Consider the following 107,485-nt stretch of genomic DNA (forward strand, 5'->3'; position numbering starts at 1 on the left):
GGCGCACACACAGCGCGATTCTTCCTATGACGGGATATTCTTTCTTGCGGTCAGGACTACCGGAATCTTCTGCCGTCCTTCATGCCCTGCGCGAAAACCGCTGCCGACGAACATCGAGTATTTTCCATCAGCCCGTGAAGCGGTGTTCGCTGGTTACCGTCCCTGCAAACGCTGCCGGCCGCTGGAAACCAATGGCAAGCCGCCGGAGTGGATCGGAAAACTCCTTACAACTGTCGATCAGGACCCCAAGGCGCGGTACTCCGATTCCTATCTGCGTTCGATCGGCATCGAGCCGTCACGCGCACGTCGGTTCTTTCTGAAGAACTATGGAATGACGTTTCAGGCCTATTGCCGCGGCCGCCGATTGGGGAAATCGTTCGAACAGATCCGGCTGGGGGTCGACCTCGACGATGTGGCGCTCGGCTACGGGTACGACTCGCACAGCGGATTCCGGGAGGCCTTCGCGAAGACATTTGGATCTTCGCCGGGAAAAAGCAGAGCAGCCGATTGTGTTGTGACGGCCTGGATAGAAAGCCCGTTTGGTCCGCTTCTCGCTGCCGCCACATCCGAAGGCGTCTGTCTGCTGGAATTTACAGACAGGCGGCGGCTTGACGTTCAGTTTGCCCGGTTGAGGAAGCATTTCAAATGTGCGATCATTCCGGGCGAAAACAAGCACGTCGCCCAACTCCGCAAAGAACTGGGGGAATACTTCGAAGGGAAGCGCGATACGTTCTCGTTGAAGTTGATTTTCCCCGGGAGCCCGTTTGAATTGAAGGTGTGGAATGAATTGTTGAAAATTCCGTACGGCGAGACCACATCGTACGAAGCGATCGCGAAGAAAATCGGTTCTCCAAAATCGAGTCGCGCGGTCGGCAGGGCCAACGGATTCAACCGGATTTCCATCGTCATTCCCTGCCATCGGGTCATCAACAAGAACGGCGAGCTTGGCGGATACGGAGGCGGGTTGTGGAGAAAGAAGCTGCTGCTCACACTGGAGCAGAATCGACAACTCCCAGGAGAAAATTAGCCACAGATACCGCGGATTTGTGTGGATTACCACGGATCATATATCCGTGTGGATTCGTGCCTTTTCCGTCTCATCCGTGGTTTCTTCTACTCATGAAAGTCCAGCAATTCGGATTTGGATAGCGTCTTGTTGTGTCCGCAACAATCATCCTGAGGAAATCGTTCGACTCTACTCCAAGGAGCGATGAAGTCGCTCACGATGACCGAACCCGCCCGCCTTCTTTCGTGTTTTTTGCGTCCGCCGTTGTTTTGGTGGAGCGGCGGCTTGGCGGAAGCGCCATCGCTACCTGCCATACAACACGCCCCTCTGATATCGTACATGCACATTGAACAGAGTTCGTTCGATATCACGGGCGTTCACCTCGTACAGCCTCGCAAAGTACCGGATGATCATGAGAAAAAGATACCACTGCTTGAAATCGAATCCTTTCCCACCGGCATTGGATGTGACCGAGCCCATCTTGTACAACAGTTGCCAGACCCGGATATCGATGACGCCGTAGCGAGACGGATATGTCAGCGTCAAGATGGCGGAAGCCATGGGTATGCTGACGCCGTACAAACTCGTAAGAAGAGAAAGCTTCTTCTGTTCACTTCGGGTAGCGAACGCCGCACCGGTGACCTTCCTGACGGTGGCCGCACGGTTACGGCGAATATGCCTGATGGCCCGCGCGGACTTCCACCGGCAGACTTTGATAAGCTCCGGTCTGGTAAGATAGCCTCGTTTTCTCACTGCAGAAAACTCTTTGATCAGCACGGCAGTAGAAGGATCTTCGGCTGTCGAAAGATGAAGTCCGATGAGATGCTGCAATCGCTTGTATGGTAATTTGGTGAGTGCCATGGGAGATGCCGCCCTTGAGTTGCGGCACACAGAATTCTGCCTGTGGGTTTATCGCTCGAGTAGAGTTGCGGGCTTCCCCTTTTCCATCCGCAAGAGAGTGAAAGAAAGCACTGCGAACCATAGCATGGTGCCGTAGATATTGATGCGCTCGGTGAACCCCATCCAGGGTGTGGGTTGCCCCGCGGCAAGTTGGGGAGCCTGAAGACCCGTCAGGGCGCCAAAAATTAGCAATATGACGATTGTTGTGAACGAGTATATGCGGAACCGCCTTCCAAGTAAGAACGCACCGAAACCGATGGACAATAGAATGAATAGTGACATCACAGCTGTCATCGGTGGATGCAGACTGCCGAGTGGAGTGACTTCAGCCCCCCGCATGTCCATCTGGAAGAACGTAGGTGCCACCATGCTGAAGGCTGCGTATCCGAGCATTAAGGCGCCTGTGACATGTGCGGTGCGCTTCGGGGCAGCCGATGTCCAGACACCCGCGGCGAAGGCCGTCACGAGCAAGTTGTATGCGACGCTCACCAGAAGCATGAGGGGCCTTGTCGGAGCACCGGTGGCCAGCAACTCGCTGTAATTGTGATCGATGAGACTGTAGCCATGATACCACCAGCTCGCCAGCAAATCGGTAGCGACATAGAGCATCGAAGAGAGGATGCCGCAGACGAGCAGGGGATTTCGTACCATCTTCATTTTTCATTCCTGGAGATGCGAGTTCATACGTTTCAGTATCTTCTTTGGTGTGTCACAAAACGCCTTTTGAAAAAATATTTTCTTTCCCGAACGTTTGGGCACAATTTACTCCGATGTCTTTCATCGGGCCGTTTGTTATGCGCAGGCGAAGTTCGATTTCGATGTCAAGGTTTTTTCAATGGAACCAGTCGATCAACCCTTGCTTTATAATCCTCATACTCCTTGCCGAAGGCCGTCGAGAGTTGCTCCTCCTCTTTGCCGATGAAAATCATAACACCGACATACAAAAAGACCGATACAACAACATAGACCCAGGTCAATGTCAGAAGAGCGACTGCGGGAAGGACGAAGAACGTCACACTGGAGTAGATGGGATTACGTACAACGCCATAAGCGCCGGTGGTTACCAGTCTACCATTGGAGAAGCCCGTGAGCAGTTGGATGACCGCAGCCCCCCAAAGGATCAGCCCCAGAAGCAGCAACAAATACCCCGCGGGCATGAGAAAGCGGATACTCTCAGGCAATGCTGCAATTCCAGGTAGATACACGTGGACATATATCGCTGCGATCAATGACGGCAGCATGAAAATCATGATTTTTCCCCCCTGCCCGACGATGTTCATTCCGTTTCGGTTTTGTAAGATGCCTAACATGTTGCTTCTCCTTTGTTTTTGTCTATCCAGCGTGCGACTGCTTTGTGGCGGTTTGGCGGAAGCGCCGTGTCGCCATTCGTGCCCGGAGGCGGACGCTCTCTCATTGCCCAGTTTGAATTGCCAATCTTGGCCGGTTACACCGAGTTCAGTTCATTCCCCTCATTCTATGACACTTCAACGCCACGGGCGGCGTCTTCACTCAGGCCTCAATACTCTGGTTCGCTGCGAACTTGATCCGAATCTCTCGCGCCGTCAGTCCAATTATGATTCCAATTCCAATAGCCTGCAATGCTTCGTTGATATGGATGAGGAATTCCCCAATGCCGATGAGAATCGCTCCTGGACTAAAGAAGGAGCAGGTGAAAGTTGCGAGCACCAAGACGATCCAGATCGCCAGCGACACTGGTCTCTTGAACTTCCTGGAGACTTTATAGCCTAGGTACCCGAATACCGGATAGGTGAACGCAATCGACAGAATGCTGAAGAAAGAAGGATGCATCGCGCGTATCTCCTTCGAATATTAAACTGCTTGACGCCGCCCGTTATCGGCGGTACTAGTGCCGTGTCCAATAATTCATATTGTATTTTTCATCGCAGAGAATCGCAGAGTGATAGGGCAATATCCTCTGCGGTGCTCGGCGTTCTCTGCGTCTCCGCGTTGAAAACCAGAAACGTCAACACACAAGATTTTTTTTAGACATGGCACTAGCAGGCTGCGGAAAAAGTCATTGTTGATTTGATTATTGTGGAACATTTTGCCTTGGTGTACGTTGAATAGGAAAGAGATTGATCAACGGACAACCAAGGAGAACGAACATGCGTGGTAAAGAGACCGGACAAGGGGACCTTTATAGCTATGTTTCGCAAGAGGATCGCATCCCGTCGGATCACCCGTTGCGAGCGATGCGGGTTCTGGTCGATGAAGCGTTGAGTCGAATGTCGAGCCGATTTGCGAAGATGTATGCTGATACGGGTCGGCCGTCGATACCGCCGGAACAACTGTTGCGGGCACTGTTGATACAAGCGCTCTATACTGTACGGTCGGAGCGGCAACTGATGGAGCAACTGAACTACAACCTTCTGTTTCGATGGTTCGTCGGCTTGTCGATGGACGATCCGGTCTGGGATGCCACGACGTTCACCAAGAACCGCGAACGCTTGCTCGAAGGAGACGTTGCGCAAGCATTCTTCCAGGAGGTTGTCCGTCAGGCTCGGGCGAATCACCTTTTGAGCGAGGAGCACTTTTCGGTCGATGGAACGCTCATTGAAGCATGGGCTGGTCACAAGAGTTTTCGCAAGAAGGACGAGCCGACTGATCCTCCGGAAGGACCAAAGAGCTTTCACGGTGAGAATCGCACAAACCAGACGCACCAATCGACTACCGATCCGGATGCGCGATTGTTCCGTAAGGGACCGGGCAAGGAAGCAAAACTCTCGTTCATGGGGCATGCTCTGATGGACAATCGCCACGGGCTTGCAGTGGCGACGAAACTGACGCACGCAAGTGGGAAAGCTGAAGTGACCACGAGCGTCGATCTCTTGAAGCGCTGTAAACGCGCCAAGACCGTGGGAGGCGATAAGGCGTTTGATCAAGCCTTCTTCGTCACCGAAGTGCGTAAACGTGGTATCGTTGCTCATGTCGCCCAGAAAGCAGATCCCAGGTATACTGCCATCGACCAGAGAACGGTCAGGCATACATCGTATCTGATCAGTCAGCGCGCACGAAAGAAGATCGAGGAGTGCTTTGGCTGGATCAAAACCGTGGCCGCTATGCGCAAAACTCGTCATCGAGGCCTGTTGAGAGTTGGGTGGATGTTCACTTTTGTACTTGCTGCCTACAATCTTGTTCGAATGAAGAACCTATTGGCATCTGAGTTGACCTAAACCACATCAACAACCACGAGCGTAGCCTCAACTCGATCACTCAGACGATGACAGTTCTGTTTATCCAAAGACAATAATACGCTTACACTCTGTTTTTCAGCACTCTGCTAGTATCAGATTGCCCATCATCCCAAGGATGTTATCGGGAAGCGGTTGCCCGTCAGGATTCTGCGGACAGAGATGCTCTATGGTCATTGTACTGTAATCCAAAGTCACTCCGGGGCGCGCCGCTTCGTCAAACCTAGACAAGATGTATCGCACAAGAGATCTGTTCTTCGTGAATGTGTTGGTGAAAATGATTTCCCGAAAATTCACACGAACAACGTCGAAGAGTGGCACACGCTGTCGCAACTTTGTAACAAGTTCACGAAGTGCCACTTGTTTTCTCTGCGAACTGTCAGCCTGATCAAGTTGGATAGCCGAGGACGCAAACATCATGGAAATGCCACCTGAGGAGCGCTGCTGGGTGACAGCATTGAACAGGAAGTGAAAACTCTCCAATGATCTCAAGACAGGAGCAACCTGTCGGAATTTGAGATGACCTGCCTTATAGTCTCGGAGCAATGTGAGCACGAAAGGCGTCTGTTGCCGGACTCGAAAAAGGAGAAACGCTTTAAGTGAGCTTTGAATGGAAACCTCGTGTGGCTGCCATGTGGCGTAGGTGGTTTCGTGAATGAGTCGATAGGTGGCTGCGTCACGTTCGAGTTCATCAAGATAGCCTTGAATGCCAGCGCCGTGGATCTCATCCTTGATTTTCTTGAATAACTCTTTGAGGGTGACATAACTGTGCCGAGAGAGCCAGTGATGGTGAAGATATGTATCAACAACCAACTCGGCGGAGGATTGATTGATGACGTGAAGAACGTTCTGCCATTGGATCTTCGCAGTATCGGCTTGGAGATTCGGCGCACGAAGGTGTCGAGTAAAGAAGTTGCGAAGTAGGTCAGACACGCTAAGGTCTTTGCCACGCGTGTTTATGGTCTCAAAGATGACGTATGCATCATCTTCGTCGGTGAGCCTGATCAGAATGAGTTTGAGAGACAGGATGCGATTGCGAATGCCGACAAGGGTTTGTTCGATTTGTTGACGTCGTTCATCATCAGTGACTCGTTCTTTTGCCTTCACTGGAGCGATTGCGCCGGCGATATTGGTTTTGAGCGAGTCATACGCAACCTGAATATTCTCTTCCTCTGGTCCAACCTGGAGATTTAGTACCGGCCGATTGCCAAAAGAGAGCACGCGGTTCTGGAAATATGGATAGGACGATTCTGTGCTGACAACATATCGGGTCACGTTGTCCTCGGTGTTTCTCTCAATGAGACTTTGCGCACCCAGCGCGAGTTGATGGAAGCCTTCTTGCTCGAAAACATCGCGGAGCGCGCAAATGGCAATGGCAATAGTTGTGAGCCTTTGTTGCCCGTCAACAATATTGATATCGCCGCGTTCCGAGTATACGACCATTGAACCGATGAAATAGTCGGCATCGGCTCGCTGAGCTCCTGCGACATCGCTCCAGAACTCTTCGATATTTTCTAGATCCCACGAGTACGGTCTCTGGAATCGTGGTATCCGGTAGAAATTGGAGGCCAGTAGTTCACGAACGTCACGGTCAACGGATTGAATGTGCACGATGTTAATTCCTTTCGTGATTGAAAATACGCCGGGCGCACCCGCTACATGTTGTCCAGGCTGCGTTGCCCATAACGTTTAGGCAAACTGCCGTTGCGAAGCGCCTGTACCGAACTGAACATCGATTGCTCTGGCGCTGAGCAATGGAGCGAGCCTATTTATTGTGCCAACCATGTATTCGCCTTGCATATGCAGTGAGCGAGCGTCGTTTTGGCGTTTGTTAGCCGCAGGCGAAGTTCCATACTGATCGCGTTTTTGCGGCAACAAGTGAAGTCAATTAGTTCGCGCTGTTTCAGGATCGAGAGAACGCACCTGATTACCTTTTGGCGATTCTCGATGCAGTGTAGTCAAACAGAGTTCCGATGGCTTTCTTGAACAGATTTAATGGAACTGGATAGAAGTAGTCTGATTCAAACCAACCCTTGTCGCGGTAGTATGTGTAATCGCGGGAGCTGTCGTTGAGCATCAGCCCAATGCTTTTTCGAGACATTCTGAAGATCATGAGCTTGAGGAGAGATGGTACGGGATAAGGCCTCTGAGAAAGTCGGTCGAAAAATATCCTGCTTTGCGCCTTGAGAACGCTATCATTCTTCCTTCGTGCTTCGTCAGTTATCGGCTCGAGCGACGTGAGACAAATTCCATTGACTACGTTGAAACCTAAACCGTTGCCGACGAAGTCCAGGTATTGCACGATTTTTGGCCCGCCATAGATACCTTGGACCACGATGCTTGTGAACACTTTGCCGAAGAAGCGCGGACGATGAAACACGAATCCGAGTCTGTCGAGAAACCCCTTCATGATGCCGGAGACCTGGAACGAGTAGTTCGGGGATGCGAAGACAACCCCGTCCGATGCCATCATCTTTTGGATGAGCAAATCGCGGTCATCCTTGAACTGACAAAACTCCTCACCCTTTTCAAAGCACAGCTTGCATCCCTTGCAGGTCTCCAAGTTGCACTCACTTAGGCGGACGATCTCGCTCTCGATGTCACCGAGCGACTCCAAGGAGCTCAGGAACTGACGAACGGCATTGTAGGTGTGCTGTTTGCGAGCGCTACCAACGAACGCAGTCACTTTCTTCACTTTTTGCGACCTCCGTGGGTTTGAGAGTTGTAAGAACTGGTGTCCCTATGAGTGCTAGATAACCTGGCTATTGAGTTTCAGTTGATCCAAGCTGCCGCAAAACGCCTTATGAAAAGAATCTTCGCTTGCGGCTAACTAGTGCAACACCGCGGTGAGTCTTCGTTAGCCTGTACAACGACAAGGCGATAGTAAACAAGTATCGGAACAACATCAACGTCCGCAAAGTACCGACAAGCTGTATCGTGAAGTACCGACAATGGAAAAGTGCGCACGCGATTCCAGAACCGCAATACCGAAAACTCGGTATATTTGGAAGTGAGTCAAGTGTGAGAAAACCTGCGTATGAGGCCGTCATCGCTGCTCAAGATGGAGCGACAACGGAAAAATCGCGCGCGCGAATTGGCAGGATGTTTCAGAAGCACCGTCGAAGAGAGACCTATGAAGGGCTGTGTGAAAAGAACCCCGGGGTGCAATGCGGACTGAATATCAAGGCACGCCCGTGCAATGGTTTGTGTTGTACCGATTGCCGGGACAATTCAAGGAAAGGAATTCTCACGCAAAGTCGCAAAGATCGCAAAGAAGTGATTCTTTGATGAGAAAAGAGTATTTTTCGCAACAAAAGGCATCCTCCAGAACTCAACCGAAATGCTGATATGCGCTGTATCTGCAGCACCGTAATCATTGGTTTTCTCTTCCTAGCGGGTTGCTCGGCTCCCCCGACAGTGTCAAAATCTGACGCTTCGGCCACTCCCCAGCCAAAACTGGCACTGAGCGTCAAAGTGGCATGCATGGACCTCTCCGGCTACGGGAAACGAATCGAAAAAAAGGATATCGAACGATTCTCCGCGGCTCTGAAGAAAGAACAAATCGAAATCCTGGCCGTGCAGGGGATTACCAGGTATCCGAACGTCAAAACCCGTGTCGACTTTGTAAGCGAACTCGCCGCGCTCATGGACATGCGGCATGTATTCGGTGAATCGATCGACATCTCGGGACGCCAGTTTGGGAACGCGGTGTTTAGTATGTACCCGATCCGTTCAAACGAAAAGAAGGAATATGATGTCCCTTCTGCGTTCACTGAAACAGCTCTTCTTGTCGCCATCGACGCTGGTGTGAGAGACGTCGGTATCGTAAGCACGCGATTGCCATTAAGAGCAACAAGCGAGGAACAAGCCCGGTGCATCCGGACGATCGCGGAAATGCAAAAGAATCTCGATGTTCCGTTCGTCGTAACAGGCAATCTTCCGACGTACAGGAAATCACGGGACTTCGAAAAATTCACCGATCTCCAGATTTCACTCCCCGACGGATCTGCAAAGCTCCTGTCATCCCGTCTTTGGTACATACAGGGGGATCTGTTTAAAGCCGTCAATGCACGGACGGTGAAGACCGACCTTGGAACACTGACCGTCGCTGAATTTGGATTATATCAGCAGACTCGCGCTCAATAGAGACGGTTTGCCCCGCTAAGAGCACACAGATGACACAAAAGAAGCACATGACGCACACAGCTAGATCAATCAGTATAGATCACGTATCATCAGTGGTATCAGTGTGCCATTCCCTTGAGGTGCAGTATGTGGAATTTTTCTGAACAGTTGCTCGAAATAATCCTCCGGACAGCCATCGTCTATTTCGTCATCCTCATCGGCATCCGGCTGATGGGCAAACGCGAAACCGGACAGATGACGCCATTCGATCTTGCGCTCCTGTTGCTGATATCCAATGCTGTTCAGAACGCTATGACCGGAGCAGATACATCAGTCTCAGCCGGAATCGTTGCTGCCGTTACGCTCCTGCTCCTGAATGCCGCTGTTACCCGGGTTGCCTGGAAGAGCAGAAAAATGAGGCGGTTCGTTGAGGGGACACCCACACTGTTAATCAGGCACGGCAAAATCATCCAGGAACATCTGGACAAGGAAAGGATAAGCGAGGACGTACTGATGCAGGCTTTGCGTGAACATGGCATTGCAGCTGCTGAAGAGGTAAGCCTCGCGGTGCTGGAAATCGATGGTTCTATCAGCGTCCTGAAGAACGAAGAAGTGCCGTCCGCTGATCATGCTCATCGCCATTTTCGTTTCATCTCCCGGAAGAACAACTGATTCCCCGTAGATCGAACTCATTCACATTCAGAAGTCAGCGTCATGAAACCATACAGCCATAGATGCCGCCCCATTGTCGCCGGTGCCGTATTGATGATGTTCGCCCTGCTTTCCCTGTCTTGCAGCACCGATTTCGGAGACAACATCGTTGTCACCGGTACGGTCGCCTATATTCAGCTCGAAGGAGGATTCTACGGCATCAACGGAGACGACGGCAGATCGTACGATCCGGTCAATTTGCCGGCAGAATTCAGGAAGAACGGCATGCGTGTCAGCTTTGAGGCGAAGGAATTGAAGAACGCGGCGAGTATTCATATGTGGGGCATTATCGTCGAGATTGTTCATGTTCAGGCACTGTGAGGAGGATGAAATGAAGCCATCATCATTCAAGCTTACCACAACTATTCCGGAAAAGCCCGGCGACGTGTTCGCCGCTCTCACGGATTCAAAGCTGATTGCACGATGGTGCGGCCAAAAAGGGACGGTTTCTTCGAAAGTCGGCGGCAAGTTCGAGATGTTCGATGGATGGGTGAAAGGAAAAGTGCTGGAGTTCAAACCAGGCAAGTCGATTGTCTATACATGGCTTCCCGGAGACTGGCCGGAGTTCAACGAGGAATCGGTTGTGAGGTACACAGTTGCCCCTTCGGGGAAGGGGACAAAAATCACACTCGAGCATTCGAATTTCCCCAACGAGACGGAAAAAAAGAATCATAAGAGTGGATGGAAAGTGTTCGTGTTCGATCCGCTCAGAAACTATTTCTCGACCGAACAGAAGAAAGGAAAGACAGCACTATGAAGCGATCAGTTCTTTTTTGGATTCTCGCAGTTCTCATAACGCTGATATCACTCGTATACCAACGTGTGACCGGCCCAACCTATCCGGTATCGGGAAAAGCGCAACTCAACGGCAGGGCAATTGTCTTCAAGCTCGACCGAAGTCACGCCGGTGAAACCAATGCTCCGGTGGAAGTGAAAACCGACGACCAGTCTGTAACGGGAGTTCTCTTCTGGAAACGATACAAGACAGACGATCCGTGGACGCAGGTGCCAATGACTTTTTCGAACGGCGCGTTGAAAGCAGAGTTACCCCATCAACCCGTAGCGGGCAAACTGTTGTACAAAGTAGAAATCCAAGAAGGGGACAAGCAGGCAAGCCTGACGGGCGTCGACCCGATCATCATCCGATTTCGGGGTAATACGCCGGTCTGGATTATTATCCCGCACGTATTGGCCATGTTCTTTGCTTTCCTGTTCTCGGCTCGGGCAGGACTGGAGTACTTCACTCAGGAACCCAAATTCAAATCGTACATGTATGCGACCCTTGGGTTTCTCGCGGTGGGCGGGTTTATCCTGGGTCCGTTGATGCAGTATTATGCATTCAATGCATGGTGGACCGGCTGGCCGTTCGGAACAGATCTTACCGATAACAAGACCGCGGTCGCGTTTCTCGGCTGGGTTGTCGCCGCAGTTGCCTTCGCCAGAGCGAAAAACCCGAAACGGTGGGCTCTCGCAGCATCCATTATCATGATTGTTGTCTATCTCATTCCTCACAGCATTCTGGGCTCCGAACTCGATTACAGCAAAACAGACAAGCCGCTCAATCAGACCGAATCGCCCAGATAGAAAGTGACCACCGTGAGCCGATACTCTCAATGTCATCGAACAATAATAGCGGCTGTGCTTCTTTGCGTTTCACCGGTGCTTTGGGCACAGCAAACAAAAAAACCGAACCCGATTACACCGGAGATGGTGGAACAGGCACAGAAAATCATCGGACTCAATTTCGACGCCGCGAAACGCGACTCGATGCGCGAGAACCTTGCCGAGCAGCTCGACGGTTACGCGAAAATGCGTGGTATCACAATCCCCAACGGCATTCCGCCGGCGATCCAGTTTAATCCAATTCCAGCCGGGTTCGAGTTCGAGAAGGTCAAGAAGCCGTTCAAATCGAGCCGGATGGGAAAAACGATACTGCCGATGAACTTCGAAGACCTTGCATTCTCTTCTGTCAGCCATCTGGCGGAATTGGTGCGGACACGCAGGGTGACGTCGGAGCAGTTAACGATCATGTACTTGAATCGGCTGAAGAAATACGGGCCGAAGCTGGAATGCTATGTGACTCTCACGGATGACCTCGCGCTCGAACAGGCGAGACAAGCAGACCGGGAAATCGCGAAAGGGAAGTATCGCGGCGCACTCCATGGTATCCCGTACGGTGTGAAGGATCTGCTTTCTGTCAAGGGATACAAGACCACGTGGGGCTCGGTGCCGTACAAAGAACAGGTGATCGATGAAGATGCGACGGTTGTGAAGAGACTCCGGGATGCCGGAGCTGTGTTGGTGGCGAAGTTCACGATGGGTGAACTGGCCATGGGTGACGTCTGGTTCGGCGGAAAGACACGCAATCCGTGGAATTACAAGCAGGGATCCAGCGGGTCGTCTGCAGGCTCTGCTTCAGCCACCGCGGCGGGGTTGGTGGGCTTTGCGATCGGCACTGAAACGCTCGGCTCGATCGTTTCTCCGTCGACACGCTGCGGCACAACCGGGTTGCGGCCGACCTACGGACGTGTAAGCCGTACAGGCGCCATGGCATTGAGCTGGTCGATGGACAAGATCGGTCCGATTTGTCGGACTGTCGAAGATTGTGCACTTGTCTTCAACGTCATCTGCGGTCCCGATGGGGTTGATCAGACTCTCTATGATGCGCCGTTCAATTATGATCCGAAGATCAATTGGAAGAAAATCCGGATCGGATATTTGAAGACGGAATTCGACAGCGTGAAGTTCAACAAAGCGACCAGCGATTCTGTGTTGGCAGTCCTACGAGGTCTGGGCGCGAAACTGATCCCGATCGAACTTCCAAAGACGTCCCTGGATGGTCTTTCGATCATTCTCGAAGCGGAGGCTGCAGCGGCGTTTGACGAACTCACTCGCAGCGGCAAGGACGACATGCTGGTGCGGCAGAACAAGGGAGCGTGGCCGAATTCTTTCCGGAGTTCGCGCTTCATCCCTGCCGTGGAATACATTCAGGCGAACCGCGTCCGCTACCTGGTGATCCAGGACATGCACAAGCTGATGAAAGACATCGATGTCTATGTGGCCCCGTCATTTGGCGGGAGCGACCTTCTCCTCACCAATCTCACAGGGCATCCGTGTGTTGTGCTTCCGGACGGCTTCACGAAAGAAGGAACTCCGACAAGCATCAGTTTCATCGGCCAGTTGTTTGGGGAAGCGAAGCTGCTGGCAGTGGCGAAGCAGTTCCAGGATGCGACGGATTATCACCTGAAACATCCAAAGCTGCAGGAGTAGTCCGTTGAGCGAAGCGACGCTTCGCTCAACGATTATCTGTTAGTCGGGATGTTCAATTGAACATCCCGACCAGAACCTCGAGGGATGAAGAACGACATTGCGGTTCTGAAATTCTTGGAACGAAAGGACGTGTTCCATTGAAACCCATCCTGGGCTCTGCTCTCTTCATAGCCGCGATAGCGCTCATAGTCCTTGTGGCGCTTTACCAAACCCGACCGCCGGAAGCGCTTCCGGAATCTGCAGACTCAACCCTCTTCTCCTCAGAACGCGCAATGAAGCACTTGGGCGTGATTGCCGCCGAGCCCCATGTCAGCGGGACGCCGGCCGCAGCGCGCGTTCGGGAATATCTCTGCAATCAATTGTCCGCATTGGGACTCGCTCCGGTCGTTCAGAAGACGACGATCACGAGCTTCACTCAAGCGGCCGTCGTTGAGAATGTCATCGCCACCATCAGGGGAACCGACAACACGAAGGCTGTTCTCCTGGCTGGGCACTATGACACGGTGTTTCTTGCTCCCGGGGCAAACGATGACGGCTATTCTCTCGCGGCGATCCTCGAGACGGTGCGGGCGCTCAAGTCCCGCCCGCCGCTCAGGAACGATCTCATCATCCTTTTCACTGACGGCGAGGAAATGGGAATGCTCGGGGCGAAGGCGTTTGTTCGCCAGTCCCCAATGGCTGACAAGGTTGGCTTTGCTATGAATTTTGAAGCGAGAGGGTCGGGCGGGCCGTCGATCATGTTTGAAACGAACGACCAGAATGGGTGGGTCGTGCGGGAGTTCGACCGAGCAGTCCCCAGGAAGTTTGCCACTTCCTTAACGTATGCGCTCTATAAGCGCTTGCCGCTCAACACGGATTTCTCGGTCTTCAAGGAAAAAGCGTCGAGCGGTTTGAATTTTGCCCACGGCAATTCTGTAATCGACTACCACAGCGTTCGTGACGATGTCGCCCATATGGATCTCCGCACGATGCAACATCACGGAGAGAACATGCTGAGTTCAGCGTTACGATTCGGCAATCTCGATCTCAGTGTGACAACGGCGCCGGACGTTGTCTACTTTTCTTTCCTCTTTCCAAGCATGGTGATCTACCCGGTGTCTTGGAACACGCCGATCGTTGTCGTTGCCACGCTCGCGTTCGTCTTCGTGGTGTTCGTCGGATTCAGGAAACACCAGCTCACCGTCTCCCGCTTGTTCATTGCGCTTTCGATCTTTGTCTTCCGCGTTGTTGTGGCTGCGGGCGTAGTTCAGGTTCTGTGGAATGTGCTTGGCCCGCTCCAACCGGAGCACAGGCTTTTCTTTCTGGACGCGATTCATCACAGTGATCTCTATTTAGGTGGATTTCTTGCGCTCGGCATCGCCATATCCGTGTCCTTCCAACACAAACTTGCCGGGAGATTCGGCGTTTTCAATCTGGCAATCGGTCCGGTCGGCCTATGGCTCATCCTTGCGTGGCTCGCTGTGTTCTATTTGCCCGGCGGCAGCTATATTGTTCTCGTACCGTTGGTGCTGACGCTCGTCTGCGCTGGACTTATTCTTATGAGCAGGGATGTGGACATTTTCACATGGAGAAGCCTCACACTCATGGTATTGTGCCTCACGCCGGGTATCTTCCTCTTCACGCAGGTGATGTACATCCTGTATGAACTCGTGACTCTTTCTGTTGCCGCCGGCTTAGTCGGACTCATTGTGATTCTCTTTGGCACGCTCCAATTGTCGTTGGCTCTGCTTCCTCGCAGGAGCGATGAGCTCATTGCCGGTGCAGGAGTTGTAGCTGCAGTGAGTTTCATAGCCCTTGCCTTGTTTTCAATCACGCCAAGCGAACGTTTTCCACAACCCAATAGTATTCTGTACGCCTACGACGCAGATAATGGAAGCGCACGCTGGATTTCGTGGGAAACGAACGTAGACACGTGGACCGGTCAGTTCTTCTCCGACGCGCGACAGGCCAGATCGTTGCCGGAATTCTTACCATTCGCATGGAGACCCCTCCTCACCGACACTGCGCGTGTCATACGCTGTGAAGTTCCTGACATCAGGCTCTTGAGCGATGAAACAGTTGACTCCGCCCGAACGCTGAAGCTGAGAGTGCAATCATCGTCAGATGCTCAGATGATGCTCTTGAATACCGACAAGTCAGAGGGAATCTACCGAATTCGCATGAACGGGCAACCGATGGGGCAAGAATCGAGCGGGGGAATCCCCCGATGGCCGATTCTCTGCTTCGGGATGTCTTCGGCTGCAGCTGAGATGGAAGTGACGCTAGCAAAAGGACGTCCGTTTCGGCTGCGGGCAATTCAAATCGTACGTGGCATGCCGGAAGCAGTCATGAGCACGTTCAAACCAAGGCCGGCATGGATGATTCCACGTCCGACAGTCCTCGTGACCGATGCCACAGTAGCGGGGAAGACGTTTGTTTTCTAACCGGATGCCGGAGAACAAACCTCTCCGGGACAAAGAAACGATCCCGATAAACAACATCGGGAATAGCTCGTGAGGCGAAGTGTTGCTCCGCTTCAAATGCTCGATGGTCGGGACGTTCAATTGAACGTCCCGACATTAACAGTCACAAAAATCGGATCAACTTCATGCCCAAAGCCCAAACCACCTTTGTGAAAATCAGTGATGAAAAGGTCAAAGGGAAGACCGGAAAATCCTGGAAGCAATGGTTCACAATCATTGACAAATTCGATATAGAGACCAACGGACACCGGTTTGTCTCGATGACGCTGTTCAACAAGTACAAATTGAACCCGTGGTGGTCTCAGGCTGTTACAATCCGATATGAATGGGAACGAGGACTTCGGACAGTGAAGAATCAGCGACAAGCCACTCCAAAACACCCGATCTTCAAAAACTCGCCGGAAAGAAGCCTCCGGTCTTCTTGCAATTCATCATCACAAGGGAGTTCAACCATGCGACGAATCAAGTTCTCCTTCCTGGCTTTGATTGCAGTTCTCGTATCGGTTTCACAAGCACAGAATGGCGCGTCCTTTACCGTTGGTACGGCGACGGCGGCTCGTGGTCAGACTGCCACGGGGGTACTCGAAGTTCCGCGGGGAATTGACACATCAACAAGCATCCCTGTCGCGGTTGTGCACGGTTCGCGCCCAGGTCCTGTCCTCGCTCTCGTCGCGGGGGCACACGGAACAGAGTATACATCGATCATTGCGCTCGAAAAGTTGATCACGATGCTCAATCCTTCGGAGATCGCCGGCACGGTGATCATCGTGCCGCTCGTAAATATTCAATCGTTCGAGCGAAAGGTGCCACACATTAATCCTATTGACGGGATCAGCATGAACCGGATGTATCCGGGCAGGCCCAATGGCACGCAGACCGAACGGGTTTCCTATTTCATTACGAAGCACGTTGTCGACCGGTGCGATCATCTCATCGACCTCCATGGCGGTGACCTTGACGAAAGCCTGCGCCCCTACAGCTACTGGACGAAAACCGGGAACGAGGCACAGGACGGGATATCGCGCGAGATGGTTCTGGCCTTTGGCCTCGATCACATCATCATATCAGCCGATAGACCGAAGGATCCCAACGCTTCGCGCTATCTCGAAAACACGGCAACAACCCGTGGTAAACCATCGATCACCGTTGAGGCAGGATACGCGGGAACCGTCGAGCCGGACGATCTCCAGGCACTCATGAGCGGTTGCCTCAATGTCATGCGTTATCTGAAGATGCTCCCCGGTACTGCCAGACCGGTGAGCCATCCTGTCTGGATAGAACGTGTTGCGTCCATCGCGAGCGAGCAGACCGGAATGTTCTATCCGCTGGTGCGGAAGGGGACGTACGTTGAACGCGGGATGAAGGTGGGGTACGTGACGGATTATGTGGGGAAGACAACGTACGAAGCAACCTCTCCCGTAGCCGGCATCGTGCTCTATATCTGTGCGGTGCCTTCCATGAAAAAGGGAGAAACCATCGCCAACGTCGGCGTCATCGCGGCTCCAGAATCAGTCAAGTGAACAGGCAAATCGCACAATGAGATTTCGACCCGCAATCACTCTCTGTCTCATGTTTCTGGTGTTTGGGCTCAACGGCTGCAGTTCGTACATCACACGCATCGTCTCACAGTCCATTGAATCGATTGGTGATCCGATTCCTGCTCCCGGGCACATGATCGCGTCGCCGGTTCTGCCCAACGCCAACCTCGCAGTTTCGTGGGCCGGTCACGCAACCGTGCTCATCCAGATTCACGACAAGATCATTGTCACAGATCCGTTTCTCACCAACACACTCGGGATGGTCGTCAAACGCTATGTCAAGACGGCCCTCGATCCCGCCATCCTGACGAAGGTCGATGCGACGGTCGTCTCTCACATTCATTTCGATCATTTCAGCTACGGCAGCCTGGATATGTTGCCGAAGAATGGCATACTCGCGGTCCCGCTGGGAGCGGCCGAGTACACTCCGGATTTCGGATTCGAAGAGGTGGCCGAGCTAAAGCCGTGGCAGATGATTGAGAGAGATGGACTCAGGATCACCGCAGTGCCCGTACAGCATTTCACAGGACGGTACGGATTTGACGGGGCGTGGCTGGGGACGCTTGGGTATACCGGCTATGTCATCCAATACAAAGAATTCTCGGTCTTCTTCGCGGGAGACACAGGCTACAATCCTGAGATCTTCAAAGAAATCGGCAGACGGTTCACTATTGATCTGGCCATAGTTCCTATCGCCCCGGGTTCTTCGGGAGGCATGGGATCGCGCGTGCACGTAAATCCTCTCGGAGCACTTCAGATTTTCAAAGATGTCGGGGCCAAGTACATGATGCCCATGCATTTCGGCACGATGTTTTATGGTCCAACTACCAATCCAAACGAACCGATCGATTTGCTCCGCCAGGCGGCAGCAAACCAGAATCTCTCGGACAGAATCATTGCTTTGGAAGTGGGCGAACAACGCGTATTGTATTGAGAAGTATAGGAGTAATGTCTGTGCCGGGACCAGCGGAAAATCATTTGCATCTTGATTGCGGTGTGGAATTCGATTCAATGTTTTCTTAAGATTGTGACAGAAGTATCCCCAATAACTCGGAATGACGCCAGAATGATTGAACGCGGAGCTAACCGGCGAACAAGTGAAAGGCTATTGAGTACGCACCGAAGAGGGCTGAGCGAGAGAGATCGCCTATATGAGCGATATGTTTCAAAAATGTCAGTCAATCCAGATCTCGTCAGACAACTCGTATCGTTCCAAGCCAACAAGAAGCAACCGTTCTACAGGTGGCTCAAGTTTAAGGAAGCCTTCTCCTCACAATTGGTTGAATATTTCATTGCTCAATTTCGGCCAGACGCAAAGCGCACTCCTAAAATTCTCGACCCGTTCGCTGGTGCAGGGACTACTCTGACAACTTCCGCGCGGTCGGGATGGCGAGCCACAGGTATCGAGTTGCTGCCTGTCGGAACGGCTGCTATGAAAGCGCGGTTAATAGCTGGTGGAGTTGCGGTCAAAGACTTCGAAAGCCATGTCGCGAAGTTGCAGGATTGGATACAAAAGCCAAAGAGGGGCTCATACGCCTTTCCTCATCTTGGCATCACGCGAGGTGCGTTCTCCAAACAAACCGAAGATGCCATATCTTCCCTAGTGCAGTTTATGGGACGCATAGAAGACCGAGATATTCGATATCTTTTTTGGTTTGCCTGCCTCTCTGTCCTCGAGGATGTAAGTTTCACAAGAAAGGATGGCCAGTATCTTCGCTGGGACAAGAGGTCCGGCCGAAAACTGACATCCAACTTTGACAAGGGGAAAATATACGGTTTCTGGGTTTCGATTATGCAGAAGTTAGGGACAATGGTTGACGATATTCGATCGAGGAATGGATCAGCCTATGCCTCAAATGTAAATATTATCGAGGGTTCGTGCCTCGATGTTCTCCCTACGTTGACAGAGAATACGTTTGACATGATTTTGACTTCACCCCCGTACTGCAACCGTTATGATTACACGCGTACATATGCTCTGGAACTCGCGTTCCTTGGCTATGGTGAGGATGCCGTCAAGTCCCTGCGACAGATGCTTCTTTCTGCGACGGTTGAGAACAAAACAAAAGGAGACTACCTGTTTCAGGCGTACCACAAGCGAAACCAAGAACCCAGATATTCTAAGGCTCTAAAGGCCTTCACTGACGAGAAAGCACTTCATGAAGTTTTGACGAAATTATACAAGCTTAGAGATCTGCAGAAGCTTAACAACTCAAACATACCGGCAATGATTGAGAACTACTTCCTAGAAATGTGTTTCGTAATCCATGAACTGGCTCGCGTCACAGCGCCGGGTGGCAAGGTTGTCATGGTCAATGACAACGTTCAATATCACGGAGAAGAAATTCCAGTGGACACGATATTATCGCACTTTGCCGAACTTGCGGGTCTCAAGGTAGAAGCGATATGGGTACTCGCGCGCGGAAAGGGAAACAGTAGCCAACAGATGGGAGCTCACGGTCGCAACGAGCTGCGTAAGTGTGTTTACGTATGGTCGAAGCCAACTCAATGAACACGCCATAGGTTCTATATGGACAAGAGATCCAATGAGTACACAGAATCACTGCGAAAAATAAAATCGCAGTTGTTGGTTACCACACTTCAACACAAGAAAGATCTTCTTGCCTTCAAGGCTGTCAAGAATTGCCACGATCAACTAGATTGGCGACACAGATCTGAACTAATGATCGATGAAGGGGTTTGGAATTACATTGCGAATAAACTGAAGTATGATCCAAAACTGGTCTTCTGCCATCCTCAGGTTCTGATTGAAAATCCATTCACAAGTTTCTACTATCGTGGCTTGTGTGGTCTTTCCATAAAGGCCGCCAAAGACTATTTTGGTGCTGTGGATAGCTTGGAGAGTGAGTCGACGCGGACGAAGCTCGGTGATGGAAAAGCCAAAATCATGGCCCAAACATACAATGCTTTCATATGTTCCATCGTCAAGAACTCAACAGACTGGACCCTGGAAGATGGGAAACGGACAATAATAGCGACCCTTGGGATAACACTCGATGGCGTAATGCGCAATAAGGTGGGGGAGATAGCGGAAGATAGGATAAAACACCTCTTAGTCGAATGGCTAATTGAAAAGGCCCTGATCGTTAAACCAAAAATCGGCAAGAGACTCACAAAAATCGCGAATGAGTACACCCTCTCACATGATATTACAATGCGATTCGCGTCCGAGCCGGATGTATCATTCCTAACTGAAGACACTTTGCTCGCTGTTATTGAAATCAAGGGAGGAATCGATCCAGCAGGCGCGTTGGAACGTTACGGGGCGGCTCGAAAATCCTTCGAGCATGCCATGAGTGTCAGTCCCAAATGCAAGAATTTCTACCTTGGCGGGGTTTTCACGACTGAGCTGAATCGAAGAATGAGCAGTGATCGGCTTGTTGAAAAGTCTTTCAACATCATCGATATTCTGCAACAATCTCATTCACGCGATGAGTTTTTCCTTGAATTGTTCCATCATACTCTGCGCTTACTATAAATCCGCATTTACGAGACGCCAGGGTCGCGTCAGCCAGCGAGTGCCCGCCGTACTGCCTTGACAGCACGATCGACATCTTTATCATCCGTTTGCCAGTTGCAGACTGAAACCCGCATGCAGCGTTTTCCACGCCATGTTGTTCCACGAAGAACGCCTCACCTGATTTGAGTATTGCATCGATGATCGCGTCCGTTCGTCGATCATGGTCAGTCTCGGTCGCGCCCGGCTTTGTGTCGAGAAAGCGGACGAGGCCCTGGTTGATCTGCGGTTCCCACACGAGTTCAACTCCGGGAAGTGCTCCCACCCGCGTAACAAGTGCATGCGCAAAGCGGCATGTCCGTTCGACGAGGTCTGCTATGCCGTTTCTGGCCAATTGCCGGATCGCAGCGTACGTTGCCACGCCTCTTCCGCGGCGCGACCACTCCGGAGTCCAATCCATCTGGTCTCGTGCTTCCTGATCGTGAGTGAGATAACTCGCCCGGTACGAGGTTGCTGCCCGATGGTCTTTCGGATGAGCTACAAACGCATAACCACAATCAAATGGAACGTTCAACCATTTGTGACCATCGGTAGCCCATGAATCGGCCAGATTGACGCCTTTGAGCAGAGGTGCATGCGCCGGGCTTGTTGCTGCCCAGAGACCAAATGCGCCATCGATGTGTACCCACGCGCTATGTTGGTGAGCCAATGGAATGAGATCTGAAAAATGATCAAACGCACCGATATTCAGATCGCCGGCCTGCAGCACCACGATCGTTAGATCGTTTACGCATTCATCAAGTGCTTTCGCAAGTGTATCGGACTTCAGACAGCCGTCAACATCCACGGGCAGATTCATGATGGCTTCCGTCCCGAGGCCGAGTATGCGTACGGCCCTGTCTATGGTGCCATGTTTTTGGTCGCCAGTGAGTATTCGGATTCGCGGTGCACCAGTCAAGCCCTGGCGTTCAACGTCCCAGCCATGTTTCGACAGAATTGCAGTACGCGCTGCCGCCAGGCAGGTCACATGCGCCATCTGACATCCGGTGACGAGTGCAAAGCTGGCGGTGGCCGGCAGGCCAAGCAATTCTTTCAGCCATGCTCCGCATACTTCTTCAATCACTGCCTCTGCCGGACCTGCCGCATACAACGCTGCGTTTTGATCCCATGTCGAGGTCAACCAGTCTGCTGCAAGAGATGCAGGCACAGAACCGCCGATGACCCAGCCAAAGAACCGTCCCCCGGCACTTCCCACTAAACCGCCGGCAGTCTCCTTGACGAGTTCAGAAATCACCTGATCGGCCGGGAGTCCAAGTTGAGGAAGAGGGCGCCCGAAGCGACGACGCAGGTCAGCCAGAACGGCCCGCGGCGCGACCGGCTCACTGTCAAGATTCTCGAGGTACCGAAGTGCATAATGCAGCGTCTCTTCCAATACTGTTCGGTACGGTGTTGATTCTTTCATGCCAGAATCTCCTCTTTGCCAAATGTTTTTGCAGCGAATGAAGCATCGAAGCTGTACCTATGCGACTTTGTTCTTCACTTTGTCGGCTTTTGCCCATTCCCAACTCAGAAGCGCCTTCTTACGCGCTGGTCCCCAATGATAATCGCCTATGACCCCGGCCCGCTGAATGACCCGGTGACATGGAATAATGTAGGCGATGGGGTTGCTCCCGACTGCGCTTCCCACGGCTCGATTTGCCTTCGGATTTCTGAGTGCGCGCGCTACATCTTCATAGGAAACAACACTTCCCTCCGGAATCCTCAGAAGCGCCTCCCAAACCTTAATCTGAAAATTCGTCCCTTTGAGCAGGAGAGACAACGATTTTGTCCTGCCTTGTTTGGACCGTGAGAACAATTGCTCGACGTATGGCCGCGTCGAACGCGGATCTTCACGGAGCTTCGCCCCGGCCCACCGGTCACGCAGCTCTGCGAGCACTTCTATCCGCTGCCCCGTTGGCACAAAGGAGAGCCCGCAAATTCCCCTTTCCGTGACTGCCAGCAGGCATTCTCCGAACGGTGTCGGATGAAATCCGTACTGTATCGTCAGTCCGCTTCCTTCATTCTTGAATTCTCCGGGTGTCATCGCTTCTACGGTAACGAAAAGATCGTGCAGCCGTCCGGGACTGGAGAGGCCAGTCTCAAACGTCGCGTCGAGAACTGAGCGCGACTCTTTGAGGACTCGCTTCGCGTGTTCAACCGTGAGATACTGAAGAAATTTCTTCGGGGTGATCGCGGCCCACCGGGTGAAGAGGCGCTGGAAATGATACTCACTCAGGTGAATAGAACGGGCGATGTCCTTCAATTCGGGCTGGCGGGTATGGTTCGATTGAAGAAATACGATCGCGCGCTCGATACGCTGATAGTCTATCACACTCTGGGACGAATTCTTGTTTACCATTTCTGTTTTTCTCTCCTGCCGTCTTCTTCTACGATAGAAGAATCTCCCGACAACAACCACCCGGATCTTGCTCAATTCGCAGTGCGGGAAATCCGCTGAAAGCCTACTCAGGAGGGACTTCCGGGGCCGTTCGCCGGTTCACGAGCCACACACCGGCAAGAATAAGCGCGCCGCCGGCGAATGCAGCCACAAACAACGGTTCTTCAAGGACCAGCGCGGCGACGATAACTGCCACCAGGGGTTCGATGTACAAGAAGGATCCAACCCGCGAAGCACTCAGCGCCTTGAGCGCATCGTACCAGAAAACATACGCGAATCCGGAGCAAACGATTCCAAGGAACAACAAACTGGTCCAGCCTGTGATTGAAATGTTCGTGATCTCTCCGGCATGGTGGAACGCGAGAAACCACACGGAGGTAAATATCCAGCCAAACAGCATAACGAAAAACATCATCTGTGTTGCGGGATGTTCCTGGAGAGCTTTGCGGGAAAGGACCGAAAACACTGCCCAGTTCACAGCGCTGATCAGCACGAGTGAGTCGCCGAACGTGCCGAGTGTGCCGAGCAGAATCGATCGGAGATCGCCATGCGAGACAACGAGAATCACGCCGATCGATGCAGTAAAAATCCCCGCTATTCGATCCCAGCCGAGTCGTTCCTTCAGCATGAATCGTCCGAGGAGCGCGATGAAAATCGGAATTGTCGTGATAATCCAGGCAGTCGTGGTGGCTTTGGCGGTTACGAGTCCGGTTACCTGGAGCCATTGATGGAAGGTGATGCCGAGGAAGCCAAGGAGCGCGAAATACCCGAGCTCGCGGCGGGGGGGAAAGGCGAGTTCCTTACGGTGAACGATGAAGCCGCCGAGTATGACTACACCGATGCCAAACCTGAGCCAAATGACGACGACGGGTGAGACCTCCCGGAGCGCAAGCTTGGTGGCAATGAATGACGCACCCCAGACGGTGACAGCAAAGGCCGCTTTCAGGAGTGCACTATATCGATGTGAAGCTGAATTCATTATTCAAAGGGTGACATCGTGCGGAAACCGCTTCAGATTTCGGGGTGAAAAGGTCGTTGCAGTTTGTCCTCGAGCTGAGCCTTGACAAGCGGCCATTCGGATTTGATGATGCTGAAGTACACCGTGTGGCGGATCCGTCCTGAATACGTGATCATATGGTTCCGGAACACCCCCTCTTCACGAGCTCCGATGCGCACCAGTGCAGCACGCGACCGGGTGTTCAGAGAGTCTGTCTTGAATTGAACTCTCATGCATCCGAACTTCTCAAAAGCATGCCTGAGCATCAGGTGCTTTGCCTCCGTGTTGATCGGCGTTCTCTGCCACCTCTGCGCTATCCAGGTCCAGCCGATCTCAACTCCCAAGTTCGCAGCGTCGATACTGCCGAAGCGGGTGCTGCCCATGACGAGGCCGCAAGAGCGATCCACCATGGCGAAAGGAAGGGCGGTTCCCTGTTCCTCTGCCCGCAGGGCAATCTGAACGTAACCGCGCATGTCAGACGGCGTGCTGTAAAGAAATGGAGTCCAGCGCCAGAGGTCAGGATCAAGTCCCACCTCGCTGAGACGCGGGACGTGTTCCAGCGTCAACGGTTCGAGGCGGACGTATGTTCCTTCAAGTACAACCGGTTTGATATCCATTGTAGAGCCAGGTAAACAGTTTCAGGTCGAACGGGGAGCGCGCTTCACTGCTTTGAAAAGACCGGCAGCCTTTGCGCCGAGCAAGCCTGCTTGTACGGATCGCTCATCGGCATACGAGAGAGCACGAATCATGGCTGGAGTGAGGGGTTTGATTTTCCGGATGTCATCGAGCTTCTCGCCGATAGCGTCAAGCGCCTCGTCATGTGTCATCCAGCCGAGTCTATCGAATGAGGCGAGGTTGAGAGGTCTCGTATAGGCACGCATCGTTTTCTCGCCAACAGCGTTGAAGAAAACTTCGAAATAGGACATGATCAGCTCGCGCAGCGTCCGAAACACCGGCTCACGGTACCGGAGTCCGGTGTAATTCGATTTTGCCACCGCACCCCAGTGACCCCGCACTTTGTAGAGAGCAAGAATGTGGTCGTCATCATTATCGTTCGGGATGATATCCGTAATCAGCGGAGGGTGACCGATGCGCCGCAGCATAGCAGCTGCGAACAAAGCGCCATCGAAACAATGCCCTTTTCTGTCGCGGAGGACAGTGAGCGGACATCGGTATCGTTCCTCCTCGCTATATTCAATAGTGTCCAGAAACGCCTGGATGCGCGCGGGAGTGGAGAGTCCGGGCAGTAGCCGGGCTTCGGACGGAGAAAGGGAGCGCTCGAAATCTGAAGGGGAATTCATGCAAACTCTTGACCGAGTGAATGATGAATCTCGATTAGCGAATACCGAATAACAAAGTTGGGCGATGTTACTTCAGCAGCATGAGTTTTCGTGTGGCCCGGAACTCACCGGCCTCAAGGCGATAGAAGTACACTCCGCTTGGATATGAAGACGCATTCCAGCGCACAGTATAGACTCCCGGCTGAAGTACCTCGTCGACGAGCGTGGCAACTTTTCTTCCAAGAACGTCAAAAATATCCAGCGAGACGTGGCTATTGGCTGTTAGCTGATAGCTGATAGCTGTTGTTGGATTAAACGGGTTCGGGTAATTCTGCTTCAGCTCGTACTGCAGAGGCACAGACGACCTGCCGTCTGCAATTCCGACTGTCAATTTTCTCCATTTTGCTTTTGCGGCATCTGCGTTCTGCTGGAGATTTGCCAGCGAGCTGTCCCCGGCGAGAAGGGCAAAGGAAACACTCCTCGTTCCCGATGGAGCAATCGTATATGGCCCCGATGAAATTACCTGGTGAATGTCAGCCGGTCCCGCAGAACTTGCCGCAAATCCGCCGCTCATCCAACCCCATTTTGCAGCATAGGACAGATCAATGCTGGGACTGTTGACGAGAGAACGGAATGACGCAGCGCTGTCCAGTGCGCGTATGCCGAGATATTCCCGGATACCGCCGGCAACGCTGCTGAAGGCATACCCGAGGCTTCTCGTCGCGTCGTAGCGCGAATAGTTGGACCCAACCTCCTCACTGGTCTTACCGATGTCCCAATCAAGGAAGATGCCGGCGTAGAGATTTGTAAGGGGAGCTGATGGGCTCGTGTTTGTGATATCGTACCGAAGTATGATGTACTTTGAGTCGAGAGGATCAGAATATGCGTAGGAACGCATCGTTACCTGAACGCCGACTCTGTTTGAGGGGAGCGCCGCACTGTCGCTGAACGTCGTGAACCCATCCTGATCTGAACTGCTCCCGGGCGTTTTCAATGTGAAGAATCCGTTTGACGTCAGATCCTCGTCCTGTCCTGATGTGATGTTTCTGACCACATTCACGAGTTGGGTGGGGGAAGTGCCAATGATCAGTCCACCTTCGAAAAGGTGATTCGCTCCGTGGAACACAAATCCGACCCCCTGGGTATTGTCGGGAAAATCGTAGAAGCCCAAGCGGCCGTTGTTTGTCAGCGTAAGGCGAACATCGTTCACATCCTGTGTTGCAAACGTGGGATTGACCAGAACCGTAATTACCTGTGTATCCGTAAAACTTCCGTCGCTGAATGTCAGCCGAAAGTGCCCTTCGAAGCTCGGAGGAACGGTCGGTTGCACATAGACGCGGAAGGGGGCTGATTTGTTATTCGCGCTGTCGAGTGTTCGGAGCGAACCAATGGAAAATGTGCCTTGTGTAACGACAAGGTAGGGAGAATCAGAAGTGATGCGCACAACAGCTGAAGGGGATGTCGGAGCAAGAAAATTTCTGAACATGCAGGCCACGCTCAGCGTCTCGGCTGCCTGTGGTATTCCGTTTCCATTGCCCCCCGGGAAGTCACTGATCGTGTAGGTTTGCAGTCGTACCGACGGAAGAGTGTTGACCGTCAGAGCCCGGTAGGCGTTGATGCGTCCACGCCCGAGTGATCCGGCGTACGCCGGGTTGAGAGCATCAATATTGTCACACGTGACCCGCACCTGTTCGGCAATCTGGAGATTTGTGTAGGATGGATATTTCCATTTCACCAGCGCTGCGAGCGATGCTGCAAGGGGGCTAGCCATGGATGTGCCGCTCCAGGAAGCATAGGTGTGAGAGTACAGCGTGCTCGTGATGTTTTCGCCGGGTGCGCAGACGTCAATGTTCATACCGTAGTTTGAAAACCACGCGAGCTTATCGTTTACATCTGTGGCGGCAACACTGAGTGCGCCGCGATAATCGGCGGGAGAAAAAAAGGTGCTTGACGTTTCGTTTCCCGCAGCGCCGATCACAAGCGCTCCGCGTTGGATGGCAAAATCGATGATGTCCTGTTCCGTCTGAGCACCCCCCGCCGATCCCCAACTGCAGTTGATTATTTTTGCTCCCATCGTGACGGCGTAGACGATCCCTTGATATCCTGCGAGAACGTATGCATCACCGCCGCCGCGAATATCATTGTCCGCCGTAGTCTTGACGGCAAGGATCCTGCACTTCGAAGCAAGGGAAGCGACCCCGATCAGGTTATTGGTGGCTGCGGCAACGATTCCGGCGACATGAGTTCCATGATTATTATTCACGCCTGTCGGTGACGGGTTGTTGTCCCCGCGGGTTTCGGCCGGGTCAAATGTTTGGTACTGCGCGCCAACCAGATCCCATCCGCGCCAATTATCGACATACCCGTCACCATCGTCATCGACGCTGTTGGATCGCTTGTCGCGTCCCAGCGCGTCAAAGCCGGTTTCCCCGCGGTTGAGAAAGATATTGGGCTGCAAATCCGGGTGATCGAGTTCAACGCCGCTGTCGACGATAGCGACAACAATAGTCGAATCTCCCTGCGTAACGTCCCACGCTGCGGGAGCGTTGATCTTTTTCAAACTCCATTGCAGTCCGGACACATAAAGACTGTCATTCGGCTGAAAATCCCGGTTGAGTTTTTGGATGAACCAAGGCTCAGCGTATTGTACTTCAGGCAGTCTGGAGAGTTCTTCGGCGAGCGCAAACGGGTCGTTGGGAGACGAATAGGAGACAGTGTAGAACAGGGAAAGGTCCACGTCGCCCGGTTTCTGCGGGGCTGACGCAACTGGAAACATCTGGGCAGAACTCACGCCCATCGCACGTGAGAGGACGAGGTCAATGGATGCAATACCGGCGACTGTCTTTGAGAGAAACGTTGCTGTGAGCGGCATCAGTTTCATGACAACGCGGTTGGGGAGATAGAGACTGTTCTGTCTGTTCTTCATGATGACGCCCGGGACGCCATTGAGCGGAAGATGTTTGCCGACGACGGTTCCTTGTTTCGCGCCGCCGAGGGCGAGACTGGTCAAGGCGAGAAAGAAAACGGACAATTTGACTGCAGAAAGTCTCATGACACTCCTTGGATGCATATTCCTTGTCATTCTATAACACTCCCAATGGCAGGGACGTTTCAGCGAAAGCGCCTTGGTCCGAGTTTTAGCCAAAATCCGAGGTAATCGCCAGGTCATTGATTCGCTTGAACTTGGAAGAATGTAGGGACAAAGGAAAAGGGAAGCAACAAAAGAGACACGGGTGGCCAGGGCAAGCCCGCTCACAGAAGAGCCCCGGCGTTCACGTCGGGGCTCCAGTGGTACGAACCAACTCGTCGATGGTGATCTGCTGGCGGCTAGACCTTGAACGGAGAGCCGAGGCGGGCGCGAAGCCGTTTTGCCAGTTCTGCGCCGTCTATGGGTTTCACGATGAATTCGTTTGCCCCGCTCGCGGTAGCGGCGGCGGAATCTGACTGGCCTCGCAAAGCAGTAATGATGAGGACGGGAAGTTTCTTCGTCTTCTCATTCTCGCGTATGCGCCTGCAGGTTTCAAACCCGTTCATGCCTGGCATGACCAGGTCGAGCAACACCAGATCCGGCTCTTCCTTTTCGATCTTCTCGAGTGCTTCCTGGCCATTGGACGCACTGACGAATTCATATCCGGCGTTCGAGACATGCCGTTGTAGAACAGAAACCATGCTCGACTCGTCGTCGACGATCAAAACCTTTTTGCGTCGTTCGGTGACCATCGGGGCCTCAGATTGTTTTTTCATTCTGGTTCGTTTCAAACTATGAAAGAACTGCACGAATAACAAGGGAGCGCGCCCCCATCGAATGTGTGAATACAGACAGCGTTAGCCGAAAAAGCGCCTGCGGGGCGGAAGGATCCGAATTGATTTGGAAACGATTGATATTTCAGGTATGTTTCCTACGGGAATGCCAGGTGGATAGTTGTGGATGCGTTCTGATCCCATCTGCTGACGGATCCCGGCTTGAGAGAAACGAACCTCTCAGACAGGCGGTCCATGGCTTTTCCTCATTCGTTTTCCCTGCCAACCACAGTTGCCTTCCTCCGACGATGTCAATCGTCAGAAGGCTCGCCGCCGCGGCCGGCATTCATGTTTCCCATTCTTCATTATTGTGGAGGTCTGTATGAAGCTCTATGTTGGCAACCTGTCGCGCGACGTAACAGAAGATAACCTGCGGGAGGCGTTTCAGGCCTTCGGGACTCTTGATTCGGTGAGCATCATCAAAGATCGCTCGAACAACGTGTCCAAGGGATTTGGCTTTGTGGAAATGGGTGTCAAGGCGGAAGCTGAAGCAGCCATTGCAGGTTTGCATGGCAAAGAATTTATGGGCCGATCGATGGACGTCAACGAAGCCAGACCGCGTCCGGAACATTCGTCACAAGGTCGATCCGGCGGTGGTTCACGTGGAGGGTACAAAGGAGGCGGCGGTGGCGGAGGCGGTCGCAGGTGGTAGTACAGGTTTGACCAGCAACCCTCTCCATCCGGTCAGTTATTGATTGTGGCAGTTGATCGGAGCCGATGAGATCTCAATCGTCTTCGATTCCAGAAAATGAAAAACCCCGCCTTGTGAGCGGGGTTTTTTGTTTTGGTTTCGAAGTCTCGTTTAGACAACAGTGACATTCGACGCCTGAAGACCCTTGGGGCCCTTCTCGACATCGAACTCAACCGTATCTCCTTCGTTCAGACTCTTGAATCCGCCGCCTGAAATCGCCTTAAAGTGGACAAATACATCTTCTCCACCAGCGCGTGAAATAAAGCCGAAACCTTTTGCTGCGTTGAACCATTTGACTGTTCCTTTTTCCATGGAACTCGTCCTTTCTTGTTTTTTTACAACCCGACTCTACCGTCGGGCAAGGTGTACGCCGAACATACGGATTTCTGAACTACTCATCGCTGCCCGAGTGTTAACCCGGGAGCCTCATCTGTTAACGGCGTTTCAACCTTGGAAGGTTTCGTGCGGTTCGTCAGCAGTTCCGCTTTTTGGTCCCCTGCCTTTCGGCAAGATCCCTGAAGCGGGAGAATCTGGAGGCGTGTCCATTGTGCACAAAAAGTGCGAAATGGACTCTCCCGAAAGAGAATAGACGGTGTACTGTTTTTTGTCATCTATAAGATAGCAAAACTTCTAATCAGTTCCTAACTGAATCGCAACATTGATAACCTGGGAAAGAAAGGGTCAAGTCCGTTGCTTTGAATGCCTTACGCCGGGACTCAGGGGGCAGGTGCTCCAACGTGTTGGTTCTGTCCACTTTCTCGGCTATATTTTGTCCCTGCCCCGGCGTCCGCGGGGCGAAAACCATATTCAGAAGCTTGTTGAGACAATGAAACAGCTCAATGCCTCACTGATCACGAAGCTCAATCCTGCCGTACCGCGGCACTACCTTTTCGCCATTGCCGGAGTGCTTTGGACAATCGCCGGTGTGGTGCTGTGTGTGAGGGGGGAGATCTGGCTGGAGGCGCTTCCGCTTGGTACGGAGTTCGCTCTGGAATCGATAGGCATCGGCCTGGCGATCGCAGGATACCTTTTTGTCTTCATGAAGGTGGTTCAGAAAAACCTCGACCGTATCAACAAGTTGCCAGAACGCGCCTGCCTCTTCGCATTTACCGCCTGGCACGGTTACATGATGATAGCGTTGATGATGACGATTGGCATCATGCTGCGCGATGCGGCGATACCGAAGTACTACCTTTCCATTCCCTACACCGCCATGGGGGGCATCCTGCTCATCGGAAGTCTCAGGTTCTATCGACGGTTTCTGGCGGATTTGTCTGGGTGAACGAGGCCCACCAGCCGAGAGGGCGATCGATCAAGAGGGATTTAGCCCGACGGTACCGAATACGCATTGTGGTTTAAACACATTCGTTCTTGTCGCTGTCTTCAATTCACATCCTGTACAAGAAACCCCCGGCTTCCATGAAAAAGCGTAAGACGTTCCTACTATTGTTAACACTTATCGCATTCACATTCTCCGGTTGCGGCATCCTTCGCACTCTCGGCATCTACCGGCCAAGGCTGACCACGTCAGAGAAGATCTCCGAATTCAAGTCCGAAGTCATCGCGAAGAAATTCACATTCGAACTCCCGCCGCGAACCCGCATCGACACTGTAAACGTCGATCTCGTGGAGAAGGTTGTCGAAATTCACTTCAACGATGCGTTTGCCGCAATGCCATATCGGAATGACAACGTGAGGGAAGTATACCGTCAGGTACAGACATTCTTTGCTGAGTACTTCGAGGGTTACACGTTCTCCATTCAAGCACTCCGACGACCACTCGAGCAGCTTGTGCCGAACTACTTCCGCACCGATACATCACAATTCGACAAGACCCGGCTTCCCGTCGCCAGGGCCGATAGACCATTGCCGGTGGTGCGGAATATCAGCAAACCATTTGAGCCATCGAAGGGGCTCCAGAACCGCAATATCGGAGTGTGGAACAGTCATGGCTGGTACTACAATCGTGAACTGGACAGATGGGAGTGGCAGCGGCCGCGTCTGTTCATGATGGTGGAAGATCTCATCCCGACATCGTTTGTTCTTCCATACCTGGTTCCGATGCTGGAGAATGCCGGAGCGAACGTGTTCCTTCCGCGCGAGCGGGATGTGCAAACGAACGAAGCAATGGTGGACAACGATTCTCCTTCATCAGGGTACTCGGAAATATCGCAACCCGCTGTTCGCTGGGAAAGCGGTTCGGGATCTGGATTCGCCGTCGGCGCACCGCCGTACGGCCCCGGTGTCAATCCTCTCACGCAGGGAACGTTTCGAATCATCCGGTCAGAACAGTCTGCAACCGCCGGGGCCGCATGGGTACCCCAGATTCCCGAATCAGGAGAGTACGCTGTGTACATCTCCTACAAATCATCAGACAGCAGCATAGTCGACGCACATTATGCAGTTCACCACCTTGGCGGAAAGACCGAATTTGTTGTGAACCAACGCATCGGCGGCGGTACATGGATCTATCTGGGAACATTCAAGTTCACCGCAGGCAGGAACCGCGCATCGGGATCTGTTGTGCTGAGCAACGAGAGCCAGGGGCCGATGGGCTTCGTCACGGCTGATGGCGTCCGGTTCGGCGGCGGGATGGGAATAATCGCCCGCAACGGAAGAACGAGCGGAAGACCGCGGTACGCTGAAGGAAGCCGTTACTATCTTCAATTCGCCGGCATGCCCGATACGATCGTGTATAATTTCACCAGCGACAAAGACGACTATCGGGACGACTATCAAAGCCGCCCGGAATACTTGAACTACCTGACAGGCGCGCCGTACGGTCCAAATAGAAAGAGAGATGAAAAGGGGCTCGGCATCCCGATCGACCTCTCCATGGCATTCCACACGGACGCCGGTATCACGCACAACGATACGACCATCGGCACGCTGTCTATTTACAGTATTCCGGATGCGAAGAGATCGAATGTCTTTCCCGACAGCGTTTCCAGGTTTGCCAACCGCGATCTTGCCGATCTGGTGCAGACACAGATTGTGAATGACGTCCGCTCCAAATATGATCCTGCGTGGCAGCGGCGCCAGCTGATGAATTCCAGCTATGCAGAGGCGGTGCGTCCCAACATGCCCTCGCTCCTGCTCGAGCTCCTGTCGCATCAGAACTATCTCGACATGAAGTTTGTACTGGACCCCCGGTTCCGTTTCGATGTGGCTCGATCGATCTACAAGGGAATGCTCCGATTCCTTGCCACGGAGCGTCAAGAGCCGTACGTTGTCCAGCCGCTGCCCGTGACGCACTTTTCGGCAGAGCTTGATGCAGACGGAAACGCGATCTTGAACTGGAAGATGCGACCCGATTCCCTTGAACCGACTGCGGTACCAAACCGCTACGTCGTGTATACGAGGCTGGATGATGGCGGTTTTGACAACGGCGTTGTCGTTGACACACTCCCGATGGTGGTGAAGAAACTGAAGCCGGGAGTCATCTACAGTTTCAAAGTTACAGCGGTCAATGATGGCGGAGAGAGTTTCCCGTCCGAAATTCTCGCGGTCTGTTCTCAACCCCATGAGGGAACACGCGCTCTTATTGTGAACGGTTTCCACCGCGTTGCGGGGCCAGGTACAGTGGAGGCGGGGGAGTATGAGGGATTCGTTTCCTCCCATGACCGCGGCGTCCCCGATCACTATGAACTTGGAATCACCGGAGAACAATTCGACTTTGACAGGTCGTCGGCCTTTCGTTCGAATGACGGACCCGGCCACGGTGCAAGTTTTTCAGACAACGAGACGAAGGTGGTCGCGGGCAATTCGTTTGACTACCCGTACACTCATGGGCGGGCACTCAAGTCGTGCGGTCTTTCGTTCTGTTCGGCAAGCAGCGATGCCGTGATGGATTCGATCATCAACCTCGGCGACTACAGGTTTGTCGATCTCATCCTCGGCAAAGAAAAAGAAACCCCCTGGCCCAAGCAGATTGCCGACTCTGCACGACGCGTCCAGTTTCGAACGTTTCCGCTTGCCCTGCAGAATGCGCTTCGCCGATACTCTGAGGGAGGCGGAAAACTCTTCGTGTCGGGCTCATACATCGGTACCGATCTGTTTTCACACCCGAAGGAAGACAGCGCAAGCATCAGATTCGCCTGGAACATTCTCCACTTCGATTGGTCGGTGGGGCATGCCACGCGTTCCGGATTGGTCTATTCCACAGACTCTGCGTTCTTTCCGAACGACAGGCCTTTCGCATTCAACTCAGAATTGAGCCGCGATGTGTACAGTGTGGAATCGCCGGACGCAATAGTGCCGAGCCATGGGGGCCGGCAACTTCTGCGGTATGCCGGCAATCAATTCGGTGCGGCAATTGGATACAACAAGGATTACGGCGTTGTTGCAATGGGATTTCCCTTTGAAACCATACTCAAAAGAGACCTGCGCGTTGAGTTGATGCATGGTGTACTGAAGTATCTTGGAGTGTTGGCACAGTGACGACGATGAAGAACAAAAAGACCTCGCGGCGAAAATTTCTGGAAGAAACCATGTCCGGAGTTATCTTCCTGATGGCAGCGCGACTGATCCCGACGGAGATCCTCTTTGCCTCTGATGAAAATCAGGTCCCGAACGATCTGTCGTTCTTCTCCCCCAAAGAGTACCTCATCTTCGAAGCGGTGGCCGAGCGAATGATCGGGCCGGCATCTCCCGGGCAGGTTCGCACAAAGGATGTCAACGTGGCAGGGCGGGCAGACGAGTTTCTCGCAGGAGCGGATCCGGAGGTCCAGGAACAACTGCACCAATTGTTCTCTGTCTTCAATGCACCGCTGTTCACATTCCTTTTTGATTTCCGTACATCGAGTTTTCTGAACATGTCGGCGGCCGACAAGGACTCCTATCTCGAAGACTGGATGACGAGCTCATTCGGATTTCGCCGGACCGGATTCCAGGCTCTCAAGCGCGTGTCGATGAGCATGTTCTATACAGAAAGCCGTACGTGGAAAGAGATCGGCTTCGATGGCATGTTTATGCCGGAGGACCGCACATGATCGTCCAGGGAAAAGACATCAAGGGCCCCGTCCGCGAGTCGGCTGATGTCTGCATCATCGGTTCCGGTTGCGGCGGCGGCGCGAGCGCGAAGGTGCTGGCAGAATCCGGTAAGAAAGTCATCCTCCTCGAAGAAGGAGGATACTACAGCGCGAAAGAGTTCGACGGGACAGAGCAAACGGCCTACACCCGTCTGTACCAGCAGCGGGCGGGACAGGCGACGGATGATCTTTCGGTCACCGTGCTGCAGGGGCGCTGTGTGGGCGGAAGTTCGACGGTGAACTGGACCACGTCGCTCCGCACTCCCGACTTTGTCCTTGGAGCATGGAAACAGAATCATGGTGTCCAGGGGCTCTCACCGAAGGAACTGGAACCGTACTTCGAACGAGTGGAGCGCTATCTTAATATCCATGAAGAACCGTTCGAGAACCACAATCCGAACAACCGAATAATTCTGGACGGGGCGAAGCAGCTCGGGTATCGATCAAGGGCGGTCGGCCGTAACACGCAAGATTGCAGGAAGGCCGGCGCCTGCGGTCTCGGGTGCCCGTTTGACGCGAAAAAAACCGTCGCCATAACGTATGTTCCGGATGCCGCCGCTGCAGGAGCAACGGTGTTCGCTAATTTCCGTGCAAACAACATCGAGGTCCGCGGGACAAGCAAGCGCGTCACGGGAGTGGTCTTTGACGAACAGACGCAGAGGGTGAAAACAGATTTTGCCATCGAAGTGCCGGTGGTGATTGTAGCCGGGTCTGCCATCAACTCGCCGGTTCTTCTTCTGAAGTCAAATCTCGCGAATTCCAGCGGCGAAGTCGGTAGAAACCTGACGTTCCATCTTACATCTGCGGTACTTGGGTTGTATGAGAAGATCATGTACGGTGCAGGGGGGATTCCCCAGTCGGCCATGTGCGATGAGTTCCTGAATAAGAACGGGGACGGGGGGGGCTTTTGGCTCGAGGCCGTCCCGATCTATCCGGTTCTTGCCGGCCTTGCGCTGCCGGGTTTTGGCTCGATGCACAGGGAAATGATGCGTTCATACCCGCACATTGGCGCGACGATAATTCTCGTCAAAGAAATCGAGTCAAGCGGACGTGTGACGGTGAACGATGAAGGCCGCGCGTCCATCTCCTATTCCCTGCGGGGGAAGGACCTCGAGTATCTAAAACAAGGTCTTGACATTGCAGCACGGGTGCAGTTTGCCGCGGGTGCGAGAAGGGTCATGACCCTGCACGCGAGGCCGACGGAATTCCTATCCGCCGGAGACATAACGAAGAAGCTGGCTGCTGCCGAGTGGGGCACAAATGAAATCGCGATGTATAGCGCGCATCCGCTGGGAACTTGTCGCATGGGGAGTGACCCGAAGAGATCGGTGGTCGACTCACACTGCCAGTCTCACGATGTCAAAGGCCTGTTCGTCATTGACGGCAGCGTCATGCCCACGTCTTTGGGTGTGAACCCCCAGGTAACGATACTTGCCATTGCCGAAAAGAGTGCAGAATGGCTCGCGAATCACTTCGATCAGTTCCGCTCGTCATGATTTTTGCCTGTGATTGATTTTGCCTTATTTTCTGTTACATTTGCCTGCAGCAAAAGTGTTTCAGAAGTGTCAAAGGTTCCCCGCCACAATCATCAGGTGCGTATGGCCTGAGAAGAGACCCGCAGATCAGCTGAGGAAGCATGCCTGTGGGTTTTTCATTTTGGGCCCGCCTGAAAGTGTGAACGTGTTACAGTACAGAAAGGAGACCGCTATGATCCTGAAAACATTGGTCGAATTTCTCGACAAGAATCAAATTCAGTACGTGAACGTGACGCATTCCACGGCGTTCACCGCTCGGGATGTTGCCGAGTCAGCCCATATTCCGGGGAAGGAGATGGCAAAAACTGTCATCGTGTGGATGGATGGCGCAATGGCAATGGCTGTGTTGCCGGCGTCATCCATGGTCGACTTTACGAAGCTGAAAGCGGCGAGCGGAGCTGCAAGCGTGGAGCTTGCGAGCGAATCGGAATTCAAAGATCGTTTTCCCGAGTGCGAAATTGGTGCGATGCCCCCGTTCGGTAATCTTTTCAATCTTCGCGTCTTTGCCGACAGGCTGCTCTCGGAGGATCGCGAGATATCGTTCAATGCGGGAACGCACCATGAGTTGATCCGGCTCCGGTTTGCCGACTATGAGCGCCTGGTGAAGCCGATGATTGGCTCCTTCGCGGTATCGAAGAAGTAACATCAACCGAGACATCGTAATCATTCAATGAAGCGGTACTCTCAGGTATCGCTGGGAAAGGAACTGTGCATGCGAAAGACACCAATCACCGCGACACTATTACTTTTTGCCTCTATGTGGATCAGTTCCTTGGCGGCGCAGGAGCGGGCGACTGTTCTGATTTCGTACTACAGCCAGCAGGGACACACGAAAACAATGGCAGAAGCTGTTGCACGGGGAGCGCGATCGGCCGGGGCGGTCACCGTAAAAATCCTTGGTGTTGCCGAAACAAGCAAGGAAGACCTGCTTGCGGCAGACGCAATTGTTGTGGGAAGCCCGGTGCACAATGCGACCATCGCCGTTGAGGTCGTGAAATTTATGAATGGATGGCCGTTCGAGGGAGCACCGATGCGTGATAAAATCGGGGCAGCGTTTGTCACCGCTGGTGGCATATCTGCAGGGGAAGAACTAGCTCAGCTTACCATTCTCCACTCGATGCTGATCTTCGGCATGATTGTCATCGGCGGTCCGGATTGGACAACGGCGTTTGGCGCTTCGGCAATCACCGCTGAGGCCCCCTTCGGGAAATCGGGGAACGAAACAACCATTGCGCCTGAATTCGTGAAAAAAGGAGAGGCACTTGGAAAGCGCGTTGCGGAGCTGGCGATGAAATGGAAACGGATTCGATAGGAGCAGGCAATTCCTGGAAAAGTGAGGGTCAGGAAACGAAAGGCGTACTTCATGAAATCATCATCCGCAAAGAAGGAAAAGCTCAGTGTCACCTGGTTTGGTCACTCGGCGTTTCTGCTGAAATCGCCGGGAGGGAAGGCCGTGCTCATCGATCCGTGGCTTCAAAATCCAAAGTCGCCGCCAGGAGCAAAGGATGTTGCGCCGGTTGACCTTATCCTCGTCACGCATGGGCACTCCGACCACATGGGTGAAACAATTCGCATCGCGCAGCACACGCAGGCTCAGGTGGTCGCCATCCATGAAATCAGTCTCTACCTCCAGAAGCAAGGCGTGATGGGTGCGCAGGGAATGAACAAAGGGGGGACCATGTCCATCGCTGGTGTGAAGGTGACGATGGTCGATGCGAGGCACAGTTCCGGTATTGATGCAGGCGGGACGGTGGTTTCCGGCGGAGAACCCGCAGGGTTTGTCATCGAATTCGAAAACGGCTACAGAGTCTATCACGCGGGAGATACGTCGGTCTTCGGCGATATGAAGACCATTGCCGATCTGTACAAACCATCGCTCGCGTTTCTCCCGATCGGCGGACTGTACACGATGGGTCCACGCGAAGCAGCGTATGCATGCAAACTGTTGAAACCAAAACATGTCGTCGGCATGCACTATGGCACGTTTCCTGTCCTCGCAGGAACGCCGGCTGAGTTGAGAAAAAATCTCCCGGCGTCGATGAAGAACATTGTCGTGGAGCTTGAACCTGGTCAGCCGGTCTCATTTGGGTGAGAACCCGGTGAGTGCCATCACACGGGTTCAATTCTGACCCCTGCAGAATATTCTCATCCTGAGATGGAGAAAAGAGAAGAGGCCGGAAGCATTGACATATTTCTGTTTGAGGGTTAGCGGTAACTTCGCTGAACGAGGGGGAGCGGAAGCCGCTACTTGCACTTGCCATCATGAAAAAGTATACTGGAAGAGCAGGACGAAGCGTTTCTTTCAATAGAAGATGAGGAAGTGATGAGTGACCAGCCTAACTCGGCGTATGGAGTCACCGGGGTGAAAAAATACTATTCGATCGGCGACACGATCACGAGTATGGGAGATCCCGCTGACGGATTCTACATCCTTCTGACAGGAAAAATCGGAGTCTATAAGAGAGATTTTTCCGTGGCTGAAGTCAACACCCGCGGTACGATTTTCGGAGAATTGGGATGCATTCTGAACATTCCGCGCACAGCCACACTGCAAGCCATCGAACCAACCTCTGTGCTGTTCGTAAAAATGACGATCGATGAATTGGTCGAGAAGCATCCGGAGTTCGCGAAAAAGCTCCTCATCGATCTCGCCGATCGATTGACGAGAACGACAGAATCATGGTGGGCTGTGGCAGCTGACCCGGTTTTGCGATAGACAGGTATTCCGCCCGCACCCCCCTCACCAGCTTGCCCGAGCACACTGCCTATTCCGCCGAATGATGAGCGCATCGTTAGTACTCCTGGAAGAAGAACTCCAGCTGTTGTCGCGCGACCACGCTTTGGGTGCGACATTTCCTCCGAACTGTTTTGTCTCAATGCAGGCGAAGTTCGTGGAGTACGAATCGCGCCGTTCTCTTGCCGTCACATTTCCGGTCCTGGAAGAAAGCCTTAACCCACTGCGGACGATGCAGGGCGGCTTCATCGTTGCTGCCTTTGACAACGTCTTTGGCCCTCTGAGCTATCTCGCCGCTCGTGTTCCGTGCGTCACCCTGAACCTGAACACCCAGTTCATCCGGCCGATTGCATTGCAAGACCATCTCACCGTTCGCGCAACGGTGGTCTCGAGGAACGCCCAAGTCCTTCAAATGACAGCGGAAGCATTCAATTCTAGAAACAAGCTGATTGCGACCGCTTCGGCAACTGCCACCATCGCGGGAACCGGGTCAAAGAGTAGCACCCACCAAGCCCCATCCTGATATTCGCAAAAATTGGAAACTCTCCGTTCGATCGCTCAACTTTTCTACAATCGTCCCGCTTGTCTCTCAACCCAGAAGCCGGCTTGCAGCAGATGAGAGAAGCGAGACGATGGAACTCGCGAAGGAGCCTCAACCTTGATCTTTGGGGTGCCTCAAATCCACTCCACTCTCTGAGCCTGACGGTCGCCGGGCGATTCCTGCTGAATCATGGAACTCGTCGGAAAAAATCGCTATCCTGCTTCCGCTTTCTCCGCATCGAACGAAGAACTGAACGAGCGATGAGAAGTCCTGAAGTCACTCCCCCTCAACGCTTGCATCAGATCTTCACGTGTGAACTCCAAGGATCGATTTTCTCACCATGATGATCGTCGACGACAAAAGGGCAGCCCTCGCGGCATCTACGTCTGCCGCATTCCTGACCCCTCTCATGGCCTCCTCCGTGAACATTGCACTTCCATCCATCGGTCGGGAATTCTCGATGGATGCGCTGTCCCTGAGCTGGATCGCAACCTCTGCCGTTCTTGCGGCAGCGGTCTTCCTTGTTCCATTTGGAAGGCTGGCGGACATCTACGGCCGTCGGAGAATCTTCATCTATGGCATCGTCACGTTCACCGCTTTTTCGTTTCTGAGCGGCATTGCACCAACCGGAACAATTCTGATTCTGACCCGTGCATTCCAGGGCGTTGGCGCAGCAATGATCTTCAGCACGGGGATGGCGATGCTTACCTCAGCATATCCGCCCGCCGAGCGCGGAAGAGTGCTGGGGATCAACGTGGCTGCCACCTATTTCGGACTCTCACTCGGCCCCTTCATCGGTGGATTTCTTACGCAGCACCTCGGTTGGAGAAGCCTGTTCTATCTCAATGCAATTCTCGGGCTCTTCATCATTGCCCTGGTCCTGTGGAAATTGAAAACCGAATGGGCCGAAGCCCGTGGTGAAGCGTTTGATTTTCCCGGCTCGCTGCTGTATACCGTATCGCTTACCATGTTGATGATTGGATTCTCGAAGCTCCCGGGAGCTCTTGGAGCGTGGACGCTCACCGCTGGATTGGCAGGACTCACCGCGTTCGTTGCGTGGGAACGAAAGGCTCCAAAGCCCCTCCTTGATGTCACCCTGTTCGCCCGGAACGTCGTGTTCGCCTATTCCAATGCCGCTGCGCTCATCAATTATAGTGCAACGTACGCAGTGACGTTTCTGATGAGTCTGTACCTTCAATATGTCAAAGGGCTCGATCCATTCATGGCAGGGGCCATACTCGTTGCCCAGCCGATTATGATGGCCTTGTTTTCTCCGTTTGCCGGACGCCTTTCTGATACTATCGAGCCACGCGTTGTCGCTTCGATCGGCATGGGAATCATCTGCGTCGGTTTGGCGCTTTTCGCTTTCGTCGGATCAGAAACCTCCCTCATCCTGATAACGATCTATCTCCTTCTTCTCGGGTTTGGCTTCGCGCTGTTCTCTTCGCCCAATACGAACGCTGTCATGAGCTCCGTTGAGAAACGGCTCTACGGTGTCGCGTCGGCCACGCTTGGCACGATGCGTCTGACCGGTCAAATGCTCAGCATGGGAATCGTGATGCTGATCTTTGCTGTGATGATGGGGAAAACTCAAATCACTCCGGAATACTACCCCAAATTCCTTCAAAGCATGCAACTGGCTCTCAGTATCTTTTCGGCATTATGCCTCATCGGGATTTTTGCGTCGCTGGCGCGGGGAAAAGTGCGGAACGACTCCTCAGGATCATAATCTCTGTCATCCCCAAGGATGAAACAATGAAATCGCTCGCAAGGGTCAAAGCGCTCGTTCTTGTTGTTTTCCTGTTCATTCTCCCCTCTGCTGCCCAGTTCGCGCGGGTTGCCAGTGGTTCCAGGATCATGATTTCCGCTCACCCGCTCGCGGCGAAAGCAGGCTTGGAAGTCTATCACAAAGGGGGCAATGTCGTCGATGTCGCGGTTGCGGTGGCCTATGCGCTTGGCGTCGTCGAACCTCACGGATCCGGCATCGGCGGCGAAGGAATGATGCTGATATACAATGCGAAAGAGAAGAAATCCACGGTCGTGGACTTCAAAGGCATTTCCCCCAACGGAGCATCCTACCACACGCTTGATCTAGACAAGAAATCCGAATGGGCACGTTCAGCAAAGGGAGCGTCTGTTCCGGGGGCAGTCGCCGGATTGGAACTTGCACGGGAAACTTTCGGCAAGCTCGACCGGAAAACGGTGCTTCAGCCTGCCGTCGATTACGCGTTGCAGGGATTCGAAGTCGACAGCACACTCGCATTGAACCTCGAATCATATCGTCGGATTCTCGAGAAAGATCCGTACACCAAATCCCTCTACTACGGGCATGGACAGGTCCCAAAGATCGGCACTCTCCTGAAGAACCCCGACTATGGCAAATCACTGCAGACAATCCAGTCGGGGGGAGCAGATGCATTCTACAAAGGTGTGATCGCGGATCTCATCGTCCGGGACATTCAGAAACGCGGGGGGTTCATTACGAAAGAAGATTTGCTTTCGTACAGACCATTGCTGCGAGAACCGTTGGTTGGTGAATACCGCGGCCATACGATCATGACCACACCTCCTCCATGCGGCGGCATATTCCTGATCGAAGCGCTCAACATTCTCAAGTTCTTTGATCTCCAGGAATGCCGGAAGAACAATGACTACAATCTCCATCTGTTTGCGGAAATGTCCAAGCTGATGTATAAGGACGAGGCGACGCACAACGGGGACCCGGCTTTCAGCACGATCCCGGTCGTCACCGTCACGTCTGATGCGTACGCGTTCCAACGATTCCTGCACATCGACCTCGCTCACGCGCGCGCTCCGGAGCAGATCGAAGCCGGCCGGATTGCGGACAAGAACACGACGCAACTGTGTGTCATGGATATCGAAGGCAACACGGTTTCGCTAACCATCACACTCAGCAGTTTGTTTGGAACGGGGCAAACGATAGAGGGGGGCGGATTCATTCTGAACAATGAAATGCAGAATTTCAACATCGATCCGAAACACCCGAACAGCCTGCAACCGCACAAACGCGTGGTGACCAGTCTCGTGCCGACGATCATTCTGAAAGATGGTCGGCCACTCTATACTGTGGGCACGCCGGGGGGTGACCTCATCCTCTCCACCGTTGCCCAGGTGATTGTGAATCTGATTGATTTCAAAATGCCGTTGCGTGAAGCGGTGTACGCGCCTCGCATGTTCAGCATCTACTCGCAACGCGAGCTGGAGATCGAAAACCGCTTCCCGGCAACCAGCCTTCTGCAGCTCGAGACTCTGGGACACGAGGTAAAACGATCTGAGGCGTTTCGGGCATATTTTGGAGCAGTACAGTCAATCATGTACGATGCCCGAACGAACTTGCTGATTGGCTGCAGTGACCCGCGGAGAAGCGGGGCTGCGGTCGGAGAATAGCCTTGGCCGTTCGGGACACGGCATGTCGTGACCCGAACGCAGCAATCCTTCTGCAACATGGATCCTGAGTTTTTCGACGTATTCCCATCTGCTGATGGTTTTTCTGTGGGATTTCCCTATTTTTGGGAAACAATCAAGGGATCACTCCGTTTATTCACGTTACGTTCTTCGTCCATTGTCCAACCAAACCGTGCCTTCTCGGAGGCATTGCATCAACCAATCCATGGAGCTTCCTATGAGAAGACTGCTCGTTGTTTGCATCGCTGTGCTGCTCGCCACGTTTGCCGGTGGTGCTCTCCACGGCCAGGGAATACCGTCGAAATATCATTCATTCGACGAGATGACTCAGGCCATCAAGAGCTTATCCTCAACGTACAGCGAAATCGTGAAAACGGAATCGCTTGGCAAAACCCTTAAAGGGCGCGATATCTGGCTCATCACGATTCGAAAGGGAGATCCGGACCAGCCGCGTGCGATTCTTGTGGTCGGAGGCGTCGATGCAGTGCAGGTTGCGGGAAGTGAAATGGCGTTGAGGTTCGCAGAACAACTTGCGAAGAGTTATGGCAAGGTCGACAGCGTGACGAAGTTGCTCCAGACTACAACGGTGTACGTCATCCCGCGGGTCGGCCCCGACGCAATGGAAGCATATTTTCAGAAACCTCTGCGGGAGCGCTCAACAAACTACAGGGCTACAGACGATGACCATGACGGTCAAGTCGACGAAGATGATGCGGATGATCTCAATAACGACGGTGTAATTACGATGATGCGCGTGAAAGACCCGCGCGGTGAGTGGATGGCTCACCCGGAAGATGGCCGACTCCTCAAGAAAGCCGATCCTGCGAAGGGGGAGCGGGGAGGGTATCTTTTGTACAGCGAGGGGATTGATAACGACAAGGACGAACAGTGGAATGAAGACGCCGTCGGCGGCGTCGACTTCAACCGCAACTTCCCGTTCAATTATCAATATTTCTCAGCGAATGCCGGCGTACACCAGGTTTCCGAAGTTGAGACGAGGGCTGTGGCAGATTTCATGTTTAATCATCAGAACATCGGTGCCGTTTTTTCATTCTCTCCGAATGACAACCTGACGACACCGTGGAAGAGTGAGCCGCGGCGGCTGGGAACGACTGCCGATGCGCCCGCTTCGGGAGTTCCTTCCGGGCGGGGAGGCGGCGGTGGGGGAGCTGGCGGAGGCATGATGTCCGGACGGACGCTGGACGAAGCGGCGAACACTGCGGTGACCTCGGTCCTTGAAGACGATCAGCCGTATTATGAGTACATAAGCAAACAGTTCAACGATATTACAAAATTGAAGGATGCTCCCGACACGAAAAAAGGGAGCGGTGCGTTTTCAGAATGGGTCTACTACCACACTGGGCGGTGGTCGTTCTCTGTCCGCCCCTGGTGGGCACCCATGGTGGTCAAACGCGATTCTTCGGCAGGCACGGATACAGCCAGAAGAATGAGACCTCCCGCGGCAGGGCGGGCGGCCAGCGAGACTCCGTCCGACGAATACACAGAACAGCTTCGCGCGTTGAAATGGTACGACACGAACGGGTATAAGGATGTGGCGGTCGCCTGGACGAAAGTAAAACACCCCGACTTCCCCGACAGGGAAGTGGAGATCGGAGGTCCCAAGCCGTACGTTCTCTACAATCCCCCGGCCGACAGTCTGAACGTATATTCCCAGCCGTATACGAAGTTCATCACGTACCTTGCAGGGCAACTTCCGTCTGTTGCTCTCGGCAATACCAAAGTGGAGAAGCTGAATGACAACGTGTATCGTGTGACGATCGACGTCGTCAACAAAGGGTACCTGCCGACGAACAGCAGTCTTGGTGCGCGTGTCCGATGGCCGCGCAATGTCTATCTGACTCTCGGCATCGCGAAGGACCAATCGGTTGCGAGCGGACGGGCAAAGCAATCGCTGCGGCCGATCAAGGGGAACGGAGGATACCAGACCGTAAGCTGGCTTGTTGTTGGAAAGGCCGGTTCCACGGTGACGGTCACAGCGGAGAGCCCCATCGCAGGCAAAGCAACGGAAACGATCACGCTGCGGGAAGGAGGCCGGCCATGAAAACGAAACTCACATTTCGATTGACAGGACTCATTGTCCTGTTCGCGGTGGCGCTTGTGTTCACGTCAGAAGCACAGACAAAAAAGGAAATGACCGAAAGCGCCCTGAAAGCCATGGGCGCGCCGAACAACCCGAAGGTCGAAATTGCGTGGAACCGTTACTACGACACCGACCAGTTGTCGGAAATCATGCGGCGCATCGAAAAGGCATATCCCAACCTTGCCAAGGTGAAGAGCATCGGCAAGTCGTATAAGGGAAAGGACATGTGGGTTATCACGGTGTCGAACTTCTCGAACGGGGATCCCGACAAGAAACCGGCAATGTACATCGACGGAAACATCCACTCCAACGAAATCCAGGGGGCGGAGGTCGCTCTCTATACGGCATGGTATGTGACCGAGATGTATGCTTCCAACGACTGGATTCACAAGCTCCTCGACGAGAAGACGCTGTACATAGTCCCGACGATCAATCCCGATGCACGCGACCACTTCATCCATCAGCCAAACACAGCGTCCTCTCCAAGGAGCGGACTCGTTCCGCGTGATGATGACGGAGACGGTGTCATGGATGAAGATGCTCTTGATGACCTCGATGGTGATGGAAACATCACGCAGATGCGCATCAAGGATCCGAACGGGCGATGGGTGGTGGATCCGGATGATTCCCGTATCATGCTTCCGGCGAAAGCAGACCAACTCGGTCAATACGCGTTACTCGGCAGCGAGGGCATCGACAACGATGGCGATGGGCTTGTCAACGAAGACGGTCCCGGATCGTACGACCCGAACCGCGACTGGGGATGGAACTGGGCGCCCCGCTATGTTCAGGGTGGAGCGGATCATTATCCATTCACATTTCCCGAGAACCGGGCTGTCTCAGAATTTGTCCTCGCGCATCCCAATATTGCCGCGGCTCAGTCGTTTCACAATAATGGCGGCATGATTTTACGGGGTCCCGGCGCGCAAACCGACTTGCGTACCTACAGCCCGGTCGACATCCAGACGTATGATTTCCTTGGGAAGCTCGGTGAAGAAATGCTTCCGGGGTACCGCTACATTGTTATCTATAAGGATTTGTACACCGTGTATGGAGGAGAAATTGACTGGCTGTACGGAGCCCGCGGGATCGTGACGTTTTCCAATGAGCTCTGGACGAATTTCGATTACTTCAGGCGTCAGCGGGAGGAAGGCGAAGGGCAGCGAGACCGGAGTACACTCTATCGGTTCGATAAGATCCTGCTGTTTGAGGAAGGCGTGGTGCCGTGGAAGAAGCACAACCATCCGCAGTTTGGTGAAATTGAGGTCGGCGGATTCAAAAAGGCATGGACGCGAACGGCCCCCTCATTCATGATCGAAGATATGTGTCACCGCAACATGGCATTCACCCTTTTCCACTTATACCATACACCGATGGTTGAAGTTGACAGTGTCTATGCGAAGTCTCTGCAGGGCGGTCTCACAGAGGTGACGGCCGTCGTGCGGAACAACAGGGTCATCCCGACGCACACACTTCAGGACCAGAGAAACAGAATCACGAGACCGGATTGGGTGAGCATCAAAGGCGGCGACGTTATCTCCGGCGCCGTTCTGCAGAATCGTTTCTTTGGTCTGGCGCAGGAGCAGAAGCACCACCCAGAACGACTCGAAGTAGAAAATATTCCCGGCATGAATGCTGTCTACGTGCGATGGATTGTTCGCGGAAGCGGTCCCTATACTGTGACGATCAACTCCGAAAAGGGAGGAACGCACTCGAGCAAGTCCAAGTGACAGGGGGATTGAAGACTCAAAAACCGAACCTTTAAACTCCAAGCTTGAAACGCGAAACTGAAAACTCTTTCTGTGGAGATGAAATGAAACAACGAATCTTTGTAAGGTATCTGATTCTTTCGCTTCTGATGCTGACGCTTGCCGTGTTCGCCTCGGCGCAGCAGAAGAAGCGTCTGACGTTCGACCAGATCTATCGTGGAGCGGAAACCGGCCTGACGGCACAGCTTCCGAACATCACGGGCTGGGAAGACGATTCGCACTATCTGGAAATGAGGCGGAAAGAAGGGGAGCCGGCGAAATACTATTCCGTCGACGCAAAGTCCGGGAAAGAAAAGGAAGTGCCGCCGAAGACCGCCGATCTCAGCCAGTTCAAGGATGTTGTCGGTTCCGATGTCAACGTGAATTTCCCTGCAGCAGTTAACGAGGCTCGAACAAGAGTCATCTACGTGAAGGATAAGGATCTGTACCTCCTCAGCACCGCGACAAAAGAGTTCAAGCGCCTGACGCAATCGCCGGCTGAGGAGAAGAATCCTACACTCTCTCCGGACGGCAACTATGTTGCGTTCACGCGCGACAACAACCTGTTCGCCGTTGACCTCAACAGTGGAAAAGAAATCCAGTACACGTCAGACGGGGCAAAGCTAGTTTATAACGGCTATGCTTCGTGGGTGTATATGGAGGAAATACTTGGCCGGGCCACCCGGTACAGGGCCTTCTGGTGGGCGCCTGACAGCAAGAAGCTGGCCTTCATGCGTTTCGATGATTCGAAAGTTCCGGTGTTTCCTCTTTACAGCGCGGATGGCCAGCACGGATACCTGGAGGAAACGGCATATCCGAAACCGGGCGATCCAAATCCCGAAGTGCGTGTAGGAATAGTCCCGTCAGCCGGAGGGAATGTCGTCTGGGCCGATTTCAATGAGAAAGACGATCAGTATTTCGGAACGCCGTTCTGGACACCTGACAGTAAAGAGCTCTGGGCGCAGTGGATGAACCGGGGTCAGGACGACCTGAAGATTATTGGCGTTGATCCCGCGTCCGGAAAGAAACATGAGATCTATGCCGAGCATCAGGCCTCATGGGTTGAATGGTTTGAAAAGATCGAGTTCCTGAAGAACAACAAAGGATTCATCGTCAAGACTGACAAGGACGGATGGATGCATCTTTACCTGTACGGTATGGATGGGAAGCTCAAAAACCGGATCACCGAAGGAAAGTGGCAGGTGACCGACATCCTCCTGGTTGATGAAGAAGAAGGGCTGGTCTATTTCTCGGCAAGGAAAGAAGCCTCCACGCGAACCGATCTCTACAAGGTGAAAATGAACGGAAAAGGATTGACCCGTCTGACGTTCGGGGAGTTTACTCATTCCGTGCGGTTCTCACCGAAAGGCGGATACTTCATTACGACCTATTCGAACGTGGCCGCGCCGCAGAAAATGGCTGTCTGCAACGATGATGGGAAAATGCTCCGGGAAATCGGTGACGCAAAGGGAAAAGAATTCGACAACTATGACCTTGCGAAGACCGAGCTCGTGTATATGACCACGCCGGACGGATACAAACTCCCAGCGGTCATCACGCTTCCGTTCGACCTTGACCCGAACAAGAAGTACCCCGTGCTTATCAGCGTCTATGGCGGTCCGAATTCCGGTACGGTTTTCGATGGTTGGAAGGGAACCGGAAACCAGTGGTACGCCGAACAGGGCATGATTCAGATCGCAATTGATCATCGCGGAGCTGGCCATCACGGGAAAGAAGGAGTTGCTTTGATGCACCGGTGTCTTGGCAAATGGGAAATGAACGATTATGTCGAATGGGTGAAATGGCTGCGGACGAAATCGTACGCGGATCCCAAGAGAGTAGGCATCACGGGGGGCAGCTACGGCGGATACGTCACGGCGATGGCGCTGACCTTCGGTTCCGAGTACTTTACGTTCGGAATCGCCAGCTCTTCACCGACCGACTGGAAACTGTACGATACTCACTATACCGAACGATTCATGGACACACCCGCCGAAAATCCGGAGGGGTACAAAGCGGGTTCTGTCATGACGTACGCGGATAAGTACAAGAACGGACTTCGCATCGTTCACGGCACGCTGGATGACAACGTGCATATGCAGAACAGCATTCAATTGGTCGACAAGCTCGAGGACCTCGGAAAAAACTTTGAGCTGATGCTGTATCCAAACGGCAGGCACGGCTGGGGCGGCGCGAAATCGGTTCACTCGCGCGTGGAAGCGGCCCGGTTCTGGTACAAGAATCTGCTCGAGAAGCCGTTCCCTGATGATGAATATGCCAAGCTGTACCAAATGGGCAGACCCGGCGGCCGGCCGGTCGTCGGGCGTCCACAATAATGCGTGGGTGAAGCGGCGCTTCGCCGTACGAATCCGATCAATGGCCGCGGGTGTCCACCGCGGCCATTTTTTATTGTTTTTGCGCAAGTCGCGACGTTCAGTTGGGTGAAGCGACGCTTCGCCTTACGACCAATTGGACATTCGGACAATTCCGCGCTACATTCAAGCCAGATGAATCAATCCGAATTGTCCACTATTGCCTCACGAGCCCGCAGAATCGTCGAGGTTCTCGCCACCAAGTACCCATCCCGACATGGTCGTTTCCCTCATGTGCTGAATGCCGCCGGTGATTTCATCGAGCAGGAGTTTTGCAGCCTTGGCTATGTTGTGGAATCGCAATCGTATGAATGCGAAGGCGCAAAGGTCCGGAACCTGATTGCGGAGAAACAAGGAAGCAGGCCAGATCAATCGTGCATCATTGTTGGTGCGCACTATGACACGGTCGTCGGCACGCCTGGAGCAGATGACAACGCCAGCGGTGTCGCTGGACTTCTCGAACTCGCCCGTCTCCTGAAGGATCAATCGGTTCAACGCACAGTCAAGTTCGTCGCGTTTCCGCATGAAGAACCTCCCTACTTCTATACTCATCTGATGGGGAGCCGGCAGTACGCGCAGGGGTTGAAGCAGCAGGGAGAGAATGTGCTGGTAATGCTCGCTCTGGAAATGCTTGGGTATGCAGGGGAGAACTATCGGCAGATCTATCCGGCACCATTGATGCGATTGCTTGGCCGCTATCCGAAGTACGGCAACTACATTGCTCTCGTCGGGAACCTGAAAAGCCTTGGCATGATGTCGGTTGTACGAAAGGCGATGCGTGACCATCGGGCAATCGGCGTGGAAAGTCTCACCGCGCCCGGTTTCATTCCCCCGCTGTTTCTATCCGATCACTCCTCGTTCTGGAAAGCTGGTTTCCCGGCGCTGATGGTCACCGATACTGCCTTTCTCCGCAATCCGCACTATCATAAGGAAAGCGATACGCCAGATAGATTGAATTACGAATTTCTTGCCAGCGTAGTCTCCTCAGTTTACATAGCAGTCCAATCATTAGATAATCAGCCCTAAGGAGCGGGTTCACTCCGGCTGGGAGGTTCACAGGGCTCCGCTCTTCGCTGTTCCTGCAGCTCCCTTGATCTGTTTCATCTCGAGGATCATACGGTTTGAGAGGGAGGGGACTCAGAGGGGAGAGTGATCGGGGAACGTTCGCCGGTCGTTTCGTCGCGGGCTATACCGCTTGTGACTCCGGAACATTGTACTTATCTACTCCACGACTCAACTACTTCGCAGCGTATCTACTTCGAAGTCGGCTCCGGCTTCACATAGAAGTACGGCGCGTCCAGCGTCGCCATCCCAACCTGGGACTTTCCCCCTTTGAGATAGCTTCCATAAGGTATTGTGCGGGCAGTGCCGCCTCCGTATCCCTCATACCACATATAATAGCGTCCGTTGATCTTTTCGACCGTCGTAAACCAGATCGCACCTTCATCCCATTGCCTTTCCTCGCCGCGGCTGAATATAGGATTGCTCGAGTACTTTGTCCAGCGGATGAGATCGGCTGATGTCGCGAGTCCGGCATGGAATGGATAATCCTTGTTCTTGTCTGACCCGCAATAGACCATGTAGTAAAGCCTGCCTTCAGAGAAAATCCTCGGCGTCTCGACCGTGAAACTATCCCACGTGCCTTCGCTCCCGACCGGGAGAACGAGCGATTGATCGGGTTCGGTGAAGTGGTAACCATCAACTGAGACTGCGTAGTGAATCTGGAATCCTTTTTTTCCCGGCACTTCCTTCCAGAAGTACAGATAGAGTGTATCCCCTCGCAGGACCACCTCCGGACCGCCGCCAATGACGACGGGCTTGTGCAGAAATTTCTTGAAGTCGATCCCGTTCTCAGAAACGGCGAGGCAGATCGCTCTGTCCGACCTCGGGCTTGAACCGGTATAGTACAGAAAGACCTTCCCATGAAAAAGAACGGCCGCGGGATCGAGAGCGTGGCGCTCATCCCATGAACCTGGGTCGCCAACATCAATGATGGGTTCGGGATGGATATTCCATGTCACACCATCAAACTTCGCTTTCGGGATTGTCGCAACACCGATTCGGTCGTGGCCTTCTCGTTGACCGCGAAAGTACATATAGTACATCGAACCGTTGAGAAGCAAATCGGGGTTCGCTGTCTGCGACTCGCGCCAGGTACCCGGCACCGCCGGGAAAACCGGATTGCCCGCATAGCGTTTCCAAACGAACTGAAGAGTGTCCCGTCCCGCACCCGACACTTGGGCCGGGGAGAGAGCAGGAACACACAAGAGAATTGCGAAGATGAAGCTGAAATGTCTACGCCTGAGAGTCATTGGAATTCCAGTTCTAACTTCATCGTCTGATTTCCATGATAGTCTGTAATCTGCCATCTGCTCTCTGTATTCTGTGTTGTCTTCCTCCTCACGTCTTACTTTTCAGCTACTTCACTACTCCCTGCCTCAACACTCTCAAAAAGCTTCCGTCATCGTAATGTAGATCCCATCGGAATTATTGCCAATTCCATAATCAAGCCTGAGGTTTACCCGTTCCTCGGGATTCCACGCGAACCGGATTCCGGCCCCCCCCGCGAACCAGAATCTTCCTAGTCCAAATTGACTGATTCGGTTGGCGACCTGGGCGACGCCTGCAAAGCCAACGAGTCCGAAGCGCCACCAGACAGGAAGCCGGTACTCAGCCTGAATGCCAGCCGCATGGTAATCCCTGTAGCGACCGTCGAAATATCCGCGCAGGAAGTCTTGTCCGCCAAAGCGTGCCAGATTCTGAAACGGCACATCGCCCCCCGTGAAATCACCGCTTGCCTTCAATGCAAGCACATGACCCGGGGTCACCTCAAAGAAATTTCGGAAATCAAACTGTAGAGCGGAATAGTTGTAGTTGCTTCCGAAAGCACGCTGGTAGAAAAGAGCGGTGACCTGGTAAAAACTGCCGGAAAATGCCGCGAAGGTGTTATCGCGGGAATCCCAGTTTGCGACGAATCCAAGGCCGGATGAAACACCTCCGCTCCTCCCGGCGATGGTGCTGGAAGAGATGAATTTCCCGGGTTCGACATCGCTCATTGAAACGGTCTCATAGTGTATGACGGGTCCGGCATTGACCCGGGGGAAAATACCCGCATACAACGACGCTTTGACACGAAACGACGTTTGCGTGTAGTTCTCTTCGTCTACCGAAGCCGTCGCGTTTCCGGTGCCGAAAAACTTGTTCGGATATTTCTGAAACTTGATATCGGAGAGCAGACGATAGCCCCCTTGTCCGAAGTACTGATCGCCGCTAAGCTCTATGACAATCTGCTTCTTTTCTGTGTAGATGAGGTCGGCCGTAACGCTTGAGGCACGGGGAGCGAACGGATCACGGTAGACCAACAAAGCCGCAGCTCCCCCTGCCACACCAGTCTCCGGTGTGTAGAAGAGTATGGGGAGCGGAAAGATTCTTGCGGAGGTGGTGTGTACCGAGTCCTTGGTATTGCCCTGAGTCTGTCCGCACAGAAACGAGAAGCTCAGAGCCGTAATCACCAGGGCGAGAACAAGGCGATGCATTGCGAAAAATCTCCTGCTTACAACATTTGTCGGTAGTCGCAACGTAGTCCGAGGCGGCAGCGTCGGAGAAACGTCCTGAATATAGGCAGAAAGGGATAGAAAGGGAAGCGGGAAGAAGACGCGGTGGTGGTCCGAAACTCGTTTCGGGGGACGCAAGGAGATCAGCGCGCAGCTGATCGCCAACAGCCAACCGCTACGAGCTGACTATGCTCCTGAACCGAACTTCACTCGAACAGAAGTCCCAGCAGTTGTTCCATTTGGGCGTAGTCCGGAACAATGAGATCAGCCCCTGCCTCGATGAGCCGCGTCCGTTTCGAGCTGTTGAGGCCGTGTCGCCGGATCTCGTCACTCGCGACGCCGACGGTGTAACCGCCGCGTTTGTGCGTCTCCCGGATTTCGACAGGCCCGTCGCCGAACGTCAGGATATGTTCGCGCGCTGTATCGCCGATGTCGGCAAGAATTTTCTCAAGCACCATCCGTTTTGCTTCGAACGACACGTCGCCGACAGCTCCGTAGATTCTGCCGCCAAAGAGATCTCCGTACCCGAGTATCGCGGCTTCGCGCTCAACATCTTCACGATCAGTCCCGCTGGCGAGATACAGAACGACACCGTTTCGATGTAAACGATTCAGCAGTTCGAAAGCGTTCTTGATGGTGTAATCATTGACGCTCAGTTCGTGCCGCTCGAGCTTCTGTATGCGCCCTTTCACAAGCGTCGACAATTCGTCGTTGTACAACCGTTTGTAGCCGGATTCATCAAGGATTTCTGATTCCGGAACACATTTGAATCGTTGAATCAGACTCACAAGCCCTTTCATCTGTGCGAGCGTCTGCATTCCGGTCGTCTTGTCAATGTAGTCCCGCACGGAGGTAACGACGTGTGCATGGAGCGCTTCGTCTGCTTCTCGTTCGCTCTCACCAAGGATCGCCCGTACCATCATCGGTTCCATGATCAGTTCCCATCCCTGGCGGAGTGTGGAGAGCGTACCGTCGTGGTCGAAAATCACGTGGGTGAACGATCGATGGGGAGGAAGAGAGCTGACAATCTCTATTTCGGTATTCGAATGATAGACAGCTTTTCGAATCTGGCGGGCCAGGTCGGGTTTGTAGCGGCGGTCGGGATTGGCGCCGAGTTTCAGTATCTCTTCAGCGGTCGCAGTCCCGGTTTGCATGAGTTTTTGAACTGTGACGCCGGCGACAAGACTTCCAAGCTCTGCAGCCTGAAGCGGATCGGCCCCCACAGCCATTGATGCTGCGATCCCTGCAAGCATGCTGTCCCCGGCACCGACCGGATCCACAGGGGAGAGAATCAGAAGTCCCGGAACCTCTTTGTATCCCGTCCCGTCACAGACGACGCAGCCATTTTCTCCACGCGTCAGGAATATCGGCTTTCTCCATCGCTGGAAAAGCGATTTGGCGAGACTCTCAAGCTCGGCAGCACCCATCGTTGCGGGGTCGAGCCCGAAGAGCCGGGAAGCTTCCTGCGTATTGATCTTTCGCATGCAACCGGCGTACTCATCCGGAAAATGCCGCGAATCGGCAATGAAGTCCTTCCCGGGGTGTTTGTGCACGAGGGCCCGAAGTTCATTTCTGAATTCATTCGTATGGATGCCGTGTTGGACTTGCTGGTTAATGATAACAAGGTCCAGTGAAGGGAGCGCAGCAGAGACGGCTTCAATCAGCAAGGCTGAGGTGGAAGGGTGTAGAGCGTTGAAATTGCCGAAGTCGAGGCGGTGTTGCTCCTGCTGGCGCTCGTAAGGCTTCATGTAGACGTGGGAGTCCCATTGCTCCCGTTGTACCAACAAGCCCGTGATGTCAACACCTTTGGAAGAAAGAAGCTGACTCATTTCCCGCCCGAACGGATCCTCACCGATAACACCAAAGGCGCGCAGCGTTCCTACTCCCATTGCCTGCAGATTGCTGACGACGTTTCCGGCAGCTCCGAGTGAATAGCGTTGGGTTCGAACGGGTCTTGTCGAGAGTCCTGTTTCCAGCGAGGTTTCGGAAGCTGCTGGCTCAAGAAGCAAATACGCATCGAGGCAGAAATCGCCGATAATGCCGATCCGGCAGTTCCGAATCCTGGTGAGAAGAGCGTTCAGTTCGTCGTGGTGCATGACACCCTCTGAGCAGATTTCAATGCCGGTATTGTTCTGTTCGAAACCGAAGACGTGAGAATCAGTCCATTGGTCCACGGTTCATTGATTCAATACTTTTTCGTCACCTTGCTCCATACAACCTCTCTCATGTGTACAACGCGAAGTTCAGGTTCCGCAAGCGGAGGGAGGGAGCTGGCTGGCTTGTTCAGATAGAAATACGCGGTTGCAGATACATCGTCACGGCGATAGTAATTGACTGCGCCGTTGGGGAAGAACGGACTCTGGATGTCGGGTACATTGGCGCTGTCCAGCAGACGAATCTGGTCGGGTGCTCTTCCCTTGATTTTGAGAACATCCGGTTCACCATGCGCATCGAACACCCACACCGGTTTGAGTTCTGCACCCTTTGCCATCAACCGCCGCAGGGTGGCCGTGGATGCGCTGCCTATCTGTTGAATAGTCACACGGCAATCGCGGTGAAAGTACACCGGATCTGGTATATGATAACGATAAAAAGCGTAGATATCATTTGCTTTGTCTGCAACGAGCGACCCGCTGTATCTTCCGTGGAATTCTCCCTGCCCCCAACCCGAGCCAATATAGTCCTCCGTGCCGGTTTGTACGAGCGTAGGCGACGTCGAGTCGCCGTCAAGGTACACTTTCACTTCACCCTCCCCAAACCACATGCCGCGGCAGAGAGAATCACTCAGAACACCGATGTTTGTACCCAGGTACCTTCCCACTCCTTCCACTGTAGGGAGGATTTCAAAATCTCTCCCCAGTGTTGTCTTCGTGTCTCGGCTCCAATATGCATGGAAATACATCGCATCGAGCGGCAGTTGTTCCAGCGTGATATAGTCAATGTCATACCAGATCAACGCATGGGAGGATGACTCATTCGTGACGACAATTTTTGCCGCTGTACGAAAGGGCATAGGAATAGTGAAGTTAAACGATCGTCCTTCGGGATTGCTGAAGAGCTCATTTTCGAATGGCACGACCAATCCCAATCCAACGCCAAAGAAATCACCGATTGGAGCAGAGACCGCAGGTTTCCTTGCATTGTCCCAGTACATGTCAATGCGCACAAGCCTTCGCTGCTCCTCGTTCCGCGGGATAGTCCCGCTCATCCACATCCGGCGGATGATACCGGCTCCTTTGACATCAAACAAAATCTGTTGTGCACCCGGCTTCACAGTGAAGAACGCATTCCCCTTTGCTCCCTTGTTCGTCTGGCCACCTTTTCCCTTCTGGCCTGTCGGGTTTTCAGGACTGACCCATCGAGTATGTGATCCTTTTGAAGGAGCCTTGTAGAGTTCCTGAGAGGCGGCAGGCAGGGCCAAAACGGACGCTAACGTCACGCGTACAATGAGAATTCCAATCTTCATACAATCCTCTCTGCTGCCGATTGGTTTGCGATCAACGACACGCGCAACCGGGGGAGACTCAAGCCGGGCAATGCCTCAGATTTGGGTCACTTGCCGGCTCCGGCGACCAGGCCCTTAATAAACGTCTTGCGTGTGAGCGTAAAGAGAACCAGCGGCGGAATACTGAAGAGAATCGCCGCCGCAGCCATCTGGTTCCAGACATCGAGGTACTCGCCTACGAAAAGGCCGATCCCGACAGGAATTGTCCTCGTTGAATCAGATGATGTGAGAATAAGAGCAAAGAAGAACTCGTTCCATGAGCCAAGGAAAGAAAACAACGCTGTTGCGCCAATGCCCGGCAGCGCAAGCGGAAGGATAATCCGTCGAAGCGCTGTCATTCTCGAGCAGCCGTCAATGAGCGCTGCATCTTCAATCTCTCGCGGGATTGTCTGGAAAAATCCGTACAACAGCCATATGACGAAGGGAAGAAGCACTGCCGTATGAACAAGTATCAATCCATAGTACGTGTCGTACAATCCCGCCCTCTGAAGCAATTGAAACAACGGGATGATGACCGACGCACCGGGGAGCATTTGTGATAACAGGAACACGAGGAGCAGCACGCGCTTCCCCGCGAACGTGAACCGTGAGAAGGAGAAAGCCGCCAGGCTTCCAACAATCAGGGTCAACATCGTCGAACAGGTGGCGACAATCAAGCTGTTCAACGTATACGTGGAAAAGGGAAGATAAAAGAACATATCGCTGTACGGTCTGAGGCTCATCGCCGGACTGATCCACTCCGGCGGACATTTGTTCACCTCGCTCAGAGGCTTCAGCGATGTGGAGAATGTCCAGAGCACCGGGAGCAACACGAGGAGTGCGAGCACAATCATCAGTATCGAGAGGAGAAACTTCTTCATGCCGACTCCCCGCGGGAAACCGTCTTCAGGTAGAGGAAGGATAACGTCGTCAGAAGGACGAATATGATCATCGAAAGAGCAGATCCTCTTCCCAGATCGAAATGGACAAAAGAGAATTCCCTGACAAGGACCGGAAGCACCATCGACGTGTTCATCGGTCCTCCCCGCGTCATCACGAACACCATGTTGAAATCGTTAAAGCTCCAGATGATTCCAAGGACGAGCATCACGGAAGTAACGCCTTTCAGGTTTGGAAGAGTAATATGGAAAAATCTCCGAATCATCGTCGCGCCGTCGACAGCCGCCGCTTCATACTGTTCCTGCGGGATCGATTGCAGTCCGGCGAGAAACATCACCATCGCGAACGGATAAAACTGCCAGATCCGGGCGAGCATGACGCACAAGAGCGCAGTCCCGGGATTCCCGAGCCATGTCGTTCCGATCTTTGCAAGGCCAAGATACGCCAGCCAGTAGTTTGCAACCCCGAAATTGTCGTTCAGCAGCCATTTCCAGGCGAATCCAGCGACAACCGGTGAAATGACCCAGGGAACCGTGTACAAACATCCCATGATCGTGGTGATTTTGCCCAGTTTGAGGTTAAGCAGGAGGGCGAACCCGAGTCCTATGATCAGTGCCAACAGGGTTCCCACGACCGCGTACACCGAAGTATTCCTGAACGATTTCCAGAACAACGGGTCCTCAACGATGTGCCCGTAGTTGTGGAATCCCACCCACCCGTGTCGCCCGGTGATCATACTGACGTCGCTGAAACTATTGATCAGGTTCTGTACCAGCGGATAGACGAGTATGAACACTGTGAACAGCAGTGCCGGGATCAGGAGGAGGTATGGCGTCGACTTCTTCATTTCTTTTCGTCGATGATTTCTTGTGCCTCTTTTGCTGCCGCATCGAGAGCCGCCTTTGGCGATAGCTCTCCCACGATCGCTTTCTGGCAGTACGGCGTGAAGACGTTGCTGGCGATTGCGACCATCGAGGGGTGTGGCGGCCAGGGACGTGCGTGGTTGAGTTCGTTGATGTAAAGCTGAATGTCTTTCACGCTTTGAGCCTCGCGGCTGCTCAGGGCGCCTTTTGTCGTCGCGGTAGCTCCAAGATCCTGTGTGATCCAGTACATATCGGCTTCTTCGTTTCTCAGGTGCTTGAGAAGCTCCCAGGCCTCAGGCAGATGTTTCGAGTTCGCATTGATCGAATACATTACCATGTCCTGCAACGTCGGAGCAGTGTCATACTGCGCGATCATGTTGTCCGGAACCGGTATCGCCACCACATACATGTCTTTGCCCGGATTCTTGTCATTCACCATTCCTCTGAACCATGGTCCCTCGATGCTCATCGCCGCCTTGTTGCTGCAGAAGAGATCGTTTGTCTCGGAATGTCCATATGCCAGAAATCCCGGCGTGATCGAATGATCCACCTGATACATGTCCGCAAACAGCTTGAGAGCAGCGACACCCATCGGTGAATTGAACTTGATCTTCTTCAGATCCTCCGACATCACGTCGACGCCGGCTTTGAGGAAGAACGGGATTGTGCGATAGGCAAATCCCCCCTTGTCTCCTCCCATCACGACGAGGCCGTATTGATCGATGACACCGTCCCCATCCGTGTCCTTTGTCAACCGCTTCGCCGCTTCGCGGAACTGCGACCAGGTCTTTGGCGGCGCGATTCCTTCTTTGTCGAACAACTCCTTGTTGCAGCAAAGAACGAAGGCGATGGCGCTGGAGGGAAGGCCATAGTAATTGTCTTTGTATTTCGTCGACTCGAGGAGCTGCGGAACATACCACTGCCTGACCTGTTCGAAATCCGGGAACTTGTTGATCGGATAATAGTAACCGGCTTCTCCGAATTCGGCAGCGAAATTCGAATGCGTATTCATAACATCCGGTCCAGCCCCGGCGGCGAAATCCGCATACAGAATCTCCCGTATCATGTTCCAGCTCTTGTCACTCTGGACCACCTTGATGCCGGGATGCGATTTCTCAAAGGAGTACACGCGCTGCCTCAGGAATTCGATAAGCCTGGGCCTGCCGCCGAAATTCCAATCCTGGAGCACGATCTCATCACTCTTCTTCCCGCAGGAAAGAAGGGAGATGGAAAGAAGCAGGGCTATGAATGTCGTTTGTCTCATTGTCTACCTTTGGTTGAGGGATGAAGCGTTAGCGGTGTGCCAGTTCAAAGCGAACACGGATGACACTGAAAAAGACGAGATGACCACAGATTGATCGATCAGTGTAAATCTGTACCATCTGTGTCATCTGTGTGCCATTCCAGCGCGACCACAGAGTGACCAATCTCGATTCCTCTATATACCCAAGGTCTCCCTTGTTGACCTGACAAACGTGACGAAATTCTCAGGTCTGGTCCCCTCAAGTACGGCATCGGCTGTCGAGAAAATGTGCGGATACCCCCGTACATTGGTGACGATCTTCCTCGCCTGGTCGGCAATCTCCGCGGGGGATCCGTCGCGCAGCAGGCGGAGGTTCAGATTTCCCTTGGTGCAGATGCTCTTGTCGATGTGACGCCGCGATTCAGCGAGGTCGTTATCCCCCTCGGGAGGAGGTGCGATGGTCTCGATGACGTCCGCTCCAAGCGAGTTGAAAACGCCTTGTTTGATGAATGTGCTCGTGAAGCCGCAGTTGTGATACCAGAAGAGACCGTCGCGACGGTGCGTCCACTCCGCAAATCCGCGGATATAGGGGAGATCCATGACCGCGAAAAGGTCCGGCGACGTCATTTCCAGCCCATAACTCGAATCACTCATGAAATCAATGCCTTCCGACATGGCGATGGACATGGCATACAGCGATGCCTCATAGAAAACGTCCATGCTCCTTTTGTACACATCGGGGAAATCGTTCCACTGATAGAAGATGCTTGTCGGATTGATCTGAAAACCAAGCCAGGAAGGGTGGGGGTGACCAAGGACGATCACACCATCTTCGCCGACGCGCTGCCGCCATGTCCGAAAATAAGCGCGCATATTCGCTTCAAGATTGCCCGCTTGTTCACAGACAGCCACGAAGAATTCATGGTCTCGCTCGGTTTCCACCGGGCAGGCGGCCTCGTCGCTCCAGGGAACCACTTTGCGCGGCGCCTTCCACGTCCATTCTCCCTTCGGCGTCATGATCGTCCGGAACGCCATCTCCGGTGTGGATCGGTCCTCATCGGTTTCCCAGTTGAAGAATAGCCCGCCACAGTCGGTCATGAACATTGGTTCGTACCCGAGATCCTGCGACAGCCGGATTTCGTTGTTGACAGGATCATCTGTGACCGGCAAATGGAGGAGGTTGAGGGTATCGCGAATGACGTCGGGATGTGGAAGGAAAGGGGATATCACGGGCCTGGAAGTTGCCGGATTCCTGACGTACGACAAGAACCGTTGACGTGGTGAGATGTCCATGATCTCCTATCCTGGCTCTGAACAACAATGAAGTGAGGAATGAAATCCTAAAGCCTAAATTCGAAATCCGAGAGAAACCTCAGATTCAAATGTCAAAAGAGTCTGCCTTCAAGCGCTGCATAGTTCGGATTTCGTGCTTGTTTCGTATTTCAAGTTTCGGATTTGCAGATGCTGCTTTTTCAGACGATACTGTCGATCACTCCTCCGCAATGATCCGGTCCACCACAATCTGCCGCATTTCGGGTGAAAGGCTCGCGAAATAGGCGCTGAAGCCGGTCACGCGCACGACCAGGTCGGGATGCGAGCTCGGGTCCTTGTGGGCCTCGAGCACTGCCTTCTTGTTCAGGATATTCATGTTGATCTGCGTCCCGCCAAGTTCAAAATGCGTCCGGATGAGAGCGACGACGTTCTCGATGTCCTCGTTCGATTTTGAGAGGCCCGGATCGAGCTCGATCTGCATCGGCGCTGTGTTGCCATACCCGGGCTGAACGGCAGCAACAATGGAGGCAAGCGCGGTCGGGGCAGCGTCTTTCCGGAACCCCGGATCCGGGTTAGGACCGTGCGAGATCGGGCTTTTCGAAAAACGCCCGTTAGGCGTCGCGTCCACGTCTTTTCCCATAGCGATTGTTGCCGCCCAGGAAAAGATGCCGGGGATCAGGTTGAACCCATGCGGGGTCGGTTTCTCTTTGACGATCGCTGTGAACGTGCGCGCGACATTCACTCCGAACTCATCAGCCTTCGATCCGCCGCTTCCGTATCGCGGGACGTTCTTCATCATGAGCCGCATACGCTCGCCGGTTTCGCCCGCCCAATTCGTGTCAAGAAGATTCATCAATTCGTTCCAGGTGATCTTCTTCTCACGTTCAACTCGCTGCTCGACCGCGGCGAACGAATCGGCAACTGTCGCCAAACCCGCCCCGTCGATGCACAGGTTGTAGAATTCAACGCCGCCATGTGATGCGTCTCGTCCTTTTTCAATCGGACCGTAACAGAGGAGATCGAGATGCAGCTCGGGGAAGACCCGATACATGTGATCCATGTGAAAATCGAGGCTCAGGGCGACCGTTTCGACGCCACGCCGGAGATGCATTGCGAACCGGCGCCAGAGCTCATCCAGAGAGGGTTCGATGGATCGGTCGGACATCATGTCTTTGAGCGCTACTTCAAAGATGGTGGCAAGGTTCACCTTGACACAGTCGTTCACGGTGTATTCCCTTCCGGGAATCGCGCACCAATGACAGCCGGAGTACGCCCGCTGGCGTCCCAATTCGATCGGCAGTCCATTCCTGGCGAAACCTTCGCTCGTGCGATCGATGCCGAGAAATTTTGGTATGCCGGTCTTGTCCTCAAACATGATCTCGACGCCCCGCCGGAGCAGTTTCGGATCGACATCTTTCCCGACGCACACACCCACGTTCACAGGCACTTTCAGCCGATGTGCTGCTTCAAGGACAAGATAGGAGAGGGCATTTGTCGTGTCCTTTCCGGATGCGTCGGGACCGCCGAGCTGCGTATAGCTGGTGTCCATGATGAAATGGCAGGCCAGGTGGAAAATGGCCTCTTCGTCAGTCAGTATCCCCTGTTTCTTACCCTCTTCATAGAAAGGGAACAGAAATTGGTCGACGCGTCCAAGCGAGCCGCCCATATTGTACATTTTACCTGCCAGTTGATAATAGAGCATCCATTGGCACGCCTCACGAAACGTCTGAGGCGGACGATGTACCAGATGTTCGTTGATGGTTGTCATCTCGGTCAGGTTCTGGCGCAGCTGTGGATGCGCTTCGCTCTGGGCCATCGTTCGAGCGGTTGCAGCGTGCCGCGCGATCCAGTCTTGAATGCCGAGCACCATGTGTTCGAGTCCGTCATACAGTTCCCGCGCTTCCTCGTCGGTGTTTACTGTGCGATAGTGACGGATTCTCGCGAGAATCCCCCCCCAGCCAAGCGTGAGTCCAATTGCCTCGTCCTGACAGAAGTGCTGCACGGCACCAATGCCGTGATGGAGTTTGTACTTCTGCTGATCCTCGTGGAGATGTGAGAAATCGAAGTCGGGATTCCATGCGGGTTGACGGTAGGCGAGGAAATGAGCCATATATCCTCCGGCGAGAGAGCTCACCGGATCCACGTACGGCGGGTGCAGGTCTATGAGTTGGCGGAAATTCTCGCCGCACGCCCTTGCGCCGAAAATTCCTCCGCTCGGATGATTGCTCTTTGGCGTGAATTCCTTGAAGAGGGCATCGACCATCAGCAATCCGGACCCGCTGACGACCCGAACGATTTTGCGCGACGCCGGAGGAGGCAGCATGATCGGGAGGTCGTCCATGTCGAAGGAACCAAGTTCCCGCCATTTCTCTTCCGTGTGACGCATCTTTGTCGCACGTAGCATATCGATTCGTTCGGTGAATGTCAGTTCTTGCGTGTCGGAGCGAATCATGGAGACCCCATTCAAAGAGATGATGTGATGTTCGTTTTCCTATCGCATGGAAACGTCGATGCCGCATTGGCGTGCGGCGTTGAGGAGCACCGTCATTGTTTGCTTCGTCGGCGGCTCGACGTCCCGTGCTTTGTACTCCAGACCCAGGCTTGGATATTTTTCTGCGGCCAGCTTATGAAATGCGAGGAGTTCGTATCTGATCCCTCCGTTCGCGTCCCGGCCGGAGCTCTTGCGAAGTTCGATCAGCTCTCGAACAAAAGAGGCGATCTGTTTGATTTCCTCTTCCGTGTCATTCACCGAGTGGACGACTGGCGTGCGAAAGATTATCGTCGCTCCGCTCAGGGCAAGCTGGCGTGCATTCGAAAGGATTCGGTCATTCGGCTGGCCGGTCGCACTCTGATGCTTGCCGGAATCGACATGCTTGATATCCATCATGATCAGGTCGGTGATGGGAAGGAGAGCCTCGAGCGATGCCCACGGAACTTCGCCGCACGTTTCGATTGCTGTATGCAGCTGATGGTTCTTGCACTGCTCAAGAATTGCCGCCGCAAAATCCTTGCTCAGTGCCGGCTCACCGCCTGAGAGCGTGACACCCCCGCCGGACGACTCGTAAAACGATCTGTCGGCCAGCACTTCATCCATGACCTGGTCAACCGACATGACGCGTCCTTCCAGTTGAAGGGCACGCGAGTAACATGTTTCAACGCACTTTCCGATCAGATCGCACTTGTCGCGTAGAAAGACATGTGCCCCGTCATGCATTTCATGGGCATGGTTCGGGCATGCGATGACACATTGTCCGCAGGCGATGCAGCGATCGGGAAAATAGCGAAGCTCCGGTTCCGGGTGCTGCCCTTCGGGATTGTGGCACCAGAAGCAGCTCATGGAGCATCCTTTGAGGAACACAGTTGTGCGGATGCCCGGACCATCGTGCAGGGAAAAGCGTTGGATGTTGAAAACGACATCAGCAGTGTTCATTGCGACCCGGTGCGGGGGGGGACTATTTCGCGAACGATGCGGCAGTTACAGCAAATGCGGAGTGCGTGGAAGATCAGCCCTATTCCGCCCTGCTCCTCGTTAGCGCATCGTGAGTTTATTAGCTGAATTTTGGCTGATATTCAAGGCGGGACGGTGTGGAAAAGAGAGGAGTTTTGGCGAAATCCAGCTGCAGAATGAGGTTTCTTATATGAAACACGTCATTCTTGAAAATCGCCCAGGACACTTTCCTCCACCGGGGAAACAATGTGATTTTCAGAATTCTAGGAACATTTACAGCAACTCCATACCATCTTGTGCACCAAGGAAGGCAGCAGGTAAACTGTAGGAGTCAACCGGGGAGAGAAATGCTCTTACAACTATCAACTTTTGACAGGATTGTCGAAGGTCTAATGGCCGTAATGTGGATGGATCTCATATGGTAGTTCACAAAACAAAGATCCAGACTCGCTGGAAGAATCCAGCTCTCTTTTTCCTACAAGATTCAGTAGATACTATTTCATCAGAATCATCTTCTTCGTTTCCACAAATTCCCCTGCCTGCAAGCGATAGAAGTATAAGCCGCTGGGTACATTGGCGTTCCACTGAACCGGGTAATAACCGGCTCCCTTCTCTTCATTTACAAGCACTGAGACTTCCTGACCCAGTGTGTTGAAGATCCTGAGCGACACATTTGCTGTCTTCGGCAATGAGTACCTGACCGTTGTACTTGGGTTGAACGGGTTGGGATAGTTTTGAAAGAGCTGGTATTCCGTCGGAATATCTTTTCCATCTGCGTTTACTGATAGAACAGAGATGACTCTTACATGCCAGGTTGCTTGTGATGACGAAAAACTGTCGGTAACTACTACCTTGAGCTGGTGCTCACCAAATTCAAGCTTATCGGTCTTCAAGAAGTATTGAGGCAAATCCCGATTTGGAATTAGAGAATAGTTGAGGTACCAGCTATAGTGGATAACATCGTTATTCAAGCCGATTGCATTCATTGTAAACAATAGACTATCACCCTTCGCAATTTGAATCGAACGACTTGTATCGGGGATTACTGATTGAATACTAGGGCGGGCTCGATTCAACGCAAGGCGAAATACTCCCTCACCTTGCGTACCGGCATAGAGGTATTGTCCGTCTTTACTTATCGCCAGTTTTTGAACTGCTCGTGTACGTAGTCCTGCGTTGATGCGATACCATGATTTTCCGGCATCGAGAGAGCGATAGACACCGCTGCGCCAGTCTCCCGCATAGATCGTTTGGGAATTTGTTGGATCAACAACAATGGATCGGATAGCTGCTTCCGGGTCCATCCCATAGTTGATAACTTGCCAGTCCTGTCCGCTGTTTGTGCTCTTGTAGATGCCTCCCCTTTGACTTCCCGCATAGACAACTCTTGGATTGGCGTAATCAATGGCGATCGCTCGAACATCCGGCACGGTGATGCCTGTTGAACTCTTGAACCACGATCTTCCACCATCCACCGATTTGTACACACCAGAATTCAGCTCTCCCAGATAAACGGTATCCGGACTAGCAGGATGCACAGCAATGTGGTTGATATTTTTGGTCGTCAATTCCAAGCCGTTGTTGACATATTGCCAGGTTTCTCCTCCATCGGTGGATTTGAGGACGCCATAGCTTGGTTGCGTTGGATCGAACGGAAAGGGACGATCGATCTGATAACCGCCACGGATCACACATCCGGCATACAATATGGTCGGATTTGAAGGCGCATAGACAATCGTCCTTATTTCGTCCCCGGGCAATTGGAAAACAACTCTCCAGCTTCCGCCGCCGTCTGTGGTTTTGAAAATCCTATCCCCCATATCAGTGCTCACCATGATGTTGGAATTGAGCGGGTGTATGGCTACACTTCTCATTTCCAGTGGTCCATTAGGCATATTGTTGAACCTCATCGACATCGCCCCGATCCCAAACCAGTTGTCTCCGCCATCCGTGCTCTTAAAAACACTGCTTCTTGCAACCACAACTGCTTTGAGCGGATCATCATAGGCAACAGCGATATCAGTTACCTCGCATCCGGTGTATCCCTTGCTGGCAGCACTCCAATTTCTTGCGCCATCCTCAGAGACGAATACTCCGCCACCATAGCTGTTGGTAATCAGCCAGTTGGGTTTACTTTTACACGTGGCGATACTAATGATGTGACCGGGATTGATATAAGGAGGATTATATGTCGTTTGAAACCAAGTTATTCCCTTATCGGTGCTTTTGAAAAATCCTCGGTCTGATGCAGAGGCATAAACCACATTGGAATTGGCGTCATCAATTTTGACATAGATGAAAGGAAGGCCAGGATATCCCCCATATTGGCGGGTCCACGATTGACCACCGTTTGTGGTTCTCAATATTTCGCCCATTTCAGCATTTAAGCCGCCGCCAAAATCGTTCAATCTACCTGCAGAGGCAAACAAGATATTCGAGTTGTTTGGATCCATTTCAATATGACCAACCGTTAAGTTTGTCACACCGTTATTGATATGAAACCACGTTTTGCCAGCGTCAGTACTTTTCCATATACCCTCTTCATGCACATCGTCACGATCAAAAATCCCAGTTGCTGCATAGACGATATTTGTATTGGCAGGATCAACGATTATTGTTCGAACCAACGCATCGGAATCCAGCAATTCATTCCAGCTGTCGCCTCCGTTGGTGGTTTTATATATTTTGCCCCGCGATGCTGCTGTTTGACCGGCAGGTATTTCATTGCCCGATAGCACCCATTCGGTGCCGCAATAAACAACGTTGGAGTTCCCCGGCTGAATGGTGAACGAGCGAAACGTGAGGCGCGCTGTTGAAGGTATGCCATTATTCTTTTGTTGCCAGTGCTCCCCCTTGTCTGTGGATCTGTATACTCCTGTCATCCCAAGGGTTCCGCACCACACGATGTTCGGATCATTGGGATCAACAGTCAAACTGAAAATTGGTATTCCATCACCTGTTGAGCCAAATCTGCTTGTGATCCCCTCGTTCTTTGGGTACCAGGTTCTCGCGCCATCATAACTTTTGTGGACACCGGCCCATTGGTCTGTAACATATATGATATTGGGGTCAGTCGGATCTATGCGAACATCGTAGCCAATCCCACCAAGAGGCCCGCCGGTACGGACCCAGTCCGCTCCTTGTTTGGGGATTATCTTGTCGGTCTCCACAACGATGTCATCAAAATAAGCTGTGCTGTTATCAAGAACCTCCAACCCGATTTGGCCGTACAACAATGGTGCCGGATCCTTATAGGTTATGTACAAGATGTTGTCCACATAGACTCTGATGAGATCACCGACACCTTCAATTTTGAAAAGGTGCCATACATTGAAGCCAATACTGAGGTTGGATTGCGCTAGCTGAGTATGAACATTCTCGGGCCAGTTGGTGCGAGTCAACGTAATAATGTTCTGAAATACTCCGATGGCATATCTGCCACTTTTCGCCTGTCTGGATACGAGATGTACACTTCCGCTCGCTAACTTGACAAGTACTACAAATCGATAATCGTCCCAGCTTTCACCCATACTCGCAACCGCATAGCCGGTCCCCTGCAGTATCTTGTTGGATCCCTCTGAAACAATCTTGAACTTCTGCTGGGTATTCCACCACGTTGCAGAGCTATCCTCGAAGTTCTCGTGATAGAGAATGGTTTGCCCAACTGTCGTCGTTTGTACTAGACAGACGACGAAGAGAATCATGGCTAATGGTCGCATGGTTTTCTCGCCACCTCACATTGATGTTATTTCAAGACTACAATCTTTCTCGTAGCTTCCCCGCTGCCTGTTTTCATTTTGCAAAAGTATGTGCCAGAGGAAAGACGAGAAGCGTCCAGGTGAATCTGGTGACTTCCACTGCTGAAAGAGCCATCTACCAGTGTCGAAACTTCCTCGCCCGAGACACTGACGAGTTTCATAACTACATGTGTGGCTTCTTTGAGTGTGAAACGGATAATGGTAGATTGATTGAACGGGTTCGGATAGTTCTGCTCCAGGAAGAAAGGCTCTTGAGTCGTAAGTCGTTCTTCAGCTACTGCAACACTCGTGACGGAGAGTGAAACCGTTGTATCAGTCATGACGATATCTGGAATATCGAAACCCTTCTCATCCATCCACGGCTTGAAAAAGCGTCGAAATACTAAACGTGCTTCTATGGTTACCTTCTGGCTTGATGATGGCGTTCGGAAATAGTAATAGGATGTATCAATTGCGAACGCAGCAAGCCGATTGTCACCTAGAATCCTGGTTTGCCGCCACTGTGGGGCGGGTGAATATCCATCAAGATCCTCCAATATCTTGGCAAAACCCTTGCCTGGAACACCGGAATAATTCCCTTTAGAAATGTCTCCAACCCCACCCCAGCGTGGGACCTTCTCGCCTCCGATGGATCTTAGTGTATCACCAGCTGATCCCTTTGCTATGACCTGCAATATCATATTCCTTGAAGTGTGACCTGTGGGTACATGGTGGCCGGTCTTGTCATTGTAGATGGTCACCATGACCTTCACGGAGTCATTATTCCTCTGGGCCTTCAACTTCATGGTCACTGAGTTTGCCAGTATCTTAGGGTCGCGCGATCCCGGCATGAGATGAGATGGTATCGTCAGCGGATCGCGTTCTAGGCCCCCTTTCCCTGGGGCAAAGTTGGTGGTGACTCTATCAGGAGCCATGTGACAAGTCTGACACTCTACACCCATCGCCGGATAAGGACTTGACTGCCACTCAGGAAAACAATCATATGCAGGGGTGCCCCAAAATTTGCCGGTGTGGCATGGGGCGCAGATTTCGCTCTTGCGCATCAAGGGCAAATAGGCATCTGGCTCGCGTATGTCATCGTATGGTCCAAAGAACACTTGGTTCCCTTGTGATGGTCGTAGCATTGTAATTGAAAGGACACCTGTCGTTCCTTGTCCGGTGCTTGGTGTTACCTTGTACATTTTGTGACAGAAGTCGCAAAAAATGCCATGAAGAATTGTCCCAGTCTTCTCATTGGGGTTTGCTCCCCAGGGATTGTTCAGTGCAGCACCTGGCATGTGACATGTCGCACAGTTTCCGTTTGTTTGTGGAAAATCAAGTTTGTAGCCGAATCCAATATTCGGATTCCCCTTGATATCTGTCCCATTGTACATCGCATAGAAGAAGGGATTCTTCCCGGACTGGCCGTGCGCATCGTTCCGCCATTGATTCATCAGCACTTCTGCATGACAATTGCCGCAGCTTAGTGCAGCGGTGGAATCAGGACCTGGAAAGATGAACTGATAGGATGAATCATCTCTTGATGGTAAGGCCGTCAGGATCACTACTACGTTTGTGTCGCCGGCCACGGCCTTCGATTCGCCGTTGTAATACCCTTCTGCCCAGGCTGTGACGACAACGCTATCTGATGTGCTAACCCCCTGAAGTGCAAATCTCCCACTAAAGTCAGCCGTCGCTGATATTTGAGTAGCCTTAACTCTGACTCTGGCGAAAGGCAAACTGCGGGAACCATTTGAGATAATGCCCGAGATCTTCTCAACCGGTTCGTAAACGTTCAGGGAGGTCAGGGACAAGATCAACGGAATAAGGATTGCAGCAATACGAAATCCGGCGAGGTTCTTTTTGAATATCCCTTCGCAGCCTCGCGGATTCTTTTTCACGCATGTCCTCCACAGTCAAAACACTTGAAAGCACAAAACCTCCCTCATCGCTTCACACAAAGACGGAGGTTTCAACTCCACATTCGACGGGTCAAACTTGATTATCAGAGGCGGGTCACGGTGGTTGGAGAATGGTATGACAGTTATCGCAGAAAGTCAATGGCCGGGAGGTACCGCCAAAGGACTGGCGCAGGAAGCACGGACAAATCGCTTCCTGTCTTCATCTGTGAATTCCCAGCGGTATGTTCGCTTTTCTCAATGCATCATTTGAGTTCTTCATCCCTACTCAGGAAGTCAAATACGGTTACCTAAGCATACATGCTCTAAGTTCTTTGGAACACGGCGGGAGTTAAATTGGCACAAAGATGAGTCACGGCTTGATGAAAGAGGCCTATACCAAATTGATTACCAAATCGGCAGGTTTTTGTACAGCTTCAATCCATGGAACCAGTGAAATTACTCCAGAAGTGGTACCCCCAACGGGATTTACGCCAAACAGACGGCGGACAGGCGAACTCGCGTACCGAGCTTGAAAAGCTTGTCCATCCCATACTATCTGTGGGGCAGGAGCTCTTCCGTAGAACTAGATTGTGTACCACCAACGTCCGGGCAAAACGCCCATCTACGTCCTGTGAAGCGGACTGCGATGAGTAGCACCGTTGCGGACCGCCACCCTGAACAGACACATTGGTTGCCTCGGTCCATCAAGACGAAGGTTTTCGCTTCTTAAGCTCTTGCATTGCGGTCTTGATCATTCGCCCAAATTGCTTGTCCTTCTTGCGTCTCTCGACGTAGGTCATCTCATGGAATTGGGATTCCTTGATCAATTTCAAATAACTCTGATACCGAGCCTCACCGAGAGAGCCACTCTGAACTGCACCGAGGATCGCACAACCGATTTCGACGGAGTGCGTACAATCATTGAACCGGCAGTGCTTCGAGAGTTCGTGAATATCAGAGAAACTGTCGTCTATACTTGCCCCGACACCCATCAAACCCAGTTCCCTCATGCCTGGAGTGTCAACCAAGAGTGCGCCGCTGTTCAGGACTGTCATCTGACGGCGCGCCGTCGTATGCCTTCCCCTGCTGTCCTTTTCACGAACCGGACTTGTTTCAAATGCCTCGCAACCGAGAAGATGGTTTAGAAGTGTAGTTTTGCCCACACCCGAGGACCCAAGCAAGCAGTATGTCTTTCCTTTTTTCAGAGCCTGCCTCACTATCTCGAGGCCCTTTTCAGTATTGTTGCTGCATGCGATGATCCTTGCATTGATTCGTGCATCCCGGATCTCTGACATCCGTTTCTCTAATTCCCCGGCGCTGACGAGATCGCTCTTGCTGAGCAGGATGACAGGCTCGACCCGGCCCTCATTGACCATCACGAGATATCTCTCCATTCGGCGAAGGTTGAAATTGAGATCGCACGATTGCATGATGAAGGCGACATCGATATTCGAAGCGATCATCTGGTATTCAACTTTATCACCGGCGGATTTGCGACGCAAGAAGGTTCTTCTTGGGAGTAGGTCGTGAATAATTGCAAGTGTGCCATCATTGTGGTACTGGACCAGGACCCAGTCCCCAACGCAGGGGAGATCTTGGCTTGATTCGACAGAAAAGAGGAGCCTGCCTGTAGGCTCCGCTTGAACTTCATTGTGCTCATTGCGAACGAGGTACCGGTCCCTGTCGACTCTGGTGACGCGCGCGATAGTGCAGTCCGGTAACGCGAGCCCCCTACGTTTCTCTTCAAACCAATTATCAAATCCAAGATCTGCCAGATGCATTTGATGTCCTTGGTATCGACAGCAAACAATGGCCGTCGCCAATGGCACAGAACTAGAAGCTAACCGCCAACTGCCAGAAGCCAACAGCTACTCCAACTCGCCGATTTGAAACTCCTTGTCTTTCGGACGGATTTGATCATGAAGTCGTTTCAGTGCGTAGTACGCGTCCTGACTTCCCCGCTGGGCAGAGCTGCGGTACCATTTGACCGCTTCCGGAAGTCTCTTTGCGACACCGGTGCCCGTTTCATAGCAGTACCCGAGCGCGACCTGAGCGAGAACCGCTCCCCTCTGAGCTGCCTGCTCGAGCTCGGCAATTGTTGCCGATAGTGTCTTCATGTTCTTTTCTGTTCGGACCGAGAGCGCAGCGATGCGAAGTCTCGCTTCGCGGCTTCCCAACGCAGATGCCTTCGCCCAGAGCACCATCGCCTGACGGCGGTCTTCCGGTACCCATCGGCCCGAGTAATAGCACAATCCGAGCTCGATCATGGCCTGTATGTGGTTCACAGAGGAAGCCCGCGTCAGGAATTCAAGCGCTTGCTTGTCTGTGATGAATCCTTCTTTCTGTGACATCAGATAATCGAGCTTCAATGCGTTCATTGCGGCCCAGGTAAACTCCGCATCCCCATCGTGCTGTCCTACCCGTGACTTGATCAACTCGAAGAACCCTTTCTGTTCGATCAAACGAGCGAGCAAGCCGGGAGCACGCGGCGAGGACATTCTAATTGCACGGATATAATACATCGCGGCCGTTACAGGATCTTTTGTAACGCCGATGCCGCGTTCATAGCTGCGCCCGAGGATCGTCAACGCCTCCGGGCTTCCTTCTTCGGCTGATTCCCGAATGGCTCTCATGCCCGCTGTGTCAAGATCGAGCGCTTTCGTTGGTTCCTTGGATATGCCAAGCGCTCTTTTCAGCTGTGGTGTTGCTTCACGCAGAGCGTCCTTCAGAAGTGTCGCGTCGCTTTGCGTTGCGGTGTCGGCTTCTGCATCAAGAAACACAAAGCCGAGGGTCTGCTTCACGGGGGGCTTCTTCTTTGAAGAGGATGTGTCTTTTTTGGCGCTTTGATCTTCGTCCTTTTTTCCGAGCCCTCGCGCATCGAAATCAGCGACTGCTTCCTTGGCGGGAGCGTATCCGGCGTCCGCCGATTTCTTGAGCCACTTGTACGCTTCTTCCCAGTTGCGAGGTACGACAAGATTTTCCGTCATGAACATGCTCAGAATGTACTCGGCCTCGACCATTCCCTGCGTCGCTGCCGTCTTGAAAAGCTTATACGCGTCGAACGGATTCCACGGTAATCCCATGCCGTTGAATTCGAGTATGCCGAGGTTGTAGGCCGCATCGGCGGAATTCTGTTCTGCGGCGCGCTTGATCCAGAAAGCCCCCTTCAGAGTGTCGGCAACAACCCCTTCGCCAAGCAGATACCGAAGCCCCAACTCCTGTTGCGCCGCCACGTCGCCTGAGTACGCCTTGCGCTCAAGCATAAAAATGTGCATCAGGTTGTAATCGATATCCGAACGCTTGAGTTGAGCAGAAGGGGAGGGATTGCGATAGTTCTTGTAGACAGGACTGTCGGATCGGTCCTGAGCCAGGATCCCAATCGAACCCAATGAAATGAAGAGGGTGAGCAAAATAGCATTTTTCAACTGCATTCCTGGAATTGATTGAACGGCACTTGAATCAAATACGGCAACTCTTTGAACAAAATCAAATTGATGCTGTCCAAAAGGTTGGTCGACCTGCCCGCCATTCATGTCCCATAAGGTCAGACGGGAAGGCCCTTTCGACCACGTTGAGTTTCACCAATAGTCAATATTTTAGATTCCCCAATGCAGCAGTGAGCTTTGATAGTACTTTTTGGACAGGCCTTGTGGCAGGAACAAAAAAAACGGCCGTCACGGGCAGTGGCGGCCGTTGTTCATTAGACGTATGACCTGACTAAAACTTGCCGAACCGAAACGTTAACACTCCCGATGGCCCGCTTAGATCAGGGTTGCTGGAAGCCGGCGATTGTCTCCGTTGATTCTCCGCGCAGTCGTTGCGGGACAACTCTTCGGACAAACGCTGGAAGCTTCACGCGCCATTCATCGACCTTGGTGTACATCACAGGTACGAGCACGAGCGTCAACAGAAGCGAGCTGATGAGCCCGCCGACGAGCACCCACGCGAGCCCCGATTTCCACTCTGCTCCGGCTTCGGAGCTCAGTGCGATCGGCAGCATACCGACCACCATAGAAACCGTGGTCATCAGGATTGGGCGTAACCTCGTCTGACCGGCTTCGATCAGTGCATCGTAGGTGCTCAACCCTTTCTCGGAACGCATCTGGTTCGCACGATCGACAAGGAGAATTGCGTTCTTGCCTACAAGTCCGACAAGCATAATGATGCCAAGAATCGAGAAAATACTTAGCGATTTCATCGTCAGCGCGAGCGCGAGCAAGGCTCCGATCATAGCCACCGGAATCGAGAACAGCACAACAAACGGATAGACGTACGAGTCGTACAACGCCACCATGATCAGGTACGTGAACAGAATGGCGGCGAGCAGCGCAAGGCCGAGGCTTCCGAACCCGTCTGCCTGGTTCTTCAGGTCGCCGAGATATGCGATGCTCATATTCGCAGGGATCAGGCTTCCCTGGCTGATCGCTTTTTGAATGTCTGCTCCGATGCTGCCGCTCGGGCGACCAACCGCCTGCGAAAACACTGTGACGGAAAAGTTGCGGTCCTTGCGTTGCAGTTTAGAGGGGCCCGTCGATTGCGTGATGGTGGCGAACTGCGTCAACTCAATCAGCTGTCCCTTCCGGTTCGCGACCGTAAGACTTCCGACGTCGGATGTCTTCGATCTGTCAAATTCATCCAGCACGATCCGCAGATCATACTCATCATCCCCCTCACGATATTTCGAATCATCGTCGCCGTTGAGCGCTATCCGCAGCGACGCACCGACCTCCGAGAGGGAAAGACCGAGCGCAGCCAGTTTCTGCCGGTCGATCTCGATGCGCGTTTCCGGTTTTCCTTCTTCCGACGAAAGGCGGACATCTGCCGTACCGGGGATGGTCTTGATAACATCGACGAGCCTCTGGGATGCTGCCCGGACTTCTTCGTAGTTCGTGCCGCTGACAGCGATCTGAATCGGCGTCTGGTTTGCGGTACCGAAGATTCCGATCGGGTTGACGCGCACCTTGACGCCCGGGATGTCAGAGGCTTTCAATTTGATTTCAGCGCCGACCTCATCTGTCGATCGCTTGCGCTCCTCGCGCGGAACCAGGGTGACGTTCAGTTCTGAACTATTGTTCGATGTCTGGCCGACGAACCCTTCGCTGGAAACGCCGACATTGACAAACATCTTCTTCACCTCAGGCACGCCGGCGATGATCTTTTCGACCCGCTGTGTCACAAAGTTCGTGTTTTCGAATGTCGAACCCGGGGCCAGTTCGAGAGTGACGGTAAACTCACCGCGATCAGCAACGGCTATGAATTCCGAGCCGATGAAGCCAAGTGGCACCAATGCAAAGGAGGCGACAAACATCGAGCCTGCCATCGCATACACTTTGCCCCTGTTCGCAAGTGCCCAGTGCAGGGTCTTCACGTACAGCGCGGCAAGCTTCTCGTACACTCCTTCGAACCAGAGAGCAAATGAGCCGAGTATGGAGTTCTTCGTCAGGTGCTCCAGCTTCGCAAACCGGGACGCCAGAAGGGGAGTCACGGTAAACGATACAAAGAGAGACATGAGTGTCGAGAACACAACAACCAGGGCGAATTCCCTCATGATGTTTCCGATAAGCCCCGAAACAAGAGAGAGGGGTAAGAAGACGACAACGTCAACGAGGGTGATCGACAATGCCGCGAAACCGATTTCATTCCGCCCTTTGAGGGCGGCGGACCTGCGTTCCTCGCCCATCTCAAGATGGCGGTAGATGTTCTCGAGAACGACGATGGAGTCGTCAACGAGAATACCGACCACAAGCGAAAGGCCCAGCAGGGTCATCAGGTTGAGGGACATATCAAACACATACATGGCGATGAACGTCGAAATCATTGACGCCGGAATGGCGATCATCACGATGACGGAGTTCCGGATGCTGTGTAAAAAGGCAAGCATGACAATGGCAACCAGCATGATCGCGAGGGCAAGGTCCTTTTTCACGCCGTTCGCCGCATCAAGCGTAAAGACGGATCCATCCTGCGCCACATCGAACTTGAGGCTGGCATCGGAGAATTTCTGCTCGAGCTTGGGCAGTGCGGCGCGGACGATCTTACTGACGTCCACGGCATTCGCATCATTCTGTTTCGAAATAAGGATGCCCACCGAGGTGATGCCGTTGATGCGGCTGAGCGTTGCGTAGTCTTTTTGTCCATCCTGAACCTCGGCGATGTCAGAGAGCTTGATGTTGCCTCCCTGTTTCGACTGGGCAACGACCAGATTGCGCAGGCTTTCAACTGAGCTGAATTTCCCTGCCAATCGCACGACATACTGCGTCCCATCCTCTTTCACCTTCCCCGTCGGAAAGTCAAGGTTCGACGACTTGATGACCTGTGCCACCTGGAGGAGGGAGAGCCCGTACGAGCGGAGCTTCAGCGCGTCGATATTGACCTTGATCTCCCGTTCGTCTCCACCCACAAGAGTCACCTGGGCGACGCCGTCGAGTTTCGAGAGCTCCGGCTGAACGCGGTTCTTGAGCAACTGATAGAACTCGCGGCTGCTCATCGAACCGGTTGCCCCCATACGGATAATCGGGCGCTCGTCGATCGCGAATTTGGAAATCGTCGGGGCTTTTGCGCCCGACGGAAGCTTCGAGACCACCTCGTTCACTTTGCGCTGTGCGTCCTGAAGCGCGAGGTTGACGTCGGCAGACTGCAGGAACTCGATGGTGACGAATGAGACTCCCTCAGCCGATGAAGCGTTGACGGAAGAAATCTTGTCGAGTCCTGAAACCGCATCTTCGATGACCTTGGACACCGAGGTTTGAACCTCTGTCGGGGCCGCTCCCGGATAGACTGTCGCAATGGTAACGATAGGCGGTGAAATCTTCGGCAGCAGTTCGTACTTGAGCTGCCCGAAACTGAAGAGGCCCAGAACGCCGAACACCGTAAAAATCACGACAATCAGCGAAGGACGTTTGATTGCTAATTCAGTAAGCGTCATGTGTCATTCTCCTCTTATTTCAGCACCGTTACTGCGACGCTGTCTTTCAGGTTGTTCTGTCCGCTCATCACAATGGTTTCCGATTCCATGATTCCGTTCAGGACTTCGAGATTCGTGCCGACCTGTGCACCGACCACGATATTCCGCAGCCGCGCGATGCCGTTGTCAACAACGTACACCTGCGGTTTCTTTGTGCTGCCCACAAGCGCCTGGCGCGGTATTGTCACTGACTCATGATCTTTCACCGAGACAAGCGATACGCGCCCGAACATGCCTGCCTTTAACGGATGCCTGGCGCTGTTTGCCAGCACGACCTCAACGGGGTAGGTATGCGCATCGTCTGCCTTGGAGCTGATCGATGATACTTTCCCTTCGAATGTGATACCCGGATAGACGTCGGTCGCTACCTCAACCTTGTCGCCAGCCTTGATGCGAAACGCATCCTGCTCGGAGACGTTGAGCCTTACCTTCAACATCGAAATGTCAACCACATTCGCGATCGTATTGTTGGTCTGAATCATCGTGCCCACATCGACCTGCCGCGCACTGACGACTCCGGCGATCGGTGTCTTGATCTTGGTATCGTTGAACTGACGGCGTGCCACGATATACTGCGCCTCTGCCGATTTGAACGCCAGACGCGCTCCCTCGAGCTGCGTGTCAGAGACCGAGCTGTCTTTGATCAGTGACTCGTAGCGTTCGAGGTCTTTCTTGGCCTTCTCGTAATTTACTTCGGTTGTCGCATATGCAGCCTTCTTGAGTTCATCATCAACTTCAACGATCGTCGCCCCTGCCTTCACGTAGTCGCCGATGCTGGCAAGAACCCGAATCACTTTGCCCTGTGTCTCCGACACAATCGCCACGTCGCTATTCGCCGTGATCGTGCCGACGAGCGAAACGGACTCAGAGAGCCTTTCTTTGGTCACCTGAGCGACCGTAACAGGGAGAAAACGGACTACGTCTGGCTTCGACCGCGCCTGCATTTTGGTCCGGTTGTTCAGCAATATCGCAACCGTGAGAGCCAGGACTATCACGACTCCCGAAAACAACTTCATTTTCTTCATAATGATCTCCTTAATGTAGATAGCGTTCTTATACTCAGATACTTAAAATCTCAACTACTGTCTTACTCAACTACTCACATACTTAACTACTACATACTCACTACTTCCAGTTCCTCATTCTCCAATGGATCGTTCCAGGCTGGCCTCAGCAAGCTCATAATCGGCAACAGCTTGCGCATAGTTGGTTTTGGCCTGGAGAAGCGCCACTTCTGAATCCAGGAGATCTGTGTTCAAGGCAAGCCCCTGCTTGAATTTCCCGCTTGTCACACGATAATTTTCCTCGGCCTGCCGCACACCCTGCTCGGCAACGCTGATGCGTTCTCTGGCGCGGGCAAGGTTGAGATAATCGCGTGTGACTTCGAGAGCAACCGCGTCGCGAAGTTGTCCCAAACCGTCTCTTGTCTGCTCAAGTTGTGCTTTCGCCTGGTCGGTCTGGCGAACTGTTGTTCCCCAATTCCACAAGTCCAGCGACACCGAAACACCCACATCCCACGTGTCCTTGAAAACGTCCTGCGTCGGGAATATCCGCTGATTGGGCCTGGCCGTCACGTAGTTACCGACGAGGTAGAGCTGAGGCCACCAGCCGGACTGGGCCAGCGAGACCGCGGCGTCGCTCGCCTGAACGCGATACTGCATCGATTTGATTTCCGGCCGACGTTCGTGCGCCTGGTTGATCAGCGCAGGCAGGGCGTCAAACACCCGGTGCTCATGCATGAGGTCTGTCGTGAGCTGGACATCAGAATCCAGAGGCAATCCGATCACGTTATTGAGCATGATCCTCGCGAGCTGGACGTTGTTGTGGGCGTCGATCTGGCGCAAGCGAACATCGGAAAGCTGGACCTGTACTTTGAGGACCTCGTTGTTGGTGATCAGTCCCTGGCTCAGCCAGTTTTGGACATCTTTCAGATGCGCTTTGACCTGGTCGACGTTCTCGTCGACCACCTTCTGGAGTTCGAATGATTTCGCCAGATTCCAGTAAGCACTCTTGACATTGAACGTGAGCGACGACTTGTCACTGTCGAATTCCTTTTGCGTTGCCTGCGCGGCAAAGTCAGCGATGTCTACGCTTCGCTGAAACTTGTAGCCCGTGAACAGAGGCTGCTGAACAGTGACACGCGCATTGAAGTTGTTGCTGATCGACGGTGAAAGCGTAATCGGTGCAGGCAAACTGGGCAGAGAAAACTGCGCAGCCGGAATGTCGCTCAGCTTTGTGTACCCTCCGTTGAATTTCACAGAGGGAAGCAGAATCGTGCCCACCTCGCCGGCTTTCGCGTCGGCGTATTGTACCTTCATGAGCGATGCGTGGAGAGATTTGCTCTTGTCGAAGCTCAGCCGGACGGCGTCATCAAGACTGAGTTGGAGCTTCTGTTGGGCGGATCCGGTCTGTGCGCCTGCGAAGAGCGACAGCGTCAAAAGAAGATGGAGAAATCGTTTCATAGGAGTCTTCGTGAATTGTTCTATGGTTGTGTTCTGGTTCAGACGATTGTGTAATGATTTTATGCCGCTGTGGGAACAGGCGATGCGTTCGGTGAAACAAGCGGTTGCGTGTGCAATCGCAAGCGCGCTTCATCTGTAAGAATGCCGCGGAACATGACGCTGCTGACTGCTTCAATGATGTGAGAAATTGGCCGTTGGAGCCGGCCGAGCGATTCAGGTCTCAGTAATGCCTGGAATGCTGCGATGAACATCGCAGTGACGATGGGTTCTTCGATGTCACTACGGAACATCGCTTCGCGGACGCCCTGTTGAATGACTTTCGAAACAACGGTGTGGATCTGCTGGTTCTGAAAGTCGTCAGTGCATTTGCAGACTCCGGGCGCGTGCTTCTGGAGGTCCATTCTGAAGTGCGGTGTCAACTGGCTGTGATGGGCCGCCGTGAGGTCGAGTATGCGTTTCAACTTCTCTATGAAATCCATGGACTGGTTGTCGACGAGCGCATCGATCTGCGACGATAATTCCGATTGCAGTCCCCGGACCATATCCGAGGCAAGTTCCTCTTTGCTGGGAAAATGTGCATAGACGGTCTTCTTGCTCATCCCCAGTTCGGAGGCGATGTCGCTCATTGTCACCGTACTGAAACCAAACTGAAGGAAGTGCTCACGAGCCTTCTCGAGGATTCTCGCACGAATTTCTGAGTCTGGAATGTTCATTTGTCCCCTGGAAATTGTCTAGAAACCCTTCGGGTATCCCGGGTTTCCTGTGTGATGCCGAGGAATCTCATTGAACTTGGTCATTTCCTAACCATTTCCAGAAATGATTAGTTCCGAAACCGCGCAGGTTTCTTGAGTTCCTTTGGGAGACGTTGAAATCGCTTGATTCTGAAGGGGGTTGTGGCCGGAGGCAGGCTACAGAAGTGGAACTTTCTGGGACAAATCAGGCCTGCTTGGCTGCATCGAAGAAGCGGGAGAGCTTTGTTTCGTCGAGGGAGCCATTGGTCCGGACGCCGTTGCAGAGATCGACACCAAACGGACGGACGAGGCGGATTGCGTCGGCGACATTCTCGGGGTTGAGTCCGCCGGCGAGATAGACAGGCTTCGATATCAGGGCGCAGATTGTTTTACTGACGGTCCAATCATGCACGCGCCCTGTTCCGCCAAGTTGTTTGACCGGGAGATTTGGGTTACCCGAGTCAAGGAGAAGTGCGTCGACAAAAGGAGCCACGGACAAGGTGGCTGCAATGGCATCGTTCCCGGTGACGTGAACAACCTGGACGATTGATACGGAGGGAAGAGAGTTCTTCAATTCGCGATAGGTTTCGAACGGAACGGCATCAACGAGTTGTACCGTGTTCGCGTTGGTCCTACGCTGTTGGTCGATGATGGAAGGCGCATCTTGTTTGGACGTCAGAAGAAAGGTAGAGACGCCGGCGGGAAGGCGCGGAATAATGTCGGCGATCAGATCCTCCGAAATTGGTCCCGGTCCGCTCGGCATTGCGGAAACAAACCCGAGCGCCGAAGCGCCGTATCGGATTGCCATCTCCGCCTCTTCAATGCTCTTGATACAGCAGATTTTTACACGCGTGTTCATGATGAGTGAAGAGTAAACAGTAAATGGTGAATCGAAACAGGCAACTTGGAACTTTGAACCTCATACTTGGAACTTTGAATTCACAACTCAAAACGTGAAACCCAAAACTCAAAACCTGCAAACTCCCCGACCTTCATTCTTCTTTAGCCGAGAGCGTCTCGATCGCCTTTGATCTCTTTCTTGTGCCGAATATGGTGATCGTGGCAACTGCCGCGATGATCAAAGCCGCTGCGAGAAATACGCGGGTCGGCAGCTGCTCGCCGCCGACGGACCAGCCGATGAATACGGCAACGATCGGATTCACATATGCGTAGGTCGACGCACGTGTCGGCGTCGTGTTGCGAAAAAGCCAGATGTACGATGAGAAACCGATGATGGAGCCAAAGACGACGAGATACGCTACAGCAAAAAGGGAAGTGGTCGTAATGTGCGCCAGGTGGAGCTGGCGCAGCTCTCCCATGAGGAGTCCGACGACGATCAATCCCACGCCGCCGACAAGCATCTCCATGCCATTGGCAATTGCGGGCGACGAAGGGAGTTTTGCCCGCCGTGAATAGAACGATCCGAAAGCCCAACAGACCGATGACACAAGCAGGACAGACGCGCCGAGAGCGCTCACTTCGCCTCCTCCGACGAGATCGGCCGGGTCGACGAGGATGGCAATCCCGAGTGTCCCGAGAGCCAAACCGATGAAAACACCGGCAGTCGGACGAGTGCCTCCCTGCATCCAGTCGATGAGGATGAACCAGAGAGGACTGACAGCGACGAGGAGAGCAGCGATGCCGGAGGGGATCAATTGTTCGGACCAGCTGAGGCCGCCGTTGCCGACGAGCAGGAGCATCAGTCCGACGATGGCGGCGGATTTCCAATGTGTAAGTGTCGGTCGTTCCTTGGAGCGAACGTATCCCCAGAGGTACATCATCGATCCGGCGATAATGAACCGGAAGCCAGCCATGAGCAGCGGCGGAATCGTCTCAATGGCGAGGCGAATAGCAAGATAAGTCGAGCCCCAGACAATATAGACCGAGGCAAACGCAGCAATCAGTTTCAGTCGTGGGGGAGATGAGTGCATAACGGTGTCAGGTGAGCGTTCTGTTTTTCCAGTTCCACCACTTCAGGAGTTCAGGCTGCCTGCGTTGCGTTGAGGCATAATAGACTGCGCATCGGAAAACGTACAAGAGACATCGATCGATTGGCATCCCGACCTGGGCGCAACGCTTGATGTAAAGTTCCTCGGGATCTTTTCCTTCAAGGTCGGGGACTTTCCGGATGCCGAGCTCCCATAAGTCCTCCGCAATGCTCTTGCCGACGCCGGGAATCTCCTGGAGCGACTTCAGGGATTGTTGTTTCAACCTTGTATTCATAAGGGTCATCTTTCAGTCTCAGCCGTCTGAGCACACCAGTGAAGCAGGGATTCTCCGCTACTTTTTCAGCGATAGAGTATCGAGCGGCATTCCTTTGTCGTTATATACCATCAGGTCGAAGGAGGAGGGAGTGACATCGATGATTCCGTAGTTATACTCTTTCGCCGCCTTGACGACGTAGGGAGCTGTCCCGAGATTGTAGAGTGGAGCTCCGACAGATCCGATGACCATGTGATGTACGCCATCGACGAGATTGTGCTGGAAGAAATGAGAATGTCCGTTGAAGACCACATTCACGTGATTTGGCACGAAGACATTCTCAGACATTTTCATCATGAGACTGTCCTCGCCGTGACCGCCCGCGCAATAGCCGGGTCTGTGGTTGATCACGACCTTCCACGCTTTTGTCGCGCTAGAGAGATCATGCTCGGCGAACCGGTATTGCAGGCTTCCCTCGTAGTATGGGATTTCGTTGTTCAGGACAAGAACATGCATGTCGCCGTAGTCAAATGAATAGTATTCCTGAACTTCCGAGGGAGACTCTGGTGCCTGCGTGAACGCACGTGTGTTTTGCGTCCATCTTTCATGGTTGCCTGGTGTATTAAAGAATGGGACCTCCGCAATGAGGGCGAGTTCCTCCGGGCGGAAGAATTGTTCCTTGAGAGATCCGTACTTGGCGTTGATAGCCAAGTCGCCCCCGTACAACGACATGACTGGATGTGCTTCGCGAACTCGTCTGGCGATGGTGTCATGCACCGTTACGCCGGTCCGGAAATCCGCCATCCATGCAAAACGGAATGGTGTTCCGGGATTCGGTGCGGTCTGAAACGACGCATCACCCGATTTCGAACCATTGTACACCACTCTGTAATGATACCGTGTATTCGGCGATAGGCTGCTGATCTTGATGTTGTGGATGAACGTCGAGTCGCTGGTTGTATCGCAGGAGGTTGTCCAGGACTGGAAGCCGTATGATTTCGTGAGACCATACTCGACCATCAGCGAATCTGTTGAATAACTCTCAGCAAGCACATAGACACTGGTGTTTGTGACGGCCTGCAGGTACGGTGGCACCAACGCTCCGACATATTGGGCGCGCGCAGAAGGACACACAACGAAAAGAACAACGACAAACCAGAGACCAGCAAAAATCGTTCTTTGACTCATAAACAGTTTCGTCGAGCGAATGTGAATGGATTAAGGAACACGCTGATTGTGTTTGAAACATCGTGTGATGTGATCGTTGACCATACCGGTCGCTTGCATAAAAGCATAACAAATCGTTGAGCCGACAAAACGAAATCCGCGTTTCTTGAGATCCTTGCTCATCGCGTCCGACTCCGCGGTCCTGGGTGGTATCTCTTTCAACGATTTCCATCGGTTCTGTTTTTGTCTTCCGCCGATGAACAGCCAGATGTAGGTATCGAAAGCGCCGAATTCCTTCTGCACCGCAAGAAATGCCTTCGCATTCCCGATCGCAGCGTCAATCTTCAGACGGTTACGAACGATTCCCGCGTTTGCCAGAAGTTGACGCTTCTTACGCGCGTCGTACCGGGCGATCTTGGACGGATCAAACTTGTCGAACGCTTTCCGGTAGTCCTCACGCTTCTTAAGAATGGTGATCCAGCTGAGCCCGGCCTGTGCCCCCTCGAGAATCAGCATCTCGAACAGTTTGCGATCATCGTGAACGGGAACACCCCATTCGTTGTCGTGATAATCCTGATACAACGGATCAGAGGTTGACCACCCGCATCGTTCCAGCATGTTGTTTCCATCCTATCAAAACCTTGACAAAGCGAAGCGCAAAGACCGCGAAGGGTGCCAAGCCTTCTTAAGGAAACGATTTTCTCGAAATCTCGTGCTTCGCGGTTTCTTGGCGACCTTGGCGGTTTGTCTTCTCAGAGTAATTCCGCTTTCATTCCGTTACTCAAACTCATAGCCAAAATCCCCGATCGGCTGACCCGGTGGTGCTTCCACGGGTCGGGGAATACTCACTTTTTTGGGATCCTGCAGAAATCTCTCAATCTCAGAGAATGCAAAAAGATTCTGTGCACGTTGGTTCGGGTCTTTCACTGGTTTCGATTCAGCAGCCAGCCAGTTCCTGAGTTCCGAGAGTTTTAGCGTCGCAACGGCGCGGACCTGGGGAGTCGCCCGGTCCATCGACGCAAGCGACATCAGATTGTACATCACAACATAGTTCACACTTCTCTGAACCTCGGCTTGAAATCCCAAAGCTCTGGTGGTTTTCCATGTTTTTGTAATGAGCTTGTCCATCACTTCGTCGAGACCCGGCTGTGAGGCGTCCCGGGCACACTGTTGCACCAGCCGCGAAGCCCGATCCGAATTGAGAATGAAACTGACCGTGTGATTCGCCAGAACTTCTGCCGGCGCAAGAGCATCAAACGTCAATCCCGTGCGGGAAGAAAACAGCTCGCGGTGCCTCTCGTATCCTGCAGGATGAGGAGGAATCAATTTGAGTATGGATTCCGGCAGTGTGAGTGAGGCTGGGGCGATCGTATTCAAGAGAGCGTCCAGTGCCCGCCGTTGTTCGCCGGCGGGCACAAGGGCAGTCGGTACCTGTCCATCATCGCGAAGTGCATAGGTGTAGTTCACACCGCCGAGGACTTTCGCGGCAGCTTCGATTTGATAGCGATGTCCGAGATACAACGGAACAAGCGCTTCCTCAAGTGTGGCGAGCGGAGCGCCAGGCCGAATGTTGTTTTCGCCGAAGCGCGACAAGGCAATCGAGCGCACGCGCATGAACCTGAGAAGCTCATCGACCGCGTTTGTACCGTTGTCCCATAGGTGTGTGAACGGCTGAGCGCTTCCCGGCGGCCGCGCATCCTGGTCGGTCAGAAAAATCAGCCCGCGGTGCCTCGCATCGTCCAAAATGGAGTTCAACGCCTTCTTTTCATCTGTGCCTTGCGGAAAATCCTGATACCCGTAGGCGATGGCGACCTTGTCCCATTCGCCGACACCTGACGTGTAAGCGTTCGAAAGATCGAGCGTGCTGTCTTTGGTGATTGTGACCAAAGGATAAGGATAGTCCATCACCGAGGCGCGGTTGACCGTGCTTGAAATGTAGTTGTGTCCGAGGCCGAGCGTGTGACCTACTTCGTGCGCGGCGAGCTGCCGTAATCGTGCAAGAACCATCTTCTCGAGCTCGGCGGACACAGGTTTCCCTTTTTCGTATGGAGCGAGCAACCCTTCGGCAATGAGATAATCCTGCCGGTCCCGGAGCGAACCAAGAGAGACAGCTCCCTTCATGATCTCTCCCGTCCGAGGATCTGAGACAGAACCACCGTACGACCAGCCACGCGTTGCACGGTGAACCCATTGAATGATATTGTAGCGAATGTCCATCGGGTCCGCCCCTGCGGGCATCAGCTCGACGCGAAAAGCATTCTTGAATCCCGCTGCTTCGAACGCTTTGGTCCACCAGCCGGCTCCCTCAACGAGAGCAGTGCGGATCGGTTCCGGTGCACCGCGATCGACGTAATAGACAATCGGATTCAACACTTCACTCATTGCTGCATCGGGATGCATTTTCTGCAGACGATGACGGGCAATGAAGCGCTTGACGACCGGTTCGCTTAACGGAGCCGCGAAATCCATGTAACTTATTCCAAAGAATCCCGCCCGGGGATCAAACGCACGTGGCTTGTAGTTTGCATCTGGCAGTTGGGCAAACGATTGATGTTCCCGCACAGTGATCGCCTGAGGAGTCGGCACAACCTGCCGGACCCATTGTCCCGGATCTTCTCCGGTGAACGTGAGCGTTACTTCCACTTCGGTATTCTTCGGGAAGTTCTTTGTTCGCGGGAGATAGAATGCGCAGCGGGACAAGTCGAGGCGGTACATTCCCTGGTTTGACTGCTTCAAACTGCCAATGACGTCGTGGGAGTCGCGGAGATAGAACGAAGTAGCGTCGACGAGGACGCGCGAGCCCTCCTCAGCAGCCACATCAAATCCCCACAACACAGATTGTGCAAATGCTTCTTCGACAGCGCGTAATTCATCAGCATTTGTACTACCGGCCCGGTAATCATAGTTTGGCTGAACTAGAAGGACCTTCGGTCCCGATCGTTCGAATTTGACAACCTTTTCGCCTCCGATTTGCCCCCGATCGAGCCCGATGTCGTTCGACCCGATACCGGCAGGGAGAGAACTTACGTAGAGAAACTCACTGCTCCATTTGTCGATTTCGAGCCAGAGTTTGCCCGCTTTGGAGTCCCAGTAGAATGTGAAGTAGCCTGGAAATTTCTCCATGCCCGGAACTTTGTCGGCTATCGTGGCTGGCTTGGTCTCGGTCTTCGTCTGGGCTGATGAAAGTGCAGGTATCACGAGAGCAGTTATCAGAAGAATCACCAATCGCTTCATGCATGCGCCTCGTTCTGATGGAAGAAAAGTGTGAGGAAAAAGGTAGAGAAGAGAGGGGGTAAAATCAATTCAATTCTAACAAGTCAGCTGGCACCTGACGTCCCCTCTCGTGTGAGGCGTTGTGCGTTGAGAGAGGGGAGCAGAGGGGTGTGTGCTCTTGATCGGCACGCGGAAAAGAAAAAACACACACCCCTTACATCCCCTCTTCCCGTAACTCATGCCTGCCCACAGAGGGGACTGTCAAAACTTCGGAAAGAATGAAGACGAAGGTGTTTGTCACAACCCGTCGCTCGCGTCTTCCGGGGGCACTTCATTGACCGGTGGAATGGAAGTCCTTGGTCGAACGAGACCAACGGGACGCAGAGTCTTTGGCGTTGGAGGTGGAAAGAACTCTGCGCGAATATCGAAAACGATATAGTACACAGTCACGCCAACTGCGCCGAGCAAACTGATGGTTCCAAGAAACGCGACCACGGCTGCGAGATCCCCAGCAGAATCCATGATTCCCAGGTATCCGCACAACCATCGCCAGTCGTGCATCGCATGGCGCGAGATGAGCGTAAGCTGCTGCTTGGGAGCATCCGCGATGTAAATGGACACATTGATCATGTTCTGCCCGAGCCAGTAGAGTGTCGCCATGAGTGTCCGGGGGCCGCTCGTTCGCAGGAAGACGACAATCGTCGTAACGGGGATGATGAACTGAATGAGGGATCCCCCTAGAAAATGCATGAACTGCCCGAGGAACCTGAAAATCCCGTGCCCCCCCTCGTGGATGAACAAATCGATGGTGTCGATGATCCAGACAACGAAAGGCATGTCGTGACGGCCGTGCGGTGTCTGATAATCGGTTGCGAGGTAGAGGGAGAGATATCCCAGGAGTATCAGAAAAAGAACCTCAACGGCTATCAGGGCGCGTTTCATCAAAATGGCTGTTTGAGGAGTATTGGAGTGAGATTGCTGGAAAAGCTCCGGGAATGTAGACAACATGGTAACGAAAGTCAATTCGCAGAAATGAGAACAGCAACTTTTTCCGGGTTTCACCATCTCTCTTGTGAGAGGTTGACAGTGACGGTCGGAGTGCTAACTTACGTGCATACTCCAATCATTATCAGAAAACAATCGTGCAGCCGGTCAGAGACGAACAAATCGATGAACGCTCTTTGATTGATGGGGGACAGTCGTTCGTCCACGTCTACCATCGGTACAAGCATAGGGTCTACGCATATTGCTACCGGCTTCTCCGGCATCCGCAGAACGCCGAAGATGCGACGCAGGAGACCTTCATCAAGATCCATCGGTCTCTTGGTCAACTCGAAAACGTCGCGTCGTTGCAGGCGTGGATTTTTTCGATAGCGCGCAACGAATCGTTCACGATTCTCCGCCGGTTGCGGCCGACAGAAGAATTGGAAACAGAGTCAGAGAATATGTGGGATGAGGAGGGACCGCTCGACAAGGTGGTTCAGAAGGAAAGAGTTGCGGTGGTTCAGCATTGTCTGGGACTTCTGAAGCCGACCTATCGTGAACTTCTCATACTCAAGGAATACGAGCAGCTCTCGTATGCAGAAATATCCCAGGTCACGGGAGCCACGCAAAGCGCCATCAAATCGGGGTTGTTCAAAGCCAGGCGGGCGATGGGAAGAAAGTTGGATTCGATACTGAAGGAAAGGAATGAGTTATGAAGTGTGAAGAGTACCAGGAGCAGGTGAGCGCGTTGATTGACAACGAGCTGGCGGATCAGGCGTCGGAGATGTTGTTTGAGCACCTGAGCAGGTGTTCTGCCTGCAGAGCGGCACTTCGCTCAGGATTGGAGTTGAGGGAAAACCTGAAGGAAGACCTGCCTCCATTGGCGCCGAAAGAACTGGATGAACGGGTGATGACCGCGGTGGCGCGCCGCAAGCAGGGCGAACCCGATCGCGCAGCCATCCCGGCAACGATCTGGCAGCGAAGGTTCTCAATGCGGGTTCCTGTAGCTGCGGTTGCCATATTTCTGCTCATCTTTGGAAGCGTCCTGCTGTCGGCGATCTGGGCTGAATCCAATCAAACCGCCGATGTTCGAAGAGTTCAGACAGTATTTCTCACTGCCATTCCGGCCGTGGAAGTCCGTGCGTATACAATGCAGCCAATGACGACAATTCAATAGGGAGGCGATATGAAATGCGGCCACGAGCGAATGCTGATGCTGAGTCTTATGCTGCCCTTGGCAGTACTTGCACAGCAAAGTCCGGATATCTCAGTAGCGGTCCGGGATGAAGTGAAGCTGGATTCGGCGATGTTGAATCAGGATCCAAAAAAGACGAAAGAACCACCGGCGGACTACGTCCAGTACGATCAACCGCCGGAAGTAATCCAGCAATTCCAACCTGACTATCCGAGTGAGGCGCTCAGCAAGAAGCTGGAAGGAAATGTCTGGCTGAAACTTTGGATCGGCGAAACGGGAACGGTCGTTGAGGCGAAAGTCCAAAAGAGTGACGCAGAAATATTCAACAAGTCGGCAATCGAGGCAGGTATGCGATGGACGTTCAAGCCTGCGGTCGTGAACGGTAAACCGATCGCAGTGTGGGTTTCAGTACCTTTCAAGTTCAAACTGTATGAGGGGAAAGAGGCGCCGTCCATAGGCCCGGGAGTGAAGGCACCGGAGATGAAACCAAAAATCAGAAATTTGCGGGAAGAGATGCCTCCGGCAGACTATGTTCCGTACGAGAAACCACCGGAAGCGATCAAGCAAGTACCTGCGAAATACCCGCCTGCTGCAAAAAAGGACAACGTACAAGGGACGGTATGGCTGAAAACGCTGGTGGATGAAGAGGGGCGGGTTGCCAAGGTTGAAATTCAGAAGAGCGAGGCAGAAGTGCTGAATCAGGCAGCCGTGGACGCCGTGCATCAATGGGTTTTCAAACCCGCAATCATGAAGGGGAAACCAATCGCAGTTTGGGTGTCAATTCCATTCCGGTTTGTGCTCGACGATGATAAGGCGAAGTCCCCAAAGAAATAAGCTCGCTGCGTCACGGCAGACCCGACAGGTCTCACTAGAGTCTCAAAGAAAACTGTCGGGTCTACCTGGAAAAGTTCAACATGGAAACCCGCCAGACACTCGTGTCCGGCGGGTTTTGCTATTTCTGTCCTCCAGGCCTGTGGCAGCTTCCCGTGACGTTGTTGTTTCTCACACTTGACAATCTCAGAAATTTCCTTATATTCTAAGGTAGCATCGAATCTGGCATTATTTATTTAAGTCAACTCTCCCATTCTACTAACTTACTAAGGCTCTTGCCGGAATGAAGAAAATCGAAGCCATTATCCGCCCGCACAAGCTGGATGAAGTGCGGGAAGCCCTCCTTGAAGCAGGATTCCACGGCATGACCATAGTTGAGGTAAAGGGATTTGGGAGGCAGAAAGGACACACCGAGGTGTATCGCGGATCAGAGTACAAAGTCGATTTCCTCCCAAAGGTAAAACTCGAGCTTGTCGTTCCAGATGATCGCTTGGAATCCGCGATCGCAATCATCCTCAAAGGAGCAAAAACAGGTCAGGTTGGAGATGGCAAGATCTTTGTCATGCCCGCCGACGAAGTCATCCGCGTCCGTACGGAGGAGTCTGGTGAGGATGCGTTGTGAGAGAATATAGAATGGAGAATGCAGAATTCAGAATAGCTCTCACCATTCCGGATTCCGACTCCTGTCTTCTGAATTCTACTATCAGTTACCACTTACCTGGAGAGTGCTCTTGAAAATCGATACCGGTGACACCGCCTGGCTGCTCATTTCCACCGCCCTCGTTATGCTCATGACACCAGGGCTGGCACTGTTCTACGGGGGAATGGTCCGGCAGAAAAACGTTCTCGGAACGCTCATGCAAAGCTTCATCGCACTCGGTGTCGTATCTGTGCAATGGGTTTTGATCGGCTACAGTCTGGCGTTCGGTCCTGATATCGGTCACGTGATCGGCGGACTTCAATGGATCGGCCTGCAGGGCGTTGGCCTCGAGCCCAATCCCGATTACGCGGCTACGGTGCCGCACCAGGCGTTCATGATTTTCCAGATGATGTTTGCCGTCATCACGCCGGCCCTGATCACAGGCGCCTTCGCTGAACGCTTCAAGTTCAGCACGTATCTCGTCTTTGTCCTTGCGTGGTCGACTCTTGTCTACGCTCCTCTCGCTCATTGGGTGTGGGGAGTGGGAGGGTGGATTCACAACCTCGGAGCGCTCGATTTCGCGGGCGGACTCGTCGTGCACATCAGTTCCGGAGTTTCGGCGCTGGCAGCGGCGCTGATCGTCGGAAAGCGCAGGGGGCACGGTCACGACTATATGCCTCCCCACAATATGACGATGACCTTGATGGGGGCCTCGATCCTCTGGTTCGGCTGGTTCGGCTTCAATGGTGGAAGCGCGATCGCATCCGGTGCGATTGCAACATCGGCGTTTGTCGTCACGCATATTGCTGCAGCGAGCGCGACGATCTCGTGGGTCATGATAGAATGGGCGCGACGTGGAAAACCGACACTGCTGGGAGCCGCCTCCGGCTGTGTGGCGGGACTTGTCGCAATCACCCCCGCATCCGGTTTCGTCGGTCCGGTCTCTGGACTTGTGATCGGTCTCGGCGCCGGTGTTCTGTGTTACTATGGTGTGAATATGAAGAACAAGCTTGGCTTCGATGATTCGCTCGATGCGGTGGGCGTCCATGGTGTCGGGGGTACGTTTGGAGCCCTCGCAACAGGACTCTTCGCTTCCAAGGCAATCAACCCGGCGGGCGCCGATGGGTTGTTTAGCGGCAACGCCTCATTACTTGGCATCCAGGCAATCAGCGTTCTGGCTGCTTGCGTCTTCGCTTTTAGCATGACCTGGATCATTCTCAAGGTTCTGGACATGACCATGGGTCTCCGCGTCAACCCGGAACAGGAACTCGAAGGGCTCGACCTGAGCCAGCATGGCGAAAGCGGATACATTTTCTAAGCTACCCCGCACCTTCGCTCCCCGCCACCTTCGCAAGGTAACCAGGCATTAACCCTGCACCTTGCGAAGGTATCCGCGCCCCCAACAGCAACTTTTTGCTTCTGAGCGGGTCTTATGACAAATTAAGGCCAGTAGCTCAGATCAAAAAGGCCCCCTTTGGATCTCCCGTCTGACGACCAACTTGTGACAGATCTGCGGAACGGCAGCGTGGATGCATTCGAAGAGCTCTATCAAAAGTACAAACGCCACATCTTCACCTTTTGTCTCAATCTCACGGGTAACCGGTCCTTGGCCGAGGACGCGACACACGACACGTTTCTCAAAATGCGCCTCAACATCGAAACGCTGAACGACATTCACCTTTTCCGCACCTGGCTTTTCACCATCGCACGCAAAGGGGTGTTCAGGCAACTGCACAGGCAGCAGCGCAATGGTTCGTTCGACGAGGAGAGCGTCTGGAGCGACGAGACGCCGTTAACGTTGATGGAGCACAATGATACTTCGAAGATTATTTCGGCTTGTATCAATGCTTTGAAACCTGAGTATAAAGAGGTTCTGTTGCTGCGCGAGTACGAGCAGCATTCGTATGACGAAATCGCGATGATCACCGGAAACACGGCGAGTTCAGTGAAGTCACGCCTGTTCAAAGCGAGAAAAGTCCTTGCCGAGAAGCTTAAACCGTTTTTCAAGGAATAAACTTGTTGGTCGACCTGCCCGCCGTTCGTGTTCCAGAAGGTCAGGCGGGGATGCCATCTCGACCAACAAGAAGTTCAGCATTTTCCGAAGGATCGCACCATGACCCACATCGACCAACAGCAGCGCGTCAGTCTCTACATCGACGACACTCTCAACGACAAGGAATCGTCGGAACTCTTCGCCCATCTTGCCGTTTGCGGTGAGTGCCGGTCTTATATGAAGATCAGCTTGCGCGTGCGTAATCAGATTGCGAACGAGGAACTGGCAGAGGTCCCGCGATCGCTCGATCGCCGCGTCCTCGCAAGCGTCGCACGAGAAAACGCCGCACTTAAGCGACAAACCTGGTACTCTCCGGTCTGGCTCGCGAGGATTTCCATTCCACTCCCGGCCGCGGTCTCCATCGTGTTCCTGCTGATTGTCGGCAGTCTGCTGTTTTCCCCGCTCTTGACGAACGACCCAAGGCAACAAGCGGAAATTCCATCCGTGTTGCTGTCAAAAGTCCCTCCAGGCCTCAAACGGGCCTATTGAATATAATCAGAGGGTATGTCTATGGAAAAGGAAACCATCACGATTGAAATCAGGCAGGAAGTTTCTGTCGCACTTCTCTGGATTGCCGCTGGAGTGGTGCTCATAACAGGAACGTTTTTCCTTGCCCCCAAAGGCGTAGAACTCTGGCCGGCGGTAAACGCCGCAGGCATCGCCGCGTTTGTGTACCTGGTCGCGCTTCTCTTCTTTGTTCTCCGCAAACCGTTGTCTGCGCAACGGCGTCTGGTTTTAGCACTCCTCGGCGTTCTCTTTCTGGCCAGCACGGCTTATCGGTGGGTTCAAATGCAGGATGAGACGCGCTGGCAGGCGGATCAGATCCTCCGGATACGAGGTGTCATAGGCCGCGGCATAATGATGACCGAAATGAGTGGTCCCCTTCTGAAGACACTCGACGCCTTCCACCGTCAGGGTCCCGCGAAGAAAAACTCTCTGGCAGAAGAATTCAAGAAAATCTATCCCGCAACGTCAGCTGGCTCCAGTATCTACAAACCCAAATGGGATGGCGATGGAATGAGAATCATCGTCACGGAGCTGAACCCTGACAAGGTTGTCCTCGTGTCGCAGGAGACGTTCGTCAAAGGGAGGGATCCGTCGTTCAAGAACCTTGACGGAAAAGCAGGACTGATCCAGGAACAATATACGTTGACCGCGAAAGGGATTGTCCATGTATCCGAAAACTGATTCATCAGAATTCGCATCCGGGTTCCTTTGGCAGGTTGCACTTCTGACCCTCGTCGTCCTCAGCCTGATAGTGTTCGCCGATCAGGTTTTCAAACCGGGTGAACGTGAACGCGTTCCGACGCCACGCATTGTTCTTTTTCCCTGGGTAATTGCGGGGGCGCATACGATCGACAATGGACTCCGGGCGTTTTCCGGCAAGCAGACAGAAGCGGTAAACGGGAAGGACCAGGTAAGGGCCCTCGCCGGCTTGCTGATTGTTTCTGTTCTCTGTCCGACGATATTTCTCATGCGGTGGAGAAGGCGAACGCTACAGCAGACTACACCGACGGTTTGGAACCTGTCGCGTCTCTTCTATAGTCTCTGCGGTGCTCTCGTCCTCTATCTCGTGATCGCCTCTCTGCCGACCGCAGTGACCGCCGATCTGTCCCATCGTCGTCTCCGTGATGCGCAAGCGGTACAGTCAAGCAGGGATGGAATCATCAACGATCTCAACGAAATGGCCATTGATCTATCTCTGTATTATATGCTCCCAAAGGAGCTCGGCGGCGGAAATCATAGCTATGAAGGTTACAAGGTTCCCGAAGCGTCGACAAAGACGAGCGAAGCGACATATACCTTCAGGCCAAGTGCTCAGACCGTTACCATCCATGCCGAATCGGTCCGCTATCCATCCAGTTCAGTGGAGATGAAGGTGGACAGCCTCGGCCGGATAAACTCGTGGGCGTACGGAGGGAAGTTTCAGTAGGCCGTCGACACTATTTTCATTCACTTTGAAATCACTTGGGATGCATATGGAAACCAGACAACTGTTTCGGCTACGGCCAATCGACTGGCGATGGATCATCGTCTCGTATTGTTTCCTTGTCCTGTTTCATCTCTTCCCATCGTTCCTGATTACCGGGTGGACGAACACGTATGCGGGCCCGGTTGGATTTCTCTCCTGGCTCACCATCGGCATGACAATTGTCTGCGCCGTGATCGGCGTGTGGTCGAGGGGAATCACAATCCTGGAACCTGGAGTAGCTTCCACCCTCTATGCGTTCACGCTTATTGGCGGGCTCCAACCTCAATGGATGTTTGGCCGTGGCTTCCGTTCGACGGCGTGGCAGATAGTGCTTCTCCTGTCGATGTTCGTCGTCGGATGTCTGGGAGCCGCGTTCGGCGGGTGGCTCCAAATGCGGAAGGAGAAAAAACGATCGGTCTAGCCCGCCGGTCCTTCCGAAGGATCCCTTGGTCCCCGGGTCTCCAACAGGCCTTCCGATGACCCCACTTCTGAAGGCCGTGACCGTTTCCTCTCGCCCCCTATTTGATTATATTATCCGCTGACCTTCACCAATTAACCAATTAACCAATCACACAAATTATCACCATGCGATACTCTCTTCTGATCGTCATCATTCTCTTCACCACCATTCTCTCCGCCCAGCAAGAGACCATCATCACCGGCAAACTACTCGGTCACGACAAGAAGCCTATGCTGCTGGCTCACGTCCACCTGATCAAAGCCCCTGCCTCGCAGTCATTCGACGGGGTCCAGGTCGGAAGTGACGGGTCATTCAGAATTGCAACCAAAGAAACCGGCCTTATTGTTGCCGAGTTCACCGGAGTGAACCACGCGGCACTTGATGTTCCTCTCCTCGTCGAGAAACCGGCGAAGATAGATTTGAGCATACGGCTCGCAACATATTCGTACGTCGACGAGCTGAAGGAACTGAAGATCATGTCCGATCTTACTGACTTTGATTTCAATAGCGCTCAGGCCATGCAGAAGCAAAGCGATGGAACGTTCGCAATCGAGCTGGAGACAAAACGGGACAAGCTCGCCTACCAGGTGTTTGGAGCTGAGAAAAACAGCCGGAGTATCAATGGGACACAGTCGGACAGCTACGAATTCGATGGTGCCGGCGACTACAAGTCGGTTGTCAACGTGAAGGGGAGTGAGGCGGGCAAGGTGAAAATAACCTTTGATCCGAAGAAAACGATCCACTCGACGGCCGAAGTCGAAATCAAGTTCTCCGATCCGAAGTCGGCGATTGCCAAGATCGCGGCAATTCAGCAGGAAATAGCGAAGAGAGAAATTACATGGTCTGCTGCCGTCACGGCATACGTGAAGGCAGGAAACGACTTCAAGAGTTTCACGTACGACTGGTCCGCTGATCAGTCGGCCATCCTCGGCAGACTGAAATCGGAAAAAGATCCCCTTGTGCGGCAGATGCTTCTGATGAACTATGTGGATACGAAGGCAAAGAACGCCGCAAAGGCCGATCCCGCGATCGGCGCGATGCTGTTCAAAGAAATCTCCCCCGATTCAAAACTCTGGATGATGCCGACGTTGCAGCTGATCAACGCCGCCGGAGAATTGTCGGGTGACCAGGCAGCGTATGCACAGTACCTTGATAAGTTTCTGGAAAAGAACGCACAGATGGATCTGAAAACAACCCTGATTATGAATCAACTCGTTTCATCGAGGATGCAGGGGGACGAAAAGCGGCTCAAGCTGTATTACGACATGGCGATGAAATATTTCGGTGGAACACAATTCGGCAAAACAGTGCAGGAGCGCTTCACACCGGTGATCACGATCGGCGTTGGCAAGAACGTGCCGGCGTTCAAAGTCAAAGCGCTTGGCGACACGACAAGAATCTATTCGAATGAGACATTCAAGGGGAAGCTGGTGCTGCTTGATTTCTGGGCGACATGGTGCGGACCGTGTGTTGGCGAAATGGACATCCTGCACAAGGCGTACGAGAAATACAAATCGACAAACTTCGAAATCCTGAGCCTTTCACTCGACGAAAAACCCGACGATGTGGTGAAGTTTCGCAAGGACAAGTGGAAAATGCCGTGGCTCCACACGTTCGTCACGAACGACAAGGATCTCACCACTGCATTCGAGATCGTTGCCATTCCCCGTCCGCTCCTCGTCGACGGAACCGGAAAGATCGTCGCGATGGAAGAGGAGCTGCGCGGAGTGCATCTTGAACAGACGCTCGCAAAGTTCCTTGGCGAGTCCAAATAGCAGGCATTTCCAACCCGGAAGAAGTCCGACTTCTACCCCGACCTTCCCTTGAGAAATCGGACTTCTACCATTCCTGCGCGACTTTCCCGCCTTTTCTGCATCTTTACTCTGCCCCCTCTCATGTTCTTCGACAGTTACACTGTCGAAGAAGACTCATTTCCGAAAGTTACACTTTCGGATGTCAGAATTGAGGAAGTTTTCCCAGCACCGCGAGGCACATTTGGATCCCACCATAGAACGAGAGCTGATCGCAGAGCTTCAGCGTGGAAGTGACCGCGCCCTCGCGGCGGTGTATCAGGAATTCAGCCCCGGGGTCTTTGCGTACTGCCTGAAGATACTTGCGGACCGGCAACTGGCCGAGGATGTGGTTCAGGAAACGTTTCTGAAGGTGCGGCAGCACGCGCAATCGGTTGAGCACACCGATTCGTTCAAATCATGGATCTTCCGCATCGCGCGCAACGAGGCGCTGATGCAATTGAGAAAGCAGAAATCGAATGGACAGGTTGAGGGTGAGTCGGTCTGGGACGAAGAGACGCCATACCAGCAATTTGTCGCGCTGGAGCGCTCGGAGATCGTCAACCGACTACTGGACAGTCTGAAGCATGAGTATCGGGAAGCCCTTGTGCTGCTTGTCTATGAAAACATGTCGTATGCCGAAATCGCATCCGTCACCGGTGCAACAGAAAGCTCGGTGAAATCAAGGATCTTCCGTGCGCGGAAGGAAATGATTGAGAAATTGAAAAGGTACCAAGAATAGTAACGTCCGTCTGAGCGCAGTGAGTCCCGACGCAGTCGGGACGAACGAAGTCGAAGACTGGACTGCGATTGCCATGCAGTGGACACACTTCGACTTCGTCCCGCCAGAATAAATGGCGGGACTGCGCTCAGTGTGACGAGCTGTAAGAGAATAGCCCCTGAATATTGAAGGACGACACAATGAACCACACACACTACCAGCAACTCACAAGCCAGTTCATCGACCGCGAGCTTGGACCTGAAGACGAGCGGGAGCTCTTTGTGCACCTTGGCACGTGCGATGAATGCCGGGGATTTCTAAAGGCGGTGCTGACGATGCAGGGGGAGATTCTCGGATCGAAGCCGGTTCGCCTCGTTTCTCCTCAACCAGCGCGGAAAGCAAACGTTTTACGCGCCGTGTGGAACAAGAGGATACCGATGCCCGTTGCAGCCATGTTTGCCGTCATCGCACTTGTGAGCACGGTTGCATTCAGTGCACTCTGGATGCGACCGAAGGAAAAGGTCATAGAGACGACGCAGGAAGTCGTTTACGTTCCACGGCTACCGGCGATACAGGTGGTCGGGTTCTATCCATCGACAAGCGATGCGAAAAAGTGAAGGAGTAGGTCTATGAAGAAGTCAATTCTTGCATTGTTATTGATCTGTCATTGCCTTTCTTCCTGGAGTGGACAAGAGGTAGCCGGGGGCAAACAAAATCAGTCGAGAGCGCCTCTTCTTGAGGGACGCGTCGGGGACTTTTTTCACAAGCCAGTCAGCGGAGCAAAAGTAGTTGTAGAAGGCACGAAGTGGCAGACGCAGACGGATGAGCAAGGGAAATTCGAGCCTATTACCGTAACACCTGGCATCTATACTATCCGCATAACACATCCTCAGTACAAGCCTCTCATCTGCAAGAACTTCAAGATAGGAAAGGAAGGGCTCTTTGCCGGTTTCGAGCTGAAAAAGGGAAGTCCTGATGATACACCCGTCATACGGGATGATCGACCTCTTGGACAATTCGTCATCGATGAAGATGCGGAACCGATCATCAAAGTCGAGCCCGTTTATCCTGAGTCAGCTCTAAAGGACAGGATTGAAGGGACGGTATCCCTGAATGTAAATGTGAGTGAGACCGGTGAAGTCCTGAACGCATGGGTTGCTCAGGGTGTCCGCGAAGATTTGAATCATGCGGCACTCGAAGCCATCCAGAACTTCAAGTTCAAGCCAGCGAAAGTGAAAGGTAAACCGGTGCCAGTGCCGTTGTCAATTCCCTTCAACTTCAAGCTCGCTGACAAATCCAGCGAGTACCCTTTCAAACTCGTGAATGGACCGCTGACCAATGAAGATATCTCGAGCGCCCTCGACTATCTTGGTGTCCAGATGTATCGGTTCTCATATGAGATTCCATTCAAACATAAGCTGAGACTGTGTCTCGACAGATATCTTGACGGCAAGCTCATAGATTCAAAAAGCACCGGTTCCGGTCCGCAAGATCCTGGGAAGAACAATGTCACAATTTTCAAATACACGAAAGACGATAGCGTCCAATTTACTTTCAGTCTCTCGTCTGCCGGGAGTGCGAAGCGTATAACATTCAATAAGATCTCGGTGAAGGAGTATCCTTCGGCAGGCTGGATCCCATATTTTGATGTGCACATGCAGTCGGGTAAGAAAACTCCATTTTATATGTTTGCCCTGAGTTCAGGCGCACTGAAGTTTTCGAAGGACGAACCTCTGGACAGCATCATTTCAAAAATCAAATTCGTAGTGGTTGGGTCTGTTGAGCTTAGGCTTGATTAGCCTGAACACCCGGATGTTGGAGTTCAGGAGGGTCGATTACAAGATTCGCATCGCAAATCCGGCCTTGCCACGAAGGGGATCGGGTTTAATCTCCATTCCGGACTCGAGCCGGAAACACAAGTGATTTGACTCTGAGGATTTCATTCTTAATCTTTGCTGGAGAGGAATCCTCGAATGAAATTCCCCCTGTTTTTGTTCACATTACTTCTCTTGTCTGCTAATCTCCTCTATCCTCAACAGCTCCCGAAGGCGACTGTCAAAGGCAATGTTGTGGACGATTCGACGGGCGCGCCCCTTCCGCTGGCCAATGTATTCGTTTCCAATTCGACAATCGGCACGGCTGCGGATCCTGAAGGGAAGTTTGAACTCAGAGGCGTGCCTCTCGGGACGCAGCAGATCGTCGCGTCCATCGTCGGCTACAAACCAGAAAATGTCACAGTACAGTTAAGCGATTCGGTCGTGCAGACTATCAGATTTCGCCTCAAGGCGCGCCCGGTGCAAATGGCCGGTGTCGAGGTTGAGGAAAAAGATCCGGTTGAGTGGAAGAAGCTTCTCGAAAAGTTCACCGAAAGCTATCTTGGTTGGACCCCGAACGCTGCACACTGCAGGATCTTGAATCCGGAAGTGCTGGACTTTGCCTTCGAAGAAGAGGCGAAACGACTGGTTGCGACCGCGCGAGAACCTCTTGAAATTGAAAATCTCGCGCTCGGATATCGCTTTCAGTGCATGCTTGTCCTTTTCACTCAATCACCCCAATCATTTCAGTATATCGGCTTCTCCAATTTCAGACAAATAGTCGAGCGTAGTGCTGCCGAAGGTGATGCATGGAAATCAAACCGCCGTGAGGCGTACTACGGCTCGAAGCGACACTTCCTTCGGGCGCTCGTGAAAAATTCGACAAAGAAAGAGGGTTTTACTGTTTTCAGTGTCCGGCGGGACTGGATCAATACTGCCTTGAAGAGACCGTATGGGTTCGAAGTACAAGTCGACGGGTTGATATCACTAGGCGATACGCAGTACGACAAGAAGTTTGAATTCCAGGACCTGCTGCAAATAGTGTATACGCGTGAATACGTCACGCGAATTTCGCTTATCGAGCTGAACGGACCGTCTGTGACGGTGTTCGCCAACGGCCTGACTGCGAATCCGCTGGGTCTCTGGACATTCGGCTACTGGTCGACGCAGCGCGTCGCCGAGATGCTGCCGATCGACTATGAGCCGGAGTGATGCGGCCAGACCCACTTCCGCGTTCGGAGTTCGACTGTTCGTTACTCGATATTCATCGTGTCGAAACTGGAAGTTCCTGTGAATTGCCAATATCGAACACCGAATAATGAATAGAAGCTATCTCAAAAACCCTCAAATTCATTGCGAGCGATGCCCCGTAGGGGCGAGCGAAGCAATCTCACCAAGGTATGCCGAGACAAAAGAGAGATTGCTTCGGCAAGAAACGCCTCGCAATGACGTCGTTGGCGTTTTTGAGATGAGTTCTATTGAAGTTTGGTTCACAGCAAGTTTTGACCCCTTTTTGCATCTTACCTTTTGAATCCCACAACGGTCCTCACATCAGCACCGTAGACAAATGCCTGTAGCATCGGACCAACAGCTGTTGAGCGAAGTCCGTGCCGGTAATTCCCGGGCGTTCACGGCAATTCACGACAAGTACCGCCGCCGATTGCTGGCCTACTGCTATCGCTTGTTGCAGGATCGGGTAACAGCCGAGGATGTTGTGCAGGTATCGTTTCAGAAGGCGTATGAATCGCTTGGCACGCTCGACAAACCTGAGCTGTTCTTCTACTGGTTGTTCAGCATCGCGCGGAACGAAGTGTACGGTCACATTCGCAAGACTCGGAGAAACGGAACGCCTCATTCGATTGAAGAGGAAGATGATATCTGGACCGAAGAGACGCCGCACGAGCAATTGGTGAGGAAGGAAACGACAGAAATCGTAGAGCTCTTTCTCAATCAGTTGAAAGTGGAGTACCGGGAGGTCTTGGTGTTGCGCCAGTACGACAAGCTCTCGTATGCAGAGATTGCAGCAATCACAGGAGACACCGTGAGTTCGGTTGAATCGAGGCTGTTCAAAGCGCGAAAAGCGCTGGCAAAGAAACTGGCGCCGTATTTGAACGATTTGTAGGACGAACTGTCAGTTCGTCCACTAAGCACCAACATGAAGGAGCAACACATGACGTGCGCAGACCATCAGCGAACCATCAACCGGCTCATCGATCATGAGGTCAAGGCAACGGATTGCGGTGAATTGTTTGAACATCTCGGGACTTGCTCAGAGTGTAGAGTTTTCTATGATTCGCTCCTCATCCTTGAGGCTGAACTGGAAAAGATTCAATCCGCGGTTGACGAGAAGAGTCCAATGCCCTTCGAGGTCATTGCCCCGCCTCGTTGGTATTCATCAGCAATGCTAGATCGGAAAGCATCAGGGATGCATCATTATGGCAAACACGACCGCTTCCGTGCGTTCACTGTGGTACTAATCACCGTTATCGTGTCTGGATTGATTTGGACGAGAACTCTCCCGACGCAAAGAGACGGGAGTGATGATTCAATTCGCGATGCAGTTCAATCAGACATGATGATCCATCAGCGTTGAGGTAAAGTCATGAACAAATCTGGAAATCGATCCCTTTGGATGGTCTTGCTTTATTTTGTTCTCTCGCTTGCATTCGCCGTGTTTGCGATTGTTGCGAGCCACGCACCGAATGTCCGGTACATGCCCACCCCGGGGAATTTCGGTTTTGAGAGTAGTCTGCAATGGATCTTCTGGCTTCTCATCGTTCTCTCCATAGTCTGTCTCATCCCGTTGTTGGACGCGATTCTACGGAATTTGCACGTTCGCCGCCTGCTGCCTCGCGTTCTCTCCAATCTCTATGGTGATCAATCGTCCAGCGAAGTTGATGGCTTCTTGCTCTGGCTGAAATCAAACGTCAGGACCTCAGCCGGAAGACTATTCGCGGCTGGCATCGCTGTTTTTGCTACGGTATTCATACTTTCACTTACGAGCGCGGTGAGAGAGAGAGATGTGGACAGCTATCTGTACGAATACATTTCGAGACTTATCAGATCACAGCGATCCCTGGAAAGCCCTCCACCCAGCGTGTGTACCTCCCTCTATCTGAATAGCGGCCCCGGAGCCAATGAATTGCAGGATTGTCTGAAGGTGGTCGAAGATCTTAAGAAGGTTGGTGCAAGGGCGATTCTGGTCGATATTCGTGGGCAAAACAAAGGGCAGGAGATGCTCGAATGGCTCAGAAAAATCGAGAATACAGGGGTGGCCGTATTCGGACTTTCAGATTGGGGTAACATACGACGTGCAGATTCAATCGGAGAAATCAGATTCACGAAGGGAAGGATGACTATGCAGCCTCTTGAACTGCGCTTGAATCCCTTTGTGTTCAGGATTAAGCCCGAAGGCATCTCGAGATACAGCGATGAAGAGATTCCGGACATAGTGATTCAATTGTTGAGGAAATATCGCAACTATTCCAGTGATCTCGAACTAAGACGAGAAGGTCGCAACGTTGTCTTTGGTGATTATAGGATTCCTGTAAGTTCGGATGGTTGGATGTACGCCCGTCAACTTGTGAACTATTGGCCTTGGACAGTTGCCTCGCGTGAGGGTGCGAATGACACGTTGGAATACAGAGGGTGGTTCCATGGCAGGAAACCTTTCCATGGGTCACAACTGGATGAGATAAGAAGTAACTTTGACGGCAAGATCGTGTTGATCGAACGATTTCAAACGTCAACACTCGAGTATGGCTGGCTCATGAGTCGGTCGTACGAAAGCGCAATAAATTCAATTGTCGCACAAACAGTCATCGTCCGATCAGAACAACTGCATGTGTGGCTCACACTTGTCTGCATAGCGTTAGCTGGTCTTGTCGCTTCGAAGGTTCGTCCAATACCGTCGTTCTTGACGATCTTCGCAATCGGTCTCTTGGTCTTGCTCGGCTCCTGGTTGATCTACTACAAGCTTTTCTTTTTCATAGATATCTTCTACCCGTTACTCGCTGTAGGCATGTCGATGTTCGTTTTTCCGGCAATAAGGGCTGCCGATAACGAGTTACCAGAGTAGAGGCTCTATCCGTTGCTCGCGACGGCGATGGCTATTGTGGTGTTTCCAGTCATCGTTATGGGGAACCAGAGAGAACCCACGAAGGGATCGCTTTTGCCAGACGATCTTTCTTAGCGGGTTCCTGGGAGTGCCACGCACCCCGTTGAGAAGTCCGACTTCTACCGTGAAGATCCACACCGCGACTCCGACGCACCATTGACATTCCACGCGCACGCCCCCTTCCCCTCGAAGGGGAAGGAGGGGATGGGGTGGTGCTACCCCGGCCCTTTGCTCAACGCATCTTGAACCTTCTCGTAAATCACCTGTTCAACACCCTCTTCATTCGACATCACTTCGTCATTCAGAAATCGCAAGACTTGCAGCCCGTCACTTCTCAGGTACGCATCTCGTTTGGCATCTCGACCTCTTCCTTCGGGTGTGTAGTGTTGACTGCCATCGAGCTCGATCACTAGTTTTGCCTTAACACAATAGAAGTCCAGAATGTACGGGCCATAAGGGACTTGCCTTCTGAATTTCACACCGAGTCTGTTGTTGCGGAGTAGCGACCAGATCTTCATTTCTGCCTTGGTCATATCGCGACGGAGTTTGCGAGCGAAGGGAATTAAGGTGGATGTGTATTTGGGGAGGTGTTGAGGCATGGTGTTCTGTGTTGAGGCAACTTGATGGAGGTTCATCAACCTCACCCGTACCCCTGCCTGCCGGCAGGCAGGCTCTCCTGGGAGGAGAGGGGATCGCGGTTTGAAGAAGGGTTACTTTTTCTGGACTTCGATCTTCTGCAGCTCGTCGAAGTACTTGCGGATCAATTCCTGATAGTCCTTCGAGTAGCCGTGCTCGAGTGATTTGAGCAAATCATCGAGCAGCTTGTTCTTCCCCTCAAGGGCAGAGGGGTCGATGTCCCCGGGACTGCGGCGTGCGATCTCCGTCCCGGTCTGGGCTTTTCGCTTCTTTTCATAATCCCGTTCACGCATGGACTTTGACGCATCGAGCAGACGCGAAAGAATGCGTTCCTGTTTCTGGATCGTCTCGCGATTGACGTTGTTCTGTTCAAGATTGTGAACCACTTCTTTCATATCGTCCGCAATCTTTTCGAGATCCCCCAGCATTTTCTTCTGCTCGCCGGTTGACTGGGCTTCCTTGTTCAGTTGCTCGAGTGACTTCCGGACAGCCTCCTGCTCCACGGCAAGACGGGCGGCCTCTGCTGCCTGTTGCATTGACTGTGTTTGTGCATTGATCGATTGCTGTTGTCCCGACATCATCTGAAGCTGCTGCATCAGTCCCCCCATCCCCTGGCCGCTTCCCTGCATCAAGTTTTGCATGGCACCCTGAATCTGCATCGCAGTCTTGTTCAACGATGTCATCGCCGCTCCTTGTTCCTGCGAAGCGCCGAAACCGTTGCGCCCCTCAAGCGCATTCAGAGAGCCCTGCATGTGCCCCATAGCCTCGCCGATCGATTTGCCCATCTCGGGTGTAAAGGCGAAGGACTTCTTGGAGAGCTCACTCAGCCCCCGAATCACATTTCCCATATCCTGCATGACACCCATCTGCTGCTGTGCATTCTCGCGCAGTTGGGGAGAATTGAGCGGGGCGGTGACTGCTTCCTGTTTCAGCTTCTCCTCGCGTTTCGAGAGCTCCAGCATGTCGTTCGATGCGCGCCGAAGGGCGTTGAGTGTGGCCTGTGTCTGCTTCTGTATCATCTCTTGCTGGATGGATTGGAGCTGCTTTGATTGCTCCTGCAGCTGTTCCGAAATCTCCTGCTGCTCCGACTGTGCTTCCTGACTTTGTCCGGACTCGAGCTGTTGTCCAGCCTTGTTCATTTTCCCCTGCAGCTGCGATTGCTTGGAACGCTGATTCAACTTTTGCATCCGGTCGGCGGGCATCTCGGCAAAGAACTCTTCCATGCGCTTCTGAACATCTTCGGTGACCTGTTCGAGCTGTTGCTGCTTCTGAGCAAGGTCTTTTTGTTTTTTCGAAAGATCCTGCCGGCTCTGTTGATCGGCGCCTGCTGACTTGGTCTGGTTGTTCAGATCGGCCTGAGATTGTTCGAGTTCCTGCGCACGTTTGCGGGCTTCATCCACCTTCTGTTCAATTTGGATCCGTTTCAACAATTCGATCGTCCGTTCGATGCTTTGACGGAACCGGTCCTCGGAAAACGTAAGCTTCTGCATTGCCTGCTGAATCTGGTCCTTGTTCTGATTCTGCATCGATTGTTGCATCTGCTTCAACGCTTGCTGGAGTTCGGCGGAGTTCATCTGCTGGAACATCTGCTGAAGCTCCATATACTTCTCCATCGTCTCTTTGGAAAGCACCTGCTGCTGGTCCATTTTCTGGACCATGTCGTCGAGACGCTTCTGCACGTCATCGAGCTTTTTCTGAACCTCCTGGTACTTCTTCGACATTTCCTCCAGTTTCTTCTTTTGTTGCCAGTCCATCTCCTTGTTCTTCTTGATATCCTGGTTAATCGACTCGACTTTGTCCTTGAGTTGCTTCGCATCCTGAAGTGTTTGCTTGAGGTCATCCAATGAGGTCTCATGCCCCTTGTCGAGCTCGGCGAATACTTCTTCCACTGACGGGAGACGAAGTAGATACATTTGACTCCGCCCGCTCTTCGGACCGCGAACAGCATCGTTGTCAAATGCCTCGGCGAAATACTCCACCACATCCTCAGGCGCCAGCCTTAGGGGAGAAAGGTCCCACGAATAGGGGAGCTCGAGTTCGCCGGGAGTACCAGCGGGAAGTGGGATAGATGTGAACTTATAGGCATCCCAAGGTTGTTCGTAGCGGGAATGCGTCAGCTTGTAGCCGATGCGAATGGCCGAAAGGCCGAAATCGTCCTCCGCCTGCATCAGGAGCCGCAGGGATTTGTCGCCGGCGAGATCGATATTGCGTCCGGGAACAAGAACTGCGATCGAAGGCGGTTCATCGGGGATGATCTTGAGCTGGTAGTGAACCGGATCGCTGTTCGCAAGGCTCTCGAGATCGGTTACTTCGATGTGATAGTTCGTCTCAGCCGCGAGTCTGAATGATGCGGAAAACTTTTGGTTCTCCGTGACGAGGGGAACCGCCGGCCCGGCACCGAAGACAATTCTCCCTTCGCGGAGATTCTTGCTCGCAACTCCCATGACTTTGATGTTTGTCCCCGCAAGTGCTGCAACATCTCCTATGAATTCTTCCTGCACTTTTGGCGGGAGCTTCGCATACGCCGGATACTCAAGTCGAACCTGGAATGATCTGAAGACCGGACGATCGACGACGGACAAACGATAATGGGGGCTTTCTGTCCCGGAGACCATCGCATAGTATTCTGTGGAGCCGCGGACGCTCTGGAACGATGTTCTATAAGTCCCGGTTGAATCGATGCGAAGATCGGAGTTCTCGAAATTCTGGGCCCCCTCGGAGCGCCAATACAAACTCAGCGATTGAGGCTTGCGTCCCGCAGAGACGGGAGAAACCGATTGTACTCGAACGGCGATTTGAACTGCCTGACCCTTGACGACCTCAGAGTTGCCGGGAGAGATCTCGAACGTATAATCGGCCGGCGAAGAGAAGTCCGTGCCAAAGTGAGTAATGCGAACCAGGGAATTGTAGAACTGCCCGGGCGACGCCACAGCGAGCAGAAACGATCCGGCAAGTGCGACGCCAAGAAGCTTCGCGGCGCGTTTGACAGGAGAAGCATCAACGGAATCAGTGAAATCAAGGTCGCGGATTTCACCGGCAAGGTCCTGGAATGAAGCATCGACAAGCTCGGGAGAATAGAGCGATCGGCCCGACGAGATTTCCTGTTCCAGTTGCAGGATATTGAGCAGGCGGTCGTGAATTCTGGGAAAATGAGCGCCGATACGTTTCGCGAGTACAAAGTTATCTTCGGACCGGAGAACACCGAGTCTGCGAAGCAGCGGCCGCACAGCGAACCAGGCGGCGGTTGCAGCAGTGAATGCGGCCAGGAGAATGAAAACGATCGTGCGGCCAGTTCGATCCAGCCTGAACCCCAGTTCCAGCAACGTTACCGCAGCAGTAGCGAGGAGTGCAAGCGTCGCGAACAGCATTATTCCTGATCGCGCTTCAACCGAGTGCTGACGTCTTTTGGTTGAGGCAATCCGTTGGAGAATGTCGGTTAGTATGGTTGAGGGAATGCTCAAGATCGCGCTGGTTTCAATTCAAGCGACACCCTTCGACTGCGTCCTTCGACTCCGGCCTGTTGAGGCCTGGGAGTCGCCCTTCGACAAGCTCAGGACAGTGCTCAGGACTGCGCTCAGGGTGACGAAACTCTTCTACTTGTGTCGTCCGGCCAGAAGTTGACAGAGTTGGTTAAGTGTTCATGCAGCATATTTCATCTCTGGCGTCATCATGGCCAGACTCAAGTGTGGACGCTTGGTGTTGTAGATCATTATTGCTTCCAGGGCGGCCTCTCGTG

88 protein-coding genes (1 of these 88 running past the window's edge) are annotated in these 107,485 nt (G+C 53.0%); 47 read left to right on the plus strand and 41 right to left on the minus strand.

Annotated elements, in window-relative coordinates; translation table 11 throughout:
• Positions 1-1,027: the 3' portion of a methylated-DNA--[protein]-cysteine S-methyltransferase gene (locus NTU47_02680; GenBank protein ID MCX6132695.1), read on the plus strand. Its footprint begins 35 nt before the window's first position; 1,027 of the gene's 1,062 nt are visible here — the last part of the coding sequence; its start codon lies beyond the left edge, outside the window; its stop codon occupies positions 1,025-1,027.
• A gap of 282 nt (positions 1,028-1,309) precedes the next feature.
• Here the strand turns inward: NTU47_02680 and NTU47_02685 are convergent, their stop codons facing one another.
• From NTU47_02685 to NTU47_02700, 4 genes are all read right to left on the minus strand, one after another.
• The gene (locus tag NTU47_02685; protein MCX6132696.1) at positions 1,310-1,867 is read right to left on the minus strand and encodes a hypothetical protein; all 558 of its coding nucleotides are present in this window, start codon (positions 1,865-1,867) and stop codon (positions 1,310-1,312) included.
• Between the two features lie 48 nt (positions 1,868-1,915).
• Entirely contained in the window at positions 1,916-2,563 is a 648-nt protein-coding gene (locus NTU47_02690; GenBank protein MCX6132697.1) for a DUF998 domain-containing protein, read from the minus strand.
• Between the two features lie 164 nt (positions 2,564-2,727).
• Positions 2,728-3,216, minus strand: coding sequence for an isoprenylcysteine carboxylmethyltransferase family protein (locus tag NTU47_02695; protein ID MCX6132698.1), 489 nt, complete (start codon positions 3,214-3,216; stop codon positions 2,728-2,730).
• A gap of 199 nt (positions 3,217-3,415) precedes the next feature.
• Positions 3,416-3,715, minus strand: a complete 300-nt coding sequence (locus tag NTU47_02700) for a hypothetical protein (GenBank protein ID MCX6132699.1) — start codon at positions 3,713-3,715, stop codon at positions 3,416-3,418.
• 317 nt (positions 3,716-4,032) lie between these two features.
• Here NTU47_02700 and NTU47_02705 point away from each other — a divergent pair, with 317 nt between their 5' ends.
• Positions 4,033-5,100, plus strand: coding sequence for an IS5 family transposase (locus NTU47_02705; protein MCX6132700.1), 1,068 nt, complete (start codon positions 4,033-4,035; stop codon positions 5,098-5,100).
• Between the two features lie 96 nt (positions 5,101-5,196).
• Here the strand turns inward: NTU47_02705 and NTU47_02710 are convergent, their stop codons facing one another.
• Positions 5,197-6,729, minus strand: a complete 1,533-nt coding sequence (locus tag NTU47_02710) for a DUF262 domain-containing protein (protein MCX6132701.1) — start codon at positions 6,727-6,729, stop codon at positions 5,197-5,199.
• Positions 6,730-7,045: 316 nt separating this feature from the next.
• Positions 7,046-7,813, minus strand: a complete 768-nt coding sequence (locus NTU47_02715) for a flavodoxin family protein (GenBank protein MCX6132702.1) — start codon at positions 7,811-7,813, stop codon at positions 7,046-7,048.
• 722 nt (positions 7,814-8,535) lie between these two features.
• Here NTU47_02715 and NTU47_02720 point away from each other — a divergent pair.
• The 11 genes from NTU47_02720 (at position 8,536) to NTU47_02770 (ending at position 20,723) form a co-directional block, all read left to right on the plus strand.
• Entirely contained in the window at positions 8,536-9,264 is a 729-nt protein-coding gene (locus NTU47_02720) for a hypothetical protein (protein MCX6132703.1), read from the plus strand.
• 126 nt (positions 9,265-9,390) lie between these two features.
• Positions 9,391-9,915 (plus strand): DUF421 domain-containing protein, encoded by a 525-nt coding sequence (locus tag NTU47_02725; GenBank protein ID MCX6132704.1) that lies wholly within the window; start codon positions 9,391-9,393, stop codon positions 9,913-9,915.
• Positions 9,916-9,957: 42 nt separating this feature from the next.
• Positions 9,958-10,275, plus strand: coding sequence for a hypothetical protein (locus NTU47_02730; GenBank protein ID MCX6132705.1), 318 nt, complete (start codon positions 9,958-9,960; stop codon positions 10,273-10,275).
• A 10-nt stretch (positions 10,276-10,285) separates the two neighbouring features.
• On the plus strand, positions 10,286-10,711 hold the full coding sequence (locus NTU47_02735; protein MCX6132706.1) for an SRPBCC domain-containing protein: 426 nt from the start codon (positions 10,286-10,288) through the stop codon (positions 10,709-10,711).
• Positions 10,708-11,538: a hypothetical protein gene (locus tag NTU47_02740; protein ID MCX6132707.1), complete on the plus strand. Its 831-nt coding sequence runs from the start codon at positions 10,708-10,710 to the stop codon at positions 11,536-11,538. Before NTU47_02735 ends, NTU47_02740 begins: the two co-directional genes overlap by 4 nt.
• 12 nt (positions 11,539-11,550) lie before the next feature.
• Positions 11,551-13,224: an amidase gene (locus NTU47_02745; GenBank protein MCX6132708.1), complete on the plus strand. Its 1,674-nt coding sequence runs from the start codon at positions 11,551-11,553 to the stop codon at positions 13,222-13,224.
• A 137-nt stretch (positions 13,225-13,361) separates the two neighbouring features.
• Positions 13,362-15,647, plus strand: coding sequence for a M20/M25/M40 family metallo-hydrolase (locus NTU47_02750; GenBank protein ID MCX6132709.1), 2,286 nt, complete (start codon positions 13,362-13,364; stop codon positions 15,645-15,647).
• 491 nt (positions 15,648-16,138) lie between these two features.
• Positions 16,139-17,206 (plus strand): M14 family metallopeptidase, encoded by a 1,068-nt coding sequence (locus tag NTU47_02755; protein ID MCX6132710.1) that lies wholly within the window; start codon positions 16,139-16,141, stop codon positions 17,204-17,206.
• 16 nt (positions 17,207-17,222) lie between these two features.
• Positions 17,223-18,158, plus strand: coding sequence for an MBL fold metallo-hydrolase (locus NTU47_02760; protein ID MCX6132711.1), 936 nt, complete (start codon positions 17,223-17,225; stop codon positions 18,156-18,158).
• Positions 18,159-18,290: 132 nt separating this feature from the next.
• Complete coding sequence (locus NTU47_02765) at positions 18,291-19,736, plus strand: hypothetical protein (protein ID MCX6132712.1); 1,446 nt, start codon at positions 18,291-18,293, stop codon at positions 19,734-19,736.
• A 171-nt stretch (positions 19,737-19,907) separates the two neighbouring features.
• Positions 19,908-20,723: an XcyI family restriction endonuclease gene (locus tag NTU47_02770; GenBank protein ID MCX6132713.1), complete on the plus strand. Its 816-nt coding sequence runs from the start codon at positions 19,908-19,910 to the stop codon at positions 20,721-20,723.
• On the opposite strand, the gene NTU47_02775 is transcribed toward NTU47_02770, so the two are convergent.
• From NTU47_02775 to NTU47_02805, 7 genes are all read right to left on the minus strand, one after another.
• Positions 20,644-22,164, minus strand: coding sequence for a pyridoxal-dependent decarboxylase (locus NTU47_02775; protein ID MCX6132714.1), 1,521 nt, complete (start codon positions 22,162-22,164; stop codon positions 20,644-20,646). The genes NTU47_02770 and NTU47_02775 overlap by 80 nt on opposite strands.
• A 57-nt stretch (positions 22,165-22,221) precedes the next feature.
• Positions 22,222-23,100 (minus strand): methylated-DNA--[protein]-cysteine S-methyltransferase, encoded by an 879-nt coding sequence (locus NTU47_02780; protein ID MCX6132715.1) that lies wholly within the window; start codon positions 23,098-23,100, stop codon positions 22,222-22,224.
• Between the two features lie 103 nt (positions 23,101-23,203).
• The gene (locus NTU47_02785; protein ID MCX6132716.1) at positions 23,204-24,118 is read right to left on the minus strand and encodes a DMT family transporter; all 915 of its coding nucleotides are present in this window, start codon (positions 24,116-24,118) and stop codon (positions 23,204-23,206) included.
• A 32-nt stretch (positions 24,119-24,150) separates the two neighbouring features.
• Positions 24,151-24,753 carry a GNAT family protein gene (locus NTU47_02790; protein ID MCX6132717.1) on the minus strand — a complete coding sequence of 201 codons (603 nt, stop codon included), beginning with the start codon at positions 24,751-24,753 and terminating at the stop codon, positions 24,151-24,153.
• 21 nt (positions 24,754-24,774) lie between these two features.
• Positions 24,775-25,437 (minus strand): hypothetical protein, encoded by a 663-nt coding sequence (locus tag NTU47_02795; GenBank protein MCX6132718.1) that lies wholly within the window; start codon positions 25,435-25,437, stop codon positions 24,775-24,777.
• A gap of 67 nt (positions 25,438-25,504) precedes the next feature.
• Positions 25,505-28,468: a S8 family peptidase gene (locus NTU47_02800; protein MCX6132719.1), complete on the minus strand. Its 2,964-nt coding sequence runs from the start codon at positions 28,466-28,468 to the stop codon at positions 25,505-25,507.
• A 275-nt stretch (positions 28,469-28,743) separates the two neighbouring features.
• On the minus strand, positions 28,744-29,160 hold the full coding sequence (locus NTU47_02805; GenBank protein MCX6132720.1) for a response regulator: 417 nt from the start codon (positions 29,158-29,160) through the stop codon (positions 28,744-28,746).
• Positions 29,161-29,539: 379 nt separating this feature from the next.
• Between NTU47_02805 and NTU47_02810 the strand changes: the two genes are divergently transcribed.
• Entirely contained in the window at positions 29,540-29,869 is a 330-nt protein-coding gene (locus NTU47_02810; GenBank protein MCX6132721.1) for an RNA-binding protein, read from the plus strand.
• A 150-nt stretch (positions 29,870-30,019) separates the two neighbouring features.
• On the opposite strand, the gene NTU47_02815 is transcribed toward NTU47_02810, so the two are convergent.
• A complete protein-coding gene (locus tag NTU47_02815; GenBank protein ID MCX6132722.1) occupies positions 30,020-30,220 on the minus strand; it encodes a cold-shock protein in 201 nt (66 codons plus the stop codon).
• 514 nt (positions 30,221-30,734) lie between these two features.
• On the opposite strand from NTU47_02815, the gene NTU47_02820 reads away from it, so the two are divergent.
• The 15 genes from NTU47_02820 to NTU47_02890 all read left to right on the plus strand — a co-directional run bounded on the left by NTU47_02820 (position 30,735) and on the right by NTU47_02890 (position 50,421).
• Positions 30,735-31,190: a hypothetical protein gene (locus tag NTU47_02820; GenBank protein MCX6132723.1), complete on the plus strand. Its 456-nt coding sequence runs from the start codon at positions 30,735-30,737 to the stop codon at positions 31,188-31,190.
• A 137-nt stretch (positions 31,191-31,327) separates the two neighbouring features.
• Positions 31,328-34,348, plus strand: coding sequence for an N-acetylmuramoyl-L-alanine amidase (locus tag NTU47_02825; GenBank protein ID MCX6132724.1), 3,021 nt, complete (start codon positions 31,328-31,330; stop codon positions 34,346-34,348).
• Positions 34,349-34,398: 50 nt separating this feature from the next.
• A complete protein-coding gene (locus tag NTU47_02830) occupies positions 34,399-34,899 on the plus strand; it encodes a hypothetical protein (GenBank protein ID MCX6132725.1) in 501 nt (166 codons plus the stop codon).
• Positions 34,896-36,434, plus strand: coding sequence for a GMC family oxidoreductase (locus NTU47_02835; GenBank protein MCX6132726.1), 1,539 nt, complete (start codon positions 34,896-34,898; stop codon positions 36,432-36,434). Before NTU47_02830 ends, NTU47_02835 begins: the two co-directional genes overlap by 4 nt.
• Before the next feature lie 211 nt (positions 36,435-36,645).
• On the plus strand, positions 36,646-37,116 hold the full coding sequence (locus NTU47_02840) for a YbaK/EbsC family protein (protein ID MCX6132727.1): 471 nt from the start codon (positions 36,646-36,648) through the stop codon (positions 37,114-37,116).
• A 69-nt stretch (positions 37,117-37,185) separates the two neighbouring features.
• Complete coding sequence (locus NTU47_02845; protein ID MCX6132728.1) at positions 37,186-37,785, plus strand: flavodoxin family protein; 600 nt, start codon at positions 37,186-37,188, stop codon at positions 37,783-37,785.
• 51 nt (positions 37,786-37,836) lie between these two features.
• Positions 37,837-38,565, plus strand: coding sequence for a metal-dependent hydrolase (locus NTU47_02850; protein MCX6132729.1), 729 nt, complete (start codon positions 37,837-37,839; stop codon positions 38,563-38,565).
• Between the two features lie 231 nt (positions 38,566-38,796).
• The gene (locus NTU47_02855) at positions 38,797-39,189 is read left to right on the plus strand and encodes a cyclic nucleotide-binding domain-containing protein (GenBank protein MCX6132730.1); all 393 of its coding nucleotides are present in this window, start codon (positions 38,797-38,799) and stop codon (positions 39,187-39,189) included.
• A gap of 64 nt (positions 39,190-39,253) precedes the next feature.
• Positions 39,254-39,730, plus strand: a complete 477-nt coding sequence (locus NTU47_02860) for a PaaI family thioesterase (protein MCX6132731.1) — start codon at positions 39,254-39,256, stop codon at positions 39,728-39,730.
• Between the two features lie 358 nt (positions 39,731-40,088).
• A complete protein-coding gene (locus NTU47_02865) occupies positions 40,089-41,477 on the plus strand; it encodes an MFS transporter (protein ID MCX6132732.1) in 1,389 nt (462 codons plus the stop codon).
• 26 nt (positions 41,478-41,503) lie between these two features.
• A complete protein-coding gene (gene ggt, locus NTU47_02870) occupies positions 41,504-43,156 on the plus strand; it encodes a gamma-glutamyltransferase (protein MCX6132733.1) in 1,653 nt (550 codons plus the stop codon).
• 235 nt (positions 43,157-43,391) lie between these two features.
• Positions 43,392-45,236 (plus strand): M14 family metallopeptidase, encoded by a 1,845-nt coding sequence (locus NTU47_02875; GenBank protein ID MCX6132734.1) that lies wholly within the window; start codon positions 43,392-43,394, stop codon positions 45,234-45,236.
• Complete coding sequence (locus NTU47_02880) at positions 45,233-47,005, plus strand: M14 family metallopeptidase (GenBank protein ID MCX6132735.1); 1,773 nt, start codon at positions 45,233-45,235, stop codon at positions 47,003-47,005. Before NTU47_02875 ends, NTU47_02880 begins: the two co-directional genes overlap by 4 nt.
• 83 nt (positions 47,006-47,088) lie before the next feature.
• Complete coding sequence (locus NTU47_02885) at positions 47,089-49,359, plus strand: S9 family peptidase (GenBank protein MCX6132736.1); 2,271 nt, start codon at positions 47,089-47,091, stop codon at positions 49,357-49,359.
• 171 nt (positions 49,360-49,530) lie between these two features.
• Positions 49,531-50,421: a M20/M25/M40 family metallo-hydrolase gene (locus NTU47_02890; GenBank protein ID MCX6132737.1), complete on the plus strand. Its 891-nt coding sequence runs from the start codon at positions 49,531-49,533 to the stop codon at positions 50,419-50,421.
• Positions 50,422-50,648: 227 nt separating this feature from the next.
• On the opposite strand, the gene NTU47_02895 is transcribed toward NTU47_02890, so the two are convergent.
• From NTU47_02895 to NTU47_03015, 25 genes are all read right to left on the minus strand, one after another.
• Positions 50,649-51,707 carry a hypothetical protein gene (locus tag NTU47_02895; protein MCX6132738.1) on the minus strand — a complete coding sequence of 353 codons (1,059 nt, stop codon included), beginning with the start codon at positions 51,705-51,707 and terminating at the stop codon, positions 50,649-50,651.
• 135 nt (positions 51,708-51,842) lie between these two features.
• Positions 51,843-52,931: a BamA/TamA family outer membrane protein gene (locus NTU47_02900; GenBank protein MCX6132739.1), complete on the minus strand. Its 1,089-nt coding sequence runs from the start codon at positions 52,929-52,931 to the stop codon at positions 51,843-51,845.
• A gap of 224 nt (positions 52,932-53,155) precedes the next feature.
• A complete protein-coding gene (locus tag NTU47_02905) occupies positions 53,156-55,045 on the minus strand; it encodes a PfkB family carbohydrate kinase (GenBank protein ID MCX6132740.1) in 1,890 nt (629 codons plus the stop codon).
• 89 nt (positions 55,046-55,134) lie between these two features.
• Entirely contained in the window at positions 55,135-56,415 is a 1,281-nt protein-coding gene (locus NTU47_02910; GenBank protein MCX6132741.1) for a DUF2961 domain-containing protein, read from the minus strand.
• A gap of 86 nt (positions 56,416-56,501) precedes the next feature.
• Positions 56,502-57,314, minus strand: a complete 813-nt coding sequence (locus tag NTU47_02915; GenBank protein ID MCX6132742.1) for a carbohydrate ABC transporter permease — start codon at positions 57,312-57,314, stop codon at positions 56,502-56,504.
• The gene (locus tag NTU47_02920) at positions 57,311-58,180 is read right to left on the minus strand and encodes a sugar ABC transporter permease (GenBank protein MCX6132743.1); all 870 of its coding nucleotides are present in this window, start codon (positions 58,178-58,180) and stop codon (positions 57,311-57,313) included. The genes NTU47_02915 and NTU47_02920 overlap by 4 nt, the downstream gene beginning before the upstream one ends.
• Entirely contained in the window at positions 58,177-59,460 is a 1,284-nt protein-coding gene (locus tag NTU47_02925; GenBank protein ID MCX6132744.1) for a sugar ABC transporter substrate-binding protein, read from the minus strand. The genes NTU47_02920 and NTU47_02925 overlap by 4 nt, the downstream gene beginning before the upstream one ends.
• Before the next feature lie 174 nt (positions 59,461-59,634).
• Entirely contained in the window at positions 59,635-60,732 is a 1,098-nt protein-coding gene (locus tag NTU47_02930) for a hypothetical protein (GenBank protein ID MCX6132745.1), read from the minus strand.
• Positions 60,733-60,928: 196 nt separating this feature from the next.
• On the minus strand, positions 60,929-63,163 hold the full coding sequence (locus tag NTU47_02935; protein MCX6132746.1) for a hypothetical protein: 2,235 nt from the start codon (positions 63,161-63,163) through the stop codon (positions 60,929-60,931).
• A gap of 39 nt (positions 63,164-63,202) precedes the next feature.
• On the minus strand, positions 63,203-64,141 hold the full coding sequence (locus NTU47_02940; GenBank protein ID MCX6132747.1) for a glycyl-radical enzyme activating protein: 939 nt from the start codon (positions 64,139-64,141) through the stop codon (positions 63,203-63,205).
• Between the two features lie 512 nt (positions 64,142-64,653).
• Complete coding sequence (locus tag NTU47_02945) at positions 64,654-67,878, minus strand: T9SS type A sorting domain-containing protein (protein MCX6132748.1); 3,225 nt, start codon at positions 67,876-67,878, stop codon at positions 64,654-64,656.
• Positions 67,879-67,904: 26 nt separating this feature from the next.
• Positions 67,905-69,797 carry a T9SS type A sorting domain-containing protein gene (locus NTU47_02950; protein ID MCX6132749.1) on the minus strand — a complete coding sequence of 631 codons (1,893 nt, stop codon included), beginning with the start codon at positions 69,795-69,797 and terminating at the stop codon, positions 67,905-67,907.
• 704 nt (positions 69,798-70,501) lie between these two features.
• A complete protein-coding gene (rsgA, locus tag NTU47_02955; protein MCX6132750.1) occupies positions 70,502-71,578 on the minus strand; it encodes a ribosome small subunit-dependent GTPase A in 1,077 nt (358 codons plus the stop codon).
• Between the two features lie 87 nt (positions 71,579-71,665).
• The gene (locus NTU47_02960; GenBank protein ID MCX6132751.1) at positions 71,666-73,222 is read right to left on the minus strand and encodes a tetratricopeptide repeat protein; all 1,557 of its coding nucleotides are present in this window, start codon (positions 73,220-73,222) and stop codon (positions 71,666-71,668) included.
• Between the two features lie 341 nt (positions 73,223-73,563).
• Positions 73,564-76,722 (minus strand): efflux RND transporter permease subunit, encoded by a 3,159-nt coding sequence (locus NTU47_02965; GenBank protein MCX6132752.1) that lies wholly within the window; start codon positions 76,720-76,722, stop codon positions 73,564-73,566.
• Positions 76,723-76,736: 14 nt separating this feature from the next.
• A complete protein-coding gene (locus NTU47_02970) occupies positions 76,737-77,786 on the minus strand; it encodes an efflux RND transporter periplasmic adaptor subunit (GenBank protein MCX6132753.1) in 1,050 nt (349 codons plus the stop codon).
• Positions 77,787-77,900: 114 nt separating this feature from the next.
• Positions 77,901-79,223: a TolC family protein gene (locus tag NTU47_02975; protein MCX6132754.1), complete on the minus strand. Its 1,323-nt coding sequence runs from the start codon at positions 79,221-79,223 to the stop codon at positions 77,901-77,903.
• A gap of 59 nt (positions 79,224-79,282) precedes the next feature.
• Entirely contained in the window at positions 79,283-79,936 is a 654-nt protein-coding gene (locus tag NTU47_02980) for a TetR/AcrR family transcriptional regulator (GenBank protein MCX6132755.1), read from the minus strand.
• Positions 79,937-80,159: 223 nt separating this feature from the next.
• Complete coding sequence (locus NTU47_02985; protein MCX6132756.1) at positions 80,160-80,813, minus strand: phosphoribosylanthranilate isomerase; 654 nt, start codon at positions 80,811-80,813, stop codon at positions 80,160-80,162.
• 133 nt (positions 80,814-80,946) lie between these two features.
• Positions 80,947-81,885: a drug/metabolite exporter YedA gene (gene yedA / locus NTU47_02990; protein MCX6132757.1), complete on the minus strand. Its 939-nt coding sequence runs from the start codon at positions 81,883-81,885 to the stop codon at positions 80,947-80,949.
• Between the two features lie 7 nt (positions 81,886-81,892).
• The gene (locus NTU47_02995; GenBank protein MCX6132758.1) at positions 81,893-82,177 is read right to left on the minus strand and encodes a hypothetical protein; all 285 of its coding nucleotides are present in this window, start codon (positions 82,175-82,177) and stop codon (positions 81,893-81,895) included.
• A 57-nt stretch (positions 82,178-82,234) separates the two neighbouring features.
• The gene (locus NTU47_03000) at positions 82,235-83,344 is read right to left on the minus strand and encodes a metallophosphoesterase (protein ID MCX6132759.1); all 1,110 of its coding nucleotides are present in this window, start codon (positions 83,342-83,344) and stop codon (positions 82,235-82,237) included.
• A 30-nt stretch (positions 83,345-83,374) separates the two neighbouring features.
• Positions 83,375-83,941: a DNA-3-methyladenine glycosylase I gene (locus tag NTU47_03005; GenBank protein ID MCX6132760.1), complete on the minus strand. Its 567-nt coding sequence runs from the start codon at positions 83,939-83,941 to the stop codon at positions 83,375-83,377.
• Between the two features lie 159 nt (positions 83,942-84,100).
• Entirely contained in the window at positions 84,101-86,557 is a 2,457-nt protein-coding gene (locus NTU47_03010; GenBank protein ID MCX6132761.1) for a zinc-dependent metalloprotease, read from the minus strand.
• Positions 86,558-86,833: 276 nt separating this feature from the next.
• Positions 86,834-87,478 carry a hypothetical protein gene (locus NTU47_03015; protein ID MCX6132762.1) on the minus strand — a complete coding sequence of 215 codons (645 nt, stop codon included), beginning with the start codon at positions 87,476-87,478 and terminating at the stop codon, positions 86,834-86,836.
• Between the two features lie 200 nt (positions 87,479-87,678).
• Here NTU47_03015 and NTU47_03020 point away from each other — a divergent pair, with 200 nt between their 5' ends.
• From NTU47_03020 to NTU47_03105, 18 genes are all read left to right on the plus strand, one after another.
• On the plus strand, positions 87,679-88,236 hold the full coding sequence (locus NTU47_03020; protein ID MCX6132763.1) for an RNA polymerase sigma factor: 558 nt from the start codon (positions 87,679-87,681) through the stop codon (positions 88,234-88,236).
• Positions 88,233-88,697, plus strand: a complete 465-nt coding sequence (locus tag NTU47_03025) for a zf-HC2 domain-containing protein (protein MCX6132764.1) — start codon at positions 88,233-88,235, stop codon at positions 88,695-88,697. Before NTU47_03020 ends, NTU47_03025 begins: the two co-directional genes overlap by 4 nt.
• Positions 88,698-88,706: 9 nt before the next feature.
• Positions 88,707-89,549 (plus strand): energy transducer TonB, encoded by an 843-nt coding sequence (locus tag NTU47_03030; GenBank protein ID MCX6132765.1) that lies wholly within the window; start codon positions 88,707-88,709, stop codon positions 89,547-89,549.
• Between the two features lie 280 nt (positions 89,550-89,829).
• Positions 89,830-90,168 carry a P-II family nitrogen regulator gene (locus NTU47_03035; GenBank protein MCX6132766.1) on the plus strand — a complete coding sequence of 113 codons (339 nt, stop codon included), beginning with the start codon at positions 89,830-89,832 and terminating at the stop codon, positions 90,166-90,168.
• Between the two features lie 109 nt (positions 90,169-90,277).
• On the plus strand, positions 90,278-91,504 hold the full coding sequence (locus tag NTU47_03040; GenBank protein ID MCX6132767.1) for an ammonium transporter: 1,227 nt from the start codon (positions 90,278-90,280) through the stop codon (positions 91,502-91,504).
• A 156-nt stretch (positions 91,505-91,660) separates the two neighbouring features.
• Complete coding sequence (locus tag NTU47_03045; GenBank protein ID MCX6132768.1) at positions 91,661-92,200, plus strand: RNA polymerase sigma factor; 540 nt, start codon at positions 91,661-91,663, stop codon at positions 92,198-92,200.
• A 99-nt stretch (positions 92,201-92,299) separates the two neighbouring features.
• Positions 92,300-92,728: a zf-HC2 domain-containing protein gene (locus NTU47_03050; protein MCX6132769.1), complete on the plus strand. Its 429-nt coding sequence runs from the start codon at positions 92,300-92,302 to the stop codon at positions 92,726-92,728.
• A 21-nt stretch (positions 92,729-92,749) separates the two neighbouring features.
• Positions 92,750-93,427, plus strand: coding sequence for a hypothetical protein (locus NTU47_03055; GenBank protein ID MCX6132770.1), 678 nt, complete (start codon positions 92,750-92,752; stop codon positions 93,425-93,427).
• On the plus strand, positions 93,411-94,172 hold the full coding sequence (locus NTU47_03060) for a hypothetical protein (protein MCX6132771.1): 762 nt from the start codon (positions 93,411-93,413) through the stop codon (positions 94,170-94,172). The genes NTU47_03055 and NTU47_03060 overlap by 17 nt, the downstream gene beginning before the upstream one ends.
• Positions 94,173-94,218: 46 nt before the next feature.
• Entirely contained in the window at positions 94,219-94,632 is a 414-nt protein-coding gene (locus NTU47_03065) for a hypothetical protein (protein MCX6132772.1), read from the plus strand.
• Between the two features lie 164 nt (positions 94,633-94,796).
• Complete coding sequence (locus tag NTU47_03070; protein MCX6132773.1) at positions 94,797-96,446, plus strand: thioredoxin-like domain-containing protein; 1,650 nt, start codon at positions 94,797-94,799, stop codon at positions 96,444-96,446.
• A 220-nt stretch (positions 96,447-96,666) separates the two neighbouring features.
• Positions 96,667-97,203, plus strand: coding sequence for an RNA polymerase sigma factor (locus NTU47_03075; protein ID MCX6132774.1), 537 nt, complete (start codon positions 96,667-96,669; stop codon positions 97,201-97,203).
• 179 nt (positions 97,204-97,382) lie between these two features.
• Entirely contained in the window at positions 97,383-97,799 is a 417-nt protein-coding gene (locus NTU47_03080) for a zf-HC2 domain-containing protein (GenBank protein ID MCX6132775.1), read from the plus strand.
• 12 nt (positions 97,800-97,811) lie between these two features.
• The gene (locus NTU47_03085) at positions 97,812-98,981 is read left to right on the plus strand and encodes a TonB family protein (GenBank protein ID MCX6132776.1); all 1,170 of its coding nucleotides are present in this window, start codon (positions 97,812-97,814) and stop codon (positions 98,979-98,981) included.
• A gap of 174 nt (positions 98,982-99,155) precedes the next feature.
• On the plus strand, positions 99,156-100,208 hold the full coding sequence (locus tag NTU47_03090) for a carboxypeptidase-like regulatory domain-containing protein (protein MCX6132777.1): 1,053 nt from the start codon (positions 99,156-99,158) through the stop codon (positions 100,206-100,208).
• Between the two features lie 355 nt (positions 100,209-100,563).
• Positions 100,564-101,118, plus strand: a complete 555-nt coding sequence (locus tag NTU47_03095) for an RNA polymerase sigma factor (protein MCX6132778.1) — start codon at positions 100,564-100,566, stop codon at positions 101,116-101,118.
• A gap of 48 nt (positions 101,119-101,166) precedes the next feature.
• Positions 101,167-101,589 (plus strand): hypothetical protein, encoded by a 423-nt coding sequence (locus NTU47_03100; protein MCX6132779.1) that lies wholly within the window; start codon positions 101,167-101,169, stop codon positions 101,587-101,589.
• A gap of 9 nt (positions 101,590-101,598) precedes the next feature.
• Entirely contained in the window at positions 101,599-103,074 is a 1,476-nt protein-coding gene (locus NTU47_03105) for a hypothetical protein (GenBank protein MCX6132780.1), read from the plus strand.
• Positions 103,075-103,328: 254 nt separating this feature from the next.
• Here NTU47_03105 and NTU47_03110 read toward each other — a convergent pair whose 3' ends face one another.
• Positions 103,329-103,712: a DUF559 domain-containing protein gene (locus NTU47_03110; protein MCX6132781.1), complete on the minus strand. Its 384-nt coding sequence runs from the start codon at positions 103,710-103,712 to the stop codon at positions 103,329-103,331.
• A gap of 111 nt (positions 103,713-103,823) precedes the next feature.
• Positions 103,824-107,117 carry a hypothetical protein gene (locus NTU47_03115; GenBank protein ID MCX6132782.1) on the minus strand — a complete coding sequence of 1,098 codons (3,294 nt, stop codon included), beginning with the start codon at positions 107,115-107,117 and terminating at the stop codon, positions 103,824-103,826.
• Positions 107,118-107,485: the final 368 nt, after the last annotated feature.

This window comes from Ignavibacteriales bacterium, from assembly GCA_026390595.1.
Taxonomy (GTDB): Bacteria; Bacteroidota; Ignavibacteria; order UBA10030; family UBA10030; genus UBA9647.

Excerpts from the sequence above, each read along its gene's own strand:
- NTU47_03035 (MCX6132766.1), top strand. The coding sequence starts at position 89,830 with ATGAAGAAAATCGAAGCCATTATCCGCCCGCACAAGCTGGATGAAGTG.
- yedA (MCX6132757.1), bottom strand. The coding sequence starts at position 81,885 with ATGCACTCATCTCCCCCACGACTGAAACTGATTGCTGCGTTTGCCTCG.
- NTU47_02685 (MCX6132696.1), bottom strand. The coding sequence starts at position 1,867 with ATGGCACTCACCAAATTACCATACAAGCGATTGCAGCATCTCATCGGA.
- NTU47_02790 (MCX6132717.1), bottom strand. The coding sequence starts at position 24,753 with ATGGATATCAAACCGGTTGTACTTGAAGGAACATACGTCCGCCTCGAA.
- NTU47_03000 (MCX6132759.1), bottom strand. The coding sequence starts at position 83,344 with ATGAGTCAAAGAACGATTTTTGCTGGTCTCTGGTTTGTCGTTGTTCTT.
- NTU47_02940 (MCX6132747.1), bottom strand. The coding sequence starts at position 64,141 with ATGAACACTGCTGATGTCGTTTTCAACATCCAACGCTTTTCCCTGCAC.
- NTU47_02965 (MCX6132752.1), bottom strand. The coding sequence starts at position 76,722 with ATGACGCTTACTGAATTAGCAATCAAACGTCCTTCGCTGATTGTCGTG.
- NTU47_03010 (MCX6132761.1), bottom strand. The coding sequence starts at position 86,557 with ATGAAGCGATTGGTGATTCTTCTGATAACTGCTCTCGTGATACCTGCA.
- NTU47_02865 (MCX6132732.1), top strand. The coding sequence starts at position 40,089 with ATGATGATCGTCGACGACAAAAGGGCAGCCCTCGCGGCATCTACGTCT.
- NTU47_02845 (MCX6132728.1), top strand. The coding sequence starts at position 37,186 with ATGCGAAAGACACCAATCACCGCGACACTATTACTTTTTGCCTCTATG.
- NTU47_03060 (MCX6132771.1), top strand. The coding sequence starts at position 93,411 with ATGTATCCGAAAACTGATTCATCAGAATTCGCATCCGGGTTCCTTTGG.
- NTU47_02920 (MCX6132743.1), bottom strand. The coding sequence starts at position 58,180 with ATGAAGAAGTCGACGCCATACCTCCTCCTGATCCCGGCACTGCTGTTC.
- NTU47_02895 (MCX6132738.1), bottom strand. The coding sequence starts at position 51,707 with ATGACTCTCAGGCGTAGACATTTCAGCTTCATCTTCGCAATTCTCTTG.
- NTU47_02820 (MCX6132723.1), top strand. The coding sequence starts at position 30,735 with ATGAAACAGCTCAATGCCTCACTGATCACGAAGCTCAATCCTGCCGTA.
- NTU47_02890 (MCX6132737.1), top strand. The coding sequence starts at position 49,531 with ATGAATCAATCCGAATTGTCCACTATTGCCTCACGAGCCCGCAGAATC.
- NTU47_02855 (MCX6132730.1), top strand. The coding sequence starts at position 38,797 with ATGAGTGACCAGCCTAACTCGGCGTATGGAGTCACCGGGGTGAAAAAA.
- NTU47_03080 (MCX6132775.1), top strand. The coding sequence starts at position 97,383 with ATGAACCACACACACTACCAGCAACTCACAAGCCAGTTCATCGACCGC.
- NTU47_02900 (MCX6132739.1), bottom strand. The coding sequence starts at position 52,931 with ATGCATCGCCTTGTTCTCGCCCTGGTGATTACGGCTCTGAGCTTCTCG.
- NTU47_02995 (MCX6132758.1), bottom strand. The coding sequence starts at position 82,177 with ATGAATACAAGGTTGAAACAACAATCCCTGAAGTCGCTCCAGGAGATT.
- NTU47_03105 (MCX6132780.1), top strand. The coding sequence starts at position 101,599 with ATGAACAAATCTGGAAATCGATCCCTTTGGATGGTCTTGCTTTATTTT.
- NTU47_02735 (MCX6132706.1), top strand. The coding sequence starts at position 10,286 with ATGAAGCCATCATCATTCAAGCTTACCACAACTATTCCGGAAAAGCCC.
- NTU47_03110 (MCX6132781.1), bottom strand. The coding sequence starts at position 103,712 with ATGCCTCAACACCTCCCCAAATACACATCCACCTTAATTCCCTTCGCT.
- NTU47_02810 (MCX6132721.1), top strand. The coding sequence starts at position 29,540 with ATGAAGCTCTATGTTGGCAACCTGTCGCGCGACGTAACAGAAGATAAC.
- NTU47_02980 (MCX6132755.1), bottom strand. The coding sequence starts at position 79,936 with ATGAACATTCCAGACTCAGAAATTCGTGCGAGAATCCTCGAGAAGGCT.
- NTU47_03030 (MCX6132765.1), top strand. The coding sequence starts at position 88,707 with ATGAAATGCGGCCACGAGCGAATGCTGATGCTGAGTCTTATGCTGCCC.
- NTU47_02840 (MCX6132727.1), top strand. The coding sequence starts at position 36,646 with ATGATCCTGAAAACATTGGTCGAATTTCTCGACAAGAATCAAATTCAG.
- NTU47_03055 (MCX6132770.1), top strand. The coding sequence starts at position 92,750 with ATGGAAAAGGAAACCATCACGATTGAAATCAGGCAGGAAGTTTCTGTC.
- NTU47_02725 (MCX6132704.1), top strand. The coding sequence starts at position 9,391 with ATGTGGAATTTTTCTGAACAGTTGCTCGAAATAATCCTCCGGACAGCC.
- NTU47_02875 (MCX6132734.1), top strand. The coding sequence starts at position 43,392 with ATGAGAAGACTGCTCGTTGTTTGCATCGCTGTGCTGCTCGCCACGTTT.
- NTU47_02800 (MCX6132719.1), bottom strand. The coding sequence starts at position 28,468 with ATGAGACTTTCTGCAGTCAAATTGTCCGTTTTCTTTCTCGCCTTGACC.
- NTU47_02985 (MCX6132756.1), bottom strand. The coding sequence starts at position 80,813 with ATGAACACGCGTGTAAAAATCTGCTGTATCAAGAGCATTGAAGAGGCG.
- NTU47_02915 (MCX6132742.1), bottom strand. The coding sequence starts at position 57,314 with ATGAAGAAGTTTCTCCTCTCGATACTGATGATTGTGCTCGCACTCCTC.
- NTU47_02905 (MCX6132740.1), bottom strand. The coding sequence starts at position 55,045 with ATGCACCACGACGAACTGAACGCTCTTCTCACCAGGATTCGGAACTGC.
- NTU47_03015 (MCX6132762.1), bottom strand. The coding sequence starts at position 87,478 with ATGAAACGCGCCCTGATAGCCGTTGAGGTTCTTTTTCTGATACTCCTG.
- NTU47_03025 (MCX6132764.1), top strand. The coding sequence starts at position 88,233 with ATGAAGTGTGAAGAGTACCAGGAGCAGGTGAGCGCGTTGATTGACAAC.
- NTU47_02700 (MCX6132699.1), bottom strand. The coding sequence starts at position 3,715 with ATGCATCCTTCTTTCTTCAGCATTCTGTCGATTGCGTTCACCTATCCG.
- NTU47_02850 (MCX6132729.1), top strand. The coding sequence starts at position 37,837 with ATGAAATCATCATCCGCAAAGAAGGAAAAGCTCAGTGTCACCTGGTTT.
- NTU47_02705 (MCX6132700.1), top strand. The coding sequence starts at position 4,033 with ATGCGTGGTAAAGAGACCGGACAAGGGGACCTTTATAGCTATGTTTCG.
- NTU47_02775 (MCX6132714.1), bottom strand. The coding sequence starts at position 22,164 with ATGAAAGAATCAACACCGTACCGAACAGTATTGGAAGAGACGCTGCAT.
- rsgA (MCX6132750.1), bottom strand. The coding sequence starts at position 71,578 with ATGCATCTGGCAGATCTTGGATTTGATAATTGGTTTGAAGAGAAACGT.
- NTU47_02935 (MCX6132746.1), bottom strand. The coding sequence starts at position 63,163 with ATGATTCGCTCCGACACGCAAGAACTGACATTCACCGAACGAATCGAT.
- NTU47_02880 (MCX6132735.1), top strand. The coding sequence starts at position 45,233 with ATGAAAACGAAACTCACATTTCGATTGACAGGACTCATTGTCCTGTTC.
- NTU47_02805 (MCX6132720.1), bottom strand. The coding sequence starts at position 29,160 with ATGAAAAAACAATCTGAGGCCCCGATGGTCACCGAACGACGCAAAAAG.
- ggt (MCX6132733.1), top strand. The coding sequence starts at position 41,504 with ATGAAATCGCTCGCAAGGGTCAAAGCGCTCGTTCTTGTTGTTTTCCTG.
- NTU47_03070 (MCX6132773.1), top strand. The coding sequence starts at position 94,797 with ATGCGATACTCTCTTCTGATCGTCATCATTCTCTTCACCACCATTCTC.
- NTU47_02885 (MCX6132736.1), top strand. The coding sequence starts at position 47,089 with ATGAAACAACGAATCTTTGTAAGGTATCTGATTCTTTCGCTTCTGATG.
- NTU47_02945 (MCX6132748.1), bottom strand. The coding sequence starts at position 67,878 with ATGCGACCATTAGCCATGATTCTCTTCGTCGTCTGTCTAGTACAAACG.
- NTU47_03085 (MCX6132776.1), top strand. The coding sequence starts at position 97,812 with ATGAAGAAGTCAATTCTTGCATTGTTATTGATCTGTCATTGCCTTTCT.
- NTU47_03050 (MCX6132769.1), top strand. The coding sequence starts at position 92,300 with ATGACCCACATCGACCAACAGCAGCGCGTCAGTCTCTACATCGACGAC.
- NTU47_02970 (MCX6132753.1), bottom strand. The coding sequence starts at position 77,786 with ATGAAGAAAATGAAGTTGTTTTCGGGAGTCGTGATAGTCCTGGCTCTC.
- NTU47_02930 (MCX6132745.1), bottom strand. The coding sequence starts at position 60,732 with ATGGACATCTCACCACGTCAACGGTTCTTGTCGTACGTCAGGAATCCG.
- NTU47_03095 (MCX6132778.1), top strand. The coding sequence starts at position 100,564 with ATGCCTGTAGCATCGGACCAACAGCTGTTGAGCGAAGTCCGTGCCGGT.
- NTU47_02830 (MCX6132725.1), top strand. The coding sequence starts at position 34,399 with ATGTCCGGAGTTATCTTCCTGATGGCAGCGCGACTGATCCCGACGGAG.
- NTU47_02780 (MCX6132715.1), bottom strand. The coding sequence starts at position 23,100 with ATGGTAAACAAGAATTCGTCCCAGAGTGTGATAGACTATCAGCGTATC.
- NTU47_03065 (MCX6132772.1), top strand. The coding sequence starts at position 94,219 with ATGGAAACCAGACAACTGTTTCGGCTACGGCCAATCGACTGGCGATGG.
- NTU47_03090 (MCX6132777.1), top strand. The coding sequence starts at position 99,156 with ATGAAATTCCCCCTGTTTTTGTTCACATTACTTCTCTTGTCTGCTAAT.
- NTU47_03005 (MCX6132760.1), bottom strand. The coding sequence starts at position 83,941 with ATGCTGGAACGATGCGGGTGGTCAACCTCTGATCCGTTGTATCAGGAT.
- NTU47_02755 (MCX6132710.1), top strand. The coding sequence starts at position 16,139 with ATGCGACGAATCAAGTTCTCCTTCCTGGCTTTGATTGCAGTTCTCGTA.
- NTU47_02795 (MCX6132718.1), bottom strand. The coding sequence starts at position 25,437 with ATGAATTCCCCTTCAGATTTCGAGCGCTCCCTTTCTCCGTCCGAAGCC.
- NTU47_02860 (MCX6132731.1), top strand. The coding sequence starts at position 39,254 with ATGAGCGCATCGTTAGTACTCCTGGAAGAAGAACTCCAGCTGTTGTCG.
- NTU47_02690 (MCX6132697.1), bottom strand. The coding sequence starts at position 2,563 with ATGAAGATGGTACGAAATCCCCTGCTCGTCTGCGGCATCCTCTCTTCG.
- NTU47_02815 (MCX6132722.1), bottom strand. The coding sequence starts at position 30,220 with ATGGAAAAAGGAACAGTCAAATGGTTCAACGCAGCAAAAGGTTTCGGC.
- NTU47_02785 (MCX6132716.1), bottom strand. The coding sequence starts at position 24,118 with ATGAATTCAGCTTCACATCGATATAGTGCACTCCTGAAAGCGGCCTTT.
- NTU47_02825 (MCX6132724.1), top strand. The coding sequence starts at position 31,328 with ATGAAAAAGCGTAAGACGTTCCTACTATTGTTAACACTTATCGCATTC.
- NTU47_02760 (MCX6132711.1), top strand. The coding sequence starts at position 17,223 with ATGAGATTTCGACCCGCAATCACTCTCTGTCTCATGTTTCTGGTGTTT.
- NTU47_03115 (MCX6132782.1), bottom strand. The coding sequence starts at position 107,117 with ATGCTGTTCGCGACGCTTGCACTCCTCGCTACTGCTGCGGTAACGTTG.
- NTU47_03100 (MCX6132779.1), top strand. The coding sequence starts at position 101,167 with ATGACGTGCGCAGACCATCAGCGAACCATCAACCGGCTCATCGATCAT.
- NTU47_02910 (MCX6132741.1), bottom strand. The coding sequence starts at position 56,415 with ATGAAGATTGGAATTCTCATTGTACGCGTGACGTTAGCGTCCGTTTTG.
- NTU47_02835 (MCX6132726.1), top strand. The coding sequence starts at position 34,896 with ATGATCGTCCAGGGAAAAGACATCAAGGGCCCCGTCCGCGAGTCGGCT.
- NTU47_02740 (MCX6132707.1), top strand. The coding sequence starts at position 10,708 with ATGAAGCGATCAGTTCTTTTTTGGATTCTCGCAGTTCTCATAACGCTG.
- NTU47_02730 (MCX6132705.1), top strand. The coding sequence starts at position 9,958 with ATGAAACCATACAGCCATAGATGCCGCCCCATTGTCGCCGGTGCCGTA.
- NTU47_02925 (MCX6132744.1), bottom strand. The coding sequence starts at position 59,460 with ATGAGACAAACGACATTCATAGCCCTGCTTCTTTCCATCTCCCTTCTT.
- NTU47_02765 (MCX6132712.1), top strand. The coding sequence starts at position 18,291 with ATGATTGAACGCGGAGCTAACCGGCGAACAAGTGAAAGGCTATTGAGT.
- NTU47_02695 (MCX6132698.1), bottom strand. The coding sequence starts at position 3,216 with ATGTTAGGCATCTTACAAAACCGAAACGGAATGAACATCGTCGGGCAG.
- NTU47_02770 (MCX6132713.1), top strand. The coding sequence starts at position 19,908 with ATGATCGATGAAGGGGTTTGGAATTACATTGCGAATAAACTGAAGTAT.
- NTU47_02975 (MCX6132754.1), bottom strand. The coding sequence starts at position 79,223 with ATGAAACGATTTCTCCATCTTCTTTTGACGCTGTCGCTCTTCGCAGGC.